This is a genomic window from Hwangdonia sp., assembly GCF_048381975.1.
GTDB classification, from domain to species: Bacteria; Bacteroidota; Bacteroidia; order Flavobacteriales; family Flavobacteriaceae; genus Hwangdonia; species Hwangdonia seohaensis.
The window spans coordinates 115344-230686 of record NZ_JBLWYT010000005.1 but is presented as its reverse complement, the minus strand read 5'-3'; the positions used below and the strand labels follow the sequence as shown (position 1 = coordinate 230686).

The following is a 115343-nucleotide window of genomic DNA, read 5'->3' as shown; positions in this document are numbered from 1 at the left end:
CAAGTGGAAAGACGATTTTGATAAACTAAAAAAAGTAAAAGCTTTTTCAATAAAACACAGCACTATAGTCGTTATTAAAGGCGCAAATACCATAACCGTATTCCAAGATAAATTATATGTAAACACCACAGGAAACCCAGGGTTGGCTACTGCGGGAAGTGGCGATGTGTTAACGGGTATTATAACGGGTTTAATATCTCAAGGTTACAATCCGTTGGTCGCTGCTGTTTTTGGGGTGTATTTACATGGAAAATCCGCCGACATCGCTGTTGAGGATTTTGGCTATCAAAGTTTAATTGCGAGCCATGTGATAAATTATTTAGGTGAAGCTTTTATAGATTTGTTTAAACAACCCGAACAGCCGCCACAAGAGCAGGAAGAGGATAAAAAAGAAGATAAAAAGTAATTTATACACCCATAAAAAAAAGCCGCGATTTGCGGCTTTTTTGTAAAATATTATATTGAGAATTAAATATTCAATTCGGTAAATAGTTCTTTAATAGATGAACTTGATGGTCTAGGCGCATCAGGAGTTACTACATTTCCGTTAGGATCAATTAATAAAAATCTTGGAATACCTTTAATTTTATAATCTTGAACAAATTGAGTTTGCCATCCTTTAGGTGCAAATAATTGGATGCCTCCTAATTCTTTATCGGTAACCATGGCTTTCCAGTTTTCTCTGGCTTTATCCCATGAACCGCCGTGACTTCTATCGTCATCAATCGATAAACTAACAAACTGAATGTCTTTTCCGTGGTATTCTTTTTCCAAGGCTTTTAAAGATGGAATTTCGGCTTTACACGGTCCGCACCACGTAGCCCAAACATCAACATACACATATTTCCCTTTTAAATCGGAAAGCGACGTGGTAGAGCCATCAATATTTTCAAAGTTTTCAAACACTGGAGAAGGTGTTCCTTTTGGCAACTCTTCTTTTAGGGCAATCGATTCACCTAAGTATCGTTTGTAAAAGTTCAACATGGGTTCAATCTCATTTTTGCCTTTGTTTATTACTGAGGTGTCAACATGTGAATTGGCATCGTAAAATGCAGACAACTCGTTTTTTATATTGTCCAATTCCGATTCTAAACCAGCCATGTCCAATTTAGATAACTCGTCCATGTTCAATAATTTTTCCTGAAGTAATGATTTTTCAGCTAAAAAATTACTGTGTTCTGCACCTTCACCTGAATATTTTACTGATTCATCAAATGCTTTGGTATCAACGGCTACGTTTAAATCGAATCCGTTTTTTAAGAATGCCGCTGTAGATTCACTTCCATCATAAAGAAAATAAACACCGGTTTCAACTTTTAAAGTATCCTTAAAAGTACCATCTTCATTAACTTGAATGGTTTTTGAATAGCCTCGGGTTCTAACAACTAAAGAGTCGCTGTTTTTATCTGTAATTTTACCTGATAGGGTAACATAATCTTTGGGTTCTTCTTTACAAGACACTGCTACAACAAAAGCGCAGCATAAAATAAATAGTTTTTTCATTTTTTTAGTTTTAAAGATGTAAAAATAGCCATTAAGACAGTTTTTATGGCAGGATTAACAATTGTTTAAGAAATAGAAGTTTATTGCACGTTGTGCGTAAGCTGATTATAATCGACAATTTTAGGAATAATATTGAGGGCAAATAATTGGTTTTGAACATGCTGTAGTGTTTTTTTATCGATAAGTTTTTGCGACCACTCGGTTAAACTTAGCCATTCTTGGACATCTTCAAGCTTTTGCTCGTAACGATTTGCAATGGTTTTATCGATACTTGGGATGTCTTTAAATTCCGCAGTGGTATTATTTATTATTTGTAAAATGGTTTTTAGCGTTTCGGTATCTGATGCTATAAAATCTTCGTGAACCGCTATTACAAAACAAGGCCAGGGCGATGGGCAATTGCCAATGCGCCTAAACGTACCTTGGTCTACAATGGGTTTTGTTGTAAATTTTTCCCATAAAAAATAATCGGCTTTTCCATTGGTTAATCCTTCAACCGCACCATCGAGATTTTTTATTTCCTCAAAATTCAAATCCTCTTCTAGATTCCAATTATTGTTTTTCGCGTTGATGTATGCCATTAAATGCGAGCCCGAACCGTATCTGCTAATCGCGGCTTTGGTTCCTTTTAAATCTTCAACAGATTTATAAGGTGAATTGTGCGCCACATGAACCCCCCAAATTAAAGGCGTTTGCACAAAGGTTTGTACAATTTTACTCGGATTTCCGTTTATAATATCCGTTACAATGCCTTCGGTAAGAATAACAGCAATATCAATTTTTTTATCCCGTAGCGCTTTGCACATTTCGCCTGTGCCACCGTAATAATCGTGCCAGCGCAGATTAATGTTTTCGTTTTTGTATTCCCCTTCCTTTAAGGTTAAATACCACGCTAAATTAAAATGCTCGGGGACACCGCCAATGTTTATTTGCTTCATTAATGTCAATCTTTTTATATTCTTTCTAAGGTGTAAATAATCAGGTCTTCTACTACTTTTCTAGGGTTTGCGCTAAACGTTCCGTTGGCTCTATTGGCAATTATTGCGTTTAATGATAGGGCACGATGGCCCAATAATTTAGATAATCCGTAAATCGCCGATGTTTCCATCTCTAAATTTGTAATGCAAATACCTTCAAAATTAAACGCGTCCATTTTTTTGTTCAAACTGGCATCTTGCAAAGGTAAACGCAAAACACGCCCTTGTGGGCCATAAAACCCGCCTGCAGTGGCCGTTACACCAGAATATGTTTTTTCACTTGTAAAGCGTTTTTCCAATACCTCGCTATTTTTCACTACAATGGGGCGAGCATTTAAAGGCGACCAATTGGTTTGTTGTATAAAAGCGTCTTCTAATTCCGAATCGCAAATCGGTTGAATCTGATAGGCGTGAAGCATTCCGTTTAAATCCAGCCCATGAGAGCTTAACACAAACGAATCTACGGGAATGTTGCTTTGCAGCGAACCCGATGTACCAACCCTAATAATATCCAGACTGGTTAGTTTTTCTTTTGGTTTTCTGGTTTTTAAATCGATATTAACCAGCGCATCCAATTCGTTTAAAACAATATCGATGTTATCGGGCCCAATGCCCGTAGAAATCACCGTTATACGGTTGCCTTTATAAGTTCCGGTATGGGTTTTAAATTCTCGTTTTTGGGTTTTAAATTCAATATGGTCAAAATGTTTGGAAACTTTTTCAACACGATCTTGGTCGCCAACAAATATGATGGTATTTGAAATATTTTCGGGTTTTAAATTAAGATGATAAATACTGCCATCTGGATTTAAAATGAGTTCGGAGTTTTTAATGCTCATTTACAATTGTTTTTACTAATTTATTCAGTGTTTTGTTGAATTGAAAATCGAATTTATTCACACCACCAAAAACCATTTCATTATTTAATTCAGCTGAAAAATTATGAGTGCCTAAAAGCGCTTCATGCCCTTTGCGATTGAGTACGATATGATCATTTTCAAGGGTGAAAAAGATATTTAATTTATCTATTAGTCTATCTAATTGAAGATCGCCATACCCGTAATACCCTTGATAATTAAGGGCGTAACCCAACAAATGGTGTTTTGATTTTATTTGGTTATCTTTTACAATACTCAATATGTTTTGCTCTAAGATATTTAACCCACTTTTATGGTCTGGAAATCGTTTTAAATGTGCCTTTAAGCAATTGCTTAAATATTTAAAGGTGGAGCTTTTTACAATATAGGGTTTAAATAAATTATGGTCTTTGCCACAATATATGCCCCAAAGGGTAGTAGCTAATTGAAGGTCTTCAGGTTTTAATTTTACTTTGGCTTTATAGTGTTTTAAAAGCTGTTCTGTAGAAAGTTCAGCTAAACCCTTCAGGTTTTTTTCTCCACTAATTCGGCCACTGCTAACGAGATAAATAGGGTTGTTTATCTTTTTTTGCTGAAGAAGATTAATAACCGCCAACATGTTTATGTGGCAAAATAAATCGTATTCAAACCAAAGAATAATTTCTGAATACTTTGTAGTATCCTCTAGTTTATTCAATTCTGCTTTTAACTCAGATACATCTAAATCTATGTCGTAAAAGTCTTTTAAAAAGGTAGATCTTAAATTAAAAAAATGGGCGCTATCCACAGTTGTTTCCGTTGGGCCTTCACATAGCATTTCTTGCCATGTAAGTTTGTCGCCAACAATATCAAGTTCGTTTAAATAGTTTGTTAAACTATCTCCATTTGTAATATGCAAGGGTTGATTAGCCATAAATTATCCTCCAACACGTTTTACATTAAAGCCTTTGTCTTTTAGCATTTGCATGATTTTATTGCGGTAATCGCCTTGAATGATGATTTTATCGTCCTTAAAACTACCGCCAACACTTAGTGCTTTTTTTATGTCTTTTGCAAGTGCTTTAAAATCTTCGGTAGCTCCAGTGTAGCCTTCTAAAATGGTTATTGGTTTGCCTTTTCGTTTTTCGTATTTGCAAATAATAGGATCGTCTTGCATCCACAAATCGTTAGTTTCTTCTGATTCGCTTGGGCTATCTTCAGAAACATGTTCTGGAAATAAATTTTTTAATTGATCTTGTAAATCCATATTAGCCCCTCTTAATCTCCCCACAGGGGAGAAACTCAAATTGGGTATTTGAGTTTTTTGTTTTATTTGTTAGATAATTATTCTATTTTCTTTATAATTTATTCCTTCCCTTTGGGAAGGTTAGGATGGGCTTTTTTTACTTTTTTATCAGTCCAAGTTCAATTAAACGTTCATTTAAAAACTCTCCAGCCGTAATATCATCAAAAGCCTTAGGGTTTTCGTCATCAATACAGCCTTCTAAAACATTCAGTTTCATTTCACTAATAGGATGCATGAAAAACGGAATGGAGTAGCGGGAAGTACCCCAAAGTTCCTTTGGTGGATTAATAACGCGATGTATCGTGGATTTCAATTTATTATTGGTGTGTCTCGAAAGCATATCGCCCACATTAATCATGAGTTCATCGGGTTCTGCAATGGCATCAATCCATTCGCCTTTATGGTTTTGCACTTGCAATCCACGACCTTGGGCACCCATTAAAAGCGTTATTAAATTGATATCGCCGTGCGCCGCTGCACGAACTGCTTCTTTGGGCTCTTCGGTAATTGGCGGATAATGAATGGGCCTTAAAATAGAGTTTCCGTTGTGGATGTAGTTATCAAAATAAGTTTCCTCTAAATCTAAGTGCAAGGCCAAAGCACGCAACACGTATTTAGCGGTTTTTTCAAGCATGTTATACGCCTCTTTTCCAACGGTATTAAAGTTTGGCAATTCCTCAACGGTTACATTTTCAGGGTATTCCGCTTTTAATTTTGGGTTGTCCTCAACGTATTGTCCAAAGTGCCAAAACTCCTTTAAATCGCCTTCTTTTTTGCCTTTTGCGCTTTCTTTTCCAAACGATACATAACCACGCTGTCCGCCAATCCCAGGTATTTCATATTTCTGTTTCGTTTCCGTTGGCAAACTAAAAAAACGTTTTACCTCTGCATATAAATCGTCGACTAGTTTATCATCTAAAAAATGTCCTTTTAATGCTACAAACCCTATCTCTTCGTAAGCCTTTCCAATAGCATCTACAAAATTTTGTTTTCTAACAGGGTCTTCAGAAATAAAGTCATTTAAATTAACACTTGGTATAATATTCATAAGAATAATTTTTAGTTGTAAGTATTACAAATGTACAAAAACATTGTAAATTTTTTCAGCTATAATTTAAGGTAACTTTTCTGTTGGTATATTCAATTTATGCTATATTTGATAAAATTTGAAACATCAGTTTTATGAGTGAAACCAAGTCTTTATTTAACATGGATTACCATATTAAAGACCTCGATAAAAAAGAGTTAATTCAACTCTATATCAACATGCTCAAACCCAGAATGATTGAGGAAAAAATGCTTATCCTGCTCCGCCAAGGTAAAGTAAGCAAGTGGTTTTCGGGTATTGGACAAGAAGCGATTTCGGTTGGTGTTACCATGGCCATGCAAAAAAACGAGTACATATTGCCTATGCACAGAAACCTTGGTGTATTTACCACAAGAGACATTCCGTTGCACCGATTGTTCGCGCAGTGGCAAGGTAAAGCGTCGGGTTTTACAAAGGGACGAGACCGCTCTTTTCACTTCGGAACACAAGACTATAAAATTGTAGGAATGATTTCGCATTTAGGGCCACAATTGGGGGTTGCCGATGGCATTGGATTAGCTAGTAATTTAAAAAACAAAAATGAGGTCACGACTGTTTTTACAGGTGAAGGCGGTACCAGCGAAGGTGATTTCCATGAGGCGTTAAATGTAGCTTCGGTTTGGAAATTGCCTGTTATGTTTTGTGTGGAAAACAATGGATACGGCCTATCAACACCAACAAACGAGCAGTATAATTGTAAAAATATTGCTGATAGAGCTGCGGGTTACGGCATGGAATCGCATATTATTGATGGCAATAATATCATTGAAGTTTACACCAAAGTTAGGGACATTGCCGAAAGTATTAGAAAAACACCCAGACCCGTTTTAATTGAATTTAAAACCTTTAGAATGCGCGGTCACGAAGAGGCGAGTGGCACTAAATATGTACCGCAGGACCTTATGGATGCTTGGGCTAAAAAAGATCCGGTGGTTAATTTCCAATCATTTTTAAAAGGAGAAGGATTGTTAAATGAAGTTGAAGAAGTGTCAATAAAAGAAGGTATATTAAAAGAAATTAATGAGAATTTAGATATCGCTTTTAATGAAATTGATATTATTCCAGATGAAACCAATGAGTTAAATGATGTGTATCAGTATTTTGAATATGAGGAGTTTACCCAAAAAAACGACACCAAGGAAGTTCGTTTGATAGATGCCATTTCGGATGGGTTGAAACAAAGCATGCAACAACATGACGATTTGGTAATTATGGGACAGGATATTGCCGAATATGGTGGTGTTTTTAAAATTACCGAGGGTTTTGTTGAAGCCTTCGGAAAAGATAGAGTACGCAATACACCAATCTGCGAATCGGCCATTGTTGAAGCTGCCATGGGGCTTTCTATTGCCGGAATTAAAAGTGTGATGGAAATGCAATTTGCAGATTTTGTGACTTCAGGGTTCAATCCTGTGGTTAATTATTTGGCAAAATCGTATTACCGTTGGAATCAAAATGCCGATGTGGTAATACGCATGCCTTGTGGCGGTGGTGTTGCGGCAGGACCGTTTCATTCGCAAACAAACGAAGCATGGTTTACCAAAACCCCAGGTTTAAAAGTGGTATACCCCGCATTTCCGTATGATGCCAAAGGTTTGTTGGCAACCGCCATAAACGATCCAAATCCGGTGTTGTTTTTCGAGCATAAAGGTTTGTACAGAAGCATCCGTCAAGAGGTTCCTGTAGATTATTACACCTTGCCTTTTGGAAAAGCTTCAGTTTTAAAAGAAGGGAAAGATGTTACCATTATTGCTTATGGCGCTGCGGTGCATTGGGCGTTGGAAACTTTAGATGCCAATCCATCCATTAACGCTGATTTAATAGATTTAAGAACCCTTCAGCCCTTAGACACCGAAACGATTTACGCTTCTGTTAAAAAAACAGGTAGAGCCATTGTTTTACAAGAAGATTCCTTGTTTGGTGGTATGGCAAGCGATATTTCCGCACTTATTATGGAACATTGTTTTGAGTATTTGGATGCCCCCGTAAAACGCGTGGCAAGTATGGAAACACCTATTCCTTTTGCCAGTCAATTAGAAGACCAATACCTCGCTAAAGGTAAGTTTGAAGCTGCTTTAAAAGATGTTTTGGCGTATTAATTTTGATGTGTGTTGAAATGGGTTGAAATAAAAAGTTCCATAAAAAATTATTATTCGTCATTGCGAATCATTTTTTTTGAATGATTTGGCAATCTGTTTATTGATAACTTATATAAAATTGAAACTAAAAATTAAAAGATTATCACGCTTCATTTTATTACGCTCATAATGACGTAAATATTAGTGTATTTGTGCTAAAATAAAATTTATGAATTACGTTGAAGCCTTCATAACAGCATTTTTCAATACCTTAAATTGGACATTGGATTCCATTACCTTTAACGTGCCTTGGTACACCAATTATTTTTGGGGTTTAATAGTTATTTCGCTTGTTGTTTGGGGCTTGGAAATTGTATTTCCATGGCGAAAAAACCAATCTATTTTTAGAAAGGATTTTTGGCTCGATGCGTTTTATATGTTTTTTAATTTCTTCATTTTTGCGATAGTTATCAGTGGTGTTTACAAGTGTTTGGAAGTCTTGTTTTTAGAGTTTAATATTACCGTGAAATCTTTGGCGGTTGTTGATATAGCAACAATTCCCATGTGGAGTCAACTCTTGATTTTCTTTGTGTTCCAAGATTTTGTGCAATGGTTTACACATGTTTTATTGCATCGTTATAATGTGTTGTGGAAGTTCCATAAAGTGCACCACTCTGTAAAGGAAATGGGTTTTGCAGCACATTTGCGTTACCATTGGATGGAAAATATTTTTTATAAACCCTTAAAGGTTTTGGTTGTGATGCTTTTAGGTGGTTTCGAGCCCGAGCAAGCCTTTATTGTTCATTTTGTTGCCATAACCATTGGCCACTTAAACCACTCCAACATAAAGCTGACTTACGGCCCTTTAAAGTATGTTTTTAACAATCCGGTGATGCATTTGTATCATCATGCGTACAGTTTGCCCAAAGGCCGGAATTACGGTGTTAACTTTGGGATTAGTTTAAGTGTGTGGGATTATACTTTTAAAACCAATTATGTACCTGAAAAAAGTGGCACCATCGAATTGGGTTATTCAGATGATGAAAGGATGCCCAAAAGCTTTTTTAAGCAACTTTTTTATGGGTTTAAAAAGGGGGATTAGTTATAAATCAACCTCAAAACAATCAATCTAATTGGTTTCTTATTCCTTTATACTTTTCTTTTGGCGGGAAAGTTTCAACATAAAATAGAACTGAAATGTATTTCTAAAGTTTATAAATAAATATGAAGTTTATAGACTTATTTGAGGTTAGTAATTCTTTGTACTAGGTTGTTGTAAAATATATATTAGAAACACACTAACTTTTAATAACCGATAACAATTGCTATGGCTATAAATGCTAATGCGAAAATCATACTAATTATGAATAAAGGTAAAATTAGCTTGAACCATTTTTCATAAGAAACCTTGGCTAATCCCAGCATAGCCATTAACACGCCGTTTGTTGGAATAATAAGATTTGAAAGTCCGTCACCTAATAAATACGCGAGTACGGCTGTTTGTCTTGATATGCCTAATATATCTGACATTGGTGTCATCAATGGCATAGATACTAAGGCTTGACCAGACGCAGATGGAATAAAAAAGTTCATTCCTGATTGAAAAAACAACATGCCTTCAGCAGCAGCAATTTTTGGCATGGACAAGAGTACTTCGCTAGCGTTATAGAGTAAAGTATCAATAATCATCCCTTCTTGAAGTACAACAGATATACCACGAGCCACTCCAACTACCAATGCTGGAACAATCATAATCTGCAAGCCCTTTGTGAATGCTGCCATAGACTCATCACCCGACATGCCTGCAACTTTTGACACTACAATTAATATCCCAATAAAACAGGCACTCATTTCAATAAGTCCCCATCCAATAGTTTGCACAGCAATAAGAATAGCTGCATACGACACAGTAAAAAAGAGAAGAATATAAATATGTTTCCTTTCAAATTTTTCTTCCTTGAACGACCCAAATTCATCCAGGTTAAATTGGTCATTTTTCATCAAACTAAGTGAAGGTTTTTTCTTTATTTTATCTCCATATCGAGAAATGAAATAAAAACCAATTGCTGCATAAACTACAAACAGTATTAGTCTAAATCCTATACCAGATCCAATAGGAAGCTCCGCAATAATTTGGGCAATCTGCACATTAAATGGATTTGTTACACCACAACTCCAGCCCAAATAAACTGGCACGCTTAACAAAGCAAAACCAAATAGGCGATCGTAACCTAAACGCTTGGATAAGACCAGAAAAACAGGAACTAAAGCAATGGTTTCGGGTGCTATTCCCATAAATGATGCACCGGAGAAAATTGTCATGTATACTAAAAAAAGAAGCAGCTTAGGTCTGTTCTTAAACCTAGCAATCAATGCAAAGAGAAATGAATTAATGGCACCTGTTTGTTGAATTAATGAGAAAAGCGCTCCGATAATAAAAACATAAAACACAAGTATGGCTGAGTCTCCTAAGCCTTTTGGTATTGCACTAAAAACACCTAGGACAGAAACTGGCGAGGATTTACCTTCAATGCTTTCACCTATTAGAGCCGCTTTTAATGTATAGTTTTTGGGAATTTCTTTATAACTATTTGGTACAACAACAGTCTGCTTTATGTTACCATAGTCTTTAGTTGTTCGTTCGAAACTTCCACTAGGTATTGCGTAAGAGAGTAAAGAGCAAATAATTATAATCCAAAAAAGAAATATAAAAACATGAGGGATTTTGATTTTTATCATTGGTTATTGGTTGGTCATAATGAAGCACAACTATGCTTATATTTTATATTTCATCTGAAAAAAAGAAAAGATAAATCAAATTCATTTAGTATTAAGCGTTTTCGCAACAGCTTCAACTTCATCTAAAACACGCAGTAAATTACCGCTCCAAAGCATTTCGATTTCATCTTCGGTATAGCCACGTTTTACCAATTCCAAAGTTACATTAAAGGTTTCTGAAGCATCGCTCCAGCCTTCAATACCACCGCCGCCATCAAAATCGCTGCTGATGCCTACGTGCTTTATACCTATCTTTTTTACCAAATAATCAATATGGTTTACAAAATCTTCCATACTTACATCTTTAGGAAAATCTTTTGTTTTTGATACTTTTTCATTTACAATTTCCGGAATGGCATTCCAATCCGGATTAGCTTTTAATGCCTCTTGGGTTTCTTTGTCAAGGCTTCTAAATTCCCATCGGCCATACCATTTAAGGCCTAATGAATCTGCCACTTGATGCCTTAATTTGTTTAATGCGGCTTGTCGTGCTTCATTTTTTTCGGTATTCAAATACGCCTTAAACGCCACGGTTTGTACAACACCACCGTTTGCCTTCATCCATTCCAATTGTTCGTCATCCAAATTTCGGCTGTGATTGCATAAGGCCCTGGCCGATGAATGCGATGCTATTATGGGCGCTTTGGTAAGTTCAATCATATCTTGCATGGCTTTTTTTGATGGGTGCGACACATCAATCATCATTCCCAAACGGTTCATTTCCTTAATCACTTCCTTCCCCAAATCGCTCAATCCGTTGTGCAACCAAACACCATCTTCTTCACCTGTATTGCTATCGCACAATTGGCTATGGCCGTTATGCGATAACGACATGTAACGCGCACCGAGGTTGTAAAATTTTTCAACATTTTTAATGTCCAATCCAACAGGGTAGCCGTTTTCAATACCAATCATAGCCACTTTTTTGCCCGATTTGTGGATGCGTCGCACATCATCGGAAGTTGTTGCCAAGGCAATATCATTTGGTGCAATATCATCAACTAATTTATGAATCGCATTAAATTTAGACATGGCATTTTCATAGGCTTTTTTATAACCTTCGTCGGTTAAGGAATCTTGACCCGTGTAAACAATAAACCAAGCCACATCCAATCCGCCTGCTTTCATTTTGGGCAAATTGACTTGCGATTCTAAATTTTGGGTGTAGTTAATGGAGTCTGTAAAATTCTTCACATTAATATCACAATGGGTATCTAAAGTGATAACACGCTCGTGTATCGCTTTGGCGCGCTCCATTAAAGTGAGCGTGTCGTCGGTTTTTTTGGAGTTGTTTTTACAGGCCATAAGCATAAATAATGCGCAGAATAATAAATTAGTGATTTTCATTTTTTTGTCATCAGTTTTTAAAAAGTGAAAGTACAAAAACTAATACACTTTTATAAATAGCTTATAATCAGTATATTTAATAAAATATTCGATATTATGTTATATAGAATTTTTATTCCTATTGTGTTTTGTGCATTGCTGTTTAGCTGTGAAAAAGAAGTAAAGGTTAAGGAAATTTATGATTGGAAAACCATGCAAGTTACGGCAACCGCTTATAATTCGTTGGCGTACCAAACCAACTCCAATCCGAAAATAACGGCGTTTGGCGATAGCCTAAAACCAGGGTTAAAATATATTGCGGTGTCGAGAGATCTTTTAAAAATGGGGTTGAAACACAATACACCTGTGAAAATTAAAGGGTTTGAAGGTGTGTATTTGGTTAAGGATAAAATGAATAAGCGCTGGATAAACCGTATTGATATTTATATGGGTGTTGATGTGAAAGCCGCAAGAAACTGGGGCAAAAAAAAGATTTCTATTACTTACGGCGTTCCTAAAAAAACAGAGTAGCTCTTATTTTGTAATGGCTTCCGATAAAATAAACGGATAGGCATCTTTAACTTTTTTCATATCTGTTTTCGATAAATCGGCTACATCCTTTTTAAGTATGTTTTGGCTGTATGTTTGTCGTAATTCGTAATACGCTTTGGTTAATTCGTCTTGTACCGCAATAAAGTGTTCATAGCTGGTTTGCTTGCCTGTTTGTAAAGAAACGACGGCCTTTTTGGGGTTGTCTGATGCGTTTTCAGATTTTGCCCCGTTGCAATAATTACAGCTTTCATCGCCGTTGTTATCGATAAACTTTTTTGTGGCTTCTTTTAAATCCTTTAATGCAATCACCTCATTATCCAGCATGATTTCATTGTTGTTATTAATCATAATGCGCAAAATGTTGCGTTCGTTAATCGGAATATTGGTGGGTATTTCACTGTATTTTGGCAACATTCTATTAATGCCATGATCTTTTGGAATGGTTGCGGTAACTAAAAAGAAAATAAGTAATAAAAATGCAATGTCTGTCATAGACCCTGCATTGACTTCGGGAATTAATTTAGAGTGTCTCATGTTTGTGGATTTATTGTTAATTGAAAAAGAATTCCTCGAGCTTGTGCCTCGTGGTTTCCGTTGAAAATTGTCATTCCCGAGAATACGGGAATCCAACTAAAGTTCACAAAAACAATACCACTTTTCAGAGATGGCGTTTAGTGCGCATACCGCTTAGTGCCTTTCCAGATAACACCATTTGAGTTGGTGAAACTTAAAACACGTCTGCTGGTCAATAAATTTTCTTTAGTGATTGACCCCAAATGTTTTGATATTTTGATAGCTGTTCGCATGATTATTTAAATATTGATTGATGATGATGAATTTTAATTAAAGACGTTACACTATCTGTAACGTCTTTTGGTGTTCCATTGGTTGCTCTTTGTGCGGTTTAAAGTGCCGCTTAATTGATTGTTGTTTAGAGTTCTCATGATTTTTTGATTTTAATTTGATTAATGAATGTTTTACCGTTCAAATATTTTTAAAATAGTGTTGATTAGTTGTTTAAATACCCGAACGGTTGTTTAATGATACTAGGTGGCTTATTATCTAAAGCGTCTTTTAGTATTCCATTGGTTGCTCTTTGTGCGGTTTAAAGTGCCGCTTAATTGATTGTTGTTTAAAGTTCTCATGATTTTTGTTTTTTAATTGATTTATACTAAGTAGACGACAAGAATTAAGTTTTGTTACAGTACTATGCATAACATACTAATAAATTAACATATTTTAACTATTTAAGTAGGGTAGTAGCTAAGTCTGTTAGGGATTTTTAGACGTATTGCTATGTTTAGGAATGGTTTTTGCTTAAATAAATGCTAAATTACATTGGTAATAAGTAGAATTACAGATAAAAATAATAGCTTTGAAAGCCCATAAAATACATACCGATAATAATTGTAGTGTTGAACAACAATTTGTTATATTTTTTAAATAATGAAAACCTATTTTTATTTTTTAATATTATGTTTTTTTGCTTTAACCGCAAACGCTCAAATAGATAGTAAAAATAAATCTACATCTATTCCTGCCGTTGAAAGTAAAAAAGATTCTGCCGATGCTAAGTCGTTGTTACCTTCAAAACCTATTGAAAATAATGCGATAAATGGGATGTCTGTCCCCAAAAGCAATACGTCTTTAAGTTTTCCTAAAAAGGAATTTTCCATGTTTGGTGAAAAATTTGGAAACCCAGGTGAGTTGTATGAAGACAGATTCAATAAAAAATCAAAAGACCTGAAAACAGAAATGGGTTTGGGGGCCAAAGGCAGTACAACCGACCAGTATTTTGGGGATTTTAAAACCAAATCAAAATTTGTTAGGGTGATATACCGGGATTTTGGTTTACAAGATGGCGATTATATTCGCGTACTGGTAAATGATGAAATTTTAGAATACCGCGTACTTTTAACAAACGCTACCAAAGGGTTTAGATTGGACTTAAAAGAAGGTTTTAATAAAATAGATTTTCTCGCTTTAAATGAAGGTTACTCCATGCCCAATACAGCCGAATTCCATGTTATTGATGATAAAGGTAATATTATTGCTGGCAATCAATGGAATCTTTCTACGGGTGTAAAAGCAACTATTATTGTGGTTAAAGAATGATTTAAGAAACAATCTCATCTATCAATTTCAATTCATCTTCAGAAAAATCCAAACAATCTAAAGCTTTTACATTTTCTTTCAATTGGTTAGAAGAACTAGCGCCCACTAATACTGATGTTACTTGTTTCTGTCTTAAAATCCAAGCAATGGCCATTTGCGACAGTTTTTGTCCGCGTTCTTGTGCCATAGTATTTAGGCTTTGTATTTTTTCAATATTAGATTGAACCGTTTCTGCATTCAAAAAAATCGAATCGTTTCCTGCCCTGGAATTTTTAGGAATCCCCTTTAAATATTTGTCGGTAAGCATTCCTTGGGCTAAAGGTGAGAACGCAATACAGCCCACGCCATTATTTTCTAAAGTATCTAAAAGTCCATCTTCAACCCAACGATCGAACATAGAATATCTGGCTTGATGCAAAATAAAAGGCACATTCAAATCCTTTAGTATTTTGGCAGCCTTTTGAGTGTCTTCTGGACCATAATTCGAAATACCAACATATAGCGCTTTTCCTTGACGAACAATATCTGCCAAAGCACCCATGGATTCCTCTAGAGGTGTATCCGGGTCTGGTCTGTGATGATAAAAAATATCAACATAATCTAAGCCCATTCGTTTTAAACTTTGGTCTAAACTGGATATTAAATATTTTCTGGAACCAAAATCCCCATAAGGTCCAGGCCACATATTATAGCCAGCTTTTGTGGCTATAAACAACTCATCTCTATAAGGTTTAAAATCTTGTTTAAATATAGTTCCAAAGTTTTCTTCGGCGGAACCCGGAGGAGGCCCGTAGTTATTTGCGAAATCCAAATGCGTTATCCCTAAATCGAAAGCTGTTCTTAAAATTTCCTTTCCATTTTTAATATCGTCAATAAAGCCAAAATTATGCCACAACCCCAATGAAATAGCAGGAAGAAGTACCCCGCTTTTTCCGGTTCTATTGTATGTCATGGTGTCGTATCGTTGTGTATCGGCTTGGTATGATGCTGTTTTGGTTTTGTCGTTTGTCTGCATGTTTTCAATTTAATAAAGGCGTATAAAAATAGGAATTAGTTTTCAGTAATAGCGGATTCTTATTCAATTTTAATATAGTGTAAAACAAAAAGACCTCTTAAAAATTTAAGAGGTCTTTTTAAATATAAATAAATGAATAATTTAATCTTTTAAAGGCTGCTTAACATCCTGTTTTAAATGTTTTGCATAAAAGCCCATCATCGCTTTGTAAAGGGCGATCGAGTTTTCTTCTTTTGCAAATCCGTGGCCTTCATCATACTTTACCATATAAGGCACATCAACACCTTTGGCGCGTAAAGCTTCAACAATTTGATCGGATTCATCGATATTAACCCTAGGGTCGTTTGCACCTTGTACCACAAAAAGAGGTTTCTTTATTTTATCAATATGAAAAACAGGGGATACTTCATCCATAATGGCTTTTTCCTCCGGAACATCTAAATCATACCAAATCTCCTTAATGATTTTTAGGTAAGGTTTCCAATAAGCCGGCATACTTTCCATAAAGGTAAATAAGTTTGATACCCCAACATAATCAACACCACAGGCGTATAAATCTGGGGTTTTGGTTAGACCACGTAAAACGGCATAACCGCCGTGGCTACCACCGTAAATAGCGGCATTATCTTTATCAACCCAACCTTTGTCGATAACATATTGTAAACCATCTTCAACATCGTCCATGGCTTTTCTACCGATTTGTTTAAAACCGGATTCTAAAAATTCTCGTCCGTAGCCACCGGAAATTCTAAAGTTTACTTGTAGCGTAGCATAACCGCGACTTGCAAAAAGTTGTGCTTCTGGATTAAAACCCCAAGAATCCCTAATACCTTGTGGACCACCGTGTGGATTTACAATAACAGGTACTTTCTCTCCGTTTAAAGCCGCTTGTGGCAAGGTGATATACCCATGAATGGTTTTACCGTCTCTACTTTTAAACGTAATGGGACGCATTTCGGCCATATCGTTTTCAATAAGATTTGGCATTAAATTATAAAGCAATTTAAATTCGTCTTTTTTAGGATCGTAAGAGTAATAGGTGCCGTATAATTTATCGCTTTGTATAAAGATTAAATACTTGCTTTCGTCATCCGTTACATCAGGAATAGAATAATTATATCCCGGGAATTTAGTGGTGATTCTTTTATGTAATTTTTTGAAATAATCACTTACCGGAACGATGTTTCTTTTTTCGCCTTCATAAGAGAAATAATCCAATTCGTAACCTCTATGTCTTGATAATCCTAAACTGGATACATCATATTTATCATTCGAAAATAATTTTTTAATCACCTTATCTTCTTTCAAATCGTATAAATAGATTTGGGTTTTATCGCTATCTAAATTTGAGATTACATAGGCTTCATGCGGATTGTCAGACGCATAGTTGAAGCTTATTATTGAAAAGGTATCTTTCCAGCTTAATTGTTTTTTAACTTCGTAGTTATCGCCATCGGTAGCGTAGTACAAATCGATGTTTACACCATCGCGAAGTTTTGCAAAGCCACGTAAATTACCATCTTTATCGAACTCGTAACCATTAATCGGGTTGGCGGCGTCTTCGTTTTTATAAAGTTGCTTAAGCTCGCCCGTTACAATGTTGATTTTATAAGGTTCGAATATTTGAGGATTGTTTTGATTCATAGAAATAATCATATGATCTTTATCTTCCTTTAAACCATTAAGAATGTTCACTTTTACACCATCAAAAGGCGTGAGTTCTTTTTGGTTTTTTCCATCTACATCTACGGCAAATAAGTGGTAATCTTCGTTACCGCCTTTGTCCATAACATAAATTAATCTCGAATCGTTTGCCCAACCAAAACCTCTAATAAGTTCTTCTTTTTCTTCAATAACCCGAGTAACCTCTTCGGTTTCAAGATGTTTTACGTAAACATGGTTTTTTTTGTTTTCATCTTTTTCGCGGTAAGACAAATAGGTGCCGTTTGGTGAAAAACTAAACGACCTCGCTTTGGGTCTTGCAAAATAATCCTCAACTGAATATTTATAATTCGTGGGATCCCAATTGGCTAATTTTTCCAAATCGGCATCCGATGTTGGTAAAGCCGTATTACCCGGCAATGTTTTAACGGTTTTGTTAAGTGTTAATGGCATTTCGTTTGGTCCTTGATAAAATGTTCCTGTTAATGTATTGTCTGCAAAAGTACCAACATATTTTATACCAGCCTGATTAAATTTGATTGTTAACGTATCATTGGCAAAAGTGGTGACATCCATAGGGATGCCCGTGGCGCCTTGCGATGGGCTATCCATGGTTGAAGTGTACGCATCGCCTTCCATGGCTACGTTAAATACTAATGGGATTTCGGTGCCTTGTACGGCTAATTTCCCTTCCCAAGCACCTACAATGTCTTGAGCGTTTACCTGCGTTACCATTCCTAAAAATAAGAATAGAGCGCCGCTGAATTTTAAAACTGTTGTTTTCATATAAATGGTTTAAGATTAAAAGATTCGTTTATCAACGAACTGTTATAATACGTTGTTAGTTGGGCATTACCAGATTTTGTTACACATTAACTTAAAAAAAAGCTGAAAAATATTTATAACAATGCCATTTTCAACAAGATACAGATTTTTATAATGGTTGAAAAAATTCATTTTTAATTTTACCGGGAATCATGCAACAAAAACCCTTTAAAGGTGTTATTTTTGCACGTCTGAAAATCAAATATATGTCGAAAGTATCCACTGTAGAATTAGAAGAAAGAAAAGCTGGTAAAGACCTTTATAGTTATCAAAAGGGGGCCATTGATAAAATTTTTACTGCGTTTGAAGAATCTCCAGACGACTACCATTTGCTGTATCAGCTCCCAACTGGTGGTGGTAAAACGGTAATTTTTTCCGAAATAGTAAGGCAGTATTTAAAACACCACAAAAAAAAGGTGCTTGTTATGACGCACCGAATCGAGTTATGCAAGCAAACCTCGAAAATGCTAACGGAATTTGCGGTACATAATAAGGTAATAGACAGTAAGGCGGATTTAAGCGACCAAGCGGAATACAGCTGTTTTGTGGCGATGGTTGAAACCTTAAATAACAGATTGAATGACGATAAACTGGATATATCGGACATTGGATTGGTTATTATTGATGAGGCGCATTACAACTCGTTTACAAAATTATTCAAGTTTTTTAGCAAATCGTTTATTTTAGGTGTAACCGCAACACCTTTAAGTTCGAGTATAGAATTGCCAATGACCGATAATTACGATGAGTTAATTGTTGGCGAAAGTATTGAATCCTTAATTGAAAATGGTTTTTTAGCACGTGCCAACATGTACTCGTACAATGTGGGTTTAACCTCGTTGGTGGTTGGTGCCAATGGCGATTATACTGTAAAATCTTCAGAAGATTTATATACAGATAACGACATGCTTACTAAATTGATTCAAGCTTACGAAGAACGTTCCAAAGGTAAAAAAACATTAATTTTCAATAACGGTATCAACACCTCGTTGCACGTTTACGACACCTTTAGACGAGCTGGTTACCCGATAGCGCATTTAGATAATACCAATACCAAAAAAGAGCGTGCCTTAATTTTAAAATGGTTTAAAAAAACACCCGATGCGATTTTAACTTCGGTAAGTATTTTAACAACCGGCTTTGATGAGCCCACCGTTGAAAGCATTATTTTAAACCGTGCCACAAAATCCTTAACGCTGTATTACCAAATGATTGGTCGTGGCTCGCGTGTTTTAAAGGATAAAAAGACTTTTGATGTTATTGATTTAGGAAACAATTTCCACCGTTTTGGCGCTTGGGGCGACGATTTGGATTGGCAAAAAATATTTAGATCGCCGTATTACTATCTCGATGCTTTATTGAGTGACGAGGAATTGGAAAGCAATTTCAGATATGAAATGCCCGATGAATTGCGCGCAGAATTTTCAAAATCGAAAGAAGTGTATTTCGATATTCAAAAAACCTATGTCGATTCTGTTAGAGCGGGAGAGTCCTCAAAAGTGGTTTTAGAGCGTTCCATCGAGCAGCATGCCAAAATATGTATAGAAAACAGCGAAGATGTTTACGATGCATTGGCTTTAGCCAAAATGCTGGGAGACGATATCGATTTTAGAATTGGCAGATACACCAAATGCATTAGCAAAAGTACCTTTAATTTTGTTGAATGGCTTAAGGGCGATTACAAGAAAAAGCTTAACTCTTATTTGCGGTCAAATTTTGATGAAGTTTTTGAGCAAATCCACGGTTATCCGCCAGAAGATTAATCGAAAAGAATTCCTCGAGGCCCTGTTTCGGGGTTTCCGTTGAAATTGTCATTCCCGAGGCATCGGGAATCTAAATAAAAAATTTCTATTTTTGGCCCTAAGACCAAAATGGAACGAGCCAAATACCTCTATGCTCCGATAGCTATCGGGACTGCTTCGGGGATAGTTCGTTTCAAGAAATTTTTTATTATAAGTCTTCGTTTATGTTCGTTATGATTAATAATTAATTTTAGTAAATTGTAAGCTTAAGTCATTCAATGGCCGATGCAACGCAATAAAACGGATTCGTATACTAAAACAGGGCACTAAATGAAACACAAGTATTTACCCATAATATTAATTATTATACTTTTTAGTTGTACTGAAAAGAAAGAAAACAGTTCATTAAACCCAGAAAACTGGTCGAAAAGAACGGTAAACCTCAAAGCTAGTGATTCGCTTGAATACGGGAAATCCTATCTGTCGATTTACTCGCAAATTTATAGTATGTCCGAGCATACAACGCACAACTTAACATCCATGGTAAGTATGCGAAATACCAGCGAATCGGACACCATTTACCTGTTAAGAGCCGAGTATTTTGACACGCACGGTAAGTCGGTTAGAAAATATTTTGATGCGCCCATATTTTTGGCGCCTATGGAAACAACAGAGATTATTATAGACGAAGTTGACGTTTCTGGAGGCACAGGTTCCAATTATATTTTAGAATGGAAAATACCGCGGAATTGCCCGGAACCTTTGTTTGAAGGCATAATGACGTCCACTATGGGGCAACAAGGATTATCGTTCACAACACATGCCAAACGAATAGAGTAAGATTATTAGGTTCTTAACTTCTGAAGATTTTCGTTTTCCACAAACGCTATGGTGCATTTAATAGGGCATCGGTTTGTAAATACTTTTATGGCTGAATCAGTATTAATACGATGATTATTATAGCATCATAAAAATAAGGCGTATCTTTACACACTAATTTTTAAAATTTACAGGATAATATAAACTATGGCAAAATCGCAAGTTACATTCAACAAAATTGAAAAAGAAAAAAAACGCTTAAAGAAAAGAGAAGAAAAGCAAAAAAAGAAAGAGGCTCGTAGAGCCGAAGCTAAGGAAAACCCACAAGGTATTCAGTTTGCTTATGTTGATTTTAATGGTAATTTAACCGATACGCCACCAGATCCAGCCATGCGCGAAAAAGTAGAAGCAGAAAGCATTGAGTTGGGCATTCCTAAAAAAGAAGATAGAGTAGAAGAGGAGCCAACGGCCAAAGAAGGCAAGGTCTCGTTTTTTGATCATTCAAAAGGTTTTGGTTTTATTTTAGATAGTATCAATCAAGAAAAATATTTTGTTCATGTGAGCGGTTTAATTGATGAAATTGCCGAAAACGACAAAGTTACTTACGAACTTGAACGCGGACAAAAAGGCATGAACGCTGTTAGAGTAAAGAAAATCTAGTTTTCACTTCCTTTAAACATTTTAAACTCAAAATATGGTATGAGTTTACCCCGAAAAACTATTCTTATAATATTGGCATTTTTCGCCATATACGTTATTTGGGGTTCTACGTATTTGCTTAACAAAATTTCCGTTTCGCATTTACCGCCTTTTTTTCTGGCTGCAGTTAGGTTTTTAGTGGCAGGAGCCATTATTTTTCTAATCGCTAAATCGCTAAAAGTCAGTCTTAAAATTTCAAAAAAGCAATTGTTAAACGCTTCCATTGCCGGGTTCTTGTTTTTAACGTTGGGCAACGGACTTGCTGTTTTGGCATTAAAATATATGGATAGCGGCTTTGCTGCCTTAGAGATTTCAGCACAACCATTGGTAGTTCTTATTATGATGCGCCTGCTTTATGGCAAACGCATTGCGCTCATGTCTTACATAGGTGTCATATTGGGTTTTGTGGGCATCTTTCTTTTGGTCAGTCAGCAACAAATTATAAGTCAGGAAGGGCAGGTTTTAGGTATGGTTTTAATTTTTGCGTGTATGCTAAGTTGGGCTTATGCCAGTATTTTTGTTGGAAAAGCAGATTTACCAAAAAACTCCTTTGTAAATACGGGCTACCAAATGCTAACCGGTGGTTTGATGCTGGGTGTTATTAGCCTTATTTTAAACGAACCTTGGTCGTTGCCCCACCATTGGCAAAGCGATGTACAATGGGCTATGGTAGGGCTTATTCTATTTGGAAGCATCGTGGCGTTTACCGCTTTTAACTTTCTGTTAAAAGAAGTCTCACCCGAAAAAGTGGCAACATCAACTTATGTAAACCCCATAATTGCTTTAATATTGGGATGGTGGATTTTAAACGAACAGATTACAACGCAATCTATGGTTGCAGCCGTTGTTTTGTTAACCGGTGTGTATTTTATAAACACCAAACGCACCTTTAAACCACGGCGCATTTAAAAAGGCCGTTTGTTTTGCACATTATAAACTGATAGCCTTTTAAAGTTTTGCGAACTCTTAGCTTATTCGTAATTTTGCCAGCTATAAAATAAATAGATGAAAGTACCAAACAGAATAAATGTATTTCGCCGTAAGCTGATGCATTTTATTACCAAAAATATTGGTAGTTCTCAAACCGAGCCTAAATTTGATCCCAATACAAAGGTTGATATAAAAAAAATTTTAATCATTCGCCCCAACCACAGATTGGGCAATCAACTGCTTTTAACGCCCATTGTACAGGAAGTTATTGATACTTTCCCAAATTGCGACATCGATTTGTTTGTAAAAGGCGGTGTGGCATATCCGGTTTTCGAAAACTATAAAGAAATAAAAACCATTTTTCAGCTTCCCAAAAAACCTTTCAACCATTTGTTTAAGTATGTAAAATGCTGGGTTTTAATCAAAAGAAAACATTACGATTTGGTAATAAATGGCGACAAAAACTCATCTTCAGGACGCTTGCTTACGCAAATCTCAAATGCCGATTACAAGGTTTTTGGCGATGTGAATGAAGCTATTAAACAAAAGCATAACGATTACGAGCATATTGCAAAATACCCCGTTTATAATTTAAGGCATTATTTAACCAAGTTGGGCTTTGATGAAAATAGGAGCGAGGTGCCCACTTTAAACATCAAGTTAAGCGACACCGAAATTGAAAACGGTAAAAAACTGCTTGCGGATATTGTTAAAAACGACAAGCAAACCATCTGTATTTATACCAATGCTACGGGTAATAAATGCTATTCTGAAGATTGGTGGAACACGTTTTATTCGCGTTTGAAAACCGAATTTGAAACGGATTTTAATATTATTGAAATGTTGCCGATTGAAAACATTTCGAAAATCAACTTTAAAGCCAAACATTTTTACAGTAAGGATATTAGGGAAATGGGAGCCATAATAAACAACACCGCTATTTTTATTGCTGCGGATAACGGGGTGATGCATTTGGCGAGCGCTTCGGAAACGCCCACAATAGGGTTCTTTTCGGTAACCAACGAAAATATTTATGCGCCTTACGGAAACAGAAGTTTGGCTTTAAATACCAATACAACAACGATGCAAGATTGGGTTGCCGAAATTAAAAAGGTTTTGAGCTAATTCGATACGTTTTATAAATTTTTAACAATCTGTTATTACAATAATTTAATGATATTTTGTAATTTAGAAACACACTTAAGATTGCTTAAAAATGAAACCTTTATCCATAATAACCCTAATTGTTGCCATTGCTTTTTTTTCGTGCAAATCGGCAAGCTCTAAAGTTACCGACGAGGAAATTAAAGCGCTTGAAACCTTAGTGGAAAACAAGAACTTTAGCATTGAATCCAATTGGGCTTTTCCACGAACTACGGCTGCTATGCAACGTGTGCTCAATTCTGGGATGTTGCCGGCAGGAAGCTCAACGGGTGCTATAAACCTTATCGGAAATTCAAATTTTTTAACTATTTCTGGCGATAGCATCACCTCGTATTTACCGTATTATGGCGAGCGTCATACCAATGTAGGTTATGGCGGAAGCGATGGTGCCATTCAATTAAAAGGGATTGTTGAAAACTATACGGTTACCCAAGGTAAACAGCATGATTATACCATTTCGTTTGATGCCAAAAGCAAATCTGAGCGCTTTAATATTAGCATTACGCTGTACCCTAGTTTAAAAAGCTATGTGAAGTTAATCGGTGCTTCACGAAGTTCCATTTCCTATTCTGGGCAAGTTAAACCTTCAGGTTAGTTAAAACGTTTCAGTATGATATTTCAGGGGCTTTACAACCCGAAATCCGTTGTGTATTATCAATACTGAAACACGTCAACAGTGTCTATACGAAGCGAAATTAAAGTGCTTCATATAGGTGTATTGCTTTTTAAATAACAAAAATGTATTTCATCTATTCATCGTAAAATATCATAGTTCAATCGAGTTTTTTATTTTTCAAGGTGATAATTATTTAATTTCGAATAGATTATAAATAATTACTCCATGAAAACCCTCTCGAATGCACTATGCATATTGCTATTAATTAGCTTTTCAGTAACTGCAAATGCTCAGGAAACCGATAATACTTCAAACGATATTCCGCAGAATTACAAGAAGCGCAGTCCGATTTACGATTACGCCGAAAAACAATTAAACAGTGTGGATACCATTCCCGATTATGTATCTCGCTCAAATAAATTAAAAATAACGGGCACCATTTATGAAAGTGATGGAAAAACACCGGCAAAAAATGTGTTATTGTTTATACATCAAGCCGATGAAGATGGTAATTTTGAACTGAAAAGACACAACAAAAAACGCTATGTAAAACACCGTGGATGGGTAAAAACCGATGCCAACGGACGCTATACCTTTTACACTTTTATACCCGGAAAATATATGTTTGGTAACGAGATTACACAAATTCTTCCGATTATAAAAGAGCCTAATAAACCCGAATATAAAATTGAATCGTTTGTGTTTGATAACGATCCGTTATTGACGGAATCCTGCCGTTTAAAAATTGAACAGACCAATCCCAATAGAATTCTTAAACTCGACTTGAAAGAAGGCTTATTTGTTGCTAACCGCGATATCATCCTTGGCAAGGAACTTGAAATTTATGAATAATCCAATCGCCTAAACTGTTTGATAAATAATGCGTTTTAGTTTCGAATGGTTCAATACATTCATTCACATAGAATAATCATTTAAAATAGCTCAGTATACTGAGCTATTTTTTTTTATATTTATCGATATGAAAGACGAATATAGAAATATACCACTTGTAAAAAACGAAGCTGACAACAGTTTCGAAATGAAAGTCGATGGACACATCGCTGTAATAGAATATAAAGAAACGAGCAGTAAAATCGCATTGATACACACCGAGGTTCCCAAAGCTTTGGGCGGGCGTGGTGTTGCCTCTGCCATAGTTGAGAAAACCCTAAATTATATTAAAGAGCAAGGTAAATTGCTGTTGCCATTTTGTCCCTATGTATTTGCCTATATTAAAAAACACCCCGAATGGAAATCTTTAGTGAGCCCCAAGTTTAAAGATTATGATAAGCTGTAAAAAAAACTTATTCTTATTAAAAGGAAAATTAAAATACAATCTCAATTAAAAGCACAATATGAAAACAGGTAGGTTAGAAGCATTTAGCGATGGTGTATTGGCCATTGTTATTACCATTATGGTATTGGAAATGAAGGCCCCCGAAGACACCACATTTAAAGGTTTGCTTTCTGTGGCTCCCATATTTATAAGTTATTTGTTGAGCTTTATTTATCTGGGCGTGTATTGGAACAATCACCACCATTTAATGCAGGTAACCCAAAAGGTAAACGGAAAAATTCTTTGGGCTAATCTGCATTTATTGTTTTGGTTGTCGCTCATTCCGTTTACAACGAGCTGGATAGGCGAGCAAAGTCACCATACCGTTGCTTTACCGGTGGCCACTTATGGCTTTGTGCTACTCATGTGCGCTATTGCCTATTTTATTCTTGAGCGTGTATTGATTGCATACCACGACGAAAATTTTGCTTTAAACAAACTGTGTAAGAGCACGATTAAAGACTACATATCTGTGGGGATTTATATCATTTCAATTCCTTTGGCTTTTGTAAACACATGGCTATCTATAGCTTGTTATGTGTTGGTGGCGCTTATTTGGTTAATGCCCGATAAACAACTTGAAGACCTAATGGAGGACATGTAAGGAATAGCCTTAGCATAATAGTATTTTGACTTTAATCGCATAGTTGCACCTCATTTTGAAAAACCGCCAATGAAATTATCTGAAAACAATAAAAAATCACTTTTAGTTTCAATCCATCAACTGATTGAGGAAAACGCTAGCCATACTGTAAATCACCTTGAAAATAAAAGAACAAACCAACTAATAAATTATCCATCGAACGGAGGATTAACGGAATCGGAAAAATCCGAATTGGAAAAACTAGAAATCAATCCGACCTTAAAAAGTGCTTTGAGAAAAGTATTCGCAAGCAATACCGCTGACGTTTTTTTCGCTGTACTTAATATAATAGACGGAACATCAGACCCAACTGTTGAATTTGGAGAATGGGATGATGTTATGTTGGTTGATTATGATGAAGAAAATGAAATCGATTCAATGCTTCACGACGACTTTTACGGAACATATTGGGATTGGAAAGAAAAAAGACCAAATCCTGGTTGGAAATTAGACTTACTTGAAGAATAAAAAATGCTTTACGGTTATACGATTCCCTTATATGCGTAACGCCTCCAAGGGAAAACCATAATTCAATTACATTTTAATCTTAGTGTCCAGTAATTTTGATGCATAATCATAGCCTAACACATAAGCTTGTTCTATGCCTCGTTTATCCAATACGCCAATTTTATCAAGGCCTTTGGGGTTAAAAAGTAAATCGGGTATCAAAAGTTTTTCTTTAGCATTGGCGTGCAACATTAAAAGATTTGTGCGTTGTGTGATTTGATAATAGCTCTTGAGTTGTCCTTTGGTAACCTCCTTCATTGAGGTTGTATAAGAGCCAATAATTAAATCGCAGTCGCCCATTAATGGTTCTATAGGGAAATTATTCATAATACCGCCATCTGCATAAAGACTTCCTTTAATTAAAACCGGACTAAATACCGGTGGTAATGCTGCAGAGGCCAGTAACGGTTTAAATAAATCGCCCTTGCTAAAAAAATGAGGCTCCCCTTTTTCCATATTGGTAGCCACAATAGTTAATTTCCTGTGTAAATTTTCAAAACTGCTTGATGAAAAGAAATCTTGAAAAAAAGGTATGTACTTGTCAGTATCAAAAAGTCCAGGTTTGTTTATGGTTACAAAATTGTACTTTAACAAGGGCGTTTCCTTAAAAAACATAAGCATATCTTCTACAGATTTTTCATCGGCATATAAGGCTGCTATCAAAGCACCTGCGCTTACGCCAGATACGGACTCTGGGTAGATTCCCCGTTCCAAAAGGGCTCTTAAAACACCAATGTGAGCAATACCTTTAACACCACCCCCAGAGAGAACAAGCCCCGTACTTTTATTAAAAAAACCATCGCTTTTTATCATAAAAAATCAAATAAAAAGTTAAATTAACCCGTTGTGCATTTTGGCAAAGTTCTGTCAATTCGAGTGAATTTTACAACTGAATTGAGTAAAATTTAAATCGAGAATAATAATTTTTGTACCATAAATGGGTTTTCGATACAATTTTTCGTTCCTCAAAATCACTCGAACTGACATATTGAAATTATTTTCATTCAAAATGCACAACGGGTAAAATTAACACAATTAAATCTGTTTTCTAATTATTTAGAAAAATAGTAATTGAGATTATGTTTTTAAAAATGTCACGACATCGAAGTGTGTAATTCAACAATTCCCATTTATAAAATAGACCAGCCATTAAAATAATGATGATAGGAGTGTAGCCTAATGTGTTTGAAATGAGATTTATGGTTACCTTTATTATTTCAATGGGATATTATTAAGAATCAATAATTTAAAAGAACAGGCTATGTTACAAAATGTATTATTAGAACGCAAAATATATGCATCAGAAGAACATAAAATGATGCAAAAAATGATTCGGGATTTCATTAAAAATGAAATTCTTGATCATACCGATGAGTGGGAAAAAAACGGAATGGTAAGCCGAAACATTTGGGAACGTGCGGGAGAATTAGGTTTGCTGTGTATTGATATACCAGAACAATACGGCGGAAGTGGATTGGATTTTAGCTTTAGTGCCTTATTTATTGAAGAATTGGCTAAAGAAGGCGTTAATGGTCCAGGTTTTTCGTTGCATTCAGATATTATTGCACCATATCTATTAAAATACGGTACCGAAGCCCAAAAGCAAAAATACTTACCAAAAATGGCCACGGGCCAGCTCATTACAGCCCTTGGTATGACCGAGCCGAACTGTGGCAGCGACCTTCAAGCTATCAAAACAACCGCCGTGGATAAAGGCGACCATTATGTGGTAAACGGGCAAAAAACCTTCATTACAAATGGTTATATGAGCGATATGTCCATTGTAGCCGTAAAAACCCACCATGGCACAGAAAAAGAAGCTGTGTCTTTATTGATTATGGAAAGCGCATTTGAAGGTTTTGAAAAAGGAATTCCTTTCAAAAAAATAGGAATGAAAGCCCAGGATACCTGCGAATTGTTTTTTGATAACGTAAAAGTTCCAAAAGAAAATTTATTGGGCGAAGAAGGTTTGGGTTTTAAAATAATGATGACAGAATTAGCCAGAGAACGTTTAACAGTGGCACTTACCGCTATTGGTGGGGCAGAAGGTGCTATCGAAAAAACCATTGAATACACCTCCACAAGAACCGCTTTTAAACAACCCATTGCCAATTTTCAAAACACCCAGTTTAAATTGGCCGAATGTGCCGCACAACTGCAAGTGCATCAAGCTTTTTTAGACCGCTGTACACGATTGTTATCAAACCATAAGCTTACCGCTGAAAGTGCTTCCATAGCTAAATATTCCGCAACCGAAATGCACGGTAAAGTCGTTGATGAATGTCTGCAATTATTTGGGGGTTATGGCTATATGTGGGATTACCCAATTGCCCGCATGTATGCCGATAATAGAGTGGCCAGAATTTATGCCGGAACCAACGAAATTATGAAAGTACTGATTGCTCGTGGTTTGTTTAAGGAATTGTTTCAGGAGATGAAAGCTAAAAGGAATACATGATATAATTCTTTTTTAAAGACAAAACAAAAACCATAAAGCTATAAAAGCAAAGGCTTTAAAACTTCCCAAACGTTATTGGCTACTATTTTATGACCTTCCTTATTCGGATGAATACCATCCCGTTGATTTAAAGACGCTATACCCCCCACATTTTCTAAAATAAAAGGAATAAATTTTAAATTATTTTGTGCCGCAACATCCTTGAAAACGGTCTTAAATTTTGCGGTATAATCTTGTCCCATATTTGGTGGTAATTGCATACCTGCAAGAATAATAGTGGTTTCTGGACTTTTTTCCTTGACTACATTTATAATGGCCTGTAAATTGGATTGTGTTTCTGTAATTGGAACACCACGCAACCCATCGTTGGCACCAAGTTCCAATATAAAAATGGTAGGTTTTTGTTTTATCACCCAATCAATTCTACTTTTCCCGCCAGCAGTTGTTTCGCCACTTACACCTGAATTTATCACCGTATAATCCAAGTTTAACGAATCAATACGTTGCTGTAAAACGCCTGTATAGGCATCATTTGTATCATCTAAACCATATCCTGCCGTAATGCTATCACCAAAACATAAAATCGTTTTTGTTGCCTTGTTTTTTACCAAGGTGTCTTTTACTTGCTCTAAATCTTGTTGGGTTTCCGCTGTGTTTTTAGTTTTAGTTTCACCACAAGACACCAGTAAAAGCACTAAAATAAAATAACAAAACTTTAAGAGTTTAGCTGCTTTTCTAGTTGGTACAGTTAAATACAATTGATAATTTTGAACCTTGGACATAAGTCAATCTTTTAAAATAAAATTTACATGTCAAAGATATTAAAGATTACTGGGTTAGAGAAAACTTACACCAGTGGTAACAAACAATTAACTGTTTTGCACGATATCTCTTTTGATGTTGAAAAAGGGCAAACGTTTTCAATTGTTGGGCCCTCTGGAAGTGGAAAGACCACATTGCTTGGGCTTTGTGCCGGATTGGACCAACCAAATGCGGGTACTGTTGAATTATGCGGACAAGATTTAAGCCTTTTAAACGAAGACCAACGCGCACAGTTACGAAATAGGGAAGTAGGTTTTATTTTTCAGAATTTTCAATTGTTACCCACGCTTACAGCACTTGAAAATGTGAGTGTGCCTTTAGAGTTGCAAGGCTCTAAGGAAGCTACAAAAAAGAGTGTGGATTTACTGGAAAAAGTAGGTTTAGGAGACAGAGTGCACCATTATCCGTCGCAACTTTCTGGTGGCGAACAACAGCGTGTGGCTTTAGCTCGGGCTTTTGCAAATGCGCCTTCTATTTTATTTGCAGACGAACCTACCGGAAATTTAGATGAAGAAACTGGCGAGAAAGTCATTCAATTATTATTCGATTTAAATAAAGAAAACGGAACCACTTTGGTTATTATTTCGCACGATTTGGAACTAGCCCATAGAACCCAACAAATTTTAAGGCTTAAAGGTGGAACAATAGTAAGCAACCAAACTACAAGCGTCCTGTGAAAAACAATATACTAAAACAAAGCTTGCAAATCACTTGGCTTTTTAAAATGGCATGGCGCGATGCCAAAGCCAGTAAAGGCCGCCTGTTGTTATTTATGGCATCCATTATTTTGGGTATTGCCGCAGTGGTTTCCATTCAATTATTCAGTACCAATTTAAAAGATAACATCCAGAGTCAATCTAAAACCATGATGGGAGCCGATTATATCATCGACTCCAGGCAAGAACCAACGGAGCGTGCCCAAGCGATTATCGATTCCTTAAACCCTGATGCTTTCGAAATCAGCTTTGTATCTATGGTGGCTTTTCCTAAAAATGGAGGCACTAAACTAGTTAAAGTTCGTGGTTTGGAAGGCGATTTTCCTTTTTATGGTAAAGCACAAACACTTCCTGAAGCTGCTGCAAATGCTTATCAAGCATCCGGAGGCGCTTTGGTGGATGCAGCTTTAATGCTTCAATTTAATGTGAAACCCGGCGATTCTATAAAAATTGGCGACATATCACTGCCCATTTCCGGCGCATTGAAATCTATTCCGGGAAGCTCTTCTTTTTCGAGTGCGATGGCACCACCTGTTGTTATACCTTATCGGTTTGTTGAAGCTACAAACCTCATACAATTTGGAAGTCGTAAAGAATACCAATATTTCTATAAGGCTTCTGATACTTTAAATTTAAATCCGTTTAAAAACAAATTAGAACCCCTTTTGGAATTTGAAAATGCGGACATTAAAACCCATAAAGATGCAACAAGACGCTTAGGAAGACGCTATGAAAATGTTGGTAAATTCTTGAATTTAGCCGCTTTTATCGCCTTACTTTTAGGTTGCATAGGTATTGCCAGTTCTGTAAGTATTTATATTAAAGAGAAATTAAAAGCCATTGCCGTTTTAAAATGTTTGGGTGCTTCTCGGCTTCAAAGTTTTATTATTTTCCTGATTCAAATTGCAGCCATTGGTATTATTGGTGGTTTAATAGGTTCTATTATTGGCATTGGGCTTCAAACCCTATTTCCATATTTGTTAAAAGATTTTTTACCGTTTGCGCTAGACATTTCTATTTCTGCCCAACCACTATTTATAGGTGTGTTTTTAGGACTGTTTATGTCTGTTTTATTCGCGCTTTTACCATTGCTCCGTACGTGGTATGTGTCGCCATTAGAGGTATTGCGTGTTGATGAAAATGCCGAACAAGAGCCCTTAAAAATACGTCTTTTGGTATTTGGCGCTATTTTGGTATTCTTGTTTTTATTCGCCTTTTGGCTGATTCAAAATCTGTTATACGCTTTCGTATTTGTTGTGGCTTCAGTCATTACATTTATCCTTTTAGCAGGAGTTGCTTTAGGCTATATTAAGATGATCAAACGGTTTTTTCCAAAGCATTGGAATTTTACAGCACGCCAAAGTTTACTTAATTTATTCAGACCAAACAATCAAACGGTGGTTTTGGTCGTTGCTATTGGTTTAGGCACATTTTTAATTAGCACCTTATATTTTACAAAAGATATTTTATTATCAAAAGTCGAACTAGGGCAGACCACACAACATGCAAATATGATTATTTTGGATGTTCAACCCGAACAACGCAGTAATGTGGTACAAAGCATAACAGCAAAAGGCTTACCCTTACTTAATAATATGTCGTTGGTTACCATGCGCATGCATAGTATTAAGGGTCGATTGGTGAATGATATTCGTCAAGATAGTGCACCTCAAACAAGACGTTGGGTTTTAAACCATGAATTTAGAACCACGTATCGCGATACGCTTACAACTTCCGAAGCCATAATAAAAGGAATTTGGACGCCCAAATTAAATGCCAATGATCCCGTAGTGATTTCCATTTCCGATAATTTAGCAGCCGATGCCAACATTACCGTTGGAGATGCCGTAGTTTTTAATATTCAAGGTGTTTTAATAGAAACAACAGTGGGTAGTATCCGTGCCGTTGATTGGGCGCAAATGCAACTCAATTTTTCCATTGTTTTCCCTAAAGGTGTTTTAGAAGAAGCGCCACAATTTAATGTGTTAACAACTTCAGTTCCAAACGAGAGGGTTTCCGCAGACTTACAGCGCACTTTGGTTAGTAAATTCCCCAATGTGTCTATTATAGATTTAAGACAAGTATTTAACTTTGTGGAAGATATATTAAATAAAGTGTCGTGGGTTATTAATTTTATGGCATTTTTTAGCATCCTTACAGGTATTATTGTTTTAATAGGCTCGGTAAGAACCAGCAAATACCAACGTATAAAAGAAAGTGTGTTACTTAGAACCCTTGGTGCCAAAAACAAACAGATTTTACAAATTTCAGCTTTTGAATATACGTTTTTAGGACTTTTAGGCAGCTTGGTCGGCATTTTATTGGCATTGGTAGGCAGTTTATGCTTAGCGGTTTTTATATTTGAAGAACCCTTTTTACCTTCCGTGATTCCATTTGTGGTTTTTTTACCAGGCATTACCTTGTTGGTTTTGGGCATTGGATTAAGCAATATTCAAACGGTTTTAAGGAGTTCGCCTTTAGAGGTTTTGCGTAGGGAAGGCTAAGCTTAAAATAAGATATTATAGAAATTACGCTAAATTTCAATACTTTGTAAGGTAATTTAAAATAAAGTAAATTTCAGTAGTTCAAACAGATGGAATTTATGTTCTTTGCGATTCAAATTTTAAAATAAAAGTGGATAATTTAATTACATTCTCAATCACCGTTTTTACTGGTTTCTTTGCCATTACAAACCCCATTTCAAACATGACTGTTTTTGTGTCTTTAACACAAGGTTTAGATAAAGAAACAAAAAGGGATATCAATAAAAGGTCCAATATTATAGCTTTTATCATTGTAACGGTATTTGTTCTTTTAGGAAAATACATATTCGAACTGTTTAATATCAGTATTCCTGCGTTTAAAATAACGGGAGGCATCTTAATATTCTTTATTGGTTTCGAAATGCTACAGTCCAAACAATCCAATGTAAAAAGCATTAATAATGTCGATACCAAAGAAGATATTGCGGTTTCACCAATGGCCATTCCAATTTTAGCTGGACCCGGAACCATTGTTACAGCCATGAACTTTGTGGCTAACGTTGAAACCATTCATATCTTTTTAGTAATTGCCATATTTGGTAGTATGAGCTTGATTACCTATCTAACCTTCAGAGCTAGCGATCTTATTGTAAAAATAGTGGGTAATAACGTTATTTCTGTAATTGGTAAAATAATGGGATTGGTTATTGCCATTATAGGAACAGGCATGGTGATACAGGGAATTAAAATTAGCTTTGATTTATTATAGAAGCTAAAAATTTCTGGAATAGAATTATGTACACGGTTTTTTAGCGAATAAGCCCGTTGACGCTTTGTCATACTGCGGTTTCTTTAAAAAATTTATTATAACAGTTTCTTCTGCGATGTTAATGAAATCGAGTATACGAGATTCATGAACTCCACTAAAACAATATTAACTTTGTGAATAAACACTTTTTATGCGACGACGTAGGAGTGAAGCGTTATGTGTGTGGAATGATTATAAATTACAGAACATTCTTATAATTACGGTTTTACCTCACATAAATTCTTACAATATTTTGTAATTTTAATCTCTCCCTTTAATTAATTATTCAGCATAACCTGACTGTAGTTTTTACTATGGTTAAAAACTGTATTTAAAATTATGAGAGTTTTATCAAAATCAAGATTTAAGCTAGGACTAGAATGTCCTAACAAACTTTATTATACTAGTAATAAAGAATATGCTAATACTAAAAATGAAGATTCTTTTTTAGAGGCATTAGCTCAAGGTGGTTTTCAAGTTGAAGAACTTGCAAGACTGCATTATCCTGGTGGTAACTTAATTGATGAGGATACCTGGGAATATGAAAAGGCTTGGAATCTAACTCAAAACCTATTAAAACAAGAGAATGTAATAATTTATGAAGCTGCTTTTCTATTTGAAGGGCTATATATCAAAACAGATATTTTAGTGAAGAAGGGCAATGTTATTGATTTGATTGAAGTAAAATCCAAATCATTTTCACCTGATGATGATTATCTATTTATTGGTAAAAGTGGCAAAATGCTTGCTGGTTGGAAACCCTATTTATTTGATGTCGCATTTCAAAAATATGTAATGCAATCTTGTTACCCACATTGGAAAATAAGTTCATTTATAATGATGGCTGATAAATCCAAAACTGCGAGCATTGATGGACTTAATCAATTATTTAGGATTACCAAAAAAGGAAATAATCGCACTGGTATAATTAGTAAGGTCAATTCCATTAATGAAATAGGTGATTCCGTTTTAGGTAAAAAAAATGTTACGGATATTATAGATGACATTGAATCTAATAAACATAAATATGGTGGGGATTTGACATTTCAAGAGTCTATTTCATTATTCAAGGAATTATATGAAAATGAAACCTATGCAAATTGGCCAACTTCTTTTAGTGCCTGCAAGAATTGTGAATTTAAATTAAGTGAAAGTAATAACGTAAAATTGAAATCTGGTTTCGATGAATGTTTTAGTAAACAGCATAAGTGGGGAGAAAAAGAGTTTAACCAACCAAACATATTTGACATATACGATTTCAGAAAAGGGAATAAATTATTTCAAGATGGAATTGTATTTAAAAAGGATTTGACTGAAGATAATATTGGGTTGAAAGTAGAAGCTGAAAAACTTACAACATCTAATAGACAATGGTTACAAATTGAAAAAGAAATAAATAATGACTCTTCCTACTATGTTGACAAAGATGGTTTAAAAGGTGAATTAGAAAAGTGGAAATTCCCTTTGCATTTTATTGATTTTGAAACTAGCATGTCGGCATTACCATTTAATAAAGGACTAAAACCATATGAACAGGTAGCCTTTCAATTTTCTCATCATGTATATCATGAAAAGGGTAATATAGAACATGCTAATCAGTACATAAATAATACGATTGGAGAGTTTCCAAATTTTAAATTTGTTAGAGCTTTAAGAGATGCTTTAAGTAATAATGAAGGAACTATTTTGAGATATTCACATCATGAAAACACAATCTTGAACGCAATTTATATTCAATTAAAGGATTCTGATGAACCTGATAAAGAAGATTTAATGAGTTTTATCCAGACCATTTCACATTCCAAACGCGAAAGTACAATTAAATGGGCTGGAGAAAGAGATATGTTTGATTTGTGGGAATTAGAGAAACGCTATTATTATAACCCTCTTACTAAAGGTTCAAACTCGCTTAAAGAAGTTTTACCTGCTTCAATTAATTCAAGTCCCTATCTTTTAAAAAAGTATTCTCAATCAATTGGTGAAATAAATCTAACAAGCATTAATTTTTCTGATAATCATATATGGCTAAAACAAGAGAATGGGAATGTGCTAAATCCTTATAAATTATTACCTCCAGTTTTTGAGGATTGGACAGAAGATGCATTACAAAACACACTTTCCCAAATTGAAGGAATTGCAGATGGAGGAACTGCATTGACAACATATAGTAAAATGCAATATACAGATATGACTCAAGCAGAGATAGATGAATTAAGTAAAGCTTTATTCAAGTATTGTGAGTTAGATACTCTCGCAATGGTTATGGTTTATGAACACTTTAAGGAATTAGCCTATGCCAAGTAACAAAAACGCATATATAAGACATCGATTTATCGACAGACTTTTAAGAGATAATGATTATGTTAAGACTAATTTAATTATAGATAAACTTTATGAAAGGCATGACATTACAGTTGCATCTAACACAATTAACAAGGATATAAGAGATATGCAAATGGAACTACATGCTCCAATTGAATACTCCCATCAAAAAAAAGCATACTACTATCCTGATGATGTTGACGATATATTTCCTGCAATAGAATTAAAAGATGATGAATTAAATGCATTGTTATTTTACACTAAAAATATAGCTCATTATAAAGAGATTGGGATTTTTAAGGATTTCACTAACGCTATTGATAAGGTTATTGACGCTGTGAAAATAGAAGCTAGTCAACAAAAAGCATCCAATAGAATAACTATACAGCCAGAGAACTTTCCGAAATTTCAAGGCAGTGAATTGATACCAGAAATAATTTCAGGATTTGACACAAATTTTAAATTTAATTTTAATTACAAGAAGCACAATTCTGAAGAAGTCAAAAATCATATAGTTACTCCAATTTTATTAAAAGAATATGACCATCTCTGGTATTTGATTGCAAAAATAGAAGGTAAAAAATATGTTACAATTTTTGCTCTTGATAGAATATTAGATTTTGCATTGACCGAAATTAAATGTGAGATAATTACAGATTTTGACGCAGATAAATATTTTAATCATGCATTTGGTATTGCAGTGCCTAATGGAGATGCAGAAGATGTTGTTTTAGAATTTGATTCATGGAGAGGTAAATATTTAATTTCTTCACCAATTCATAAATCGCAACAATTAGTAAAAGAGGAAAATGGCAAAATGATATTTTCTTTCAAAGTAATACCATTTCATGAACTTCACTCAAAGATATTAAGTTATGGTAATTCTGTAAAGGTATTAGAGCCTGAAAGTCTTCGATTAAAAATTACAGAAATTCTTAAAAACACACTTAAAAATTACTAAAATTAAGATTTTTTTTATGGCGCAAATAGAGTGCGCCATGTGGTTGTTTATTTGTAACGTGAAATTGTATTAACATACTATATTTAAGTTATGAAAAAGAAAAAAACAGTTACAAGACATAGAGATGCAGGGACCGGACGCTATGTTACAAAAAGATATGCCGACAAGCATAAAAAAACAACTATTAAAGAAATTCGTAAAAAGTAATGGAAAGAAATTATAAAATTTTAGCGCAAAATATTAAATCTAGGCTTAATCCTGATGATTTATTATTTGAAAAATCATTTAGAGATGAATTATCAACAATCTCTTATAATAAAATACTTGTATATGTTAGAACTGCAATGAAAGGTGTTCCACCAGAATATACCAAGAAAAGTAAAGATGCTGGTGAAAGAGTTAAGGGTCATTTATCTAAAGAATTGCAAAATGTAAAATACAAATATCAAGGTTCTGTTATGACTAATACTCATATAAAAGGAATTAGCGATATTGATTTACTTGTTATTTGTGATAAATTCTATAATTGGGATAGTTTAAAAGTAAACAGTATTTTGAATGATTATTCCCAAAAAAATAAATTTAGCCTTAATCAAGTTGAAATGCTTGAACGTGAAACAAGAGTGAGTAATTATACAGGCGATTCTTTACAAGATTTGAGAAGCAATAGATTAGATAGTGAAAGAATACTTGATTCGATTTATTCTATTTGTGATATTTCAAAACCAAAAGCAATTAAAATTAAAAATTTAGACCTTAATCGAGAGGTGGATACTGTGATTGCAAATTGGTATGATAGTACTTTTTCAATAATTAATGGAAAAGGGGACAATAGAGGTATTCAGGTTTATAACAAAGACGAAAATTCCAAAGGACCTGTCGGTTATCCTTTCTTGAGTATAACTAGAATAACAAGTAGAAATTCATTTACAAATGGACGATTAAATAAAATGATTAGGTTTTTAAAAAACGTAAAAGCTGATTCAGATTTCGATATCAAATTAAGTAGTTTTGATATTAATGCAATCTGCTATGATATTTCAACTTCTAAATATCAGAATTCATCTTTTTATGAATTAGTTCCGATTATTTATTCACAATTGAATAGTTTAACGACTGGCAGCACTCATAGTGATATACTTAAATCTGTAGATGAGAGCGAATATATTTTTAGATATGATTCTCAAAAGCTTCAAAACTTAAAACTTTTGATGAACGAAGTAGAAGGAATTCTTGTTGATTTAAGTAAATCTGTGGTTTATGCATAGAAAGAAGATTTTTATTGGGTCATCTTCGGAAGAATTGACTTTGGCAAATCGCGCTAAAGATATTTTAGAAAAAGATTTTGATGTTACGATTTGGAATGATAATGTTTGGGATACGGCAGTTTTTAGAATTAATCATAATTTTTTAGCAGATTTATTAAAAGCGTCGTTACGTTTTGACTTTGGGATTTTAATTGGAAGTCAAGATGATAAAGTAGAAATCCGTGGTCAAGAAGTTATGAAACCTAGGGATAATGTATTATTTGAATTGGGACTTTTTACAGGACGATTAGGCACTTCTAAATGTGCTTTTATAATTGATAAAGAAATTGATTTGCTATCTGATTTCAAAGGTATTTCACTTGCAAGATATGATAATAGTGATTTAAATTCTTTTGATGAAGCTGTATTGCAATGTGGAGAAATGTTTTCAGATAGTAGAGAAGATGAAATTAACTTTTTTCCATCTGCTACATTGGCATCTGTTTACTTTGAAAATTTTGTAAAACCAGTCTGTACCTATATTATAAATAACGGACTTGTAAGTGAATCTATACATTATGATAAATGCAACATAAATATTATAGTTCCTAACAAAATAAATGAGGATGTAAATTTACAGTTTCAACAAATAAAAAAGAGAATGAATACGAAAGATGTGAGTATAGATTATGCTGGTAGAGCAAGGAATTTTACTGTTGAAGCAAAAGCCGAAAATGGAATTTTAGAGATTATTGATTTTCCAACTATTATTAAAGGAATAAACCATTCAATATCGAATTTATTACCTGGAGAATTTAATAAATATAGTGATGGTTATGATTCAATTTTAGATAGAGAATTACGACGCTTTATAACTACCTTAAAGAAGTTAGTTCTTAAAAATGGATTTGATGAAATAATTAATGTAAAAAGAGAATCTGAAGTTAAATTGACCTTATAGAATTTTGGTTAAAACAATAGGCTATTTCAAGAGAATTATCCGGTGGATGATTCGAATGAAATACAATAGAGTAGTGGTTAATTGATTGGAAGTGCTTAATTGAAAAAACGTTTCAAATCGTACTTAGCTAATAATGTCCACAGGACATTATCTTAACGCTAAATAGTCTAAAATATAGTGAATGAGCCGTTAATTGTTTCCAAAATTATATACTATTTTAAAGAATCGATTGAGTATCGATTTTTAAAATACCTACTTGATTTTTTTGTTTCTTTTTTTATCCAAGAAAAAAAGATATAATCAAAACCTAAGAAGTTCAAAACATCAATTTCTATTTTACATACTATTTGAAATAATTGATTGAGTATCAATTTTTCAAATACGCTTAATGAGTTCTATTTTACATAATATAATAGAGCTTCTTTAAAAAAAAACTAAAAAATTATAGAGAGAATAGAATAAGTGCTTAGAATTTTATTTTTACTCACATATTTAATTATTTGCAAAAACTTTAAAGGAGTTCGTGAATCTCGTAAAAACTCGATTTCTTAAAATTTATGCTCTTGTGGCAAGCTTACGAGAATCGTCTAAAATTTTTTATGACGTACATTTTATCGAATACGCGATTTTTAATAAGTGCAAAAAGGGTAGCTTTTATTTTGGTATTTCGACTGCGCTCAATATAAACTCAGGCAAGCGTTGGAAATTATTCATAGATTTTTATTGTTTCAATTATAAAAATAACTAGGAAGCCACAATTAGCTTGTCACAATTACTATCGATATAAGTCGGCGACATTATATCTGCAATTATGTCAAATAGCGCCCAAAAGCACTATTACGCTAATTGTTATACTATGTACTATAATTTACATTATGTAAAATAGAATATTCAAAACCATTCTAACTCCCACTATAAGAATTAATTAACAAGTTGTTGGTAAAAAAATATTTCATAAGAAAAATGCATGTTGTATATTTGCACCCTCTCTAAAGTATTGAGTAAAAAAAATGAAACCCGAATCTAAGCAAAAATCAAAGGATAAAAAATCGCGGCTGCAATTATTGCACCAGTACTATTCTTATACCGGATTTTATACTTTTGTTTGGCAAGCTGTACTAAAAGCATTGCCATACATTGTTGCTATAGTTGTTGCGGTTTATGCCGTAAACCATTTTTTTAATATCAATGCGGCTTTAACGCGACTTACCGAAATATTGCCCGCTTTTGGGGTGTTGTCTTTTTTCTTTGTTTCAGAAACCCTTTTGGGATTGATACCGCCAGAGGTTTTTATTGCTTGGGCAGGTAAAATGTACAGTCCTTGGTTTTATTTAAGTCTTTTGGCCATTTTATCGTATTGCGGCGGACTGTTATCGTATTGGATGGGTAGAATGATTACCAGAATTCCATCGGTTCACAGCTATCTGGAGGTTAAAATGGAAAAGCAGCTTAAAAACTCAAAAAAATGGGGCGGTTTTTTAATTGTTGTTGGCGCTTTGTTACCACTACCCTTCTCAATTTCGTGTATCGCTGCTGGCATTATAGAGTTTCCGTTTAAAAATGTGGTCCTCTACGGCTCACTCAGATTATTGCGTTTCGCCATCTACGGTCTTATCATTTTCAACGCTTTATAAAATTCTCTTAAAACGTACTGTTTATCCACTTTTCTGTGCTATTTTTGCACAAAATTAAGTGTCTATGTTTTCATTTATTAAAATGTTCAGGCTTGTTGCCCTTTTAGAAGGTATATCGTATATCTTATTGCTATTTATAGCCACACCCATTAAGTATTTGGCCCATGATCCGCAATACGTAAAACTTCTGGGAATGCCACATGGCATATTGTTTATTGCGTACATCGCTTTAGCTTTTGTTTTTAAGAATGATTTTTCTTGGAACAACAAACAATTCGCCGTGGTGCTATTGGCTTCTATCATTCCGTTCGGAACCTTTTACGTGGACAGAAACTACTTAAAGGCTGCCAAATAAATGGATTCAAAATACACACACTTTTTTTATGATTATTTAGTGTCTTTAGGAACCACCGAAACGGTTGCCAAATACCTAAACATGCTTGCTTTATTAATCATTTTAATAGTTGTTGTGTCTATTATTGATTATATCATCAGAAAATTGCTCAGAGGCACATTCTCACAATTTGCCGCGAAATCCAAAACAAAATTCGATGATATTCTAGTGGCCAACAAAGCGCCGCGAAACATTGCGCACATTATCCCCTTACTAATTGTAATAGAATATATTCCCGTAGTATTTATTGATTTCCCTACGTTTGAAAACTTCATCAAAAAAAGTTTGGAAGTATTCGCTATCGTTTTAATACTTTGGATTGTAAGAAGCATTTTAAACACCATAAAAGATTACCTTAAAACCTTACCGCGATTAAAAGATAAACCCATTGATAGCTACATACAGGTATTTATGATTTTTGCTTGGATAGCGGGTTTTATGTCAGCCATAGCCGTAATTACAGATATTCCATTCTTAAAATTTCTTACCGGATTAGGAGCTATTTCGGCCGTTATTTTATTAATCTTTAAAGATACTATTCTCGGGTTTGTTGCCAGCATCCAAGTGTCCATAAACGATATGGTGCGCATTGGCGATTGGATTACTTTTGAAAAATACGGTGCCGATGGCGATGTTATCGAAATAACCTTGGCGACCGTAAAAGTGCAGAATTTCGATAAAACCATTACTACCATCCCAACTTATGCGTTGATTTCCGATTCGTTTAAAAACTGGAGAGGCATGTCGGATTCCGGCGGAAGGCGTATCAAAAGAGCTCTATTTATTAAGCAAAACACAATTAAATATTTAACCGATGACGAGGTTGAAAAGCTTAAAAAAATACAGTTGATTACGGGGTATTTGGAAAGCAGACAAGACGATATTAAGGCCAATAACACGAGAAACGACATAAACAAGGAACTCCTGATTAATGGCAGAAACTTGACAAATTTTGGGGTTTTCAGAAAATATATCGATTCGTATTTAAAAGCCCATTCGGCAATTAATAAAGATATGATGATTATGGTGCGTCAATTGGCGCCAACAACACAAGGTATTCCGTTAGAAATATACACCTTTAGTAGCGACAAACGATGGGCCAATTACGAGTATATTATGGCCGATGTTTTCGATCATCTTATCGCAGCACTTCCCTATTTCGATTTGGAAATTTTCGAATTACCGAGCACGACTAGTTTTAACCCTCAATAGTCTATTTAATAACCAATTTTGAAGCCGCTTTATCATTCACTTTAAAAAGATAAAGACCAGACTGAATATCTTTAAGATTCAATGTTACTTCATTCAAGTCGTTATAATCAACATCTAGTAGTTTTTTTCCCGAAATGGCATATAGTTTTATATTATTGATTTGTTTTCCTTTTATAATTAAATTCTTTGATGATTTTATTGGGTTTGGATAAAACGTAAATCCATCATCAAAATTCTCATCTTCAACCGAAAGTGCCGAACCTAAATTTTCAGATAAAGCAATCACTAAACTCGTGCCTTTATCAAAATCTACCGTATTTCCCGCGGCATCAACCTGATTAGCAGCATTTCCTGGATCCGGATGCTGAATAGACATAAATAAATATTTGTAATCTGGAGTAAATGTGATACCCGTTGGCTCAGAGCCTATTGGAACTTTTCCGAAAATTTCAACATCCGGACTTGCTTGGGTATGGCCGTTTTTTACAACCCAAATAAAACTATTGCCACTATCTTGAAACACCCATAAATTCCCATCGCAATCAAAAGCCAAATTATCATTGCCATTACCCCAAGCAACCGAGGTTGTACTGGTACCATCATTTATATCGTAGCTTGCACCGCCACCAACAAAGGTTTCCATGGTTACGGTTGAAGCCGATGTTTCCAAGGGATCTGAATCGGAAAACCGATATACGGTACCTTCCCCTTTTACGGCAAAATACACCATGCCATCAGGCCCAATCTCTACATCTTCAATACCGGCAAAAACTGTAGCATCATGGCCAGATGCACCGCTTTGGGTCAATGTTGAGTTTTGTTCGGATTGCGTAGTGTTATCCAAAAGTATCCAGCTTCCTGTTCCGCTCTTTGAACCTTTAAAAACATAAAGCAATCCCATGCTTAAATCCTGAAAATTTGTAGCAACATACTTGTATAAATATCCGGGATTTGAATCTGCACCTTGATAAACAACCGTACGGCTCGTAGGGATGGCATTAATGGTTTGTATGGCCACATTTTCGTGCGCAAAATTTCCCATGGCATAGTGTTTTGCAACAACACTTTTGGTCGCAGGATTAATTTCAATATTCCAGCCCAGGTCGTTATAACCATCAAAAGGCGGGAATGTATCGGGTATAGTACCCTCTTCGCAAGTAATAACAGTTCCCCAAGGTGTAACTGCTCCGGAGCAATTGGCAGCCGTACCTCCTACCGCAGTAAAATCTAAATCTTCTGATGCTGTGGTTTCCCATAACTCGGTTGTCGCATTAAAATTAATATCAAAAACCATTACGCCACCGCCACCATCGGTAAGCGCGCTGCCTTCCGAATTTATACTTAAATAGCCATTGGTACTACTATTGGCTATGGGTACATAAGCCGTAAAATCTGGCTTAGGCTTAAAGGTTCCGCCTGCGGTTAGAGCATCTCCAACTTCAGCTATTTTTTGAAAGGTATGACTAGAAGACAAAACGAATGACGCAGATTGAACTGTGTTAGGGTCTATTGATGTAAAATCACCAATATTTTGTGATTGAAAAGTATAGGTTACTAAAAAGAAAAGGGACAGCATTGTAAATTTTAATAGTTTCATAATTCCTATTTTTAAATTAATACTGAAAAAGATTCCCAAAAAAAAATGGATTTAGTATAAAGTTACTAAATCCATTTTAAAAAAACACCTATAAGAGATTGTTTTTTAGATATTTGCAGCCAGCCAGTCGCCTACTTCTTTTGTTCCGTAGGCTTTTCCGCCATCGGCCAAATCTTCGGTAACAATGCCTTCAGCCAAAGCTTTATTTACGGCATCTCTAATAGCTTTACCTTCTTCGGGTAAATTAAAGGCGGTCTCAAACATCATAGCTGCCGATAGAACCGTTGCCATTGGGTTGGCAATATTCAGTCCCGTAGCCTGTGGGTACGACCCGTGAATAGGCTCGAACAAAGCTATATCGGCACCCATGGAAGCCGATGGCATTAAACCCATCGAACCCGAAATTACAGACGCTTCATCCGTTAAAATATCACCAAACAAGTTTTCGGTAATCAGCACATCGTAGCTATTTGGCCATTGTACCAAACGCATCGCCACCGCATCAACAAACTCGTAGCTCACTTCCACTTCCGGATAATCTTTTTCCATCGCTTGTACCGTTTCACGCCATAAACGCGAGGTTTCCAAAACGTTGGCTTTATCCACACAACACAGTTTTTTCGACCGTGTCATGGCCAATTCAAAACCTTTTTTGGCTAAGCGTTGCACTTCCGCCCTGGTGTAAACACAATTGTCAAAAGCCGTTTCACCGTTGTCTCTTCTCCCCTTTTCTCCAAAGTAAATACCTCCGGTCAGCTCACGTAAAAACACCAAATCGGTACCTTCAATACGCTCTTTTTTCAATGGTGATTTTTCCAATAACGACGGAAATGTAAACGTTGGTCGCACATTGGCAAACAAGCCCAGTTTTTTACGCATTTTTAATAAACCTTGTTCTGGGCGCACTGGCGCACTTGGGTCGTTATCGTATTTCGGGTGACCAATAGCGCCAAACAAAACCGCATCCGATGCTGCACAAATAGCATGTGTTTCATCCGGATAAGGCTCACCAACGGCATCAATAGCAGCTGCACCGGTTAAGGCCGGTTTCCATGTAATTTCGTGTCCAAATTTTTTGGCAACCGCGTCGCTAACTTTTACGGCTTGGTCTATAACTTCTGGTCCAATGCCGTCTCCGGCTAAAAGGGCAATATTAAATTTCATTGTTGTTTATTTTATATTTTAAAATTTTATTTTTAATGGCACTTCGAGTAATTCCAATTTTATTGGAATTGTACTTCGACAAGCTAAGCAGAGCTATCGAGAAGTTGGGCGTTCCCTTCGCTTTATAACCTACAAGCTTAAAAAAGAAACCTTGCAGGAAACGCTTCGGTCGGGCTTTCGGCAGTCGCTCCCTCCTATGTCGGGGAGCTTCAACAAATGCCTCAATCCCTAACGCGGAACCCAGCCCTAGCCCCTCCAAGGAGGGGAACTTTCACTCTTATTAACTAAAAGCGATTTATTATTCGTACGCACGCAAACTCCCGTCTTCGGTCATCCGTCATCAATTCAACTCACTATTATATTCAGCATTTTCTCAGTGGCCTTTATGGCCGAAACCGTTTGGTCCGAGTCCAATCCACGGGTTTTAAATTCCTTTTCGGTATTCTTCCAAGTAATAATGGTTTCACACAACGCATCCGATCGGCTCCCCGGAGGAATCCTAACCGCATAATCTATCAAATCGGGCAGCACGAGTTTTTTCCTTTTAAACACATTTCTTATCGCGTTTATAAACGCATCAAACTGTCCGTCGCCCTGTGAATGCTCTTCAAAAGTCTCGTTTTCAATACTAATTGATACCGTAGTTGATGGCTTTAATCCTTTGGAATGTGTTAATACATACGAGTTCACTTTAACCTTTTCTTCATACGTTCGGTCTAATACATCCGAAATAATATAAGGCAAATCCTCTTTGGTAACTACCTGTTTTTTATCGCCCAACTCAATAATGCGCTGGGTAACCTTCTTTAAATCTTCATCGTCAAGCTGCAGGCCCAATTCTTGTAAATTCTTTTGGATGTTCGCTTTTCCAGAGGCTTTTCCCAAAGCATACTGCCGCTTTCTACCAAAACGCTCGGGCAGTAAATCGCTAAAATAGAGGTTCTTTTTATTATCGCCATCGGCATGAATTCCAGCCGTTTGCGTAAATACGTTGGCGCCAATAACTGGTTTGTTGGCAGGAATCATAACCCCAGAAAAATTCTCCACGAGCTTGCTTACGGTATATAAAACCTTTTCGTTCACGCCTATTTTAACTTCTGGCATAAAATCGTTTATAACCGCAATAGTGCTTGCCATGGGTGCGTTTCCGGCGCGTTCGCCCATGCCGTTTACCGTTAAATGCAAACCGTTGGCTCCGGCCTTTAAAGCTTCCATAACATTGGCAACGCCCAAATCGTAATCGTTGTGCGCGTGAAAATCGAAATGTAAATTTGGGTATTTGTCTTTTATTTCCTTTACAAATGCATAGGATTCTGGAGGTGTTAAAATACCCAAGGTATCCGGTAGCATAATCCGCTTTACCGGTTGTGTGGATAAAAACTCCAAAAACTCAAACACATAGGCTTTGGAATTTCGCATACCATTACTCCAATCCTCCAAATAAATATTGGTTTCAATGTTGCTGTCTTTAGCCAGCTTTAAAGTGTTTTCAATTTCTTTAAAGTGCTGATTTGAAGTCTTTTTAAGTTGATGGGTTAAATGGTTCAATGAACCTTTGGTTAACAGATTTTGAACCTTCGCTCCCGCCTCTTTCATCCAGATAATGGACACACCATTGTCAACAAAAGTCAATACTTCAACAGCGTGCAAATAGCCATTTTCAGCAGCCCATTGCGTAACATCCTTTACCGCTTGCAGTTCACCTTCCGATACTCTGGCAGAGGCGATTTCAATACGATCTACCTTTAATTCCTCCAGTAAAAGTTTTGCAATGGTTAATTTTTCAGAAGCAGAAAACGACACACTCGATGTTTGTTCGCCATCGCGCAATGTCGTATCCATTATTTCTATGCGTCGTGTTGCCATTTACAACATCAAATCATTAGCAAAAGATTCTATGTCGCCTTTCATATTCTGAAGATAATCAATATCGTCAAAACCATTTAGCATGTTATCTTTCTTATAGCTATTAATTTCAAAAGATTCCTGCGCACCAGTCGAGGTGATGGTAATGGTTTGGTTAGGCAGATTCACTTCAACTTCCGTTTTGGGGTCTTTGTAGATTTCCTCAAAAATCTGTTCTGAAAATTCCGGACTTACCTGAACCGGTAAAACGCCAACATTTAAACAGTTATTTCTAAAAATATCGGCAAAGAAACTCGATACGACACAACGGAATCCGTAGTCGTAAACCGCCCAAGCAGCGTGCTCTCTTGAAGAACCCGAACCGAAATTCTTGCCCCCAACTAAAATTTTACCGCTGTAAATAGGGTTGTTTAAAACAAAACTTTCCTTTGGTGTATCGTCATTATTATATCTCCAATCACGGAATAAATTGTCTCCAAAACCTTCACGTTTTGTAGCTTTTAAAAAACGCGCCGGAATTATTTGATCGGTATCCACATTTTCCAATGGTAAAGGAACTGCTGTGCTTGTTAGTATTGTAAATTTATCGTAAGCCATGTTTTATAAGTTTAAAGTTCAATATTAAATATTCAAGGTTTTAAAACGTCTTAATATTTTACTTTTGTATTTTAAATTAATTCTCTAGGGTCGGTTACTACGCCGGTAACTGCTGCGGCCGCAGCGACCAACGGACTTGCCAATAGGGTTCTTGAACCCGGACCTTGGCGCCCCTCAAAGTTTCTGTTTGATGTACTTACCGCATATTTACCAGCAGGTACTTTATCGTCGTTCATCGCTAAACACGCCGAACAACCCGGTTGTCTTAATACAAATCCAGCTTCGTTGATAATGTCTAAAAGACCTTCTTCTTTAATCTTGTCTTGAACTTCGTGAGACCCAGGAACTAACCACGCTGTGATATTTTCGGCCTTTTTTCGGCCTTTAACTATGGATGCAAACGCACGAAAATCTTCAATTCTACCATTGGTACAGCTGCCTAAGAATACGTAATCTACTTTTTTGCCAATCATGGCGTCGTTTTCTTCGTATCCCATATAATCCAAAGACTTTTTGTAAGTAGCAACACCACCTTCAACAGCTTCGGCATTTGGAATGTTTTTTGAAATACCCATTCCCATACCTGGATTTGTTCCGTAGGTAATCATCGGTTCAATATCACTCGCATTAAAAGTCAATTCTTTATCAAAGGTTGCATCAGCATCGGTTTTTAAGGTTTTCCAATGTGCTACAGCTTTATCCCAAGCTTCACCTTTAAGAGAAAGTGGTTTGTCTTTTAAATATTCAAAAGTGGTCTCATCAGGTGCAATCATGCCGCCACGGGCACCCATTTCAATGGATAAATTACAAACCGTCATACGTCCTTCCATGGTCATGTTTTCAAAAACATCACCGGCATATTCAACAAAATAGCCTGTTGCGCCAGATGTTGTTAATTGCGAAATGATATACAAAGCCACATCTTTTGGTGTAACACCTTTACCCAATTGCCCATTTACATTAATGCGCATTTTTTTAGGTTTGGGCTGCATGATACATTGTGTAGATAATACCATTTCGACTTCCGAAGTACCAATACCAAAGGCAATAGCACCAAAAGCACCGTGTGTTGATGTGTGCGAATCGCCACAAACAATCGTAGCGCCAGGGAATGTAATACCGTTTTCTGGTCCCACAACGTGAACAATACCGTTCTTTTTATGGCCCAATCCCCAATGGCTAATACCGTATTCGTTAGAATTGTCTTCTAAAGCCTTTAATTGATTTGCCGACAACGGGTCTTCAACTGGTAAATGCTGATTTATGGTTGGGGTATTATGGTCTGCTGTAGCAAATGTACGTTCGGGGTACAATACGCTTAGACCTCTGCTTTTTAATCCTAAAAAAGCAACAGGACTGGTTACTTCGTGTATAAAATGGCGATCTATAAAAAACACATCTGGCCCACCTTCTATCTTTCTTACAACGTGCGAATCCCACACTTTGTCAAACAATGTTTTGCTCATAAAATATCTTATAATTTAGTAAGGAATACAAAGTTATAGTATAATGGAGTTATTTAAAACTTTAGCGGGCTTTGTTATTGAATTTTTATAAAATTTCCAATAGAAGCATTATAAATTGAATTTTATGCAACAGAACAACTTAATTGATTATAATATTTAAAACAAATTTACAACCGTTTTGCTCGTTTATATTCTATATGTTTTTACCGTGTGCTTTGGGCTTTCCGTCCTCGCCCAAATTAACCATAATAATATTGGAAATGGTTATTATGGTTTCGTGTGTCATAATATTTCTAACCTCGCAGCTTAAGGCGATATAAGCGTTTCCAACCTTGGTGATTTCAATGCCAATTTCTACAACATCACCCTGTTTTGCGGAAGCCACAAAATCTATGGCGCCCATAGATTTGGTAACTACTTTTTTGTTATCAAATTGAATGATGGCAAACAACGCTGCTTCTTCGTCTATCCATTCCAAAAGGCGACCGCCAAAAAGGGTGCCGTTTGGGTTTAAATCTTCGGGTTTGATCCATTTTCTTGTTTGAAATTTCATATATAAGTGGGTTAGTTAAAATATTAATATCTATAATATTTTTTGTTGTTTGCCTTCAGTGAAGTCTATATTTTATGGATTATTTACGCTTCCGAATTTCATAAGGCCATATTTTTTTAAAATTTAAATAAACTCATGTTCGTTGTTATTGGTTATCAAGATGTTGGTCGCCAACGCTGCTCATTATAAATTTTATTTAAAGATAGAAAAATCTTCAATGTTAATAACCTCGTTGATAATAATAAAGGTATTGGTCATTATAAGCTCTGATTATTGATATTTTTAATAAAAATCCTAAACCATGAACTCAAGATTATTTAACCTAAAAAGTATTCGCCCAGAAATTTCATCTGAAACAATTAATGATAATATGAGTGCTGATGAACGTTTTCAGAATTTAGTTTTGCGTCCTGTGATCAAGCTGCAAAACGAATTGCTTATTGAAGTTTTTAAAAATTATGTGGTTAAGCACAAATCTGTTTTTTATGATTTGTCTTTACAAAAACGTATGGATTATATTGAAAATGCGATTCAAAAAGACATGAAATTCAGAAACTCAGTAAAAGGTATGATTATCGGGCTTTTTACCGTTGAAGAGTATTTAATTTACATTGAAAACTCTTCGGCTTTAAACAAACGCATGATGCACATTGTAAAAGAGCGTTTGTTAAGCAACATTCAATTGTTTGAAAAACCTGAGTTGCTAGCTGCGGTTTAAAAACCATAATCACTTTTCGATTAAAGAAACCCCATTCAAATCCGTAGTCAACACGTCGCTCATATAATCAAAATACGGACGAATAGCTTTAAACGAAGTATTTATGTCGTCTAAAAAATTGGCGTCCAAAACAGCTTTGTCGGTATATTTTTTAACGAAAATATATTGTTTCTTTTTAATTAAATCGATGGCTTTGTGCTCTTTATCAAAACCTCTTGGAGCGGTTTTTACTTCGTCGCCAACAAAATATCCCCAAATGGATTTAAAAGATTTATTCCCAATTATTTTGCGGATTTCTGAATCGTCCATTTCAAACTCTTTTCTAATACGCTGCAAATCGGCTTTGGCCGGTTCCCAGAAACCGGTTGCAATAAAACTTTCGTTATTAGGCTGAATGTGCAAATAATAGCCGCCACGTAATTTAGGCTTTGTTCTGTGAAACGATCCGCCAAAATGGGTTTTGTACGGCAGCTTGTTTTTCGAAAAACGCACATCCCTGTATATTCTAAAAAGTTTCAGTTTATCTATGTCGTCGTGTTTGTTTAGGTTTTCTAAAACCGAATTGTAAATTTTTTTAATCTCTGTTTCAATCGCTTTAAACTCCGGTTTGTTTTCGTTAAACCAATCGCGATTGTTGTTTTTTTCAAGTTGTTTAAAAAAGTTTAATGCCGATTTTAATGCTGATGTACTCATTCGTTTTTTTTTAGAGGTTCTAAAGTACAAAAAGTCCCGAATTAATCGGGACTTTTATAAGTATCTTAACAAGACATGGCATTACCTCATGTCTTTACTCTCTTTGCTATAGGTCATTTTTTTAATGCGCTTTGAAGCATCATCAAAATATTCTACTACAAAGTTTCCATTCTTATCAAAATAACCAATACCATTGTGCATTTCGCCTCTTATAATATAATTGCCACTGGCACTTGTAGACCATGCTTTTCCTATTTTAACAAACTCATTTTCGTCTTTATCGAATATAATATCGAAACCTTTATCATTAGGTGCAAACTTATACGTTTCGTTACCACTAACAAAAAAAGTCTCCTTTGTTAAAACATCATAATCGGCATCGTTGTCGTCATCAACCATAACCATTTTTTCTACTTTTTTTGTAGCGTTTACACGGTTTTGATTAACTTTATTTTCATCCTTTTTATCTAGTTTAACGTCAGCGGTTTCGCGCGTAATAACTTTTACTTTTTTCTCCGAGGTTTCTTTATCGTTTTTGGTTTTAACAATCTTTACCTTGGTTTCTTGTTTTACTTCTTTTGGTTTTTCCTGTGCCATTGCACTGCCTATAAAAAGTAGTGCAAACGCAAATATTAATTTTTTCATTTTTGTTTATGGTTTTATGTTTTAAAAAGGGTTTTGTGCTTGGTATTAACTTTTAACAATATCTTTTTTTGCTTCTTCTTTTATTTCCTCGATTTCATCTTTTACATCTTCAACTGCATCTTTTACATCATCAGAGGCATCCTCTAATTCATCACCAATGTTATCAATAGCTTCTTCTATTTTTTCATTGGTTGTTTTTTTCTCCCTACAGCTTGTAAAGACTATTGATGTTGTAAATACCAATGCCAATATTAAAATGATTTTTTTCATGATTTTAAGTTTTTATATTAATTGTTTAAAATGATAATAGCTTATTTATTTTGAAATAAACCTACTCTAATTTTTAGAGAATTTGTATAATATCCATTTTAAAAATAGGTTGTGTAGACTATTTAAGTTACGTCCTAAAAATATAAGGCGGATGTTTTTTTAACTTTTTTTAACTTGAGATGTTAAAACCAGTTAATATGTAATTTTGCTTAATTTTTTGAAATTTCTTTTGAAACTTTCGAGTTTTCAAAAGCCAATTTATTATCAAACTGAAGCGTGCGAATTGGGAATGGTATATTAATTCCAGCCGTATCGTAAGCTTTTTTAATTTCGATAATAGCCGTGGTTTTGGCATGTAGTTTTTCCAGCATGCTTTCTGCATCTATCCAAAATCGGCATAGAAAATTTATTGAGCTGCCTCCAAATTCGGTATAATAAAACTCGACGTTTTCTGCGCTTTCAACTTGATCGAAAGCTTGGGCGATGGTTTTTTTAGTCAATGTTTTTACTTGCTCTAAATCCGATTCGTAGCCCACGCCACATTCAACCGAAACGCGCATTTTGGTAGTTAGCGAGTAGTTTTTTAAAGGGTTTTCCAAAATCATTTTGTTTGGCATAATAACAATATTGTTATCGGCTTCCTTTAAAACAAATTCCTTGAGATTAATATCGATAACTTCGCCCGAAAACCCATTGGTTTCCACCCAATTTCCTATTTGTATTTTTTTTCTGAAAGACAACACAATACCCGCAACGGTGTTGCTAAGCGTGTTTTGTAGTGCCAAACCAATGGCTAAACCAGCAACCCCCGCTGTGGCCAATAACGAGGTTAGCGTTTTGCTTAAATTTAAAATACCCAGCGATATATAAAGCCCCACTAAAACGAGAACTACCGATGAGATTCTTGAAATAATTTGAGCGACAGATTCCTGTTTAACTTTTTTAGATACTAATTTGTAGGTGTATTTGTTTACATATTTGGCAATAAAAAATGCAGTAATTAGCACCAAAAGGGCTAATCCGAAATTTGGTAAATATTCAATTATAGTAGTTAGCCAGTCTTGTAATTTTGATACAATGGCGTCAAAAGCTTCTGTTATTGTGTTTTCCATTTTTGTTCAAGTTTTAAATTATTAATTCGTTTTATTTAAAAGACGAGTTAATACTTAAAAATGGTAATCGGTTAAAAGGAAATTTAACGCTATAATGATTTTTAACAATTTTTCTTCTTTCATGTTCAAATAACTCATATGTTAATTTTAAAGGTTTTTTAGTGAATGATTTATGTTTCATTCCTCTTTGAAGCTAAATTAAAATTTATGCTGCATAACGTTTTGTTCATTTGATATGAATACTTGCTCATTTAAAAAAATGATTGGAAAACAAGCAATGGAAGGAAGAATTGAAGTCAAATCTTATTCAAATTCAATATTATTTAAAATAAGCCCCGAAGCCGGAGCGATGTAGTGCATCTTTACCGTACTGTTTGGAAGTAGGCTTTTGCGGATATCGTCCAATGATAATTTTCCTTTGCCCAAATCAATCAGCGTTCCCATCATTAATCGGATTTGATTTCGCATAAACCCTTGGCCTTTTACCCTTAGCACATAGGATTTTTTAGGAAAATAGTTAGCGGTATAAATGGTGTTTTCAACCAGTTCACATAACAAAATCTCTCTGTTGTAAACACCATTATCCGTTGGTTTGTAGCAATAGGATTTTAAGTAATTTTCGCCTTCAAAAAGTTTGGCACCTTGTTTCATTACATCAATATCCAAATCATCAAGAATGGTAGTCATTATCGGGGCGCAAAAGGGATGGCATTTTTCGCCGTATGTAAACAAATACAGATACTCTTTAACTTTGGAGTGTTGAATTATATTAAATTTATCATCAACTTCCTTAATGTTTAAAGCACGAATATCTTGTGGCAGGTTATAATTGAATAATTCCAAAAAGGCGTTTAAATCTTCAATAGGTTCAAATAAAAACAATTCGATTGCCGCATGTTCTGCCGAAACCATCGCATCGGTTCTGCCAGAACTTAAACTCTTAAAACGTTTACCTTCTAAAATAAAATTTAATGTTCTATCTACCATTAAATGTAGGGTTTTTACATCGGGTTGCTTTTGCCAACCATGAAAACGATAGCCTAAATATTGAATGGAAATGAGATAAAAATACTTGTTCATTATTGCTTTTTAGAAGAAGGAAAAATACGCTCTTTTATTAATTGTGACAAAAAATTTATACATTGTATTATATTTTTAACTAACTAAAAACCAATTATTATGACAAATTCTTCCAACAAACCTCCAGTTTGGTTCTGGATTGTGAGTGTAATTGCACTCGCTTGGAACGCTATGGGTGTTGACCAATATTTAGGTAAAGCTTACAATACAGAGCGATGGCGTTCTGCATTAACTCAAGAACAATTAGATATTGTTTCCAATCATCCAACTTGGTTAACCGCTGTTTTTGCAATAGCTGTTTTTTCGGGTGCTTTAGGTTGTATAGCCCTTTTACTTAGAAAAAAATGGGCATATTCTTTATTGAGTTTATCGCTCTTTGCCGTAATTATACAAATGGGTTATTTCTTGGCAAATGGGCATACGGATAATTTAGGAATGACAATTTCCATTATACTATTTTCCATATTTTTAGTCTGGTTTTCTAAGCATTCAAAATCTAAAGGCTGGATTTCGTAAAATAAAATATTTCTATCAACCATTTTTAAGAGGCTTTTCCCTAACCAGAATAAGGCCTCTTTTTATTTGTGCCTGTTTTTTAATTCTGCTTCAATATCTTTTAAAGTAAATCCTTTTGCTTGCAACAACATTAAATAATGAAAAAGCAAATCGGCCGATTCGTAAAGAAATAACTCATCGTTATTATCCATAGCCTCAATAACGGTTTCTACAGCCTCCTCGCCTACTTTTTGAGCCACTTTGTTAATGCCTTTTGAGAACAAACTTGCCACATAAGATTTCTTGGTGTCTTTATTTGCAACGCGCTCAGCAATCACATGTTCCAAAGTTGAAAAGAATCCGTAATTAGCTGTGTTTTTTTCTCCCCAACAATTATCGGTGCCTTTGTGGCAGGTTGGCCCTTGTGGATTTACTTGGATTAGGAGCGTGTCGTTATCGCAATCGTTTTTTATATCAACCAGATTTAAAACATTTCCACTTTCCTCGCCTTTAGTCCACAAACGCTGTTTACTTCTGCTAAAAAAAGTAACTTGTTTGGTTTCTATGGTTTTATTATAGGCAGCTTCATTCATATACCCCAACATCAACACATTTTTTGTAGTGGCATCTTGAATGATTGCGGGAACTAGAGCCCCCTCTAACTCCCCCCAAGGGGGAGAAATAATATCTTTATGTTTTTCGCTGTTCATTTCTAAATATTTATTTGAGTATGAATTCCCACTTTGGGGATTAGGGGGCTAATCGCACTTCAATATTATTAGCTTTTAATTCTTTTTTTAATTCTGGAATAGGGATTTCTTTAAAGTGAAACACACTGGCGGCCAAAGCAGCATCAGCTTTTCCATCTTTAAAAGTGTCTATAAAATGTTGAACGTTTCCTGCCCCACCCGATGCTATTATGGGTATATTTAAAGTTTCAGAAAGTTTTTTTAAGGCTTCATTTGCAAATCCGTTTTTGGTACCATCATGATTCATTGATGTGAATAAAATTTCGCCAGCACCTCTATTTTCAACTTCTTTGGCCCACTCAAACAAATCTAAATCGGTTGGAATGCTGCCACCCGCTAAATGTACTTTCCATTGGCCGTCCACTAATTTCGCATCAATAGCAACGACTACGCATTGGCTTCCGAATTTGTTAGACAGCTCGTTTATTAACTCTGGTCGTTTTATTGCAGAAGAATTAACCGATACTTTATCTGCGCCACATTTTAAAAGCGCATCGACATCTTCAACAGACGAAATACCGCCACCAACAGTAAACGGAATATTAACTTGTTCGGCAACGTGCAAAACCATATCTAAAGTGGTTGCTCTACCTTCTAAAGTGGCCGATATATCTAAAAACACAAGTTCGTCTGCCCCAACGTTTGCATATTGTTTTGCTAACTCAACCGGATCGCCGGCATCGCGTAAATCAACAAAATTTACACCTTTTACGGTACGTCCGTTTTTAATATCTAAACAAGGGATGATTCGTTTTGTTAACATTAAATATTCTTTTTTTTTCATTTCCGCAAAAGCGGAAATCTTAATGTTTTAGTAATCAAGTGGATTCCTGCCTTCGCAGGAATGACAAATTCAATTATACAAATTTTTCTAATTGTTTTAAACTGATTCTGTTTTCGTAAATGGCTTTTCCTATAATTACACCTTCGCAGCCAATCGCTTTTAAAATAGGCAATTCTTCAATGTTCGAAATGCCGCCAGATGCGATTAACTTTATGGATTGCCCGCTGCTACTGTTTGAGCATTCTGTGATAATTTGCTTATACAGTTCAACTGATGGGCCTTCCAGCATACCATCTTTTGAAATATCGGTACAAATAACATATTGGATACTCTTTTTTTGATATTTTTTTATAAACGGAATAACATCCTCTTTACTCTGTTCCATCCAACCGCTAATGGACACTTTTCCGTCATCGCTATCGGCGCCCAAAATAATTTTTGTGGCACCATATTTTGATATCCAACCTTCAAAAGTTTCAGGATCTTTAACTGCAATACTTCCTCCGGTAATTTGTCTAGCCCCCGAATTAAAAGCAATGTGTAAGTCTTCATTCGTTTTTAAACCTCCACCAAAATCAATTTTAAGATGTGTTTTAGATGCGATTTGCTCTAACACTTTATAGTTTACAATATGTTTAGCTTTTGCGCCATCTAAATCTACCAAGTGCAAATATTCAATTCCTGAATCTTCAAAAGTTTTGGCAATTTCAAGGGGACTTTCACTGTATATTTTTTTTGTTCCATAATCGCCTTTGGTTAAGCGGACACATTTACCGTCAATTATATCTATGGCTGGTATTATTCTCATGTTATAATTCTATAAAATTTTGCAATATTTTAGCTCCTGCAAAACTACTCTTTTCTGGATGAAATTGTACACCATAAAAATTATTGTGTTTTAATGCCGATGCATAATTCAATCCGTAATCCGTTTTAGCAATGGTTTCTTTACATTGTTCAGCATAATAGCTATGCACTAAATACATATATTCGTTTTCTTTAATTCCTTTAAACAAGTCAGACTTTAAATCATTTATAACATTCCAACCCATTTGTGGCACTTTTACATCGGATGTAAAACGCTTAACATCTGTTTGAAAAATGTTTAAACCTTTTGTGTTACCCTCTTCAGTAAATTTACACATGAGCTGCATGCCCAAGCATATCCCTAAAACGGGTTGTTTCAGTGTCGGGATTAAAACATCCAATCCACTCTCCTTTAACATTTTCATGGCACTACTCGCTTCGCCTACGCCCGGAAAAATAACTTTGTCCGCTGCAATAATTTCCTGTGGATTATTCGATAAAACAGCGTCATAACCTAATCGTTTAAATGCAAACTGTATGCTTTTAATGTTTCCTGCGCCGTAGTTTATAATAACAACAGAAGCTCCATCTAGCTTCCCCATAGGGGAAGAACTCTTACTCGAACGCTTTAGTTCACTCATATTTTGAAATTCTTTTTTATTGATTTGCTTTATTAGCAAACCTTGGAATTCCCCCTTTTGGGGGTTAGGTGGCTTTTTTATAGCATCCCCTTTGTACTTGGTAAAATCATTTTTTCCACATCACGTTTTACGGCCATTTTAATGGCTTTTGCAAAGGCTTTAAAAATAGCTTCAATTTTATGATGTTCATTTGTGCCTTCTGCCTTTATGTTCAAATTGCATTTTGCGCCATCGGTAAAGGATTTAAAGAAATGAAAAAACATTTCGGTTGGCATTTTGCCAATCATTTCGCGTTTAAAATCGGCTTCCCAAACCAACCAATTCCTTCCGCCAAAATCTATAGCTGCCTGAGCGTAGCAATCGTCCATAGGCAAACAAAAACCATAGCGCTCAATACCTAATTTGTTGCCCAAGGTTTTGTTGAATAGTTCGCCCAAAGCAATCGCAGTGTCTTCTATGGTGTGATGCTCGTCCACTTCCAAATCACCATCAACCTTAATGTTTAAATCCAATTGCCCATGTCGCGCTATTTGGTCTAACATGTGATCGAAAAAAGCAAGCCCCGTATCAATTTTGCTCTTTCCTGTACCATCAAGATTCAGTTGAATAGCAATTTTAGTTTCATTAGTATTTCTAATAAGACCACCAGAACGCTCATCTGCTTTTAAAAATTGATAAATTTTTTCCCAATCATTGCTCTCCAAAGCAATATAGGCATCTAACTCGTCACGCTTAACCGTAATTTCATCAGTCCCCAAATGGGTCTCATCATTTATAAAAATACCTTTTGCCCCTAAGTTTTTTGCCAACTCAATATCTGTTAACCTATCGCCGATTACGTATGAATTTTCTAAATCGTACTCCTCAGAATAATACTTGGTAAGCAAACCCGTATTTGGTTTGCGTGTTGGCGCATTGTCTTTAGCATAGGTTTTATCAATATAAATCTCCTTAAATTCAATGCCTTCATTTTTGAAGGTTTCTAAAATAAAATTATGAATGGGCCAAAATTTTTCTGAGGGATTATCCGGTGTTCCCAACCCATCTTGATTGGTAACCATAACGATTTCGTAATCCAGTTCTTTGCAGATTCGCCCTAAATATTGAAATACTTTTGGGTAAAACACCAGTTTTTCAAAGGCATCCACCTGCTCGTCTGCCGGTTCTTTAATCAAAGTGCCGTCTCTATCTATAAATAGTACTTTTTTCATTCTAATGATTTTAAAGTGCTTATCAATGTTTCGTTTTCGTTTTTAGTGCCAACTGTAAACCTTAAACAGTTTTCGCATCCATACTGTGTGGTTCGGTTTCTTATCACGATACCTTTAGCAATAAGTTGATTGTATCGTTTCGTGGCATCATCTATTTTTACCAGAACAAAATTGGCATCGGTGGGATAAATTTTTGAAACAAAACTGATTTGTTGCAATTCCGCCACTAAAACCTCTCGCTCTTTAAGGATGGCTTCAATTTGGTTTTTTGCCAAATTTTTTATCGATAATTGCTCAACGGCTTTCTGTTGTGTAAGCTCGTTAACGTTGTATGGCGGTTTTATTTTGTTTAAAACTGAAATAATTTCTTCTGAAGCAAAGCAAATTCCCAACCTAATTCCTGCCATACCGTAGGCTTTTGACAACGTTTGGGTAACTATTAAATTTGGGAGCTCATTTAGTCTGTTTATCCAACTTTCATTATTTGAAAAATCTATATAAGCCTCGTCAATTACAACCAAACCGTGAAAAGATTGTAGTAATTTTTCAATTTTTCCTTTAGAAAAACTATTCCCGGTAGGGTTATTTGGTGAGCATAAAAATATGATTTTTGTTTTATGGGATGCCGTACGAATTATGCCCTCTAAATTAGGCTGAAATTGTGGGGTTAAAGGAACTTTGCGGTTTTCAATATTATTAATTCTCGCCAAAACCTGATACATGCCGTACGTTGGCGGCAATGTGATGATGTTGTCTTGATTGGGTTCGCAAAAGGCTCTAAAAATCAAATCCAACACCTCGTCGCTTCCATTTCCCAAAAGCATGTTATTTGTGGAAACACCCTTGATTTCTGATAAAATAGATTTTAATTTTCCCTGTTTTGGGTCTGGATAACGATTTACACCATTTTCAAACGGATTTTCATTGGCATCTAAAAAAACCATCGCATCACTGCTGCCTTGAAACTCGTCGCGCGCGGACGAATACGGTTTTAGGGTTTTTATGGTTGGTCGAACTAAGTTTTTAATATTCATTTTTTTTGTCTCACTGAATCTGTTTCAGTGTCTCATTTAATTGTTATTTGTGCGATGCTGAAACCCGTTCAGCATATCGCCGCTTTTAATTTTTCAAATCTTTTAAGCGAATTGAAACCGCATTTTTGTGGGCTTGTAAACCTTCGGCTTCCGCCATTAATTCTATAGTTTCGCCAAGGTTGAGCAAACCTTCCTTTGATATTTTTTGAAAGGTCATACTTTTTAAAAAGCTGTCTAAATTCACGCCCGAATACGCTTTGCTAAACCCGTTTGTTGGTAAAGTATGGTTTGTTCCAGAGGCATAATCGCCGGCGCTTTCAGGGGTGTAATTACCAATAAAAACAGAACCCGCATTCATGATACCGTTAATATAAAAATCCTCATTCTTAGTGCTAATAACAAAATGCTCTGGACCATATTCGTTAATCAAATCGAGTGCTGTTTCATCATTTTCGACATAAATTAATTTGGAATTAGCGATGGATTTTTCAGCAATCGCTTTACGCGGAAGCACCCTTAACTGTTTTTCGACTTCGTTTGAAACCTCTTTAATCAACCGGTTTGAAGTCGATACCAAAATAACCTGACTATCTGTACCGTGTTCGGCTTGACTTAATAAATCGGATGCCATGTACGACGCCTTTGCGGTATCATCGGCAAAAACCAGCAACTCGCTCGGGCCTGCAGGCATATCGATGGCCACATCGTATTTTGTGGCTAATTGTTTTGCAACCGTTACAAATTGATTTCCTGGACCGAAAATTTTATAAACTTGCGGTATGCTTTCTGTTCCAAACGTTAAGCCAGCAATGGCTTGAATCCCTCCAACTTTAAAAATTTTTGTAACGCCACAAAGTTTCGCGGCATATAATATTTCTGGTGCCAACGCACCGTTTTTATTAGGCGGCGAGCACAAAACAATCTCTTTGCAACCTGCAATTTGCGCCGGTACGCAAAGCATTAAAACAGTTGAAAACAACGGTGCCGTACCGCCAGGGATGTAAACACCTACTTTTTCAATGGGGCGTTTTTCTTGCCAGCATATAACACCTTTTGTGGTTTCAATTACAACTTTTGGTGTTTTTTGAGCGGCATGAAAAGCCTCAATATTTTGTTTTGCCTTTTTTATAGCGGTTTGAAGTTTTACAGGAACATTATCAATGGCTTCTTCAATTTCTTTCTCGCTTACTTTATTGGTTTGTAAATTAACAGCATCAAACTTTTGTGTGTATTTTTTAATGGCTTTATCCCCGTTTTTATTTATATCATCAAAAATTTGATTAACGGTAGCTTCAATGTCATTTACGGTTTGCGTTGGCCGTTTTAAAATTTCTGACCAATCGTTTTTATTTGGATTGTTAATGATTTTCATTGATTAATTTTTTCTTCATTTCCGCGAAGGCGGAAATCTTTTTAAACAAAACACCTTTTATGATTAGTGAAATATATGATGATATTTCCACCTTCGTGGAAATAAAAAAAACTATACATACTAAAGCACCATTTTTTCAATTGGGCAAACCAAAATACCTTGAGCGCCGTTTGCTTTTAATGCTTCAATAACATCCCAAAATTCGTTTTTATTAATTACGGAGTGCACAGAACTCCACCCCTCCTGGGCCAAGGGTAAAACCGTTGGGCTTTTCATTCCGGGCAGTAAATTAATAATATCGTCGATTTTTTCATTAGGCGCGTTCAACAAAATATACTTTGATTGCCTGCCTTTTAAAACCGATTGTATTCTAAATTGAATCGTATTTAAAATGGCTTGTTTTTCTTCTGATAAAAGTGGTGAAACGGCCAATACAGCTTCAGATTTTAAAATAACTTCCACCTCTTTTAAATTGTTTTTAAAGAGTGTGCTTCCACTAGAAACAATATCGACAATGGCATCTGCCAACCCTATATTTGGGGCGATTTCAACTGAACCATTAATAATGTGAAGCTTAGCGGTTACACCGTTTTCTTTTAAAAAATTCTGCACCGTATTTGGGTACGATGTGGCGATACGCTTGCCGTTTAATTCTTTAATACTGTTATAAGTTGAAGATTTTGGTACGGCAATACAAACCCGACAGCTTGAAAAGCCCAATTTTTCAGCAACTTTTATGTCATTGCCTTTTTCAATTAACACATTTTCGCCAATAATTGCGGCATCTACTACGCCATCTTTAAGATACTGCGGTATATCGCCATTTCGCAAATAGAATACTTCTACGGGGAACCCTTTCGCCGATGCTTTTAATTGATCTTTCCCGTTATCGATATAGATTCCGATGTCTTTTAAAAGCCTCATCGAGTCTTCGTTTAAACGTCCCGATTTTTGAACTGCAATTTTTAGTTTACTCATTTATTTGTTTTTTATGAGTTTAAAACAACCAAGCTTTTTTAAAATTAAAAACCCGCTTGATTGTCTCAAACGGGTTTAAAAATATGCTGATTTTATTCAATACATCTTCAGTTCGCTTGAGAGCAAATATGAAAATGATGAGGATGTGCTTGAATAAATGTCATTTCTTTTGTTGTTATTGCAAATATCTATAATTAAATTTTATAATTCCAATTATTAAAAACAAATTTTACAATTATTAAATATTCTATATTTTTATTTATAAATGATTATTTAATTTTTAAAATATCAATATAAAAACTGAATAATTTAATTTTCAGCTTACTGATTTCCTAAAATAATTGGCAATCCGCTATCGCCAGAGCCAATAACAATAACCTTGCTATTTGGTGATTCTGCTAATTTCATGGTGGCGTCAATACCTTTATCTTGTAAAATCTTATCAGTTAAAGATGCGCTTAAAAGCCTGTTTGATTCTGCTTTTCCTTTAGCTTCAATAATTACTTTTTCAGCTTCTTTTCTTGCACTTTCAAGTCTGAACTCATATTCCAAAGATTCTTGTTCTTGTTTCAACTTGCGCTCAATAGCATCTTTTATTGTTGACGGTAAAGTAACATCGCGTACCAAAACTTCATTTAACTGAATAAACTGACCTTCCACAATGTTCTTGGTTTCTTCAAATATTTCCTGTTGAATGGCATCACGTTTGCTAGAATACAATTGCTCTGGTGTGTAACGTCCCACAACACTTCTGGCCGCACTACGTATGGCTGGAAGCAAAACACGCTCTTTGTACATTTCACTTTTCTCTTGGTGCAATTTTCCTAAATTTTTAAAATCGGGTTGAAACCAAACCGAAGCCTCTAATTTAATGTCCAATCCGTTTGAAGATAACACGTTCATTTTCTCAGTAACTTCCTGTTGTCTTACCTCATATACAAAAACCTTGTTCCAAGGTGCAACTATATGAAAGCCTTCTCCCAATGCGGGTTTATCTACAACAACACCTTCTCCAAAGGTTCTAAAAAGCACACCGGCCTCACCAGAGTCGATGGTTACTGCAGATTTTGATAATAAAACAACTAATACTATTGCTACAATTACAAAGGGTAATGCAATTTTTGGTAATTTTTCCATTTCTATTTCTTTAAATTAATCCGTTATATTTTCGTAAAAACCACTCACTTGCTAAGCTTAAAGCAATGATTATGAGTAGGTATTTCCAATCGACCAAAGGTATGATATTTTTATTGCTTTTTTGAATAGAAGCGTAACGATTATTACTTAATAAATTGTTAATTAAATCGTTTGAATCATCAATAAAATAGCTAGTTCCTCCACTATTTTTAGCTAACTGATTTAGCTTTACCACATTGGCGTTTAAAAACTGCTGTTCGATGTTGTATTCCAAAATTTGAAAAGTACCGGATTTTGAAATATTTTCATTGGTAGCGTTAACCGTAAAACTATAGGTTGAAGGCGGCAAACTGCTTAAATCGACTTGATAATTGTTGTTTTTTAAAATAAGCGGAAATGTTTTTTCTTCATCCGAATTTTCATCTTTTACAATGATATTAAGTGTTTCCCGTGTATCGAACGTATAATTCTTATCGAAAAATTGTGCTTTAATGATCACGTTTGTATTGCCGTTGTAAAACGATTCATATTCAACATTCAATCGGTTTTTGCGTTTGTTCGAGGCTAAATATTGAACGAGTTTCCCAATAAAATTGTCAAAAGCTTTAAACGACTTCGTGTTTATAAAACTTTGCGCCCGCCATTGCCAAATGTTCTCTCCAAATAAAATGGCTTCCCTCCTTTGGTTGGCTTCAAAAGACACCAATAATGGTTGGTTTGTTGAAACATTCCCCAATTTTTTATTGAGAATAGTTTCAAAAGGAATTGAAAATTCAACCGCTCCAAAATTTGATTTTAAAGGCGGAAACGACTCAAAATCTATATCATCAATAATAAAGGGTGCATAGTTTGGATTTAATTCCGCTTGATAGTCTTCAGTTTGGTTTGTTATTTCTTGATTGAAATTTTCACTCGTTCTATTCACAAAATTTAAGTCGGTTTTAGTGCCAACAATTATAAATATGTTTTTGTTTTCTCTATGGATAACATCAAATAATTTTTTAAACTTATTGTTTGGCTGATTAACTATAAGTAATTGAAAATCATTTATTTGATTAATTATTTCATTTGAATTTAAAAACGCGACGGAGCGTTGTTCATTGCTTTCAATGCTTTTCTTAAGCGCACCTAAATCTGGGTGCGGAAAATCGGAAACAATAGCAATTTTTGTTTTTTGATCTATAACTTCAACTGCAAAGTTTTTTGTGTTATTAATGATATTCTTCTCGTTTTCAATGGGAATTACAGTCGCTTTGAAACCGCTAACCCCAACCCTATTTGCTGGCAATGTAAAATTGATGGTTTTCGAATTATTGTTTTTGGTGAAATTAACAGCTTGTGAATAAACCGTAGCATTGCCTTGGGTTACAACAAAACGAGAATTGGCATTACTATTTCCATTATAAGTGATTATTACCTCAACAGGAAAACGGTTTTTCAAATAGGCGTATCTATTAACATTGAGTTGGTGTATCTTTAAATCGGTGTGCGTTACCGTGTCGCCCAAAATAATAGGATAAATTGGGTTTTTGTATTTTGTGGTTATAAACTCGTAATCATTCCCGTAGGTTTGATTGCCATCCGAAATAAGAACGCTGGCCGTATTCGCGTCGCTATACACTTCGGATAACTGACTGAAGGCATCAGATATATTGGTTTGTTTTTCGGTAAACCGAAGGGAATCAAACGGTTTTAATTGCTCGCCGAAAGTGTATTTTGAGATATTGAATTTGGTGCTTAACTCTTTGTTTTGAGATAGCCTATCAACTACATTTAAAGTGTTTTCGTCTTGTTTTAGATGTTTTATAGAACTGGAATTATCAATAGCGATTACAAGGTTTGGTTTTTCCGTGGTTAACGTAAGTTGTTCAAACTTGGGATTGATAAGTAATAAAAACACTGAAAACAACGTAACAAACCTTAAAAAGGAAAAAAGCACGTTTAATTTAGAAATCTTTTGACTGCCTTTTATATACTGAAAAAGCGCTAATAAAAGCGCTATAATTCCAGCAATAATAATGTATAGTATAGTTTCTGTTTGCATTAAAGCTCAACGCTTTTTTTAATAGATTAAGTAAGCATGCCGCCATCAACGTTTAGGGTCTGTCCCGTAACGTAGGCACTCATGTCGCTCGCTAAAAACACGCAAACGTTGGCGATATCTTCTGGAGTTCCGCCGCGTTTTAATGGTATGGCTGCACGCCATCCTTTTACAACTTCTTCATCTAATTTAGCAGTCATTTCGGTTTCAATAAACCCGGGAGCAACCACGTTGCTTCTTATATTTCTTGAACCCAATTCCAATGCCACGGATTTTGAAAATCCAATAATCCCCGCTTTTGAAGCTGCGTAATTGGTTTGACCCGCATTTCCTTTTACGCCAACCACCGAACTCATATTGATTATAGAGCCTTTACGTTGTTTTAGCATAGTGCGCTGTACGGCTTTTGTCATGTTAAAAACCGATTTTAAATTAACTTCGATAACTTTATCAAAATCTTCCTCGGTAATACGCATTAATAAATTGTCTTTGGTAATACCGGCATTGTTAACTAAAATATCAATACTTCCAAATTCGGCCGCCACATCTTCAGCTAATTTTTGAGCTTCATCAAAACTCGCCGCATTGCTTTTATAGCCTTTAGCTTTTACACCCGAAGCATTTAATTCGCTTTCAAGTTCGTTTGCGGCTTCAACCGAAGAACTGTATGTAAATGCAACATTGGCGCCATGTTCAGCAAATATTTTGGCAATACCTTTTCCGATACCTCTACTTGCTCCTGTAATGATGGCCGTTTTTCCTTCTAATAGTTTCATTATATATTATTTTTAGTAACCACGAAGACAAAACAATAACTATTTGAATTCGCTTTTCTTTGGTTAGTATTTATTTTCCTTTCAAATATAGTAAATCCTAGATTGCCATAAATAAAAAAACCTCACAAAATTATGTGAGGTCTTTAATGGTATTTGTTAATTTATTTCAGTCTATACGCTCTGTTTTTATGCTAAAACTTCAGCTATTTTTTTACCAATTTCGGCTGGTGAATCCACAACGTGAATCCCACAAGCTCTCATAATTTTCTTTTTGGCTTGAGCGGTATCGTCACTTCCGCCAACAATAGCACCAGCGTGCCCCATGGTTCGACCTGCAGGAGCGGTTTCGCCGGCAATAAAACCAACTACGGGTTTTTTGCTTCCACTGGCTTTGTACCAGTTTGCTGCATCGGCTTCCAATTGTCCGCCAATTTCACCAATCATAACAACAGCTTCTGTTTCCGGGTCGTTAATTAATAACTCAACGGCTTCTTTAGTGGTTGTCCCAATAATTGGATCGCCACCAATTCCAATAGCGGTTGTAATCCCCAAACCTTGTTTTACAACTTGGTCGGCCGCTTCATAAGTTAAGGTTCCAGATTTTGAAACAATACCCACTTTTCCTTTTTTGAAAACAAAACCAGGCATGATACCAACTTTAGCTTCATCGGGAGTGATTACTCCAGGGCAGTTAGGGCCAATTAATCTGCAATCTTTATTTTTTATATAATTTGCTGCTATAATCATATCAGCAACAGGTATGCCCTCAGTTATCGTAATAATTACTTTGATACCGGCATCGGCTGCTTCCATGATGGCATCGGCAGCAAATGCTGGCGGTACGAAAATAATCGTAGTATCTGCACCAACTTTATCAACAGCCTCTTTAACAGTGTTAAAAACGGGTTTATCTAAATGGGTTTGACCACCTTTGCCCGGGGTTACACCACCAACAACATTGGTACCGTATTCTATCATTTGGGTAGCATGGAACGTGCCTTCGCTACCTGTAAATCCTTGAACTATAATTTTTGAATCTTTGTTTACTAAAACACTCATAGAAGATTATTTATCATTAATTTAATCACTTACAAAAGTAATTTTTTAATTCTATTTTTAAAGTAAAAACTGAATTACTTTTTTTCGCTTTGCTTTAATTTTTCCAGCAACTCTGGAATCTTTCTAATCGAAGCGATTTCTTTATATTTTGTACGGAAGTCGTCTGCAGGAATTCCAAAATAGCTTTTGCCACCCTCTAAAGATTTACTAACGCCTGCCTTTGCCGATATAACGGCTTTAGCACCAATAGTAATGCCACTGGTAATCCCCACTTGCCCCCAAATAGTTACTTCGTCTTCAATAATAACACAACCGGCGATACCAACTTGCGATGCTATTAAACATTTTTTGCCAATAACGGTATCGTGCCCAATTTGCACTTGATTATCTATTTTTGTGCCTTCTTTAATGGTTGTATCGGCAGTTACACCTCGATCGATAGTACAAGCTGCACCAATATCTACATGGTTTCCAATAACGACACGCCCACCAGATTTTAGTTGATCGAAGCCTGAAGGTCTGTTTTTATAATAGAATGCACTGGCCCCTAAAACCGAACCTGAGTGAATTTCGACATGGTCGCCAATAATCGCATTATCATAAATACTTACGTTGGAATGAATGATGCAATGGTCTCCAATTACCACATTGTTACCAATAAAACAATTCGGTTGGATTACCGTGTTTTTTCCAATTTTAGCAGAATTTGATATTTGGTTATTTGAAGATTGAAAGGGCTTAAAATGATTGGTAAGTTTATTGAAATCCCTAAACGGGTCATCGCTAATAAGCAACGCTTTTCCTTCGGGGCAATCCACTTTTTTATTGATTAATATAATGGTTGCTTTTGATTCTAAAGCTTTATCGTAATACTTCGGGTGATCGACAAAAACAATGTCTCCAGATTCAACCACATGAATTTCATTCATGCCCAAAACAGGAAAATTATCATCACCAATATATTCACAATCAATTAATTGCGCTATTTCTTTTAAAGTATGTGTTTTAGGAAACTTCATTATTCCTTAACACGTTCTTTATATGTGCCTTTGTCAGTTTCGATTTTTATTTTATCGCCTTCATTAATAAATAAAGGTACATTTACCTCTGCACCGGTTTCAACCGTAGCCGGTTTGGTTGCGTTGGTGGCCGTATTTCCTTTTACTCCGGGTTCGGTTGCGGTAACCTCTAAAATAACACTTGCTGGCATTTCTACCGATAACGGCATATTATCTTCTGTGTTAATAATAACCGTAACCACTTCGCCTTCTTTCATTAAATCCGGCCTGTCTAAAGCAGCTTCAAGCAATCTAATTTGTGTGTAATCGGCTTCGTTCATAAAGTGATAAAACTCGCCATCATTGTATAAATACTGAAATTTATGGGTTTCTACGCGTACATCATCAATTTTATGACCTGCTGAAAATGTGTTTTCCAGCACCTTTCCGCTTGTTACACTTTTCATTTTTGTTCGAACAAAAGCTGGTCCTTTACCAGGTTTTACGTGTAAAAATTCAATTATTTTATAGATGTCGTTATTGTATTTGATACATAATCCGTTTCTAATATCTGATGTACTTGCCATGTTTTGTCGTTAAGTTGTTATTTGTTTGTTGTTGCGTTGAAAACTATTCATTTGAATTTTTCAAAGAAGGGCTATTAATTCGATTTGAAGTAGCCTTTCATAATACCGCGTTGTGAATTCTTTATAAATTGAAGAATTTCGTCACGTTCTGAAGTGGCTTCCATTTCAACTTCAATAATCCCTGAAGCCTGTGTGTTGTTGTAATTTTTTTGATAAAGTATTCTGTAAATATTCTGGATTTCCCTTATTTTTTCTGTTGAATAACCGCGACGTCTCAACCCTACGGAATTAATTCCAACATAGGATAAGGGCTCTCTGGCCGCTTTTACGTAAGGAGGCACATCTTTTCTAACCAACGAACCGCCGGTTACAAAAGCGTGATTGCCTATAGATACAAATTGATGAACGGCTGTCATGCCCGCCAAAACTACATAATCGCCAATATTAATATGGCCTGCAAGCGTGCTGTTGTTTGAAAAAATACAGTTATTCCCAACAATACAATCGTGCGCAATGTGGCAATAGGCCATAATTAAACAATTGTTGCCGATGACGGTTTTCATTCTATCGGCCGTACCTCTATTTATGGTAACGCATTCTCGAATGGTAACGTTGTCACCTATTTCAACCGTGGTGTCTTCGTCGTTATATTTTAAATCTTGCGGCACAGCAGAAATTACTGCCCCTGGAAAGATATTGCAGTTTTTACCTATGCGAGCACCTTCCATTATTGTAACGTTACTCCCTATCCAAGTGCCTTCACCTATTTTAACATTATTATGAATAGTAGTAAAAGGCTCTATCACAACATTTTTAGCAATTTTTGCGCCCGGGTGGACGTAAGCTAGTGGTTGATTCATTTTTGTAATTTTATATTGATAAGTATGTAAAAATGTGTTCGCAATGTCATGTTTCTAGTTTAATTGAATATGAAAAACACTGCTGGTTTATTAGTTATTTAACTTTTGATATTTGAGCCATTAGTTCAGCTTCTGCACATAACTTTCCGTTAGCGTAAGCGTAACCTTGCATGTGGCAAATACCTCGGCGTATGGGTGATATTAAATCGCATTTAAAAATTAAAGTGTCGCCCGGAGATACTTTTTGCTTAAACTTAACATTATCCATTTTCATAAAAAATGTCAAGTAATTTTCTGGGTCTGGCACGGTGTTTAAAACGAGTACGCCTCCGGTTTGCGCCATGGCTTCAACAATTAAAACACCCGGCATTACAGGAGCACCGGGAAAATGACCTTTAAAGAACTCTTCGTTCATGGTTACATTTTTTGTGGCTATAACATGATGGTCGGAAAGTTCAAAAACCTTATCGATTAACAAAAATGGCTGCCTGTGCGGAAGCATTGCCATAATTTGGGTAACATCCATTAAAGGCGGTTGGTTCAAATCAATATTCGGCACATTATTACGACGTTCGTTTTTTATAATTTTAGACAGTTTTTTTGCAAACTGTGTGTTAACAAAATGCCCAGGTTTATTTGCTATAACCTTACCGCGTATTCTTGTGCCAATAAGTGCTAAATCGCCTAAAACATCAAGCAATTTATGTCTTGCCGCTTCATTGGGGTGGTGTAACGTAAGGTTATCTAAAATGCCATTGGGTTTTACGGCTATATTATCTTTTTTAAAAGCAGCCCTTAATTTTTCCATCGTTTCGGGCGATAACTCTTTATCCACATAAACAATGGCGTTATTCAAATCACCACCTTTTATCAAACCATGCTCTAAAAGCATTTCAATTTCATGCAAGAAACTAAAGGTTCGCGAATCTGCAATATCTTCTTTAAAATCTGAAATGGTATTTAAAGTCGCGTTTTGAGTGCCTAAAACCTTAGTGCCAAAATCGACCATTGTCGTAATTTGATACTCTTTGGAAGGCATTACTAAAATCTCGCTGCCTGATTCTTCATCGGTATAAGAAATAACGTCTGTTACCACATATTCTTCCCTAAACGCATCCAACTCAACTATTCCTGCTTCCTCAATGGCTTCAACAAAAAACTTTGAAGACCCATCCATAATTGGTGGCTCGGATTCGTTTAATTCAATAATAGCGTTATCGATATCCAATCCCACTAAAGCGGCGAGTACATGCTCTGAGGTTTGTATAATAACACCGTTTTTTTCTAAGCAAGTACCACGCTGAGTATTGGTAACATAGTTGGCATCTGCTTCAATAATTGGTGCACCTTCCAAATCAATTCGTTTAAAAGCAAGTCCCGTATTTGCGCTAGCCGGTTTAAAAGTCAGGGTTACATTTTTTCCTGTATGCAAACCCACCCCTGTTAAAGACACTTCGTTCTTTAAGGTTTTTTGTTTTATTTCTGTATTAACTATTCCCATTTGCTTTTTTCTAAATCATTAATATTCCTAACAATTTTTGGTAAGTTTTTAAAGTGTACATAGGATTTGTTAAAATCTGCATAAGGTAAGGCCGGCGACCCTTGCAGCACTTCGTTGTCCTTTACATTTCTACCAATTCCAGATTGTGCCTGAATTTTTACATTACTACCTATGGTAATATGACCAACAATACCAACCTGCCCTCCTATTTGGCAATTTTCTCCAATTTTAGTAGATCCCGCAACTCCCGTTTGGGCAGCAATAACCGTATTTTTACCAATCTCGACATTGTGCGCTATTTGAATTTGATTATCCAACTTAACACCACTTCTTATAATGGTTGAACCCAAGGTTGCCCGGTCTATGGTGGTAGCCGCACCAACTTCTACGAAATCTTCAATAATCACATTTCCTATTTGTGGCACTTTATTATATTGGCCTTTTTCGGTTGGCGCATAACCAAAACCGTCTGCCCCAATGATTACCCCAGAATTAATAACACAATGTTTACCGATAATACAATCTGAATAAATTTTTGCTCCAGAAAATATAACGGTATAATCATCTATTACCACGTTATCGCCTATATAAGCGTTTGGGTATATTTTTACGTTACTTCCAATATTTACATTTTCTCCAATATATGAAAACGCGCCTATGTAAACATCTTCGCCATGTCTTGCGGAATCAGATATGAAAGCCGGACTTTCAATACCTGTTTTAACATTTTTTATTTGATTGTAATACTCAAGTAATTTAGAAAAAGACTTATAGGCATCATCCACTTTAATTAATGTGGTCTCAATATCTACTTCCGGATCAAAAACCTTGTTTACTATAGCAATGGATGCCTTGGTGGAATATATGTATGATGTGTATTTTGGGTTAGCAAGAAACGTTAAGGAGCCTTCGGTACCTTCTTCAATCTTTGAAAGTCTTGACACTTCAACATCTGGGTTACCAACGACTTCGCCCTCTAATATATCTGCTATTTGCTGTGCTGTAAATTTCATCTGTTTGAAAGTAAATTGATTATTATGTCAGATGTAATTCGCATAGAGAAAATATTATTTGTATTTAATGTTTTGATTATGCTCATTTCACACTTTAAAATTTGTTGTTTTTTTGATTACCGCAAAAATAGGAAAAATGTGCTAAAGTTTTTCATGTGCCACCATCTATTGTTTTTTGGTTGCAATATGTTCTTTCGGATAACAGATATAGTATTTGGTTACCGGTTTTGATAAGGCTTTAAGGTTTAACTGATCGGAAGCCTTTACAATGTCTTGAATTTTACCTGACTTGTGCAGTATGTTTATGTTTTGGTGCTTTAATTGATACGCCTGATTTGAAATACTTCCCGTAAACACAAAATAGGAAGCTCCTTCTTTTGAAATGGCGTACTTTTTAATTAATTTTTGAATGTGTTTTTCAAGTTTGCCTTTAATAACCAACTTGTTTTTCATTTTTATTTTCAATAAATCCCGGTTGATTATCATTTCGCATAAATTACGCAGCACAAAATCGTCGTGGTGTTGCCATTCTTTCATTGCCGAAATAATATCGTAATCATCCAATTGAGAGAATATGTTTAAGGTTTCTTCATTAAAATTTTCTATCGAAATTTCATGTTGCAAAAAATACTGAAGCGATTTACTGGCATTTAGTTTCACGCCTAAACTCGTTAATTCTTTGGCGCGTTTTAAAACCCTTATCAATAATTGTTCGGCAACCAATCCTGTTTTGTGCAAATACACTTGCCAGTACATCAGCCGTCTGGCAACTATAAATTTTTCAACACTATAAATGCCTTTTTCTTCAACAACCAACTCATCATTTACAACGTTTAACATGGTTATTAAGCGCTCGCTGTTTATGTTTCCCTCGGCTACACCGGTATAAAAACTATCGCGTTTCAAGTAATCGGCTCTATCCATATCCAATTGGCCCGAAATTAATTCGCACATAAAATTCCTGTGATACTCGCCTTTAAAAATTTTAATGGCCAACGTTAAATTTGAGTTAAATTCTTCGTTTAAACGTTCCATAAAAAGCAACGATATTTGCTCGTGCGACACATTGTTTACAATGCTGTGTTCCATGGCGTGAGAAAACGGCCCGTGCCCAATATCGTGCAATAAAATGGCAATGTAAAGCGCTTCTTCTTCAGCTTTCGAAATGGCAACCCCTTTAAAACGAAGTACATTAACCGCTTGTTGCATTAAATGCACACAGCCAATAGCGTGATGAAAACGCGTGTGATGCGCGCCCGGATACACCAAATACGACATGCCCATTTGTGTAATTCTGCGCAAACGCTGAAAGTACTTGTGCTGTATTAAATCAAATATTAATGAATTTGGTATGGTAATAAAACCGTAAATTGGGTCGTTTAATATCTTAAGTTTGTTCAAACTTTACTTTTTAATTAAATATTTACAAATATAACTATATGAGCACAATAAATATACTATGGGTTGATGATGAAATTGATTTACTTAAACCACATATATTATTTTTAGAAAAGAAAAATTACAAAGTTACCACATGCAATAGCGGTACTGAGGCTATTGATATTTTAGATGATGTAAAGTTTGATATTGTTTTTTTAGATGAAAACATGCCTGGATTGACCGGTCTTGAAACCTTGAACGAAATTAAAGAAAAACAAGACAACCTTCCTGTAGTTATGATTACCAAAAGCGAAGAGGAATATATTATGGAAGAGGCAATTGGTAACAAAATAGCCGATTATTTGATTAAACCCGTTAACCCCAACCAAATATTATTGAGCCTAAAAAAGAATTTGGACCACTCCAGATTGATTTCAGAGAAAACAACCTCAAATTATCAACAAGAGTTTAGAAAAATAGCTATGGATTTGTCTATGGTTAATTCTTATGACGAATGGGTAAGCCTTTATCAAAAACTAATTTATTGGGAAATTCAATTGGAAGATATCGAAGACGCCGGTATGTTCGAGATTTTAGAATCCCAAAAAAATGAAGCAAACATTCAATTTGGCAAGTTTATAGAAAAAAAGTACACTGGTTGGTTTCAGCCAAATACAGAGGCGCCCGTCATGTCGCACACCTTGTTTAAGGAGAAAATCGCGCCACAGTTAAGCAAAGAACAACCAACGCTTCTGGTGGTTATCGATAATTTGCGTTACGACCAATGGAAGGTTTTCGAGCCCATCATTAATAATTATTACAAAAAAGAATCCGAAGATGCCTTTTTCAGTATTCTTCCAACCGCAACCCAGTATGCCAGAAATGCTATTTTCTCTGGGTTAATGCCAAGCGATATGGAAAAACTATTTCCTCAATATTGGAAAAACGATACCGATGATGGCGGTAAAAATCTTTTCGAAGCCCAATTTTTAGAAAGCCAAATGAAACGATTGGGCTTGAATCATTTAAATTACGAATACCATAAAATAACAAACCTAAAAACCGGTAAAAAATTGGTTGAAAACTTCAACTCATTAAAAAACAACGATTTAACGGTTTTGGTTTATAATTTTGTCGATATGCTATCACATTCCAAAACCGAAATGGAAGTGGTTAAGGAACTCGCATCAAACGATAAAGCATACAGATCACTGGCACTTAGCTGGTTTAAAAACTCACCCTTATTGGAAATGATTCAGCTCGCCCAACAACTTGGTTTTAAGCTTATGCTAACTACCGATCATGGTACGATTAATGTTAAAAATCCATCAAAAGTTGTTGGCGATAGAGACACCAGTTTAAACTTGCGCTATAAAACAGGAAGAAGCTTAACCTATGATGACAAAGATGTATTGGTGGCAAAAAACCCAAAAAACATCCATTTACCGTCTATAACCATGAGCAGTTCTTATATTTTTGCGAAAAGCGACTTGTTTTTCGCCTATCCGAATAACTACAATCACTACGTCAGTTATTTTAGAAATACCTATCAACACGGTGGTGTTTCGTTGGAAGAAATGATTATTCCATTCGTGGTCTTAAATCCAAAATAAAATCCATGTAATACCAAAAAAACCGACGAAATACATTATTGGTTAGGTTTTATTAAAAATTTTAGTTAACATTGCATTATAAAAATTTACACATTGAAAATCAGCTATGAGTTAAATGAAGTTGAAAACGTTGCAAAGAAAATAATTGAAAATGCAACCAGTAAAACTTTATTATTTTATGGTAATATGGGAGTTGGCAAAACAACACTAATAAAAGCCTTAGTTAAAGAACTTGGTAGTGATGATGAAGTAAGCAGCCCAACCTTTTCAATTGTTAATGAATACGAAATTGATGACGGAGTAATTTATCATTTCGATTTATATAGAACAAACGATATTGAAGAGGCTTATAATTTTGGTATAGAAGATTATTTAGATTCTGAACATTGGAAGTTAATTGAATGGCCAGAAAAAATTGAATCGGTTTTATATGAAGATTTTAATACAATTCATATTGATTTTGACAGCAGAAACAAAAGAATTTTAAAAATAAATATTAAAGCAGACAGCCTAAATTAAAGTATAATTTGAATGAAAAAATAGCATAAACACTCTAAAATTTGAAGAATTACGGAAAACCCACAGCGTAAATTTTAAAAAACACGGTTTTTAACATAATTTTAACATTTAAGCACTTTCTTCAAGATAGTCATTAGTTACATTTGGATTAAATAATTAATTAATTTAAATCCCTTAAAAGAATGAAAACTAAAAAGTATTTAATGGCAATCGCAATTTTTGGAGGTATGTTATTCTTAGCCCAATCTGCTAATCAGTACAACCTTGATGCACAACAAACAGCAAAAATTGACAAAAGAAAGATTAAAGTTCCAACACACGGATAGAAAATCTTTAGTTATAGGTAGTATAATTGCAACACTAATAGCAATTACACCATTCCTATATACTTTATACAAAAGTGTTCCAGATGTAAAAACCTGGGACACTTTTTTTGGTATTTATGAGAGCAATTATTACGAAAGTATCCATGTGTTAGCATGGACCCTTATCACAAAGTTTATTCCTTTATTCTTGTTGTTTATATGGTTTTTTACTTGCAAACATTGGTGGTATCATACTTTATTGGTGCCAATTGCCATGTATGTATTCCAGATAATCCAAGTGTTTAATGACGATTTAATTTTTGCGGAAGAAAACCAAGTCATTTATCTATTACCTGTTATGGCTATAGTTATACCCTCAATTTATCTAATTAGAGCACGAATATTCAATAAAATCAATGAGGCCAATAAATCTTTAGAAGAGCTAGAGGATGAATTTAAAATATCTCCCAAAAACTTTTGGGCCAAAATAAAACAGTATTTTTAATTGGCAACATTGCCCAATCTGTCACGTTCGTCTAATATTATTTCTTTTTTATTAGTACGCAGTCTAAAGTTTCCAAACTTATAGTTGAACCCAAAAGTAAACAACCGGTTTTCCATTCGAGATTTAAAAAACACATCTTGATTTAAATATCTTGTTGTTTGTGTAAAGTTTTGTGTATTGAATATATCTGTAACACCAATGCTTACAGATGCCCTATTATTCCATAATGTTTTTCTTAAATTAACATCAAAACCCGATCTGGCACTTACAAGTGATGCACCGCCTGCAATAGGAGAAATATGTAAATAGGAAACATCTGCCGTTAAACTATTATCTTCTAAAAAAGAAAAGTAATTAATAATTTGAGCATATACAGACCATTTGTCTACAGATAGCAACTCATTAGCGCTTTCAAGCGCAAAAAACTGGTTTTCATAATAAAATAAAGAAGATAGCACATACAAATTCCAACGTGGCAGCACTTCAGTATATGTTGTAAAATCCAGTCCGTAAGAAATACTACTATCTATATTGGCATTAATATACTTTAATATATAATTATCATTGTCCTGAAATACGATTTCATACGTAGGATTTTTTTCAAATGTATAATACACTTCGAAAGTATATTTGTTTTTTAAAGTATAGCCTAAAGTAAATGTATTGTCAATCTGTGGTTTTAAATACGGGTCTCCAGTTGTATAAGCATTATCATTTAAAAAGTATTTAAATGGGTTTAGCTGGCTATATCTGGGTCTGTGGATGCGTTTATTATAATTAAAATAAATCGCGTTATTATCATTCAGTTTGTTTAAAATATGGAACGAAGGGAAAAACTTAACATAGTCATTGTCATTCTTTTGATTTGTGGATATCGAAGTACCTTCAATGTTTGTAAACTCAACCCTAAGACCAGATTTTAAACTCCATGCCTCCCAATCTTTCGAGTAACTGGTGTAAGCCGCATAGTTTAATTCATCGTATAAAAACGTATCCGAGTTTTGTACGTCTTCAGTTTTTACACCGTTTTCAAAAGCAAACTGATTTAAAATACTTTCGGAATTGATATTGGATATTTTTGCTCCAGCTTCAAAATGTGCAGAGGCGCTAATGGGCAACTCGTAATCAACTTGCCCCGTATTTAGTTTTATTTCTTGACTGGAATATGTTTGAAACTTATTGTTCCTAAATGCCGTGCTATTATTTGGCAAAAAATAACCGGTATTCACATCTTGAAAATCAGAAAAATCATAATCGGTATAATGTAAGCTCACAGACAGCTTCTCTCCTGCCCTTTTAAATTTATGAATATAATCTAAGTTAAAAGCAACGTTAAAAGTTTCGTTTACTTTGTTATTTGATGTATTAAAAGTTGAATCCAGTACTTTGGAAACATTATAAACTTCGGTTAATGAGTTTATGTTTGTTTTACTGGCTTTTCTCGGCGCCATTAAAATATTTGCTGAAAACCCTAAACTGTTATTTTCGTTAAAATCGTAATCCAAATTGGCGTTTATATTTTGATTTGCTGATTTTCGACGTCTTTTAAAATCGGTCTCCCAACTCGTGTTATCCGAAAAATTTAACGATTCGTTGTTATGCCTAAAATCTTCCCTCGGATTTAAACTGTAATTGAAATACGTACTTAGTTTTTTAGTTTTAAAAAAATGGTTCGTGCCCATTGCATATTTTGGAAATTCCGAACCTTGTTTATAATTCCCAAAAACACTGCCGTTATACCCAGCAATAATGTTTTTACTGGTTTTGATATTAAGTACGGCTCCGCCTTCTGCTTCGTATTTTGCCGGTGGGTTTGTAATAACCTCGATAGATTTAACGTTGGTTGCCGATGTGCCCTCTAATAGTTGTTGAATTTCATTTGATGACAAATGGACTTTTCTATCATTTATATAAACCGTGGGAGTAGCGTTTTTAATTGTAATACCACCATCATGCACCAATACACCCGGAGTATGTTTTAAAACATCCAAAACATTGGTGTTTGACAAAGTAGAGTTTTCCACATCAAAAACTAAGCGGTCAACCAGCCTTTTTATTGTTGGTCTTTTGGCAATAACAGTAACATCGTCCAGCGCCTCTAGGTTTTCTTCTAAAACAATGGTTTTTAATATGGTATCCTCATTAATCTCAACAGTTATCGAGTTTGGTTTATAGCCTAAAAAGCTAACCTTAAACGTGTAATTTCCAGCTTTTAAATTGTTAATTGTAAAAGCTCCATTTTCATCGGTTGAGGTGCCGGTAACAATATCTTTTAGCGCTTCTGAATTTTCAGTAACAACGACATTAGCATAGGCGATTGGGGCGTTTTTATCATCTTTAACAAATCCGTTTACGCTAAATTCTTGGGAAAAACAGGAAATAGAAAAAATAAATAAAAGGAAATGAGTAGGTTTTAAAATCATAGTCTATCTAAAACACAAACATAAAATAATTATACTAAATAGAGATGGGGTAAATCCACATTAATTCCAAAATTTTTTCTTACAGAAATTATAAAATAATATTATTCTCTATGTAAAGCAATCAGAAATTATTCGTAATTTCATTTTTATTTAACAAACCAAACCATGTCAAAATACTTGTCACCTTTTACTAAACAACAACTTTTGCCTCAGGAGGAAATGCTTGAAATCAAAAAACGAAAAGGTAAACTTTTTATTGGAATCCCAAAAGAAACGGCTTATCAGGAAAAAAGAGTCTGTTTAACACCAGATGCCGTTTCGGCACTTGTTTATAACGGGCATCAGGTTTTAATGGAGTCTGGAGCTGGTGAAGGCGCCAATTTTAGCGATAAGGATTATAGTGAAGCAGGTGCGGAAATAACCAAAGATACGGCTAAGGTTTTTTCGTGCCCCATGATTTTAAAAGTAGAACCACCAAGCCTGGAGCAAATAAAATTAATTAACCCGCAAACCATATTAATATCTGCTTTACAGCTTAAAACTCAAGAAAAAACATACTTTGAAGCCTTGGCGTCAAAGCGTATTACGGCCTTGGCCTTTGAGTTTATTAGAGACGCAGACGGTACCTATCCTGCCGTTAGGTCATTGAGTGAAATTGCAGGTACGGCATCTACCTTAATTGCCGCCGAATTACTATCTAATAGTACAGATGGCAATGGGTTAATGTTTGGTAACATTAGTGGTGTTCCGCCCGTTGAAGTGGTTATTCTCGGTGCGGGAACCGTAGGCGAATTTGCCGCCAGAAGCGCTATTGGTTTAGGCGCCAATGTAAAAATATTCGATAATTCCATTACAAAATTAAGAAGCATTCAAACCAATCTTGGACGCCCGCTTTTTACTTCAACTTTACAACCAAAAAACCTAACCAAAGCCTTAAAACGATGCGATGTTGCTATTGGTGCAGTACGCGGAAAAAACCGATCGCCTATTTTGGTTACCGAAGCTATGGTACAACACATGAAAAAAGGCGCCGTAATAATTGATGTTAGTATTGATATGGGCGGTTGCTTTGAAACCAGCGAGGTTACCACACACAAAAAGCCAACATTTATAAAGCATAATGTGGTACACTACTGTGTGCCAAATATACCTGCAAAATACTCTCGAACCGCTTCCGTTTCAATAAGCAACATTTTTACACCTTATTTGTTAAAAATAGCCGAAGAAGGCGGTATTGAAAATTCTCTAAGATTTGATAGAGGTTTAAAAAATGGATTGTATTTTTACCACGGGATTTTAACCAGCAAACCTGTTGGCGAATGGTTCGATTTGAAGTATAGCGATATTAATTTGCTTATATTTTAGAACCAGCTTTCCTTATTAAACGTTATTTTTTAGGTATATGAAATTAATACAGCGTATTGGCTACTATTTGGGAGGCTTCTCAATAGGGTTAATTATTTTGGCTTTTTTTTTAAACGGTAAAAAGGTGTCTTGCGATTATGGACCAGATGCCAGGGTTTTAAAAAACATCAATTCAAAAGTTATAAAATATAATGATGATACCATTAATGATAGTATCGCCATACGTTATGTTTTAAAAAAGGGTGATATTAATTTTTCTAAAAGCGAAACACGGCAAAAACCATGTGGTATTTATGTGATAGAAGGCGATTATAACGAAAAGGAAATTATTCTAACCGTTGAAAATTGCGATAGCACTGCCACAGTAACTAACGTGAAAACAGTATGGTAAAACGCGTTTTCGATTTGGTTTTTTCCTTCATAGGATTACTACTCCTCGCTCCTTTTCTCATATTAATTGCCATTTTAATCAAAGTTGATTCTAAAGGTCACGTTTTGTTTATTCAGAATCGGGTTGGTAAAAACAATGTCGATTTTAACATTTTTAAGTTTAGAACGATGCATGTTAAGTCCGAAAAAAAGGGATTGTTAACGTTGGGCAATCATGATTCGCGTATCACCAAAATCGGCTATTTTTTACGACGTTATAAAATCGATGAATTCCCTCAACTTATAAATATTTTAAAAGGCGATATGAGTTTTGTTGGCCCAAGACCGGAATTGCGCTATTATGTGAATTTTTATAACGATGACGACATGAGGATTTTTAAAGTCAGACCCGGCATTACAGGATTGGCATCGTTAAAATACAGAAACGAAGTTGAGCTTTTAAAAGCTGCCGAAAATCCCGAGGAATTTTTCATTAAAACCATAATTCCGGATAAATTACGGTTTAATAAAATGTATATTGAAAAGCGCAATTTCTTTTTTGACTTAAAACTGATTTTCTTGACGGTAATAAAAGTAATTACAAAATAGAATGGTTTCTAATTGCTATTTGTTATAAAGACTAAATATTCCTATTTTGCACATGTGAATTTTATATAAAAGCCTATATTTCACCGAAGTTAATAGCCCATGGATGCATCAGTCTCAAATCATATTCAACAATTAATTAAAGATTCCGGTTTACTTCATTTAAAGAATAATTCTAAAAAAAACTATCGCAGCTTAGATTTTTCAAGCGACACTATTTTAATTACCGGTGCAGCAGGTTCTATAGGTAGCGAGCTTTCAAAACAACTCATACATTGCCGTTACAAAAAACTTATTTTAGTTGATATTGCCGAATCCCCGCTGTACGAACTTCAACAAGAATTAGAGGGCAATACAGATGATGTAGAATTTATATTACTAAACATAACCGATAAAGCAGCTCTGGATTATCTTTTTAAAACACACCAACCAACACTGGTTTTTCATACCGCAGCGTACAAACATGTACCATTAATGGAATGTATTCCTTACGAAGCCGTGAAGCTCAATATTATTGGCACGAAACTTTTGGCAGATTTATCCATTGTACACGAGGTTAAAAAATTCGTTTTTATTTCTACCGATAAAGCCGTTAATCCCATAAGTACTATGGGAATGACAAAGCGTATTGCCGAACGCTACTTATTGCATTTAAACAATCCGGACCGGACTAAATTCATTATCACACGATTTGGAAATATATTTGGTTCAAGCGGATCGGTTGTGCCTTTATTTATAAATCAAATTCATTCAGGAAAACCGTTAACCGTTACCAATAAAGACATTTCCCGCTATTTTATCTGTAAACATAAAGCTTGTAATTTGATATTGGAAATAGCAACTTTTAAAGATTTTAAGCCTTCTGTTTTTACTTTTAACATGGGAACTCCAATTAAAATAATGGATTTAGCCAAAACCTTAACGACGTTTTATAGCGAAGACATAGCTATTAAAATCACAAAAATTCGCCCTGGCGAAAAACTGCATGAGGAGATAGTAACGAAAAATGAAACATTGATGCCCACACCTCACAAAGATATTATGCATGTGAAAAGCAAAAACGGGGAGCTTACAAAAGCGATGGATATTGATGAATTATTGGAAATTTCACCTTATAATTCACTTTCAGAAATTAAAGCAATTCTTGAAAAGTATATGTGATTATTTTTGTTTTCTACGTTTCTTCTCTTTGGTTAATAAATTAAGTTCTCTACTGGTTTGTCCGGCAACCGATGTGTTTTCTTCGGCACGTCTAATCAAATAGGGCATCACATCTCTTACAGGGCCAAAAGGCATATACTTTGCTACGTTATAGCCTCTGTCTGCCAAATTATAACTAATATGGTCGCTCATCCCGTATAACTGTCCAAACCAAACACGCGGATCGTTATTTTCCAAACCGTGTTCTTGCATGAGTTGCATTAATAAATACGAGCTCTCTTCGTTGTGTGTTCCAGAGAACAGAGAAATGTCATTTAAGTTATCTAAAATATATCTTAGGCCTTCATCAAAATTGGTATCGGTTGCTTTTTTATTTTCGCAAATAGGTGATACATACCCTTTTTCTTCCGCACGGTCATTTTCTTTTTCCATGTAAGCGCCGCGTACTAATTTATAGCCCAAATAAAACCCCTCATTTTTTGCCAAGGCATGTTGTCGTTTTAAAAAGTCCAATCTATCGTGCCTGTACATTTGTAAGGTATTAAAAACAATAGGCTTTTCGGTATTGTACTTTCGCATCATTTGCGTAATCAAATCATCGGCGGCATCTTGCATCCAACTTTCTTCGGCATCAATTAAAATAGCAATATCATTTTCCTTGGATTTTTTACAAACAGCATCGTATCTGTTCACTACCCTTTCCCATTCTTCTTGTTCCTTTTCTGTTAAAGCTTCGCCTTTGCTTAATTTTTCATATAAATAAAACCGACCAAAACCAGTGGGTTTAAACACCGCAATTGGAATCGCATCAATTTCCTTTGCGAAATCTATAATTTTAAGAACCACCTTTAATGCCGCATCAAATTGGGTTACGTTTTCTTTGCCTTCAACAGAATAATCAAGAACGGAGCTCACTCCTTTTTCATACATTCTATCTATAACGGGTAAGCAATCATCTTCGTTTACACCACCGCAAAAATGGTCGAATACCGTAGAGCGGATAAGCCCTTCAATGGGCAAATGTGCCTTTATTGCAAAGTTGGTTGCTGCGGTTCCTATTTTCACCAAAGGCTCGATAGAAATCATTTTAAACAAAAAATAGGCGCGCTCTAACTCAGAGTCACTTTTAAGCGCGAAAGCTATTTCGGTATTTTCAAAAATAGGGTCGACTTTTTGCATAATCAATAAAATTTTGCACAAATATAATTAAGAGTTCGTTATCATTTTATATAAAAACTCCTTAATTTCACTGCTTTAATTAACCGTATTATTTTTTATGAATTCGATTACAGCAAATGATTCTACAATTTATTTCAATGAAGCATGCTACACCTCACTGAATGAGCATCTTAAAGCAAATAATTTTTCCATAATTTTTATTTTGGTAGATGAGAATACGCATGAGTATTGCTTGCCAAATTTTTTAACAAAACTGGAAACCAATGCCGTCATTGAAATTATAGAGATAGAAGCTGGCGAGGAACATAAAACCATAGATACTTGTACTGGCGTTTGGGATACGCTTTCTGAATTAAATGCCGACAGGAAAAGTTTACTTATAAATGTTGGCGGTGGCGTGGTTACGGATTTAGGCGGTTTTGTGGCATCTACTTTTAAAAGAGGGATTGCCTATATTAATGTGCCGACCTCTTTACTATCCATGGTTGACGCCTCTGTTGGCGGTAAAACCGGTGTGGATTTAGGACATTTAAAAAACCAAATTGGCGTAATTAGCACACCCGATTTGGTACTGATTGATACGGCTTTTTTGCAAACACTGCCACAAAACCAAATGCGGTCCGGTTTGGCCGAAATGCTAAAACACGGTTTAATTAGTGATGAAAAATATTGGAATAAATTTAAGGATTTATCAAAGTTATCGGTTGACAATTTAGACGAATTGATTTACGAATCGGTTATCATTAAAAAGAATGTAGTTGAAGAAGATCCTTTTGAAAATGGCCTTAGAAAAACATTGAATTTCGGTCATACTCTTGGTCACGCCATAGAATCTTATTTTTTAAGCAATCCCAATAAAAAAGAATTATTGCACGGTGAGGCCATTATTGTTGGAATGATTTTAGCGAGTTATATTTCCACGGAATTAGTTGGTTTTCCAAGACAAACCACCGAGGAAATCAAAACCTTATTTTTAAGTTATTACGAAAAAGTAGACATTGATAAGAGCGAGCATCAAAGCATTATAGACTTATTAAAATACGACAAGAAAAACAACCACGGCAATATAAACTTTGTGTTGCTTGAAAAAATTGGCGTACCTAAAATTGATTGTTTAGTGGATGATGCTATTATAATTGATGCTTTTGAATTTTATGCGAGTTAAATATATTTTTTTGTAATTTTATAACTATTGCAACTTAATTTAATTATCAATTAAATTTTTTAATTATGAAAAGGATTATAGTTGATTACAAAAAACTAACTCCGGAAGTTTTAAATCTTTTGACTGAAAAATTTCCAGATGGCTACGGAGACGACGACATTATTACTTTTGATAACCACAGAAACGAAATAATTGAAGCCATTGAAGTTAAAACACCAGATGCTATTTATTTAGTAAAAGTGAGCAGTAAATTGCATTACACGATGACTAATTTTGATAACGATAATATTGAGGTGGACGATTTAGGCAATGTTATAATTGACGATGCGATTGAACCCACTATCTTTGAAGACGAAGAGGAATAGACCACCTCTGGGTGAGCACACGAGGTATTAAAACTACAAAATCACAAAAACTAAATTTTTAAAAAGCACGCAGATATAAGCGTTGAAGTATTAAATTTTAATAATTAAACCCATTTTCTTTTTAAACAACCCTACTTTAAATCATGTTCCATTTTTTTTCTAAAAAAGTATTCCTTAAAGATTTATTAGAAGGTTTTGTTGATATACACTCCCATATTTTACCGGGAATAGACGACGGCGCAAAAGATACTTCAGAATCCATAGAATTAATTAAAGGGTTGCAAGCTTTGGGCGTTAAGCAATTTATGCCCACGCCCCATGTGATGCAGGATTTTTATCCAAATACGGATGAAACTATTGGTGATGCTTATCAGAAATTATTGAGCGCCTTGGATCCTAAATTACTTTCTGAAATTACAATCAATCCTGCTGCAGAATATATGTTGGATGATAATTTTCAAAAGCAATTAGAAACCCAGGAACTATTTACGCTCAAGGGAAACTATTTGCTAATTGAGATGTCTTATTTTCAGCCACCGATTAATTTGGAAGAAATCATTTTTAAAATCAAAAGCAAAGGTTACCTGCCTATACTGGCACATCCGGAGCGCTATTCGTTTTATCACGACACCAAAGATTATTATTTAAAATTGAAACAGTTAGGGTGTTTTTTTCAACTGAACCTATTGTCGTTAAGTGATCATTATGGCAAAAATGTAGAGAAAACAGCACATTATTTAATTGAAGAACAGCTGATAGATTTCGTAGCAACGGACACCCACAATGCTTTTCATATAAAAAAGCTTACCAACTTAACCCTTAACAAGAATTTAGCTAAAAAGCTTTCTGATATTATTGAGAAAACATGTAAAACGTTTTCGGTAATTTAAGCTCGTTTTCTAAAAAAACCTTTCTTTTCCTTAGCACCGTAGTAGCCGTATTGCGCACCGTAGCCAAAGTTGGACTGTTTCACATCGTTAACTACAAGCATCATGCCGTTAAGTTTCCTTTCTGCGTGTAATTCCTTGGCAAAGTTTAAGATGCGTTTTTCGGTATAGCCCGCACGTGTTAAGTAAATAGTGTGTCCTGCATATTGGCTAAACAATAGCGTATCGGTCACTAACATAGCTGGAGCTGTATCAACGATAACATAATCGTATTGTTCTGAAACCTCGTCAAATAGTGGCTTCATCCTATCACTCATCAATAATTCTGCAGGATTTGGTGGTACTTTACCCGATAATAAAATATCAACTTTATTACCATTTATTTCGTATGTGTTTATGGCTTCATTGGTAGTTACAGATTTATCAACCAGATATTCTGTTAGTCCAACTTTTGCCAAATCGTCTTTCTTTTTTCCTTCAAGCCCCATAAGTAATTTAGGATTCCTAATATCGGCACCTATTAACAATACCTTCTTATTGGTATTAGCAAGTGTAAGTGCCATATTCATACTGAAAAAAGATTTTCCTTCACCATTGATGGTTGACGTAACAAAAACCACATTATTATAATTAGCTACTTTTCTTGATCGTTTAATGTAATCAAAATTTGTTCTTATTATTCTAAATGATTCGGATAGTATAGAACGGTCATTTCTTTCAACTAAAACCTTATTGGCTTTTATCTTAGGAATTTCACCTAAAATTGTAATGTTATTTACGTCTCTTTTTAAATCTTCTTTGTTATGTATTCTTGTATCTAATAAGTCAGAAACATAAATAACCCCAAACGGCAATAGAAATCCTAGAAACATGGCGCCAATATAAACCATTTTTGTATCTGGGAAAACGGGCTTACCTATGGCATAGGCACTATCTATAACTTTTAAATTTGGTGATGTGGATGTTTGGGAAATTATGGCTTCTTCTCTTTTTTGTAATAAGTATAAGTAAATGGACTCCTTAATGCCTTGTTTACGTTCAATAGAGCGCAATTTACTTTGCTGACCAGGAACAGCGGTTATTTTAGAATTAATCCTGTTAGATTGATTCTCTAAACTGTTAAGTTGAATTCTATAAGATTTCTTTGAGTTTTCTACGCTATTCTTTAAATCTTGCTTAATTCCGTTTAAAGATTGCTCAAACTGAATAACCGTTTGGTTTTTTTTGCCTGCACCAATTTCCAAAAGCGTATTACGCCTTTGAATTAATTCGTTATACTTTAACGATAGCGCACTAATAGAAGGGTCTCCTGCGCCCAAGTTAGACGGTATGGCATCGAAAGAATCGTCGTTTAATGATTCACTAACAGAATTAAGCAAGCGCATTTGGGTCATAGCCGCATCCAACTGTTGTTCGTTTTGCGCGCTGGTTGACATAAACAATCCGGCTTCAGATGCTACATCAGTTATTTTATTACCAGTTTTAAACCTTACAATGCTACTATCTACACTCATTAAATCTTCTGCAATTAACTCAACTCGCTCATCTATTAATTTTGCGGTATTTATAGATTTAAGGTTCTTTTTTTCTAAGGTTGAAATATTATACTGTTCAATGAGAAAGTCCAAAATTTCAATAGCCTTTGACTGAACCGGATCGGTTATGCTGATAATTAGTACTTTCGAGGATTTTGAATAAGGTTCAATTGAAATCTTTCTTTTTAGTCTAGCTGAAACTGATTCAACCGGTGTTAATTTTACTCTAATAGATTTGCCTACATACTTTTTTACATTGGATTTTGGCGTAATAATCATTCCTTCAAAAGGGGTAGGTATTGTTTCGCCAAAAACAATTTTTTTTGGAGTGTCATCTTCTGAAACCCTGTAGTTAAATTCTGTTTCAGAGGTTATATCAATAAAGAAGTTATAGCTGGTTTTGCTTATAATGGAATCCGATGCAATAAAATCAATCGTTATCGGTGAGCTTTTATATAATTCAGACTCGTATATTCTTCCTCTTGTAAAATATTGGACATTCAAACCTAGGCTTTTTACAATATTCTGCATAAAGCTTCTAGAAGCAATCACTTGAATTTCATCTTCAACTGCTGCCTCTTCCTTTTCTACAAATATTGAAAGATCCTTAAAGGCCCCGGCTCCCGAACTTCCGTCAGAATCACTTGTTATCATGATTTTTGAGTAGGCCGCGTATTCAGGTGTTGTGTACCTAAGATAAATATATGCTGAAAAAAGAAAGATCAACACACTAAACAAAAACCATTTCCATTGTTTTACGTAAATGGAAATAGTTTTTTTTAAATTAAATCCTTCAGAATCAATTTCGTTATTAATTTTATTATCATTTGTAATCATAAAAATCAGTTTCTTCGAGTTACAAAAATAAGTGCTGTGGTTAAAATAAAGGAGGTTATGCTAATAATTGTGCCTATTCTAGTATCTCCAGAAGCAGAACTAACAGCTGAATTGTTCGGTTCAACATACACAATATCATTTTGAGTTAAATAATATACCGGAGAATTAAATACTTCCTTTGTTGTTAAGTCTATATGGGTGATAGTTTTCGTACCATTAAAATCTCGAATTACCATAACATTGTCCCTTCTCCCTTTAATGGTTAAATCGCCTGCCATACCCAATGCTTCTATAATAGATACGCGCTCACCGGTTATTGGATAAACCCCGGGAGACCTCACTTCTCCAGAAATAGTAACTCTAAAGTTTAGAACTCGCATTATTATTACCGGATCAGTAAGCAATTCGCCTTGAGCAAATTTTTCTTTAAAGAGGTTTTTGGCCTCTTCAATGGTTAAGCCAACCAACTTTACTTTACCGAGTACGGGAAAATCAATATTGCCATCAACATCTATAAGATAATCTACAAAATTAGCAGAACCGGAACCTCCTTTCCTTACTAAATTAAAAGGTGTTGCTGGGTCAATAATGGTGCCTTCAGGGGTAGTAGCTGTCATAACAGAGACATAAATGCTCACTATGTCCCCTATTTTTAGCTTTGCTCTAAACGTGTCCGTATCTACTATGGTCTCGAAGTTTTTTGCGTTTTGAAAATAAACAATTTCTTTTTTTCCAACGCATGAAGATAAAAATACAGAAACAATTATAAAGCTAATTATCTTTAGGTTATTTTTTAACTTAGATATTATCATTTTAATTTAAATTTGGGGTGTAAGCAAAAACTAATGTTTAATTACAGATTAATTATAGTTTTGTCTTTTTTCTTGCCAATATATCCTTTTGCTTTTTTATAAATTTGAACTCTTTTGTCAAATTTCTCGTAATCGGAGTTATTGGATTTATACTCTGGTATTAAGTTTTTCATTTTCATAACAATATTATTGTTTTGAAAACGGTTTGTTATACAAAGCTCTTCAATATCAGATTTTATTTTACTATACTCCAACTCCCTTGTTTTACTAATCATAATTTTTTTATGATATGTCGAAAGTGTATTTTCCCCATTAGCCAATAATTCCTCATAAAGTTTTTCGCCTGGTCGTAATCCGGTAATTTCAATATCAATATCTTCAGGGAATCTTAATCCAGACAATTTAATCATATTTTTAGCAAGATCGTAAATTTTTACAGATTCTCCCATATCGAAAATAAATATTTCACCACCTTTTCCCATAGTACCGGCCTCTAAAACTAATTGGGAGGCCTCTGGAATAGTCATAAAATACCGCGTTATGTCTTTATGGGTTAAGGTTAAAGGCCCACCTTTTTCTATTTGTTTTTTAAACAATGGGATTACCGATCCATTAGAGCCTAAAACATTTCCAAACCTAGTGGTGATGTATTTAGTTTTACTTTCTTTTTGCAGACAACTAATATACATTTCGGCCATGCGTTTAGTGGCACCCATAACACTTGTTGGGTTTACAGCTTTATCGGTAGATACAAATACAAACTTTTTAACGTTGTAGCGTGATGCCGTATCTGCTAAAAGTTTTGTTCCGTTAACATTTATTTTTATCGCTTCGTAGGGCGATTTTTCCATTAATGGAACGTGTTTGTATGCCGCCGCATGAAATACCATGGTTGGTTTGTGTTCTTGGAAAACACTGTCAATTCTTAATCCATCTCTAATATCCGCAACAATAGAAGTAATAAAACTTTCTTTACCGTTTTGTTTTAAATCCTGTTGTAAATCGTACAATGCAGATTCGGCCTGATCGACCAATATCAATTTTTTTACGTCAAAATTAGATAATTGTTTTACTATCTCACTACCAATTGAACCAGCTGCACCGGTAACCAAAATGGTTTCGCCATTAAACTCGTTTAATAAATTTGGGTTGTCTATTTCAATAGGCGCCCTTCCTAAAAGGTCTTCAATTTGTACTTGTTTTATTTGTTTTGCACTTAACTCACCATTAATCCACTTTTCAATTGGCGGTACTTTGGTTATTTTCACATCTAAATCGATCAGACTATCAATCAATTTTAATAAGCTGTTTGTATCTATAGATTGACAGGCTACAACAATTTCATCAATGGCATTGGATACTATATAAGATTTAGTAACCTTGTTTTTGGGAAAAATAGGAACGCCATTAATGGATTTGCCATTCTTCTTAACATCGTCATCTATAAAACCAACAATACTAAATCTTGAGCTTAAATTGCTAACCAATGCGTTATAAGTGATTATTCCTGAATCTCCAGCACCATAAATAAGCACCCTTTTTGAAGTTGATAATTTACACTTTATAGATTTGTAAACCATTTTAAATAACAACCTACTAGAACTTAACGCTACAAAACTCAATAGCGCATGCATTACAATAATGGATAGTGGAATAGTAAATTCTGGAATTACATTTGTTATTCTGTTTACCAAAACAAATACAATGGCAAATAAAGACATTAATGTAATGGATTTAAATAAGTTAACAACATCTGTAAACCCCGTGTGCCGAATTACACTTTTGAATGAACCTATGGTTAAAAAACTAAAAGTAGCAATAATTAACAAAAAAGGTATTTGTAGTAAAAATTGATTTATATCAAAATTTAAAGTGAAATTAAACCTAATAAAATATGTTGCACAAAATGTTAGTAAAACTATGGTTAGGTCTATACCTAGCACTAGCCATTTTGAAGCATACTTTTGTGAATAATGTGAAAAGTAATTTTTAATCATAAGTTTGAGTTTTTATTATGGCATCCAAAACGCGCTCTAAATCATTTTGAGTTAGGTTTGAGCCGCTTGGTAAACAAAGTCCGTTGTTAAATAATTTTTCAGATGTACCATCTGTATAAGACAAACAGTCTTTAAAAACAGGCTGCATATGCATTGGTTTCCACAAGGGCCTGGACTCAATATCCTCTGCCTGCAGAGCCAATCTTATGGCTTCGCGTATTTTATAAGAATTGGTTTTAATACATGTAATCCATCTATTGCTAAAGAACCCTTCGGGTTCATCTACAAACTCTATAGTATCAAACTTTGATAAGTTTGCTTTATAATACTTGTAATTTTCTCTTCTAGCTTTTACTCTATCATCAATCACTTCCATTTGTCCTCTTCCAATACCTGCCAAAACATTACTCATTCTATAGTTAAAACCTATAGATGAGTGTTCATAATGCGGCGCATTGTCTCTCGCTTGAGTTGATAAAAAGACAGCTTTATTTTTTAGTTCTAAATTTTTCGTTATTAGCGCGCCTCCGCCCGAGGTTGTTATTATTTTATTGCCGTTAAAAGATAAGATCCCAACATCAGCTAATGTTCCGCATGCTTGGCTAAAATAAGTGCTTCCCAAAGCTTCCGCACTATCTTCAATTACAGGAATGTTATATTTTTCAGCAATTTCATTTATTTCTTTTGCTTTATAAGGCATACCGTATAAATGAACAGCTATTATAGCTTTCGGTTTTCTGTTTTTTTCAATCCTATCCTTAATCGCAATTTCAAGTAATTCCGGAGACATATTCCATGTGTCGGATTCACTATCAATAAAAATTGGAGTGGCACCTTGATATACAATAGGATTTGCAGAAGCTGAAAAAGTAAAACTTTGACACAAAACCTCGTCTCCCTTAGATACGCCTAACAGTTGTAATGCCAAATGAATGGCAGCAGTACCAGAGCTTAACGCGGCAACTTCATTATGGCCTCCTAAATAATTCTTTATATCGTTTTCAAAACCATCTACATTGGGCCCCAATGGAGCTATCCAGTTTGTATCGAAAGCTTGATTTACAAATTTCTGCTCTGAACCTCCCATGTGAGGCGATGATAAATATATCTTAGTCTTGGTTAGCATTCTTTATTAAATTTTAGGCACAACAAGTTAGGGCAGCTTATTAAACAACCTTTATAAAAAAAAGATAAACGATTTTTGGTGAATCCCTCACATGCAAAAAACAGAATCAATATCATAAATATATAGCTCATTATTGTTGTTTAAAAAAAAATAACTTTTTAAAATATATCAATCTAAAGTTAGATTAATATTGAGAGGTTACTATAATGTATTTAAGTTTTATTTTTTTATTAAATCAATGTGCTATTAATCAATTCAATTTTTAATTACGCTGTAAATTTAGTGATTGTTTTAATTTAACAACTATGGAGAACGGTTAATTCGCTAAAACAGTAATAAAAATCGGTTAAATACATTAACAGATTTCGTTGGTAGTTAAACTATGCACATTATCGATTTTGATATAATCCTTTTTGTGTATTAATTTGCTTAATATGTACAAGTGATAGACCAACTTTCATAATGCTGCTATTTTACAAAAAATACTTTTTTTTAAATCTGTATATTATCATGTGAAATCTTTAATTTAATCGATGTTTTTGGCACAAAATTGAATTTCATCGGTAAAAACAAGGTATTGATATAATTAGTTAACCACTTTACATTTATTTTTTTCATATTTGCGACGCTATTAATAATTCAAAATCACACCCCAAATTCAAATGACTGCACATCAAATAAAAACATTGGAAGGAAAGCATGTACTTATAACCGGTGGCGCTGGGTTTATTGGTTCTAATTTATGCGAGGTTTTATTGAACAACCATATAAATGTAGTATGCTTAGATAACTTTTCTACTGGAAAAAGAAATAATATTGAACCGTTTTTAAGTAACAACAAATTTAATTTAGTTGAAGGCGACATAAGGCATTTGGCAGATTGTCACAAAGCCTGCAAGGGTGTGGATTATGTATTGCACCAAGCCGCATTAGGTTCGGTACCAAGATCCATAAACGACCCCATAACAACTAATGATGTAAATGTTTCCGGATTTCTAAATATGTTGGTTGCCGCAAGAGACGCAGGCGTTAAACGTTTTGTATATGCTGCAAGCTCATCAACTTATGGCGACCACGAAGCACTTCCTAAGGTTGAAGATGTAATAGGGAAACCGCTATCTCCTTACGCCATTACTAAATATGTAAATGAATTATATGCCGATATTTTTCAAAGCACCTATAATTTAGATACCATAGGTTTACGTTATTTTAATGTATTTGGTAAACGACAAGATCCCAATGGTGCTTATGCAGCTGTTATTCCAAAATTTGTTCAACAATTTATAAGTCATGAATCTCCTATGATTAACGGTGATGGAAGCTATTCCAGAGACTTTACTTATATAGATAATGTAGTACAAATGAATATTAATGCCATAACAACAAGCAACCAAGAAGCATTAAATAATGTGTACAATGTAGCTTACGGAGAGCGGACAACTTTACTGGAATTAGCAACTTTGTTAAAAACATATTTGGCGGAGTTCGACGCCTCTATTAAAGATATTGAAATTAAACACAGAGATAATAGAATTGGAGATATCCCTCACTCTTTAGCATCTATTGATAAGGCAAAACGATTATTAGATTACAACCCAAAATACAATATAAGTGATGGTTTAAAAGAAGCCGTTAATTGGTATTGGGAAAATTTAAAATAATTATCATTAAAATATAAAAATGAAGGATATTAAAATTGCCGTAATAGGTTTAGGATATGTAGGTTTACCATTAGCACGTCTTTTTGCAACCAAATACAACGTTGTTGGTTTCGATATTAACCAAAATCGAATAAACGAATTACAACAAGGAAAAGACTCTACATTAGAAGTAGAAGAAGACATACTACAGTCCGTCCTAAAAAACAAGCGTGACAATAATACGGGTCTACTTTGCTCAACTAATTTAGACGACATAAGTGATTGCAATTATTATGTAATAACGGTACCTACACCTGTTGATAAAAACAACAGACCAGATTTAACACCTTTGTATAAATCTAGCGAAACGGTAGCCAAAGTTTTGAAAAAGGGCGATATTGTGATATACGAATCTACCGTATTTCCTGGAGCAACAGAAGATGAGTGCGTACCGGTACTCGAAAAAATAAGTGGTTTAAAATTTAATACAGATTTTTATGCCGGTTATTCACCAGAGCGTATTAACCCAGGCGACAAACTACATACGGTAGATAAAATACTTAAAGTTACCGCAGGGTCTACTCCGGAAATAGGCAAGAAAGTAGATGCCTTGTACGCAAGTGTAATAACTGCAGGCACACATTTAGCACCAACAATAAAGGTTGCTGAAGCAGCAAAAGTCATTGAGAATTCGCAACGCGATATTAATATTGCGTTTGTAAATGAGTTGGCCAAAATATTCAATCTTATGGATATTGACACACATGATGTATTAGAAGCGGCAGGAACCAAATGGAATTTTTTGCCTTTTAAACCAGGGCTTGTAGGCGGGCATTGTATAGGTGTAGATCCATATTATTTGGCACAAAAAGCACAAGAAGTCGGGTATCATCCGGAAATAATTTTGGCAGGTCGACGCGTCAATGATAGTATGGGGCAATATGTAGCTTCAGAAATCATTAAACTCATGGTGCAAAAAGATATAAAAATAAAAGGTTCAAAAGTTTTGGCATTAGGGATTACTTTTAAAGAAAACTGCCCCGATGTTAGGAACACCAAAGCGGTTGACGTAATAAATCAATTGAAAAGCTTCGGAACAGATGTAACTATTTACGATCCTTGGGCAAACCCAAAAGAAGTTAAACACGAATACGATTTAGTAACCGTGCAAAATTTACCACAAGAAACCTTCGATGCCATTGTTTTAACAGTAGCTCATAATGAGTTTTTAAATGAAGATTTAAAAGCATTGTTAAAAAAAGACGGTGTCCTTTACGATGTTAAAGGTGTTTTAAAAGATCTAGATTGTAACAGACTTTAATGAAATTTAACCAACTTAAAGGAGGCGCAGCACTATCTTATGTTATTATATTTTTAACTAACATAGTTGGCTTAGTCTTAACCCCATTTATTATTCGATCGTTAGGTAGTGCCGAATATGGCCTATATACCATGATTGGGGCTTTAGTTGGTTATATGAGTGTTTTAGATTTTGGACTCAACAATACCATAGTTCGTTTTGTGGCTAAATACAAGGCAGAAGGCGACAAAAAAGGTGAAGAGAATTTCTTGGCTCATAGTTTCATCATGTATTTTTGCATATCTATTCTGGTTACCGTTTTAGGTTTAATTTTATATTACAATTTAGAAAGTTTATATAGCGAAACCTTAACAGCAGATCAATTTGATAAGGCTAAGGTAATGATGCTTTTATTGATTTTTAATTTAGCAGTTTCACTTCCCGGTGGTGCTTTTGGTGGCATCTGCTATGGTTATGAAGAATTTATTTTACCTAAGATCACTAATATAGTTAGATATGTAGTTAGAAGTATATTGGTTGTAGTGATACTTCTTTATGGAGCAGATTCAGTGGGGTTAATTATTTTAGACACCATTATGAATCTTTTAGTTATAGCGGTAAATATTTACATCGCTTTTAAAGTATTAAAAGTTAAAATTAAACTACACAAATTTGATAAAACCCTATTTACAAGCATATTGGGTTTTTCGCTTTGGCTATTTGTTTTTGCCATAGTTCACCAATTAAGATGGCAATTCGGTCAATTGATAATTGGACTGTATTATTCTACATCAATAGTGGCTATTTATGCCGTAGGTATAACTTTAGGGAACTATTATGGTGCATTTTCAAGTGCTATAGAATCAGTTTTTTTACCTCGAGCTATTCAAATGACCGTAAAGAATATTCCAAAAAAGGAACTAACCGCTACTTTTATTAAAATATCAAGAATTATTCTCATCATTTTGCTCTACATACTAGGCGCTTTCGTAATTGTTGGCAAAGACTTCGTTTATTTTTGGGTTGGCGAAGAATACTATATGGCGTATTACTATGCAGTAATAATAATGGTTGGCCTCACTCCCATTCTGTCTCAAGGTTTCGCAAATAATATTCTTGAGGCAAAAAACTTATTGGCATATCGCGGTAAACTGTTACTAGGGTTAACTTTAATGGGAACACTTATAGGTATCGTGGTAGTTCAGAAAATGGGAGTTTTTGAAATGATTGTTACAACGGTAATATTTATGCTTATAGAAAGAGGAATCATGTTTTTTTATTACATTAAAAAAGCAAATTTAGATATGTTGAGATATTATAAAGAAATTTTTCCGCTATTTATAAATTGTTTTTTAATAATAATAGTTGGTTTAGTTTGCAATAATTATTTACCACATAAAAGTATATTCATATTATTATTGAGTGCGGCCATCTATAGTGTTTTATATTTAATAGGCTCGGTTGCAATAATGACAAAATATGAAAAATCCTTATTAAAACTGGTAGCTGTAAAAACACCTTTTTTAAGAAAATTTTTTTAAGAAAAGGATGTATTTAAAATTTAAATTGGAAATACAATGGAAAAAAAAATAGTAATGTTAGTTGGAAGTGGTGGTGGTTCATCCGCTTGTAGCTACAATGCATTGAAAGAAGAATATAATATTTTACATGTAATTGTAGATGGCCCAATGGACAAAAAGAAATTTATAAAACGAAGAATAAAAAAACTGGGGCTATTTACTGTTACTGGGCAACTTCTTTTTAGAACTATAATGGTGCCTTATTTAGAGCGTGAATCCAAGGCCAGGGTTAAAGAGATTGCGGAACAAAATAATTTGTTGTTCAACCCTATAGACGAAGAAATGATTACACAGGTGCCTTCAGTAAACTCAGAAGAGTGTATCGCTCTTTTAAAAGAATTATCTCCAGACATAGTTGTTGTTAACGGTACCAGAATCATAGCTAGGAAAGTTCTAAACTGCATACCTGGCATTTTTGTAAATACCCACGCGGGAATGACACCATTGTACAGAGGTGTACATGGTGCTTATTGGTCCAAGGTTAACAAAGATGGATTGTGCGGAGTAAGTGTTCATTTAGTCGATCCAGGAATTGATACTGGAGGTATTTTATTTCAAGAATTAATTGAAACTAACAAAAAGGACAACTTCTCCTCATATACATATTTACAGATGGCTAAAGGGATAGAGCTTATGAAAAAAGCACTAAATAGTATTATTAATGAAGAACAAAAAGTAATAAAAAACAACCTTGATAGTAAACTTTGGAGTCATCCAACAATTTGGTTTTATCTTAAGCATAGGATTATCAATAAGGTTAAATAGCATGTCATTCGTAACAATTAACTCAAATCACAATGGTTAACTCCCTAAAAAAAATTATTCCTTTAAGTTTTAAGACTTCAATCCTGTTATTTTTTTATCAGTTTAAAGCTTTAAATTCATTTGGTCTTAAACCTCCTAAACAATCAAACAAACGCATATTTATTTTTTTGGCTGCCGATTATGGAAATTTGGGCGATGTCGCCATTACTTACGCCCAACATAAATTTTTACAACAAAATTTTCCAGGATATTTAATTACCGAAATCCCTATTAGCAAAACAATAAATGGGGTGGCATTTGTAAAAAAAATTATTTCAAATCAAGACATAATAACAACTGTTGGTGGCGGTAATATGGGGGATTTGTACCCTATGATTGAACATTTTAGGCAAATGGTAATTTCAAATTTTGAAAATAACATGGTAGTTTCCTTTCCGCAAACTATCGATTTTAATGAAAACCCTGCTGGTAAGAAAGCATTGGCTAATACCATAAAAACTTATTCGAAGCATAATAATTTAGTATTATTAGCCAGAGAACAGAAAACGTATGATTTTTTCATCAATAATTTTAAAAATAATAAAGTTATACTAGTGCCTGATATTGTACTAAGTTTAGATAAAACCAAACCAAAAAAAGAACGAAAAGGAGTAGTAATATGTTTAAGGGACGATAAAGAAAAAAAGCTAAACCAAGAACAAGAAATTACACTACTAAAAATCATTGATGAAAATTTTGATGATAAATCTTTTAGAGATACTCATATAGGTGGCGAGCACCTATCTTTATTTAATCGAGTGAAGGCATTGGATAGCATATGGGATGATTTTAGAGGAGCAGAAGTTGTTATTACAGATAGATTGCACGGTATGATTTTTTGCTATATAACCAATACTCCTGCCATAGTATTTCTAAATAACAACCATAAAATTAAATCTTCCTTTAAGTGGATAAATACATCGAAGCATATACATTTAATGGAGAATTTTTCAGAAACAGATATTGCAAATTCAATTAAGTTTCTAAAACAAAAAGAAAACCGAGGGACAAAGGAAAATTTACTGCCTCAATATTCTGCTATTTTAAAACTAATAAAAGAAAAAAAATAAAATAATGTCTTTATTATTAACCATAGCAATTCCCGTTTACAATGTCGCTGAATATGTTGAGAAGTGTATTCGCAGCTGCTACAGTCAAAATATTCCTGTTTCGGATTATGAAATAATAATTATAAATGACGGCTCTACAGACAACAGTTTAGAAATTTGTAAAAATCTTCAATCAGAATTCACTTCATTAAAAATAATAACTCAAAAAAACAAGGGATTAAGCGGCGCAAGAAACACAGGACTTAAACACGCTAATGGCGAATATGTTTGGTTCATAGATTCTGATGATTGGATTGAACCCAATTGCTTAAAAGATATTTACAGCCAACTTAAACAATTCAAATCTGATATATTATGGATAGGACACGATGTTATTTTAAATGATGCATCGTATAGAAAATTCATACCAAATGCAATAGATGCCCCGATTAGCGGTGAGGAATTATTTATAAATCATTTAGATAATTTGTTTTACATCTGGAAGTTTATTTACAAAAAAGAGTTTTTAACACACAATAAATTAGAATTTTTAGAGGGAATTTATTATGAAGATTTAGAATTTACCCCAAGAGCTTTGATAAAAGCTAAAACCTGTTTTACAATCCCAAGGGTTTTTTATTATTATTTAATAAGACAAGGTAGCATTGCTAGCTTAAATAATATAAAAAATAAAAGTATTAATGACAGACTTCAAATAATTGAGGGTTTAACCAAATTGAAAAACGATAAAGATGTGTCGCCATCTTATTATAAAAAACTTCAAGATATTATTTTAGAAGCGTACATTACAACCATAAAAATGAGCGCTCGAGGTAAGTTAAAATTACCACCTTTAGCCTTTCAACTCATCAAAAAAATTAAATCCGATAATTATTTAATTGGTTCAAATAAGTTCGATTTTATAATAATGAAAATAAATCTAAGTATTTATCACTCTTTTTATAAAACTGTTTACGCAATAATCTCAAAAGTTAAAGGCTATGCATAGAATTTTACATGTTGTTGGACGCATGAATAGAGCTGGTGCAGAAACCATGCTTATGAATTTATATAGAAAACTGGACAGAAACAAGTTTCAATTCGACTTTTTGTATTTTACAAACGAGCACTGCGACTATGACGATGAAATACTTGATTTGGGGGGACGAATTTTTAGAATCCCCGGCGATAAATATAAAAATCCAATTACTAGAACATGGGCTACATATAAGTTATTTAAAAAGGAAAAAACGTTTTATGCCATTCAATGCCATCAAATGTTTAGTAATGCCTTGCATTTAATGGCAGGTTATTACGGTGGTATTACAATGCGTATTGCTCATTCTCACAACACTAGTGATGCTAACAGTAATAAATTAATAGGCAAAATTTATCATACCATATCTAAACGGCTTATTTCCAGCTATGCTACACATTTTATAGCATGTGGCGAAAATGCAGGAAAATTTTTGTTTCCAAAAAATGACAATGTAACATTTCTGCCAAATGCCATCGATTTGAATACTTTTATTAATGAAGATGAAACAGAAAAACAAATAGTTTTTAAAAATAAAAACTTAAATAAAGATTCGGTGGTTATAACCCAAATTGGACGTTTAAGTGAAGTGAAAAACCATGTGTTTACACTTAAACTAGCAGAATATTTAAAATTGAAGAACTATAATTTCCATTTGGCTATTGTTGGCTCTGGGCATTTAGAACATCAACTTAAAACATTAACAAAAGAACTTAAACTTGAAAATCATGTTACATTTTGTGGTGTAAGAAATGACATCGATGTGATTTTAAAAAACTCTTCACTAATGCTTATGCCTTCTTTATTTGAAGGGTTTCCGGTTGTTTTGGTAGAATCTCAGGCATGCGGTACTCCTGCCCTAATATCTTCTAACATTTCACCAGAAGTGGATCTAGAAATGGGATTGATTGAATTTTGCCGATTGGAGGATGATTTGGAGGCTTGGTTTAATAGCATTAAAAACATACTAAACAAACCAAGCGTAGAAGCCACAGTTAGAGAACAAGTATTATCTGAAAAAGGATTTAATATAAACTTAAGTGTTAAAAAATTGGAATTGTTTTATGGAAAGTAAAAATAAAAACCCTTTGGTTACCATTGGTATCCCTTTTTATAATAGTGAAAAATATTTAGCGTATGCTATTAACTCTGTTTTAATGCAATCTTATTCAAATTGGGAATTGCTTTTAATGGACGATGGTAGTAAAGATAATTCCGTAACTATTGCCAAAAATTTTGAACTAACCGACAGTAGAATTAAAGTGTATAGTGATGGTAAAAACTTTAAATTGCCAACACGTTTAAATCAACTCTCTAAGCTTGCAAAAGGTCAGTTTTACGCGAGAATGGATGCCGATGATATGATGCACCCCAACAGAATACAAACGCAAGTAGATTATTTAATCAATCACCCGGAGGTTGATTTGTTGGGCACAGGTTTGGTTGCCATTGATGGAGATAATAAAATAATTGGTATCCGAAAAGGAAAAGCGCATGCAAAGTTTCTTTTAAAAGAAGTTTTATTCGGAGGATGGTGTGTACATCCTACTATTACAGGGAAAACAGAATGGTTTAAAAACAACAAATATGACGAAACATTAACCAGAACAGAAGATTTTGACCTTTGGATAAGAACTGTTGAAAAAAGCCATTTTTGCAAAATTGATTTCTTGGGGCTGTATTATAGAGAGGAAAGCGAACTGTCTTTGAAAAAGTTTTTAATATCCATAAAACAAGTTTTTAAATTAAATTGGAAAAACAGGAAAACTATTGGCTATTTTTACGTTATGCTCAGTTACCCTAGAAAAATTTTCAAACTTTTGGTTTACCTCTTTTTTCATTATACGGGACTTATGGACTCATTGGTTAAGAGAAGATCTGGTGCCATGAACATTGAAGATGTTAAACACCATAACCGTATAATTAAAGATATATTGCAAAATAATTAAATTTAAAAGCTAGCATGAGTTATTTATTTGAAAATTTCAGGACTGGAGATTATCTTGATATTTACCTATGGCTGCTTTTTCTTTTTGTGTTTTTTGGATCGTTGATTATAAGACATTTGTTTTATAAAAACAAGGCCACGTACTTAAGAACAGATAGAAACATTTTAATTTTATTTGTTGTATTAATAATTTTTTTGTTTGGCACCAGAGGTATCAAGATTGGTACTGATACTTGGAATTATCATTTTTTTTATTTTCTTAGAGGCATTCGGTTAAGTAGTCCTTTTGAAATATTCAGTTATTTTACTACAGATTTGATGTTTGAAGTTATTATGTTCTTCACCTTACCTTTTAAAAATTTTACTGTTTTCATATTAACAGTTTCAATAATTTTTAATATTTCTATGTACAAATTTGTCAGGAGGTATACAAAATACAGCTATTCGGGCAGTAGCTTATTAATGTTTTTAATGATTGCCAGCTCATTTGTTTTTTTCACGCATCAAACAAATACCATACGAAATGGTTTGGCCATACCTTTTGTGCTTTTCGGAATTTATTACATGGATTTAAAGAACTACAAAAAAGCTTTTGTTTTTTTATTGATCGCCTACCTATGCCACGGTACAGCACTAATCCCAATAGCCTGTATTCTTGGCGCTCATTTTGGTGAAAAAATAAAATTAAAATATTTTATTTTGCTTTATTTATTTGGTATTGGTTTGGCTATGGTTGGTTTCGGTTTTAATAAAATTGCATTTCTGGCATCACTTGGAGCCGATGATGCACAGAGATTGTTTTTTGATGGTGAAACCGATTATCGAATTGGTTTCAGACCAGATTTTGTGCTTTATAATTCTTTGTTTTTATTTGTCTTTTTTAAATTAAGTACTCTAAAAAATAAAACCGATTTATTTTTAATTAAGTATTTTATTTTTGCTTCAATAATTTTCTTTTTCAACTTTGGCATTCCTTTTTCAGATAGGATTGGCGTGTACAGTTGGATCGCAATCCCTTTATTATTTACACAAACTATTAATAATAGATTTGGGCAAAAAAGTCTTCATTATTTAACCTTGGCAACCATAGGATATTTTACGCTCAATTTTTTTGTTTTACCCTTTTTATAGTAACAATATTAAGTCTAAATCTATTAATTAAACACACCAAGCATGAACGGTAAATTTGTAATATCTCTAGATTTTGAACTCCATTGGGGTATTTTTGATGTTAAAGAGGTTAAGGATTATAAAACCAATCTGGTAAACACCAGAGATGCAATTAGTAAAATCTTAGATCTTAGCAAGGCTTATGATGTTAGATTAACGTTTGCTACCGTAGGTTTTTTATTTAGCAAAACCAAAGAAGAGCTTAAAAAGTTCATCCCAGATGTAAAACCTTCCTATAGTTATCGCAAATTTGACCCCTACCGCATAATAGACTCAATTGGAGAAAACGAGGATGAAGATCCATTTCACTATGCTCAAAATATAGTAAAAAAAATTGCTTCAAATAAAAACCACGAAATAGGCACGCATACCTTTTGTCACTATTACTGCTTGGCAGAAGGGCAAAATGCTACAGAGTTTAATGCAGATTTAGAAGCTGCCAAAAATATAGCAAAAAGCCTAAATATTAATATAAACAGCATCGTGTTTCCTCGAAATCAAGTTGTCGAAAGTTATTTAAAGGTTTGTGCAAACAATGGTATAACATCGTACCGAGGAAACGAAAACACATGGGTGTTTATTCCAAAAAAAATGGGGCAATTGGCTAAAGCACTACGTTTACTAGATAGTTACATCAATATTTTTGGGCACCATACCTACTCTATTAAAGAATTGACGAAAACCGCCAGTAGTTGCTTAAACATTCCGTCTTCAAGGTTTTTACGACCGTACAGTAAAAAACTGAAAGTATTTGAAACCTTTAAATTACGAAGAATAAAAAACGCAATGACTCATGCTGCTAAGAACAACGAGCTATATCATTTATGGTGGCACCCTCACAATTTTGGTAGTGATTTAGATAAAAACATAAGCACATTACATTCTATTTATAAGCACTATAAAAAGCTTCATAAAGAATATGGTTTTGAGAGTGAAACCATGACATCATTAACAAACAAAGTTTTAATAAAAAATAAAATGAGTCTCTAGTATAAATTGTATTAACATTTTAATAATTTTAAACCAATGGCACCGTTTCTCGAAAATATTTTCTCCAAAAGCCCTGTTTTTTTTCAGGAATTCATGATTAGTTTTTTTAATTATCTGTCCTATAAGAAACGGCACGGAGGGAATTATAAAAAATATCGCAATCAATACAAGAACAATAAAGATTTATCTCTAAATGAATTGAAGCTCATTCAACTCGATAAACTAAACCGCTTTGTTGAATATGCTAAAAAAAACTCATCATTTTACCAAAAGTTATATAATCAAATCAATATAACTCGCTTTTATGCGGTAGATGAACTAAGTAAATTACCAATTATTAATAAGGAAGACTTAAGAAAAGAAATTGATGCCGTCTATACGATTTCGAAAGAAAATGCAGGAATAAGTAAAACAGGAGGAACTACAGGAAAAGCGTTGGAGGTAAGGTTCACATTTGACGACACTCAGGAAAGGTTTGCTATTTTAGACAACTTTAGAAGTTGGTATGGTTACAAGCTAGGAAAAAAAACAGCTTGGTTTAGCGGAAAAAGTCTTTTAAGTCCTAAGGACATTAAGAATAATCGGTTCTGGAAAACGGATAATTTTTATAAGGTACGTTATTACTCCACGTTTCATATACACAGTAAATATTTAAAATATTATTTACAAAACTTAATAGAATTTAAGCCAGAATACATGGTTGGGTTTCCTTCTACAATGTATGAAATTGCAAAATTCGGTATGGCAAATAATATAGAATTTCCGGCACGTTCCATTAAAGCCATATTTCCGACTGCAGAAACAATAACGGAAGACATAAGAAGCGTTTTGGAAGGCTACTTTAAAACCAATTTGTATAATCAATACGCATCATCAGAAGGTTCTCCTTTTATTTTAGAGTGCAAGAACAAAAAATTGCATTTGGAATTACAAAGTGGTGTTTTTGAAGTATTAGACGAAAACAATAAGGCTTGTAAAAAGGGACGACTAGTCGTTACTCCTTTTAACACCCGCGGTACACCATTAATAAGGTATGATATTGGTGATGAAATTGAGATGTATGATGCTGCCGAAACTTGTGGCTGCGGAAATAACAACCCTTTAGTTAAAAGTATTTTAGGTCGCATTTCAGATTATATTTATTCTGAAGAGACAGGAAAAATAAATTTAGGCAATATTTCAAATTGTTTAAAAGGCGTAAAAGGGATTATCAAATTTCAAGTACAACAAGCATCTATTGACAAACTACTTGTATTAATTGAAAAAGATGATCAATCTTATCACTCAAAATATGAAAAAGTTTTTTTGCAAAACCTTGTGGATAGAGTTGGTACAAAAATGGACATTACTTTAAAATATGTTACGGAAATACCTGTTGAAAAAAGCGGAAAATTTAGAATTGTAAAAAACTTGCTCAAATAAATTTTTAAAAAAAAGGAAAATTGACAACAATATTGTGTGCTTTTACAAAAGTAGTGGAATTGAGAAGATTGAAAATATGTATCAGTTGGATTGTCTTTTGAAATCACTTTGGCCAGATTTCCTTTCAACAAGGAATTATATTGAATTTAACGCTTTTTACTTCATTGCATAAAGTTTTTTAAAATTATAAAATGATGGATGAAAGGAATATTCTTCCATGTGTGGCCAAACCATATCAAGGTTATGAAAACGAAATTCTAAACAAAAATTTAAAATCGAACTTAAAACCAAAGGAAAATTAGTCAAAACTTTAATATAAGTTTACTATAATTTTGGACCAAATTTGCTTAATTATATCCTAAGCCCAAATCAATTGTATTAACAACATACAAACTAAAAAAATAAAAAGGCAGTGATGAAAAATCACTACCTTTAATTTATTCATTTTGCAACACTATTTTAGACGTCACAAATTTAAAACTTGAAAACTACTTCACAATTATCCTTTCAACCAATCTACCTTTATTTGTATCTAATTCTACAAGATACATTCCTTTTCGTAAGCTGCTAACATCAATTCTAGTTGTTTTAGCAGATAATACACGCTGAGCTAAAGTATTATAAAAAGTAACTTGGTTAAGCTCCATTCCTTTATTTAATGAAATATTTAAAACACCATTAACCGGATTTGGATATATTCTATAACTGCCAGTTTCTAATACATCAGAACCTAAAGTAACATTATCATTATTACCTGTATTCTCCTTCTTTGAATAAGAAGAACGAGCAGACGCTCCACAATCGGTGCTGAAGCTTGCTCCGGCATCCCTGTTGCTCCAGTTGGTCGTGCTGTAGGACACATTGTCAACCTCTATACAGTCCAAGTTAGGGTTGTTCCTTGCGTCGAAATAAGTGAAATTGCTGTTGTTGCCGTTACGCACGTTCAAGCTTGCCAAACTGTTGTTGCCAGCGGAAAGCGCCCTAAGAACGGTGTTGCCGCTAAGGTCCAGGCCAGTTAGGTCGTTCAGGTAGCAAGACAGAACTCTGAGTTCTGGGTTATTGCTAACGTCAAGATCAGTAAGGTTATTATTGTAACAGAACAAGTTCCTCAGGGCTGGACTGTTGCTAATGTCCAAGCTGGCTAGGTTGTTTGAGCCACAGGAAAGATCCGTCAGGCCAACAAATGCCTCAATACCCGTCAGGTCTGTTATCCCAAGGCCCGTTACGTTTAAGTTCGTTATGCCCTCGATGTTCTCGGTCGCCACGAAATTATCAAGAACGTCATCGTAACCACGGTCTATCAGTGCCTGCTCAAAGTTGTCGTCGGGTACATAAGTAAGGTCCGCGCCAACGGCATCACAATCGGTGCTAAAGCTTGCGCCGGCATCCCTATTTAACCAGTTGGTCGTGCTGTAGGACACGTTATCAACTTCAATACAGTCCAAATTTGGGTTGTTTCTAGCGTCGAAATAAGTGAAATTACTGTTATTACCGTTACTCACGTTCAAGCTGGTCAAACTGTTGTTGCCCGTTGAAAGCGCCCTAAGAGCGGGATTTCCGCTAAGGTTCAGGTCGGTGAGGTCATTCAGGTAACACGACAGTACACGGAGCGCTAAGTTGTTGCTAACGTTCAGATCAATAAGGTTATTGTTATGGCAGTAAAGGTCTCTTAATGCAGGACTATTGCTAACGTCCAAATTAGTGAGGTTGTTGGAACCACAGGAAAGACTAGTAAGGGATACAAAGGCCTGAATACCAGTTAAGTCGGAAATACCCATGTTTGATATGTTAAGAGACTCTATATCTTTAATGTTGTCGGTCGACACGTTGTCGTCTAGTACATCATCATAACCAAGGTCTATGAGTGCCTGCTCGAAGTTGTCGTCCGGGACATAGGTAAGGTCTACGCCAACGGCATCACAGTCCGTACTGAAACCTGCGTCAGTGTCTTTATTCGTCCAATTCGAGGCACTGTAAACAGCGTCGTCCACCTCTATACAGTCCAAATTCGGGTTATTCCTTGCATCGAAATAAGTAAAGCTAGTATTGTTACCATTGGCTACGTCTAAGCTCACCAGATTGTTGTTGCCACAGGATAACGATCTAAGCTCTGTATTAATACTTAAGTCTAAACTGATTAATTCATTAAAATAACAGGATAAATTAGCTAGCGAAGTGTTATTGCTTAAATTAAGGCTAACAATATTATTTAAAAAACAGGATAAAGTTGTTAAAGCTGTATTGTTACTTACATCTAAAACACTTAAATTATTCGAGCCACAGTAAAGCTCAGTAAGACTTACAAAGTCTTCAATACCGCTTAAATCAGAAATATTTTTATTTGATACATCCAAGCTCGTTAAGACATTGATGTTGTCGGTCTCAACGTAATCGTCCAACACGTCATCAAGACCAAGATCAATGAGCGCCTGCTCAAAATTATTATCAGGAATAAATGTTAGATCAGGCGAACCACCACCATCACAATTTGTACTAAAGCTGGTGCTTGTATCGCGATTTGGCCAGTTTGTGTTGCTGTAACTCACGTTGTCCACCTTTATACAGTCAAGATTTGGGTTTTCCCTTGCATCAAAGACAGTAAAATTAGAATTATTGCCATTACTAACATCTAAATTTGCCAGATTATTAAAATCGCAATATAGTTCTGTTAAAGCTGAATTTCCAGACAAATCTAAGCTTATAATATTGTTTAAACCACAATCTAAATTTGTTAATGCTTGATTATTGCTCAAATCTAACGCCACCAAGAAATTAACTGCACATGATAAGCTAGTTAATGCTGTATTGCTACTGACATCAATTACGGTAAGATCGTTGAACGAGCAATTTAAATTTACTAATGCCGTGAAAGCCTCGATACCAGTTAAATCGGAAATACTTTTAAATCTTAGGTCTAGATGGGTTATTTCGTTAATGTTACTTGTTTGCACATTATTGTCCAAAACATTATCGTAGCCCAAATCTATCAAAGCTTGTTCAAAATTATCGTCGGGAACATAAGTTTGCTGAGCAAAAAGAGAAATACTTGTAAATAATATGGCTAGAAAGAAATAAAAATTTTTCATGATATAATTTTTAGCTGCGAAGATATTAAAAATCAGTCTTTTAGCAACATTTAAAAAGATAAAATTATTAAAACTATATTTCTTGTGATTAATTATTTACAAATAACAAAATGAATAAGATTTTATACCAAAGCACAATAAGAAAAAACCAAGGAAAAAATGCTTATAAATCAGCTGCGTTTTATAAAAAATAAAGGGACAATCAACTATTGTGTGCTTTAGCTATTTATTAATCAAAAAATTAGGGATAGAGTTGGTTTAAAAATGGACATTACTTTTTAATTAAATAAAAATACCTGTTGGAATAAGTGGTTCAATTAGAATTGTAAAAGCCATGTTAAAGTATATTATAGTGAACAATGAGATATGTTTACCAAAATAATTTAATTGCGGATATCGCAAATATATGCCTCTGTGTGTATTATGCTTTGCAATCACTTTGGCCGGATTTCCTAATACCAAGGAATTATCGGGTACATCTATATTAACAAATGAATTTGGAGCTATTAAAACATTATTTCCAATTTGTATATTACCAACTGTTCCAACCCCCGTTCCAATCCAAACTTTATCGCCTATAGATGGATATCCTTTCAATTTACCGAGATTGGCCTGACCTATAGTGGTTGAAGGAGCAATATTACAATTTTTACCTATTTTGGCTTTTCTATTTATAATTATTGCTCCAAAATGATTTATAAAAACCCTTTTCCAATTGAAGTAGTTGCTGGAATTTGAAATCCATATTTTACACATATATGGCGAAGAATCAACCTGTAATAAATCCCCAAGATGGACATTTTTTTATAATGAGATGCTTTTCGGAAGTAATACATATAACGAAACCCTGGAAATCTCATACCCTTGGAAATTTTAGTCAAGCCTCCCCCCCCCCCATAACGGTATAAATCAGATTTTATAACTTCTTTCAACTTCATTATATCGTTTTTGTCAAATATTTTGTAAAAATAATAGGGGGTACTTAATTAAGAATAATATAATGTTTATTGTAGTTTAATTCGGTTAATAACAAAGTTAACAAATTATAATTACTAACAAAAAGTTTGGTGCAAAATTCTCCGTTAATTTGATTTAAATAAATTTATAGTAATGGGGAATCTACCAATGGCATTGTGTAGTTAAATTAAGTTGCTGTATATGTTTTACTATAAACTCACCTTCTCTATTCTCTCTAATCTGAAAAAAATTGCTTATTAATTATAAATAAAATGTAAAGGTTAATATTTAAAATATTAACCTAAAAAAAATAAAAAAAAACTCCCGGGAACATTCCAGGGAGTTATCTAACCTACAAAGTTTTTTTTCGCTCTACCAAATAAAGCAAATTAATTATTATTTATTAATTGAATATTTATTGAGTTAACAATACCAACATCTGTATTTATAGTTGAATTTTGAATCGTAATATTCTCAGAACCGTCAATATTATTAGATTTGTTCCCTGACGAGGTAAAAGTACAATTGTCAAAAACTAAATTTTCATTACTGTGTGCTTTTAAATCATATATATCTATTGGCCTCCTTGTAACAACTACTTCCTCATTTTCTATAAGTATATCTTTTATATCTTTTGTATAACCTACTCTTGCTACATAACCAAAACTAGTGGGTACATCTGTTTCTAATTTATTATTGTGTATATGGGCTCCGTATAACTTATCGTCAAGTATAATTGCCGATTTAAAACCAGTTAGGGTATTATCATATAATTCGTAATTATCACCAGCTAAAGTTATACCATTTCTATAGCCATTAATTTTATTTCCATAAATCTTATAATTCCTATTGAATTCATCTCCAAATGGGTCTAATCTTGATTTGAATATCATTGCATGTTCAAAAGGCACACCATCCTCAATTCTGGCCTCCATGGTATTATTTCTGATAACAATATCATGCGATGCTATATTAGTAATCATGGCATCAAAATAATTTTCTTCAATCGTAACAAAAGAACAAGTAAATAATACAATGTCTCCCACACTATTACCTTTAAAGGTGTTTCCTCTAAGAGTTACGTTTTCTATTTTTTCGTATTCTTTAAGGGTGCCGTCAGCTTCTCTAACTCTCCAAGCCTCAAAACTTATGCCCTGTCTAGGCCATGTTCCAGCAGAACTATAATCAACACCTGGTGGGTTTTCACCTAATGCAGTGTTAATAATGTTACAGTTTTCGACAAGAATTCCGTCGCCATCAAGAATACTCAATCCATTTCTTCTTGAAGCATCAATAGTACAGTTTCTTACTACCACGTTTTCAGAGATTATGGCATTACCCGGAGATCCATCTTCAGCCCTAATTGTACTACCATGTACCACAAAACCATCTCCGGCTCCATCGGATATGTATATACCTTCAAGCAAGATGTTTTTACCACCAGAAACGTGTGTTACATGTCCCCAATCGTGGGAGTAATAAGTTTTTCCATATAAATCAACTACTGGAGCGTAATCATGTTCCCAACGGTCGCCTATTAAATTGCCCCCAGTTATTTTAATGTTCTCTCCTTTATAAACCATTATTAAACTATAGGCATGAGCATTAGTTGGTTGTACGCGCAAAAACGAGTTGTCGCTCATGTTAAACTCAAAATCTGACGGTATTAAAATAGCACTTTCAGATTTTATTTTAGGGTTGTTAACTCTCGAACTTACATTAAAATAGGCATCTATTTTATCAATTTCAAGTTTAGTTGCTCCCATATCCTTAACCAGATACATGGTAGAGTTAATTATATTTTTATTTTCCAATGCAACAGCATCGGTTACTTTACCTTCAACAATGCCCCAGCGGTTTGGAATAAAATCAAAAGTTTCTTTTTCTAATTTAGGTAGCGCACCCTCTATTACTAAACTTGAACTTAATAATTCTCCCGATATTATAGAACCATTAGAAAAGTTTAGAGTGCCGTTAAAAATATCACCACCTTCATAAATTAATGATACATTTGATGGAAGTGAAATGGTTTGACCGGCTAAATCTAACTGGCAATTAATTATAACCGAAGTATTGGCTTCAAGGGTATTAAGTGTAAAATCACAAGGTAAACTGTAATCTACTTCAGGAGTTTGTCCTGTGTCTTCAGGGGTGGTTTCATCAACAGTTTCTTCTGATGTTTGCTCGATAAATAGTTCTTCTTTATTACATGAGGTTGTTAACATTATGGCACAGAAGAATAATAACATAAGTTTTAAATAATTTTTCATAAAGTTTCGATTTGGGGTCGATTAATAATGGGCTAAAGTATAAATTCAAATAAGAAAACTAATTTGAATTTGAATTTATTCGTTGAAATACATTAATTTTTGCAGATTTTTATCGATAAAACGTAAAGTAGTATCGATTATAAATATTTTTTGACAGTTTTTTCTTGTTAATAGAGAGTCTTTTTTTAAAAGCCTCTATTAGTAAATAATAAATTAATGGTAAACACTTAATATTGTGAAGGTTATTAAGATTGCTAGATTCAACCATAGTAATAAACTCAATATTTTACTATTGAATTTTAATAAACTGTAAACTAAAATAACAAGTTATTCGATTGTTTACTTATTAATTATTGTTAATTTGTTGAATGTTTGTAGAATTAAAAACGTTTATTTGAGTATTTAATTGGGAATTCTGAACTGTTATGTTTTCTGAACCAGAAATACTATTAACTTTATTATCTGTAGAATTAAATGTACAATTATCAAAAATTAATTTTTCAACAATATTGGCTTGCAATCCACTTATATTTAATGGGCGGTAAGTTACTGCTACGTTTTCGTTTGATACTGAAACATCCGTAGTGTTTGCTACCAAAGAAGCGTACCCAGAACTTGTACTAATATTTGATGTTAATGTGTTATTGTATAATTGTGCACCATTTAAATATTTATAAAAAGTAATTCCTGCTTTAAAATCGGTAAGTGTATTATTGTAAACCGTATAATTTTCACCTCCTAAAACCATTGCATTTACATAGTTTTTAATTTGATTGCCAGTAATTGTATAATTATAATTCATCTCCTTACCAAGAGGATCAAATTTTGATTTAAATAAAATCCCAAATTGATAATAATTACCATCGTCATCCAATCTTGCTTCCATAATATTGTCTTTTATAGTAATATCATGAGATGCTATATTGGCAATCATCGAATCAAAATAGTTATCGTGTATATTAACATTAGAACACGTATATAAATTAATGTCACCACCATAATTACCGGTAAATCTATTGTTTCTTATTTCAACATTTTCAATCCTTTGATATTCTATAAGGTTATTATTGGCATCTCTACCTCTATAAGCCTCGAAGCTAATACCGTATTTTGGATAAGCACCGGATGAGTTGTAAACACCTTTTGGATTTTCCGGTCCTTGGCCAGTATTTGTTATGTCGCAATTTTCCAAAAGAATGCCATCTCCATCTAAAAAGCTTAAAGCGTTTCTTCTAATTTCGTCAATTGTACAGTTTTTTATTGTTACGTTTTCTGATATTACCGAATTACTATCTGTTCTAATAACACTTTCATGAACTACAATACCATCTCCCGTTGCAGCAGATATATTTACATTGTCAATTTCAACATTTTTACCTCCAGAGATTTGAATTATGTGTCCCCAATCATGGGCTACCCATTCATTTCCATACAAATCGACTTCTGGCGAATAATCATGTACCCAACGGTCTCCAATTAAATTCCCCCCATTTATTTTAATGTTTTCACCTTCAAACACCATTAATAAACTATAAGTATGTGCCCCATTCGGTTGCACCCGCATAAATACATTATCACTCATCCTTAATTCAAAATTTGAAGGTATAAGGATAGCTGACTCTGATTTTATTTTTGGATTATTGACTCTAGAATTTACTTCAAAAAAGGCATCCATTTCATCAATCTGAAGTGTTGTTATCCCAAATTCTGCAACCCTTTTAATAATAAAGTTTAATATTTGGGTGTTTTCCTTTGCGACTTCGTTAGATACATTGCCTTCAACTATCCCCCAACGTTCTGGATTTAATACAAAAACATTATCTCGTTGTGCAGAACCGAAATCCTCATCTATTGCCAATAATTCTTCACCGGTTTCAACAAAAACCTCATCGTCATTGCAAGATAAAATAGAAATTGGAAATAGAGTTAAAATTAAAATGGCATATATATTTATCTTTTTCATTTTACTTAGGGCATTGTTTCTTTTTTTTATCATTTTGTCTTTATTTTGAGAATATTACTATTTTAGCCTAAATTTTATATTGTATAATTGCACTTTGTTTATTCTATTTTAGGTAGATACGAGAGAAACGTGTTTTTAGACTTTATTATTTGTGAGAAACACGTTTTTGGATTTTTATTATAAAAATGCAAATGTATTTTAAAACAACTATTTAACCTAAGATTGTTAATAACTTATTGTAAATCTTTAAGTTACCTTATAAAACCCCATCTTTAAATGAGAAAAAAAATACTTCGAATAACTACCGTACCTATGTCTTTAGCAAGTTTACTTAAGGGACAACTTAAATTTATGAGTGATTATTTTGAAATTATAGGGGTTTCATCAGCTGGAGACGGTTTTTTAGAGGATATTAGTTCGCGGGAAAACATAAAAACCATCCCCGTAGAAATGACTCGCAAAATTACACCTTTAAAAGATTTGGCTGCAGTTTACAAGTTATATAAAATATTTAAAAAGGAGCAGCCTTTTATAGTGCACTCACATACTCCAAAAGCTGGCACCTTATCAATGATAGCTGCTCGGTTAGCCAATGTGCCACACAGATTGCATACCATTGCAGGATTACCATTAGTTGAAGCTACAGGTCTAAAACGTATTTTATTGAATTCTGTAGAAAAGATTACTTATCAATGCGCTACAAAAATATATCCCAATTCCTACGGGTTGGTCGATATTATTTTAGAGAATAAATTCACCAATAATAACAAGTTAAAAGTTTTGGGCAATGGTAGCTCAAACGGTATTGATACCACACATTTTAATCCAAAACTTTATAATAAAGAATTTAAAACTAAATTAAGGTGTGATTTAAATATTGCTGAAACCGATTATGTTTTTATTTATGTAGGGCGTTTAGTTAAAGATAAAGGGGTTAATGAGTTGATAAATGCATTTGATATTATTAGTAATGAGTTCGAAAATGTTAAATTGCTACTTGTTGGTTGGTACGAAAATGAGCTGGACCCACTTTTGCCAGAAACTGTAAATTTGATAAAATCCAGTAGCAATATTGTTACAACCGGATGGGTGTCAGACGTAAGACCGTATTTTGCCATTTCAGACACTTTGGTTTTCGCTAGTTACCGTGAAGGTTTTCCAAACGTAGTTTTACAGGCCGCTGCGATGGAATTATTTAGTATTGTAACTGATATTAATGGCTGTAATGAAGTTATTGAAGATAATGAGAATGGTTTTATCATTCCAACTAAAAATTACAAATCCATTTATGAAAAAATGGCTTTTGTTTTGAATAATAAAGATTTAACAACACAAATGGGGTTGAAATCACGGGCAAGAATCATTTCAAATTACGAACAAAAGTTGGTGTGGTCAGCAATTTTAGAAGAGTATAACAGATTAAATTAAGCCCTTTACAATATAATATTGAATACTATTCAATCACAACCAATTATTTCTGCTTAGAAAAAGTGCACCTAGAAAATGTTTTCAATACTTTAGTAAACGATATTAGCTAAACGAATAATATTTATCAACTCTAATTTTATAAATAGTTAATTGTTAAACTCTGTTTATTGAAATTAAATGGCTGCGATTTTGTGTCTCACCGATAAAATAATT

The 115343-nt window shown here is 34.4% G+C and carries 103 protein-coding genes (1 of these 103 only partly in view); 51 read left to right on the top strand and 52 right to left on the bottom strand.

The window, feature by feature from the left end:
* Positions 1-406, top strand: partial view of an NAD(P)H-hydrate dehydratase gene (locus ACN5J7_RS11090; RefSeq protein WP_418603944.1) — the 3' portion only. The gene continues 1160 nt to the left of window position 1, outside the view; only the last 406 of its 1566 coding nucleotides appear in the window; the start codon falls outside the window, past its left edge; the stop codon is at positions 404-406.
* Positions 407-468: 62 nt separating this feature from the next.
* Here ACN5J7_RS11090 and ACN5J7_RS11085 read toward each other — a convergent pair whose 3' ends face one another.
* The 6 genes from ACN5J7_RS11085 to ACN5J7_RS11060 all read right to left on the bottom strand — a co-directional run bounded on the left by ACN5J7_RS11085 (position 469) and on the right by ACN5J7_RS11060 (position 5670).
* Entirely contained in the window at positions 469-1503 is a 1035-nt protein-coding gene (locus ACN5J7_RS11085; RefSeq protein WP_418603943.1) for a TlpA family protein disulfide reductase, read from the bottom strand.
* An 80-nt stretch (positions 1504-1583) separates the two neighbouring features.
* The gene (locus ACN5J7_RS11080; RefSeq protein WP_418603942.1) at positions 1584-2441 is read right to left on the bottom strand and encodes a substrate-binding domain-containing protein; all 858 of its coding nucleotides are present in this window, start codon (positions 2439-2441) and stop codon (positions 1584-1586) included.
* 14 nt (positions 2442-2455) lie between these two features.
* Positions 2456-3319 carry a nucleoside phosphorylase gene (locus tag ACN5J7_RS11075; protein WP_418603941.1) on the bottom strand — a complete coding sequence of 288 codons (864 nt, stop codon included), beginning with the start codon at positions 3317-3319 and terminating at the stop codon, positions 2456-2458.
* Entirely contained in the window at positions 3309-4250 is a 942-nt protein-coding gene (locus ACN5J7_RS11070; protein WP_418603940.1) for a DUF1835 domain-containing protein, read from the bottom strand. Before ACN5J7_RS11070 ends, ACN5J7_RS11075 begins: the two co-directional genes overlap by 11 nt.
* 3 nt (positions 4251-4253) lie before the next feature.
* Positions 4254-4583: a translation initiation factor gene (locus tag ACN5J7_RS11065; RefSeq protein ID WP_418603939.1), complete on the bottom strand. Its 330-nt coding sequence runs from the start codon at positions 4581-4583 to the stop codon at positions 4254-4256.
* 136 nt (positions 4584-4719) lie between these two features.
* Positions 4720-5670 carry an isopenicillin N synthase family dioxygenase gene (locus ACN5J7_RS11060; RefSeq protein WP_311938134.1) on the bottom strand — a complete coding sequence of 317 codons (951 nt, stop codon included), beginning with the start codon at positions 5668-5670 and terminating at the stop codon, positions 4720-4722.
* A gap of 134 nt (positions 5671-5804) precedes the next feature.
* Between ACN5J7_RS11060 and ACN5J7_RS11055 the strand changes: the two genes are divergently transcribed.
* Together ACN5J7_RS11055 and ACN5J7_RS11050 are read left to right on the top strand one after the other, a co-directional pair.
* A complete protein-coding gene (locus tag ACN5J7_RS11055) occupies positions 5805-7808 on the top strand; it encodes an alpha-ketoacid dehydrogenase subunit alpha/beta (RefSeq protein WP_418603938.1) in 2004 nt (667 codons plus the stop codon).
* 208 nt (positions 7809-8016) lie between these two features.
* Positions 8017-8889: a sterol desaturase family protein gene (locus ACN5J7_RS11050; protein ID WP_418603937.1), complete on the top strand. Its 873-nt coding sequence runs from the start codon at positions 8017-8019 to the stop codon at positions 8887-8889.
* A 203-nt stretch (positions 8890-9092) separates the two neighbouring features.
* On the opposite strand, the gene ACN5J7_RS11045 is transcribed toward ACN5J7_RS11050, so the two are convergent.
* Together ACN5J7_RS11045 and ACN5J7_RS11040 are read right to left on the bottom strand one after the other, a co-directional pair.
* A complete protein-coding gene (locus ACN5J7_RS11045) occupies positions 9093-10526 on the bottom strand; it encodes a YfcC family protein (protein ID WP_418603936.1) in 1434 nt (477 codons plus the stop codon).
* 81 nt (positions 10527-10607) lie between these two features.
* On the bottom strand, positions 10608-11912 hold the full coding sequence (locus ACN5J7_RS11040; RefSeq protein WP_311938140.1) for a dipeptidase: 1305 nt from the start codon (positions 11910-11912) through the stop codon (positions 10608-10610).
* A gap of 96 nt (positions 11913-12008) precedes the next feature.
* Here ACN5J7_RS11040 and ACN5J7_RS11035 point away from each other — a divergent pair, with 96 nt between their 5' ends.
* Positions 12009-12422, top strand: a complete 414-nt coding sequence (locus ACN5J7_RS11035; protein WP_311938142.1) for a hypothetical protein — start codon at positions 12009-12011, stop codon at positions 12420-12422.
* 3 nt (positions 12423-12425) lie between these two features.
* On the opposite strand, the gene ACN5J7_RS11030 is transcribed toward ACN5J7_RS11035, so the two are convergent.
* Complete coding sequence (locus tag ACN5J7_RS11030; protein WP_418603935.1) at positions 12426-12977, bottom strand: ExbD/TolR family protein; 552 nt, start codon at positions 12975-12977, stop codon at positions 12426-12428.
* A 912-nt stretch (positions 12978-13889) separates the two neighbouring features.
* Here ACN5J7_RS11030 and ACN5J7_RS11025 point away from each other — a divergent pair.
* The gene (locus ACN5J7_RS11025; RefSeq protein WP_311938147.1) at positions 13890-14558 is read left to right on the top strand and encodes a hypothetical protein; all 669 of its coding nucleotides are present in this window, start codon (positions 13890-13892) and stop codon (positions 14556-14558) included.
* Position 14559: 1 nt separating this feature from the next.
* Here ACN5J7_RS11025 and mgrA read toward each other — a convergent pair whose 3' ends face one another.
* Positions 14560-15573: an L-glyceraldehyde 3-phosphate reductase gene (gene mgrA / locus ACN5J7_RS11020; protein WP_418603934.1), complete on the bottom strand. Its 1014-nt coding sequence runs from the start codon at positions 15571-15573 to the stop codon at positions 14560-14562.
* Positions 15574-15714: 141 nt separating this feature from the next.
* The gene (locus ACN5J7_RS11015) at positions 15715-18021 is read right to left on the bottom strand and encodes a S9 family peptidase (RefSeq protein WP_418603933.1); all 2307 of its coding nucleotides are present in this window, start codon (positions 18019-18021) and stop codon (positions 15715-15717) included.
* Between the two features lie 245 nt (positions 18022-18266).
* Here ACN5J7_RS11015 and ACN5J7_RS11010 point away from each other — a divergent pair, with 245 nt between their 5' ends.
* From ACN5J7_RS11010 to ACN5J7_RS10965, 10 genes are all read left to right on the top strand, one after another.
* Positions 18267-19823, top strand: a complete 1557-nt coding sequence (locus ACN5J7_RS11010) for a DEAD/DEAH box helicase (protein ID WP_418603932.1) — start codon at positions 18267-18269, stop codon at positions 19821-19823.
* Between the two features lie 309 nt (positions 19824-20132).
* A complete protein-coding gene (locus ACN5J7_RS11005) occupies positions 20133-20642 on the top strand; it encodes a DUF3124 domain-containing protein (protein WP_418603931.1) in 510 nt (169 codons plus the stop codon).
* Positions 20643-20828: 186 nt separating this feature from the next.
* Positions 20829-21281 (top strand): cold shock domain-containing protein, encoded by a 453-nt coding sequence (locus ACN5J7_RS11000; RefSeq protein WP_311938158.1) that lies wholly within the window; start codon positions 20829-20831, stop codon positions 21279-21281.
* Positions 21282-21320: 39 nt separating this feature from the next.
* Positions 21321-22229 (top strand): EamA family transporter, encoded by a 909-nt coding sequence (locus ACN5J7_RS10995; RefSeq protein ID WP_311938159.1) that lies wholly within the window; start codon positions 21321-21323, stop codon positions 22227-22229.
* Between the two features lie 96 nt (positions 22230-22325).
* Positions 22326-23375 (top strand): glycosyltransferase family 9 protein, encoded by a 1050-nt coding sequence (locus tag ACN5J7_RS10990; protein WP_418603930.1) that lies wholly within the window; start codon positions 22326-22328, stop codon positions 23373-23375.
* Between the two features lie 91 nt (positions 23376-23466).
* Complete coding sequence (locus tag ACN5J7_RS10985) at positions 23467-24009, top strand: DUF4251 domain-containing protein (protein WP_311938162.1); 543 nt, start codon at positions 23467-23469, stop codon at positions 24007-24009.
* Between the two features lie 246 nt (positions 24010-24255).
* Positions 24256-24882 (top strand): hypothetical protein, encoded by a 627-nt coding sequence (locus ACN5J7_RS10980; RefSeq protein ID WP_418603929.1) that lies wholly within the window; start codon positions 24256-24258, stop codon positions 24880-24882.
* A gap of 127 nt (positions 24883-25009) precedes the next feature.
* Positions 25010-25327: a GNAT family N-acetyltransferase gene (locus ACN5J7_RS10975; protein ID WP_418603928.1), complete on the top strand. Its 318-nt coding sequence runs from the start codon at positions 25010-25012 to the stop codon at positions 25325-25327.
* A gap of 58 nt (positions 25328-25385) precedes the next feature.
* Positions 25386-25970 (top strand): TMEM175 family protein, encoded by a 585-nt coding sequence (locus ACN5J7_RS10970; RefSeq protein ID WP_311938165.1) that lies wholly within the window; start codon positions 25386-25388, stop codon positions 25968-25970.
* A 69-nt stretch (positions 25971-26039) separates the two neighbouring features.
* On the top strand, positions 26040-26477 hold the full coding sequence (locus tag ACN5J7_RS10965; protein WP_311938166.1) for a hypothetical protein: 438 nt from the start codon (positions 26040-26042) through the stop codon (positions 26475-26477).
* Positions 26478-26543: 66 nt separating this feature from the next.
* On the opposite strand, the gene ACN5J7_RS10960 is transcribed toward ACN5J7_RS10965, so the two are convergent.
* On the bottom strand, positions 26544-27329 hold the full coding sequence (locus ACN5J7_RS10960; RefSeq protein ID WP_311938168.1) for a patatin-like phospholipase family protein: 786 nt from the start codon (positions 27327-27329) through the stop codon (positions 26544-26546).
* A gap of 448 nt (positions 27330-27777) precedes the next feature.
* Here ACN5J7_RS10960 and ACN5J7_RS10955 point away from each other — a divergent pair, with 448 nt between their 5' ends.
* Positions 27778-28974 (top strand): acyl-CoA dehydrogenase family protein, encoded by a 1197-nt coding sequence (locus tag ACN5J7_RS10955; protein WP_418603927.1) that lies wholly within the window; start codon positions 27778-27780, stop codon positions 28972-28974.
* 38 nt (positions 28975-29012) lie between these two features.
* Here ACN5J7_RS10955 and ACN5J7_RS10950 read toward each other — a convergent pair whose 3' ends face one another.
* Positions 29013-29756, bottom strand: coding sequence for an arylesterase (locus tag ACN5J7_RS10950; RefSeq protein WP_418603926.1), 744 nt, complete (start codon positions 29754-29756; stop codon positions 29013-29015).
* A 27-nt stretch (positions 29757-29783) separates the two neighbouring features.
* Here ACN5J7_RS10950 and ACN5J7_RS10945 point away from each other — a divergent pair, with 27 nt between their 5' ends.
* The 10 genes from ACN5J7_RS10945 to ACN5J7_RS10900 all read left to right on the top strand — a co-directional run bounded on the left by ACN5J7_RS10945 (position 29784) and on the right by ACN5J7_RS10900 (position 42534).
* The gene (locus ACN5J7_RS10945) at positions 29784-30473 is read left to right on the top strand and encodes an ABC transporter ATP-binding protein (RefSeq protein ID WP_418603925.1); all 690 of its coding nucleotides are present in this window, start codon (positions 29784-29786) and stop codon (positions 30471-30473) included.
* A gap of 47 nt (positions 30474-30520) precedes the next feature.
* On the top strand, positions 30521-33016 hold the full coding sequence (locus tag ACN5J7_RS10940; RefSeq protein WP_418603987.1) for an ABC transporter permease: 2496 nt from the start codon (positions 30521-30523) through the stop codon (positions 33014-33016).
* A gap of 130 nt (positions 33017-33146) precedes the next feature.
* On the top strand, positions 33147-33764 hold the full coding sequence (locus ACN5J7_RS10935; RefSeq protein WP_311938176.1) for a MarC family protein: 618 nt from the start codon (positions 33147-33149) through the stop codon (positions 33762-33764).
* Between the two features lie 378 nt (positions 33765-34142).
* Positions 34143-36107: a DUF2779 domain-containing protein gene (locus tag ACN5J7_RS10930; RefSeq protein ID WP_418603924.1), complete on the top strand. Its 1965-nt coding sequence runs from the start codon at positions 34143-34145 to the stop codon at positions 36105-36107.
* Positions 36097-37086, top strand: coding sequence for a helix-turn-helix transcriptional regulator (locus ACN5J7_RS10925; protein ID WP_418603923.1), 990 nt, complete (start codon positions 36097-36099; stop codon positions 37084-37086). The genes ACN5J7_RS10930 and ACN5J7_RS10925 overlap by 11 nt, the downstream gene beginning before the upstream one ends.
* 206 nt (positions 37087-37292) lie before the next feature.
* Positions 37293-38354, top strand: coding sequence for a hypothetical protein (locus ACN5J7_RS10920; protein WP_418603922.1), 1062 nt, complete (start codon positions 37293-37295; stop codon positions 38352-38354).
* Positions 38347-39294, top strand: coding sequence for an STING domain-containing protein (locus tag ACN5J7_RS10915; protein ID WP_418603921.1), 948 nt, complete (start codon positions 38347-38349; stop codon positions 39292-39294). Before ACN5J7_RS10920 ends, ACN5J7_RS10915 begins: the two co-directional genes overlap by 8 nt.
* A 1010-nt stretch (positions 39295-40304) precedes the next feature.
* Positions 40305-40928, top strand: a complete 624-nt coding sequence (locus tag ACN5J7_RS10910) for a YqaA family protein (protein ID WP_418603920.1) — start codon at positions 40305-40307, stop codon at positions 40926-40928.
* Positions 40929-40992: 64 nt separating this feature from the next.
* Positions 40993-41283 (top strand): DUF3817 domain-containing protein, encoded by a 291-nt coding sequence (locus ACN5J7_RS10905; RefSeq protein ID WP_418603919.1) that lies wholly within the window; start codon positions 40993-40995, stop codon positions 41281-41283.
* On the top strand, positions 41284-42534 hold the full coding sequence (locus ACN5J7_RS10900) for a mechanosensitive ion channel family protein (RefSeq protein ID WP_418603918.1): 1251 nt from the start codon (positions 41284-41286) through the stop codon (positions 42532-42534).
* Position 42535: 1 nt separating this feature from the next.
* Here the strand turns inward: ACN5J7_RS10900 and ACN5J7_RS10895 are convergent, their stop codons facing one another.
* The 6 genes from ACN5J7_RS10895 to ACN5J7_RS10870 all read right to left on the bottom strand — a co-directional run bounded on the left by ACN5J7_RS10895 (position 42536) and on the right by ACN5J7_RS10870 (position 49777).
* Positions 42536-44131, bottom strand: a complete 1596-nt coding sequence (locus tag ACN5J7_RS10895; protein WP_418603917.1) for an alkaline phosphatase PhoX — start codon at positions 44129-44131, stop codon at positions 42536-42538.
* A gap of 105 nt (positions 44132-44236) precedes the next feature.
* Positions 44237-45295 (bottom strand): 3-isopropylmalate dehydrogenase, encoded by a 1059-nt coding sequence (leuB, locus tag ACN5J7_RS10890; protein WP_418603916.1) that lies wholly within the window; start codon positions 45293-45295, stop codon positions 44237-44239.
* Positions 45296-45640: 345 nt separating this feature from the next.
* Positions 45641-47161 (bottom strand): alpha-isopropylmalate synthase regulatory domain-containing protein, encoded by a 1521-nt coding sequence (locus tag ACN5J7_RS10885; RefSeq protein ID WP_418603915.1) that lies wholly within the window; start codon positions 47159-47161, stop codon positions 45641-45643.
* Entirely contained in the window at positions 47162-47758 is a 597-nt protein-coding gene (gene leuD / locus ACN5J7_RS10880; protein WP_418603914.1) for a 3-isopropylmalate dehydratase small subunit, read from the bottom strand.
* Positions 47759-47829: 71 nt separating this feature from the next.
* The gene (gene leuC, locus ACN5J7_RS10875) at positions 47830-49224 is read right to left on the bottom strand and encodes a 3-isopropylmalate dehydratase large subunit (RefSeq protein WP_418603913.1); all 1395 of its coding nucleotides are present in this window, start codon (positions 49222-49224) and stop codon (positions 47830-47832) included.
* A gap of 193 nt (positions 49225-49417) precedes the next feature.
* The gene (locus tag ACN5J7_RS10870) at positions 49418-49777 is read right to left on the bottom strand and encodes an acyl-CoA thioesterase (protein ID WP_418603912.1); all 360 of its coding nucleotides are present in this window, start codon (positions 49775-49777) and stop codon (positions 49418-49420) included.
* A gap of 301 nt (positions 49778-50078) precedes the next feature.
* Between ACN5J7_RS10870 and ACN5J7_RS10865 the strand changes: the two genes are divergently transcribed.
* Positions 50079-50495 (top strand): glyoxalase, encoded by a 417-nt coding sequence (locus tag ACN5J7_RS10865; protein WP_418603911.1) that lies wholly within the window; start codon positions 50079-50081, stop codon positions 50493-50495.
* A gap of 9 nt (positions 50496-50504) precedes the next feature.
* Here the strand turns inward: ACN5J7_RS10865 and ACN5J7_RS10860 are convergent, their stop codons facing one another.
* From ACN5J7_RS10860 to ACN5J7_RS10840, 5 genes are all read right to left on the bottom strand, one after another.
* A complete protein-coding gene (locus ACN5J7_RS10860) occupies positions 50505-51188 on the bottom strand; it encodes a DUF2461 domain-containing protein (protein ID WP_418603910.1) in 684 nt (227 codons plus the stop codon).
* A gap of 81 nt (positions 51189-51269) precedes the next feature.
* The gene (locus ACN5J7_RS10855; RefSeq protein ID WP_418603909.1) at positions 51270-51833 is read right to left on the bottom strand and encodes a hypothetical protein; all 564 of its coding nucleotides are present in this window, start codon (positions 51831-51833) and stop codon (positions 51270-51272) included.
* Positions 51834-51878: 45 nt separating this feature from the next.
* On the bottom strand, positions 51879-52103 hold the full coding sequence (locus tag ACN5J7_RS10850; protein ID WP_418603908.1) for a hypothetical protein: 225 nt from the start codon (positions 52101-52103) through the stop codon (positions 51879-51881).
* 209 nt (positions 52104-52312) lie between these two features.
* Positions 52313-53215 (bottom strand): mechanosensitive ion channel, encoded by a 903-nt coding sequence (locus ACN5J7_RS10845; RefSeq protein WP_311938217.1) that lies wholly within the window; start codon positions 53213-53215, stop codon positions 52313-52315.
* A gap of 303 nt (positions 53216-53518) precedes the next feature.
* Positions 53519-54295, bottom strand: a complete 777-nt coding sequence (locus ACN5J7_RS10840; RefSeq protein WP_418603907.1) for a tRNA pseudouridine synthase A — start codon at positions 54293-54295, stop codon at positions 53519-53521.
* A gap of 99 nt (positions 54296-54394) precedes the next feature.
* Here ACN5J7_RS10840 and ACN5J7_RS10835 point away from each other — a divergent pair, with 99 nt between their 5' ends.
* Positions 54395-54811: a hypothetical protein gene (locus ACN5J7_RS10835; RefSeq protein ID WP_418603906.1), complete on the top strand. Its 417-nt coding sequence runs from the start codon at positions 54395-54397 to the stop codon at positions 54809-54811.
* 62 nt (positions 54812-54873) lie between these two features.
* Here ACN5J7_RS10835 and hisIE read toward each other — a convergent pair whose 3' ends face one another.
* From hisIE to ACN5J7_RS10745, 18 genes are all read right to left on the bottom strand, one after another.
* A complete protein-coding gene (hisIE, locus tag ACN5J7_RS10830) occupies positions 54874-55500 on the bottom strand; it encodes a bifunctional phosphoribosyl-AMP cyclohydrolase/phosphoribosyl-ATP diphosphatase HisIE (RefSeq protein WP_418603905.1) in 627 nt (208 codons plus the stop codon).
* 40 nt (positions 55501-55540) lie between these two features.
* Positions 55541-56302 (bottom strand): imidazole glycerol phosphate synthase subunit HisF, encoded by a 762-nt coding sequence (hisF, locus tag ACN5J7_RS10825; protein ID WP_418603904.1) that lies wholly within the window; start codon positions 56300-56302, stop codon positions 55541-55543.
* 94 nt (positions 56303-56396) lie between these two features.
* Entirely contained in the window at positions 56397-57131 is a 735-nt protein-coding gene (hisA, locus tag ACN5J7_RS10820) for a 1-(5-phosphoribosyl)-5-[(5-phosphoribosylamino)methylideneamino]imidazole-4-carboxamide isomerase (protein WP_418603903.1), read from the bottom strand.
* A 1-nt stretch (position 57132) separates the two neighbouring features.
* The gene (hisH, locus tag ACN5J7_RS10815) at positions 57133-57732 is read right to left on the bottom strand and encodes an imidazole glycerol phosphate synthase subunit HisH (RefSeq protein WP_418603986.1); all 600 of its coding nucleotides are present in this window, start codon (positions 57730-57732) and stop codon (positions 57133-57135) included.
* A gap of 116 nt (positions 57733-57848) precedes the next feature.
* The gene (gene hisB, locus ACN5J7_RS10810) at positions 57849-58982 is read right to left on the bottom strand and encodes a bifunctional histidinol-phosphatase/imidazoleglycerol-phosphate dehydratase HisB (protein ID WP_418603902.1); all 1134 of its coding nucleotides are present in this window, start codon (positions 58980-58982) and stop codon (positions 57849-57851) included.
* A complete protein-coding gene (gene hisC / locus ACN5J7_RS10805; RefSeq protein ID WP_311938232.1) occupies positions 58979-60016 on the bottom strand; it encodes a histidinol-phosphate transaminase in 1038 nt (345 codons plus the stop codon). Before hisC ends, hisB begins: the two co-directional genes overlap by 4 nt.
* Positions 60017-60101: 85 nt before the next feature.
* Positions 60102-61388 carry a histidinol dehydrogenase gene (gene hisD, locus ACN5J7_RS10800; RefSeq protein WP_418603901.1) on the bottom strand — a complete coding sequence of 429 codons (1287 nt, stop codon included), beginning with the start codon at positions 61386-61388 and terminating at the stop codon, positions 60102-60104.
* 120 nt (positions 61389-61508) lie between these two features.
* A complete protein-coding gene (gene hisG, locus ACN5J7_RS10795; RefSeq protein WP_311938237.1) occupies positions 61509-62366 on the bottom strand; it encodes an ATP phosphoribosyltransferase in 858 nt (285 codons plus the stop codon).
* Positions 62367-62687: 321 nt separating this feature from the next.
* Positions 62688-63503, bottom strand: a complete 816-nt coding sequence (locus tag ACN5J7_RS10790) for a prohibitin family protein (RefSeq protein WP_311938244.1) — start codon at positions 63501-63503, stop codon at positions 62688-62690.
* A 10-nt stretch (positions 63504-63513) separates the two neighbouring features.
* Positions 63514-65547: a VWA domain-containing protein gene (locus ACN5J7_RS10785; RefSeq protein ID WP_418603900.1), complete on the bottom strand. Its 2034-nt coding sequence runs from the start codon at positions 65545-65547 to the stop codon at positions 63514-63516.
* Positions 65548-65573: 26 nt separating this feature from the next.
* Positions 65574-66320: a 3-oxoacyl-[acyl-carrier-protein] reductase gene (gene fabG, locus ACN5J7_RS10780; protein ID WP_311938251.1), complete on the bottom strand. Its 747-nt coding sequence runs from the start codon at positions 66318-66320 to the stop codon at positions 65574-65576.
* Positions 66321-66506: 186 nt separating this feature from the next.
* Positions 66507-67379 carry a succinate--CoA ligase subunit alpha gene (gene sucD, locus ACN5J7_RS10775; RefSeq protein ID WP_311938258.1) on the bottom strand — a complete coding sequence of 291 codons (873 nt, stop codon included), beginning with the start codon at positions 67377-67379 and terminating at the stop codon, positions 66507-66509.
* A 74-nt stretch (positions 67380-67453) separates the two neighbouring features.
* Positions 67454-68398, bottom strand: coding sequence for a UDP-3-O-(3-hydroxymyristoyl)glucosamine N-acyltransferase (locus ACN5J7_RS10770; protein ID WP_418603899.1), 945 nt, complete (start codon positions 68396-68398; stop codon positions 67454-67456).
* Positions 68398-68964 (bottom strand): elongation factor P, encoded by a 567-nt coding sequence (gene efp / locus ACN5J7_RS10765; protein ID WP_311938265.1) that lies wholly within the window; start codon positions 68962-68964, stop codon positions 68398-68400. Before efp ends, ACN5J7_RS10770 begins: the two co-directional genes overlap by 1 nt.
* A 74-nt stretch (positions 68965-69038) precedes the next feature.
* Positions 69039-69824, bottom strand: coding sequence for an acyl-ACP--UDP-N-acetylglucosamine O-acyltransferase (lpxA, locus tag ACN5J7_RS10760; protein ID WP_311938267.1), 786 nt, complete (start codon positions 69822-69824; stop codon positions 69039-69041).
* Between the two features lie 94 nt (positions 69825-69918).
* On the bottom strand, positions 69919-71325 hold the full coding sequence (locus tag ACN5J7_RS10755) for a bifunctional UDP-3-O-[3-hydroxymyristoyl] N-acetylglucosamine deacetylase/3-hydroxyacyl-ACP dehydratase (RefSeq protein WP_418603898.1): 1407 nt from the start codon (positions 71323-71325) through the stop codon (positions 69919-69921).
* Complete coding sequence (gene lpxD / locus ACN5J7_RS10750; RefSeq protein WP_418603897.1) at positions 71316-72338, bottom strand: UDP-3-O-(3-hydroxymyristoyl)glucosamine N-acyltransferase; 1023 nt, start codon at positions 72336-72338, stop codon at positions 71316-71318. The genes ACN5J7_RS10755 and lpxD overlap by 10 nt, the downstream gene beginning before the upstream one ends.
* 165 nt (positions 72339-72503) lie before the next feature.
* The gene (locus ACN5J7_RS10745) at positions 72504-73739 is read right to left on the bottom strand and encodes an HD domain-containing protein (protein ID WP_418603896.1); all 1236 of its coding nucleotides are present in this window, start codon (positions 73737-73739) and stop codon (positions 72504-72506) included.
* A gap of 38 nt (positions 73740-73777) precedes the next feature.
* Here ACN5J7_RS10745 and ACN5J7_RS10740 point away from each other — a divergent pair, with 38 nt between their 5' ends.
* The 4 genes from ACN5J7_RS10740 (at position 73778) to ACN5J7_RS10725 (ending at position 76660) form a co-directional block, all read left to right on the top strand.
* Complete coding sequence (locus tag ACN5J7_RS10740; protein ID WP_418603895.1) at positions 73778-75331, top strand: response regulator; 1554 nt, start codon at positions 73778-73780, stop codon at positions 75329-75331.
* Between the two features lie 93 nt (positions 75332-75424).
* Complete coding sequence (tsaE, locus tag ACN5J7_RS10735) at positions 75425-75850, top strand: tRNA (adenosine(37)-N6)-threonylcarbamoyltransferase complex ATPase subunit type 1 TsaE (RefSeq protein WP_418603894.1); 426 nt, start codon at positions 75425-75427, stop codon at positions 75848-75850.
* Positions 75851-76032: 182 nt separating this feature from the next.
* The gene (locus tag ACN5J7_RS10730; protein WP_311938294.1) at positions 76033-76176 is read left to right on the top strand and encodes a hypothetical protein; all 144 of its coding nucleotides are present in this window, start codon (positions 76033-76035) and stop codon (positions 76174-76176) included.
* Positions 76139-76660, top strand: a complete 522-nt coding sequence (locus tag ACN5J7_RS10725; protein ID WP_311938300.1) for a hypothetical protein — start codon at positions 76139-76141, stop codon at positions 76658-76660. The genes ACN5J7_RS10730 and ACN5J7_RS10725 overlap by 38 nt, the downstream gene beginning before the upstream one ends.
* On the opposite strand, the gene ACN5J7_RS10720 is transcribed toward ACN5J7_RS10725, so the two are convergent.
* A complete protein-coding gene (locus ACN5J7_RS10720) occupies positions 76657-79083 on the bottom strand; it encodes a TonB-dependent receptor domain-containing protein (protein ID WP_418603893.1) in 2427 nt (808 codons plus the stop codon). The genes ACN5J7_RS10725 and ACN5J7_RS10720 overlap by 4 nt on opposite strands.
* A gap of 165 nt (positions 79084-79248) precedes the next feature.
* Here ACN5J7_RS10720 and ACN5J7_RS10715 point away from each other — a divergent pair, with 165 nt between their 5' ends.
* From ACN5J7_RS10715 to ACN5J7_RS10700, 4 genes are all read left to right on the top strand, one after another.
* Positions 79249-80448, top strand: a complete 1200-nt coding sequence (locus tag ACN5J7_RS10715; RefSeq protein ID WP_311938308.1) for an alanine dehydrogenase — start codon at positions 79249-79251, stop codon at positions 80446-80448.
* 37 nt (positions 80449-80485) lie between these two features.
* On the top strand, positions 80486-80839 hold the full coding sequence (locus ACN5J7_RS10710) for a hypothetical protein (RefSeq protein WP_311938309.1): 354 nt from the start codon (positions 80486-80488) through the stop codon (positions 80837-80839).
* A complete protein-coding gene (locus ACN5J7_RS10705) occupies positions 80833-81426 on the top strand; it encodes a sugar transferase (protein WP_418603892.1) in 594 nt (197 codons plus the stop codon). The genes ACN5J7_RS10710 and ACN5J7_RS10705 overlap by 7 nt, the downstream gene beginning before the upstream one ends.
* 99 nt (positions 81427-81525) lie before the next feature.
* Positions 81526-82584, top strand: coding sequence for an SDR family NAD(P)-dependent oxidoreductase (locus ACN5J7_RS10700; protein WP_418603891.1), 1059 nt, complete (start codon positions 81526-81528; stop codon positions 82582-82584).
* Here the strand turns inward: ACN5J7_RS10700 and ACN5J7_RS10695 are convergent, their stop codons facing one another.
* On the bottom strand, positions 82585-83763 hold the full coding sequence (locus tag ACN5J7_RS10695) for a proline dehydrogenase family protein (protein WP_418603890.1): 1179 nt from the start codon (positions 83761-83763) through the stop codon (positions 82585-82587).
* Positions 83764-83860: 97 nt separating this feature from the next.
* Here ACN5J7_RS10695 and aroB point away from each other — a divergent pair, with 97 nt between their 5' ends.
* The 3 genes from aroB to ACN5J7_RS10680 all read left to right on the top strand — a co-directional run bounded on the left by aroB (position 83861) and on the right by ACN5J7_RS10680 (position 86183).
* The gene (gene aroB / locus ACN5J7_RS10690; RefSeq protein ID WP_418603889.1) at positions 83861-84928 is read left to right on the top strand and encodes a 3-dehydroquinate synthase; all 1068 of its coding nucleotides are present in this window, start codon (positions 83861-83863) and stop codon (positions 84926-84928) included.
* 65 nt (positions 84929-84993) lie between these two features.
* Positions 84994-85293 (top strand): hypothetical protein, encoded by a 300-nt coding sequence (locus tag ACN5J7_RS10685; protein ID WP_311938324.1) that lies wholly within the window; start codon positions 84994-84996, stop codon positions 85291-85293.
* A 143-nt stretch (positions 85294-85436) separates the two neighbouring features.
* Positions 85437-86183, top strand: coding sequence for a tyrosine-protein phosphatase (locus tag ACN5J7_RS10680; protein ID WP_418603887.1), 747 nt, complete (start codon positions 85437-85439; stop codon positions 86181-86183).
* Here ACN5J7_RS10680 and ACN5J7_RS10675 read toward each other — a convergent pair.
* From ACN5J7_RS10675 to ACN5J7_RS10660, 4 genes are read right to left on the bottom strand one after another with little or no spacing between them, the layout of a single operon-like run.
* A complete protein-coding gene (locus ACN5J7_RS10675; protein ID WP_418603886.1) occupies positions 86180-88552 on the bottom strand; it encodes a GumC family protein in 2373 nt (790 codons plus the stop codon). The two genes, ACN5J7_RS10680 and ACN5J7_RS10675, sit on opposite strands and share 4 nt — an antisense overlap.
* Positions 88553-88557: 5 nt before the next feature.
* Complete coding sequence (locus tag ACN5J7_RS10670) at positions 88558-89364, bottom strand: polysaccharide biosynthesis/export family protein (protein ID WP_418603885.1); 807 nt, start codon at positions 89362-89364, stop codon at positions 88558-88560.
* 41 nt (positions 89365-89405) lie between these two features.
* Complete coding sequence (locus ACN5J7_RS10665) at positions 89406-91361, bottom strand: polysaccharide biosynthesis protein (RefSeq protein ID WP_418603884.1); 1956 nt, start codon at positions 91359-91361, stop codon at positions 89406-89408.
* Positions 91354-92487, bottom strand: a complete 1134-nt coding sequence (locus tag ACN5J7_RS10660; RefSeq protein ID WP_418603883.1) for an aminotransferase class I/II-fold pyridoxal phosphate-dependent enzyme — start codon at positions 92485-92487, stop codon at positions 91354-91356. Before ACN5J7_RS10660 ends, ACN5J7_RS10665 begins: the two co-directional genes overlap by 8 nt.
* A 662-nt stretch (positions 92488-93149) precedes the next feature.
* Here ACN5J7_RS10660 and ACN5J7_RS10655 point away from each other — a divergent pair.
* The 11 genes from ACN5J7_RS10655 (at position 93150) to ACN5J7_RS10605 (ending at position 105426) form a co-directional block, all read left to right on the top strand.
* A complete protein-coding gene (locus ACN5J7_RS10655; RefSeq protein WP_418603882.1) occupies positions 93150-94148 on the top strand; it encodes an SDR family oxidoreductase in 999 nt (332 codons plus the stop codon).
* A 19-nt stretch (positions 94149-94167) separates the two neighbouring features.
* Positions 94168-95448, top strand: coding sequence for a nucleotide sugar dehydrogenase (locus ACN5J7_RS10650; RefSeq protein ID WP_418603881.1), 1281 nt, complete (start codon positions 94168-94170; stop codon positions 95446-95448).
* Entirely contained in the window at positions 95448-96968 is a 1521-nt protein-coding gene (locus tag ACN5J7_RS10645; protein WP_418603880.1) for a lipopolysaccharide biosynthesis protein, read from the top strand. The genes ACN5J7_RS10650 and ACN5J7_RS10645 overlap by 1 nt, the downstream gene beginning before the upstream one ends.
* Before the next feature lie 36 nt (positions 96969-97004).
* Entirely contained in the window at positions 97005-97772 is a 768-nt protein-coding gene (locus ACN5J7_RS10640; RefSeq protein WP_418603879.1) for a formyl transferase, read from the top strand.
* Between the two features lie 32 nt (positions 97773-97804).
* The gene (locus ACN5J7_RS10635) at positions 97805-98881 is read left to right on the top strand and encodes a polysaccharide pyruvyl transferase family protein (protein ID WP_418603878.1); all 1077 of its coding nucleotides are present in this window, start codon (positions 97805-97807) and stop codon (positions 98879-98881) included.
* A gap of 4 nt (positions 98882-98885) precedes the next feature.
* Positions 98886-99869, top strand: coding sequence for a glycosyltransferase family 2 protein (locus ACN5J7_RS10630; RefSeq protein WP_418603877.1), 984 nt, complete (start codon positions 98886-98888; stop codon positions 99867-99869).
* Complete coding sequence (locus ACN5J7_RS10625) at positions 99862-100971, top strand: glycosyltransferase (protein WP_418603875.1); 1110 nt, start codon at positions 99862-99864, stop codon at positions 100969-100971. The genes ACN5J7_RS10630 and ACN5J7_RS10625 overlap by 8 nt, the downstream gene beginning before the upstream one ends.
* Entirely contained in the window at positions 100961-101845 is an 885-nt protein-coding gene (locus ACN5J7_RS10620; RefSeq protein WP_418603874.1) for a glycosyltransferase family 2 protein, read from the top strand. Before ACN5J7_RS10625 ends, ACN5J7_RS10620 begins: the two co-directional genes overlap by 11 nt.
* A 14-nt stretch (positions 101846-101859) precedes the next feature.
* On the top strand, positions 101860-102975 hold the full coding sequence (locus ACN5J7_RS10615) for an EpsG family protein (protein ID WP_418603873.1): 1116 nt from the start codon (positions 101860-101862) through the stop codon (positions 102973-102975).
* 42 nt (positions 102976-103017) lie between these two features.
* A complete protein-coding gene (locus ACN5J7_RS10610; protein ID WP_418603872.1) occupies positions 103018-104004 on the top strand; it encodes a polysaccharide deacetylase family protein in 987 nt (328 codons plus the stop codon).
* Between the two features lie 198 nt (positions 104005-104202).
* A complete protein-coding gene (locus ACN5J7_RS10605) occupies positions 104203-105426 on the top strand; it encodes a phenylacetate--CoA ligase family protein (RefSeq protein ID WP_418603871.1) in 1224 nt (407 codons plus the stop codon).
* Between the two features lie 488 nt (positions 105427-105914).
* On the opposite strand, the gene ACN5J7_RS10600 is transcribed toward ACN5J7_RS10605, so the two are convergent.
* From ACN5J7_RS10600 to ACN5J7_RS10585, 4 genes are all read right to left on the bottom strand, one after another.
* Positions 105915-108512, bottom strand: a complete 2598-nt coding sequence (locus tag ACN5J7_RS10600) for a T9SS type A sorting domain-containing protein (protein WP_418603870.1) — start codon at positions 108510-108512, stop codon at positions 105915-105917.
* A gap of 282 nt (positions 108513-108794) precedes the next feature.
* Positions 108795-109268, bottom strand: a complete 474-nt coding sequence (locus ACN5J7_RS10595) for a serine O-acetyltransferase (protein WP_418603869.1) — start codon at positions 109266-109268, stop codon at positions 108795-108797.
* A gap of 590 nt (positions 109269-109858) precedes the next feature.
* Complete coding sequence (locus ACN5J7_RS10590) at positions 109859-111739, bottom strand: right-handed parallel beta-helix repeat-containing protein (RefSeq protein WP_418603868.1); 1881 nt, start codon at positions 111737-111739, stop codon at positions 109859-109861.
* A gap of 346 nt (positions 111740-112085) precedes the next feature.
* Positions 112086-113735, bottom strand: coding sequence for a right-handed parallel beta-helix repeat-containing protein (locus ACN5J7_RS10585; protein ID WP_418603867.1), 1650 nt, complete (start codon positions 113733-113735; stop codon positions 112086-112088).
* A gap of 243 nt (positions 113736-113978) precedes the next feature.
* On the opposite strand from ACN5J7_RS10585, the gene ACN5J7_RS10580 reads away from it, so the two are divergent.
* Positions 113979-115130 carry a glycosyltransferase family 4 protein gene (locus ACN5J7_RS10580; protein ID WP_418603866.1) on the top strand — a complete coding sequence of 384 codons (1152 nt, stop codon included), beginning with the start codon at positions 113979-113981 and terminating at the stop codon, positions 115128-115130.
* Positions 115131-115343: the final 213 nt, after the last annotated feature.

Coding starts and splice junctions, on each gene's coding strand:
- ACN5J7_RS10900 (WP_418603918.1), top strand. CDS start 41,284: ATGGATTCAAAATACACACACTTTTTTTATGATTATTTAGTGTCTTTA.
- ACN5J7_RS10945 (WP_418603925.1), top strand. CDS start 29,784: ATGTCAAAGATATTAAAGATTACTGGGTTAGAGAAAACTTACACCAGT.
- ACN5J7_RS10920 (WP_418603922.1), top strand. CDS start 37,293: ATGGAAAGAAATTATAAAATTTTAGCGCAAAATATTAAATCTAGGCTT.
- ACN5J7_RS10610 (WP_418603872.1), top strand. CDS start 103,018: ATGAACGGTAAATTTGTAATATCTCTAGATTTTGAACTCCATTGGGGT.
- ACN5J7_RS10670 (WP_418603885.1), bottom strand. CDS start 89,364: ATGATAATATCTAAGTTAAAAAATAACCTAAAGATAATTAGCTTTATA.
- ACN5J7_RS10895 (WP_418603917.1), bottom strand. CDS start 44,131: ATGAAACTATTAAAATTTACAATGCTGTCCCTTTTCTTTTTAGTAACC.
- ACN5J7_RS10640 (WP_418603879.1), top strand. CDS start 97,005: ATGGAAAAAAAAATAGTAATGTTAGTTGGAAGTGGTGGTGGTTCATCC.
- ACN5J7_RS10595 (WP_418603869.1), bottom strand. CDS start 109,268: ATGTGTAAAATATGGATTTCAAATTCCAGCAACTACTTCAATTGGAAA.
- efp (WP_311938265.1), bottom strand. CDS start 68,964: ATGGCAAGTACATCAGATATTAGAAACGGATTATGTATCAAATACAAT.
- ACN5J7_RS11065 (WP_418603939.1), bottom strand. CDS start 4,583: ATGGATTTACAAGATCAATTAAAAAATTTATTTCCAGAACATGTTTCT.
- ACN5J7_RS10975 (WP_418603928.1), top strand. CDS start 25,010: ATGAAAGACGAATATAGAAATATACCACTTGTAAAAAACGAAGCTGAC.
- ACN5J7_RS10905 (WP_418603919.1), top strand. CDS start 40,993: ATGTTTTCATTTATTAAAATGTTCAGGCTTGTTGCCCTTTTAGAAGGT.
- ACN5J7_RS10925 (WP_418603923.1), top strand. CDS start 36,097: ATGCCAAGTAACAAAAACGCATATATAAGACATCGATTTATCGACAGA.
- ACN5J7_RS11080 (WP_418603942.1), bottom strand. CDS start 2,441: ATGAAGCAAATAAACATTGGCGGTGTCCCCGAGCATTTTAATTTAGCG.
- ACN5J7_RS10860 (WP_418603910.1), bottom strand. CDS start 51,188: ATGAGTACATCAGCATTAAAATCGGCATTAAACTTTTTTAAACAACTT.
- ACN5J7_RS10885 (WP_418603915.1), bottom strand. CDS start 47,161: ATGGCAACACGACGCATAGAAATAATGGATACGACATTGCGCGATGGC.
- ACN5J7_RS10955 (WP_418603927.1), top strand. CDS start 27,778: ATGTTACAAAATGTATTATTAGAACGCAAAATATATGCATCAGAAGAA.
- aroB (WP_418603889.1), top strand. CDS start 83,861: ATGAATTCGATTACAGCAAATGATTCTACAATTTATTTCAATGAAGCA.
- hisD (WP_418603901.1), bottom strand. CDS start 61,388: ATGAAAATCATTAACAATCCAAATAAAAACGATTGGTCAGAAATTTTA.
- ACN5J7_RS11025 (WP_311938147.1), top strand. CDS start 13,890: ATGAAAACCTATTTTTATTTTTTAATATTATGTTTTTTTGCTTTAACC.
- ACN5J7_RS10910 (WP_418603920.1), top strand. CDS start 40,305: ATGAAACCCGAATCTAAGCAAAAATCAAAGGATAAAAAATCGCGGCTG.
- ACN5J7_RS10980 (WP_418603929.1), top strand. CDS start 24,256: ATGAAAACCCTCTCGAATGCACTATGCATATTGCTATTAATTAGCTTT.
- ACN5J7_RS10600 (WP_418603870.1), bottom strand. CDS start 108,512: ATGAAAAATTTTTATTTCTTTCTAGCCATATTATTTACAAGTATTTCT.
- lpxA (WP_311938267.1), bottom strand. CDS start 69,824: ATGAATCAACCACTAGCTTACGTCCACCCGGGCGCAAAAATTGCTAAA.
- ACN5J7_RS10995 (WP_311938159.1), top strand. CDS start 21,321: ATGAGTTTACCCCGAAAAACTATTCTTATAATATTGGCATTTTTCGCC.
- ACN5J7_RS10755 (WP_418603898.1), bottom strand. CDS start 71,325: ATGGGAATAGTTAATACAGAAATAAAACAAAAAACCTTAAAGAACGAA.
- ACN5J7_RS10645 (WP_418603880.1), top strand. CDS start 95,448: ATGAAATTTAACCAACTTAAAGGAGGCGCAGCACTATCTTATGTTATT.
- ACN5J7_RS10580 (WP_418603866.1), top strand. CDS start 113,979: ATGAGAAAAAAAATACTTCGAATAACTACCGTACCTATGTCTTTAGCA.
- ACN5J7_RS10965 (WP_311938166.1), top strand. CDS start 26,040: ATGAAATTATCTGAAAACAATAAAAAATCACTTTTAGTTTCAATCCAT.
- ACN5J7_RS10680 (WP_418603887.1), top strand. CDS start 85,437: ATGTTCCATTTTTTTTCTAAAAAAGTATTCCTTAAAGATTTATTAGAA.
- leuC (WP_418603913.1), bottom strand. CDS start 49,224: ATGAGCAAAACATTGTTTGACAAAGTGTGGGATTCGCACGTTGTAAGA.
- ACN5J7_RS11050 (WP_418603937.1), top strand. CDS start 8,017: ATGAATTACGTTGAAGCCTTCATAACAGCATTTTTCAATACCTTAAAT.
- hisG (WP_311938237.1), bottom strand. CDS start 62,366: ATGAGTAAACTAAAAATTGCAGTTCAAAAATCGGGACGTTTAAACGAA.
- ACN5J7_RS10855 (WP_418603909.1), bottom strand. CDS start 51,833: ATGAAAAAATTAATATTTGCGTTTGCACTACTTTTTATAGGCAGTGCA.
- ACN5J7_RS10660 (WP_418603883.1), bottom strand. CDS start 92,487: ATGCTAACCAAGACTAAGATATATTTATCATCGCCTCACATGGGAGGT.
- hisA (WP_418603903.1), bottom strand. CDS start 57,131: ATGAGAATAATACCAGCCATAGATATAATTGACGGTAAATGTGTCCGC.
- mgrA (WP_418603934.1), bottom strand. CDS start 15,573: ATGCAGACAAACGACAAAACCAAAACAGCATCATACCAAGCCGATACA.
- ACN5J7_RS10740 (WP_418603895.1), top strand. CDS start 73,778: ATGAGCACAATAAATATACTATGGGTTGATGATGAAATTGATTTACTT.
- hisC (WP_311938232.1), bottom strand. CDS start 60,016: ATGAATATTAAAAACTTAGTTCGACCAACCATAAAAACCCTAAAACCG.
- ACN5J7_RS11045 (WP_418603936.1), bottom strand. CDS start 10,526: ATGATAAAAATCAAAATCCCTCATGTTTTTATATTTCTTTTTTGGATT.
- ACN5J7_RS10720 (WP_418603893.1), bottom strand. CDS start 79,083: ATGATTTTAAAACCTACTCATTTCCTTTTATTTATTTTTTCTATTTCC.
- ACN5J7_RS10960 (WP_311938168.1), bottom strand. CDS start 27,329: ATGATAAAAAGCGATGGTTTTTTTAATAAAAGTACGGGGCTTGTTCTC.
- ACN5J7_RS10590 (WP_418603868.1), bottom strand. CDS start 111,739: ATGAAAAATTATTTAAAACTTATGTTATTATTCTTCTGTGCCATAATG.
- ACN5J7_RS10630 (WP_418603877.1), top strand. CDS start 98,886: ATGTCTTTATTATTAACCATAGCAATTCCCGTTTACAATGTCGCTGAA.
- ACN5J7_RS11030 (WP_418603935.1), bottom strand. CDS start 12,977: ATGAGACACTCTAAATTAATTCCCGAAGTCAATGCAGGGTCTATGACA.
- sucD (WP_311938258.1), bottom strand. CDS start 67,379: ATGAGTGTTTTAGTAAACAAAGATTCAAAAATTATAGTTCAAGGATTT.
- leuD (WP_418603914.1), bottom strand. CDS start 47,758: ATGGCTTACGATAAATTTACAATACTAACAAGCACAGCAGTTCCTTTA.
- ACN5J7_RS10845 (WP_311938217.1), bottom strand. CDS start 53,215: ATGGAAAACACAATAACAGAAGCTTTTGACGCCATTGTATCAAAATTA.
- lpxD (WP_418603897.1), bottom strand. CDS start 72,338: ATGAAATTTACAGCACAGCAAATAGCAGATATATTAGAGGGCGAAGTC.
- ACN5J7_RS10930 (WP_418603924.1), top strand. CDS start 34,143: ATGAGAGTTTTATCAAAATCAAGATTTAAGCTAGGACTAGAATGTCCT.
- ACN5J7_RS10850 (WP_418603908.1), bottom strand. CDS start 52,103: ATGAAAAAAATCATTTTAATATTGGCATTGGTATTTACAACATCAATA.
- ACN5J7_RS10950 (WP_418603926.1), bottom strand. CDS start 29,756: ATGTCCAAGGTTCAAAATTATCAATTGTATTTAACTGTACCAACTAGA.
- ACN5J7_RS10785 (WP_418603900.1), bottom strand. CDS start 65,547: ATGCAAACAGAAACTATACTATACATTATTATTGCTGGAATTATAGCG.
- ACN5J7_RS11005 (WP_418603931.1), top strand. CDS start 20,133: ATGAAACACAAGTATTTACCCATAATATTAATTATTATACTTTTTAGT.
- ACN5J7_RS11075 (WP_418603941.1), bottom strand. CDS start 3,319: ATGAGCATTAAAAACTCCGAACTCATTTTAAATCCAGATGGCAGTATT.
- hisF (WP_418603904.1), bottom strand. CDS start 56,302: ATGTTAACAAAACGAATCATCCCTTGTTTAGATATTAAAAACGGACGT.
- ACN5J7_RS10635 (WP_418603878.1), top strand. CDS start 97,805: ATGGTTAACTCCCTAAAAAAAATTATTCCTTTAAGTTTTAAGACTTCA.
- ACN5J7_RS10655 (WP_418603882.1), top strand. CDS start 93,150: ATGACTGCACATCAAATAAAAACATTGGAAGGAAAGCATGTACTTATA.
- ACN5J7_RS10790 (WP_311938244.1), bottom strand. CDS start 63,503: ATGGAAAAATTACCAAAAATTGCATTACCCTTTGTAATTGTAGCAATA.
- hisIE (WP_418603905.1), bottom strand. CDS start 55,500: ATGAACAGCGAAAAACATAAAGATATTATTTCTCCCCCTTGGGGGGAG.
- ACN5J7_RS11035 (WP_311938142.1), top strand. CDS start 12,009: ATGTTATATAGAATTTTTATTCCTATTGTGTTTTGTGCATTGCTGTTT.
- ACN5J7_RS10835 (WP_418603906.1), top strand. CDS start 54,395: ATGACAAATTCTTCCAACAAACCTCCAGTTTGGTTCTGGATTGTGAGT.
- ACN5J7_RS10985 (WP_311938162.1), top strand. CDS start 23,467: ATGAAACCTTTATCCATAATAACCCTAATTGTTGCCATTGCTTTTTTT.
- ACN5J7_RS10675 (WP_418603886.1), bottom strand. CDS start 88,552: ATGATTACAAATGATAATAAAATTAATAACGAAATTGATTCTGAAGGA.
- ACN5J7_RS10625 (WP_418603875.1), top strand. CDS start 99,862: ATGCATAGAATTTTACATGTTGTTGGACGCATGAATAGAGCTGGTGCA.
- ACN5J7_RS10665 (WP_418603884.1), bottom strand. CDS start 91,361: ATGATTAAAAATTACTTTTCACATTATTCACAAAAGTATGCTTCAAAA.
- ACN5J7_RS11060 (WP_311938134.1), bottom strand. CDS start 5,670: ATGAATATTATACCAAGTGTTAATTTAAATGACTTTATTTCTGAAGAC.
- ACN5J7_RS11040 (WP_311938140.1), bottom strand. CDS start 11,912: ATGAAAATCACTAATTTATTATTCTGCGCATTATTTATGCTTATGGCC.
- ACN5J7_RS11085 (WP_418603943.1), bottom strand. CDS start 1,503: ATGAAAAAACTATTTATTTTATGCTGCGCTTTTGTTGTAGCAGTGTCT.
- ACN5J7_RS10970 (WP_311938165.1), top strand. CDS start 25,386: ATGAAAACAGGTAGGTTAGAAGCATTTAGCGATGGTGTATTGGCCATT.
- ACN5J7_RS11070 (WP_418603940.1), bottom strand. CDS start 4,250: ATGGCTAATCAACCCTTGCATATTACAAATGGAGATAGTTTAACAAAC.
- ACN5J7_RS11010 (WP_418603932.1), top strand. CDS start 18,267: ATGTCGAAAGTATCCACTGTAGAATTAGAAGAAAGAAAAGCTGGTAAA.
- ACN5J7_RS10730 (WP_311938294.1), top strand. CDS start 76,033: ATGAAAACTAAAAAGTATTTAATGGCAATCGCAATTTTTGGAGGTATG.
- ACN5J7_RS10865 (WP_418603911.1), top strand. CDS start 50,079: ATGAACTCAAGATTATTTAACCTAAAAAGTATTCGCCCAGAAATTTCA.
- ACN5J7_RS11015 (WP_418603933.1), bottom strand. CDS start 18,021: ATGAAAACAACAGTTTTAAAATTCAGCGGCGCTCTATTCTTATTTTTA.
- fabG (WP_311938251.1), bottom strand. CDS start 66,320: ATGAAACTATTAGAAGGAAAAACGGCCATCATTACAGGAGCAAGTAGA.
- hisB (WP_418603902.1), bottom strand. CDS start 58,982: ATGAAAAAAGTACTATTTATAGATAGAGACGGCACTTTGATTAAAGAA.
- ACN5J7_RS10710 (WP_311938309.1), top strand. CDS start 80,486: ATGAAATTAATACAGCGTATTGGCTACTATTTGGGAGGCTTCTCAATA.
- hisH (WP_418603986.1), bottom strand. CDS start 57,732: ATGGGGAAGCTAGATGGAGCTTCTGTTGTTATTATAAACTACGGCGCA.
- ACN5J7_RS10870 (WP_418603912.1), bottom strand. CDS start 49,777: ATGAAATTTCAAACAAGAAAATGGATCAAACCCGAAGATTTAAACCCA.
- ACN5J7_RS10770 (WP_418603899.1), bottom strand. CDS start 68,398: ATGAAGTTTCCTAAAACACATACTTTAAAAGAAATAGCGCAATTAATT.
- ACN5J7_RS10695 (WP_418603890.1), bottom strand. CDS start 83,763: ATGCAAAAAGTCGACCCTATTTTTGAAAATACCGAAATAGCTTTCGCG.
- ACN5J7_RS10585 (WP_418603867.1), bottom strand. CDS start 113,735: ATGATAAAAAAAAGAAACAATGCCCTAAGTAAAATGAAAAAGATAAAT.
- ACN5J7_RS10705 (WP_418603892.1), top strand. CDS start 80,833: ATGGTAAAACGCGTTTTCGATTTGGTTTTTTCCTTCATAGGATTACTA.
- ACN5J7_RS10840 (WP_418603907.1), bottom strand. CDS start 54,295: ATGAACAAGTATTTTTATCTCATTTCCATTCAATATTTAGGCTATCGT.
- ACN5J7_RS10715 (WP_311938308.1), top strand. CDS start 79,249: ATGTCAAAATACTTGTCACCTTTTACTAAACAACAACTTTTGCCTCAG.
- leuB (WP_418603916.1), bottom strand. CDS start 45,295: ATGAAATTTAATATTGCCCTTTTAGCCGGAGACGGCATTGGACCAGAA.
- ACN5J7_RS11000 (WP_311938158.1), top strand. CDS start 20,829: ATGGCAAAATCGCAAGTTACATTCAACAAAATTGAAAAAGAAAAAAAA.
- ACN5J7_RS10915 (WP_418603921.1), top strand. CDS start 38,347: ATGCATAGAAAGAAGATTTTTATTGGGTCATCTTCGGAAGAATTGACT.
- ACN5J7_RS10685 (WP_311938324.1), top strand. CDS start 84,994: ATGAAAAGGATTATAGTTGATTACAAAAAACTAACTCCGGAAGTTTTA.
- ACN5J7_RS11055 (WP_418603938.1), top strand. CDS start 5,805: ATGAGTGAAACCAAGTCTTTATTTAACATGGATTACCATATTAAAGAC.
- ACN5J7_RS10620 (WP_418603874.1), top strand. CDS start 100,961: ATGGAAAGTAAAAATAAAAACCCTTTGGTTACCATTGGTATCCCTTTT.
- ACN5J7_RS10940 (WP_418603987.1), top strand. CDS start 30,521: ATGGCATGGCGCGATGCCAAAGCCAGTAAAGGCCGCCTGTTGTTATTT.
- ACN5J7_RS10990 (WP_418603930.1), top strand. CDS start 22,326: ATGAAAGTACCAAACAGAATAAATGTATTTCGCCGTAAGCTGATGCAT.
- ACN5J7_RS10615 (WP_418603873.1), top strand. CDS start 101,860: ATGAGTTATTTATTTGAAAATTTCAGGACTGGAGATTATCTTGATATT.
- ACN5J7_RS10650 (WP_418603881.1), top strand. CDS start 94,168: ATGAAGGATATTAAAATTGCCGTAATAGGTTTAGGATATGTAGGTTTA.
- ACN5J7_RS10700 (WP_418603891.1), top strand. CDS start 81,526: ATGGATGCATCAGTCTCAAATCATATTCAACAATTAATTAAAGATTCC.